Here is a 115343-nt window from a genome sequence, read left to right as displayed (position 1 = left end):
AGATTCGTTGTTGTATCTATACAGCGTCTACAACTTCCAGGGCCGTTACTTCTGGGCTGGTGCTTCTTACCAGTTCTAAGTGATCGACTTTGCGTTGCTGATTTTCAGTCAACACAAAAAGGGGATGCCAATGGCATCCCCTTTTTTTTGTTGCTTACGTTTTATGGATGGCTTTTCAGGTAATTCAATTTACGGCTGTAAGCCTGTTTGGTACCGGGACTATCCGCTAACGAAAACGCTTCCATAAAATAGGTTTTGGAATCGTCAAATTCTCCCAAGCGGTAACTGGTGAGCCCCAACAAGAAATAAAATCGGTGGTCGCCCTCGTACTGCCAGATAGCCCGCTTTAGCTGCCGTTTGGCATCCTTGAAATTCCCGTGTTCATACGCATTGCGCGCCTGGTAATAGAGGTAATAAGGGTTGCGCTCGCGATGGTAGCGCGCCCGCTCCGCGTAATAGTCCGCTTGCGCGGTTTTCTGCTGCTTTCGATACAGGCGCTCCAGATTACTCATGGCAATGGTGTGGCTACTCTTCAGTTGTAGCGCCTGTAGATAACTCTGCTCCGCCGCGGCGAACCGCTCATTGCGGCTGTAAAAAGCCCCCAGGTTGGCCCACAAGTCACTATCACCTGGCCTCAGGGCCAGGGCCTTGCGCAGGTATCGAAAGGCCTGCGGCATCTCGCCCTGCTGCATCCACTCCAGGCCGCGATTGCTGTAGTACTGGGCAAAGGCCTCGGTATCCGTCAGCTTGCGCTGGTCATAGACCGGGTCATACGCGGCCAGATTAAAGTCCACCACCCGGCGACCGCGGGGGCTTTCCGAAACCATATTGATATGGCGGTAGACCACAAACGTCTGGGATTCTTCATGCCCCCACACCGGCGGCACCTCCACCTGGTTGAAGTAGGCCTCAGCGCCCAGCTCCCGCGCCATGGCCACCATCATCACGGTGAAGGCCATACAGTTACCCTGTTGCTGGCGATAGGTTTCGGTGGCGGTCAGTGTCTTATCGGGCTGGTACTCGACGCTGAATTCGCGATGCTCAAAGCCCCGCAACAGGGCCGCCAGGCGCTGTTGCGGACTGGCTTGTGGTGCGACATCGGCGAGATACTGGCGCATGGCCGGTGCAAGACCGAGGATGTCGTCTTCCGGTAGCTCGGCGGTATCGATGGGCGCATCAAATAATGCCGTTCCGCTCAATAACCAGCTGAAATCTATCTCGGTCTCGGGTTGTGGTGGCGCACTGGCACAACCCAATAGACCGGCCAGCAACAACCCCAGCAGGGTCCGTTTTAATCCCGCCAACCCTGTGGATGACCAATTTACTGCTACCGGTTCAAGCTTTTCCGGGGTTTTCATCGTTATTTTCCCCATTTCGTGTTCTGAATCCCTGATTTTCCACGATTCCTGTCGCGAAGGAATCCTTTTTGCAGGTTCATTTCCTGTTTCACCTGTAACCATTCGCCTGTTTGTGAGACCACTGTTACACTCAAGTCGATTTAACTATTAAAGCTATAACAACTGGAAACGCTGATATGTCGTCAAATACGCATCAGAATAGTGCCGGCTTTTTCGGCCACCCCAAGGGGCTCTCTACCCTCTTCTTTACCGAAATGTGGGAGCGCATGAGTTACTACGGCATGCGGGCCCTGCTGGTCCTGTTCATGACCGCCAGTCTCCAGGAAGAAGGCCTCGGCTTTACCGTAGCAGCCGCCGCTGCGATTTACGGTCTCTACACCGGCGCCGTCTACTTCCTTGGCCTCCCCGGTGGCTGGATTGCTGACCGCCTCCTCGGCGGCCAGAAGACAGTCTGGTACGGCGGCATCATCATCATGCTCGGCCATATCGTCCTGGCCATTCCCAATGACAGCACCTTCTTTGTCGGCCTGATGCTGGTTGCTTCCGGTACCGGCCTGCTGAAACCCAACATCAGTGCCCTGGTTGGGCACCTCTACGCGCCCGAAGATGTACGCCGAGACAGCGGTTATGCCATCTATTACATGGGTATCAACCTGGGATCCTTCATTGGTTACTTTGTCTGCGGCTTCTTTGGTGAAAGCATTGGCTGGCACTGGGGCTTTGGCGCCGCAGCGGTGGGTATGGCGATCGGCCTGATCCAGTACCGCCTGACCATTGCCAATCTGGGCGATGCCAGCCTCAAACCAGAAAACCCCCTGTCTGAGCGCGGCGCCAAGCGCGCATGGCAGCTGATCGGTGCCGCTATCACCGTTGCCGCGGTGATAGCCGCCCTGGCTCTGACTGGCCAGATCACCATCAACCCGGTGGTCATTGCCCAGTATGTGGCTGTCGTATTCTCCCTGACATTCTTTGCCTATTACGGCTTCATCTACTTCGCCGGCAACCTCACCACTGCCGAGAAGAAGCGTATGTGGGCACTGTTTCTGGTGTGTCTGGCCTCGGCCTGTTTCTGGTCTGGTTTCGAACAGGCGGGCTCCTCCCTGAACCTGTTCGGCCGCGACTACACCGACCGCCTTGTCGGTGCATTTGAAATGCCGGCTTCCTGGTTCCAGAGCGCCAATGCCCTGTTCATCATCCTGCTGTCGCCGTTCTTTGCAGCCCTGTGGATCAACCTGGGCAAGCGCATGATCACCCCGTCCTACAGCGTGAAATGCGCGATTGGCCTGATCATCATGGCGTCCGGCTTTATCGTGATGTTCTTTGCGGCCCAGTACGCAGCGCAGGGCCTCAAGGTAGCGCCTTACTGGCTGATCACCACTTACTTCCTGCACACGGTTGGTGAGCTGTGCCTGAGCCCGGTTGCCCTGAGTGCGGTGAGCAAGCTGTCTCCGCGCCGCTTTGCCGGCCAGATGATGGGCGTGTTTGTACTCACTTACTCCATCGGCAACATTATCTCTGGCCTGCTGGCGGGTAACTTCGACCCGGAGAATATCCAGGAGCTGCCGAACCTGTACCTGCAGATCGCACTGTTCAGCATCGGTATCGGTATCATCCTCGCGCTGATCGGCCTGAAATCCAAAGGCTGGGAAGGCATGCAGGAATCCGGCGAAGAGGAAGCCAAAGAAGGAAAAGCGGTTACCGCCTGATCTTCAACTTCCTAACCAAAAAAAGGCCGCTGTGGTTTTCCACAGCGGCCTTTTTATTTCCGGCAAGGATCAACCGAACGCAACGCCATAATTGAGCCAGATAAAGCGGGCCCCGATGACGAGCAAAAGCCCGGCAAAACAGTTCTTCAGTAACTGTGGCGACAGCTTGTGGGCGATGTGCGCTCCTACGCGGGCAAATACCGTACTGGTCAGAACTATGCCGAAAAACGCCGGCCAGTAAATGTAACCGCTACTCCACTCCGGCAGCAGACTGTTGTGCCAACCCTGTACTGCAAAGCTCAAGGCCCCGGCAATCGCAATCGGCAGCCCACAAGCGGCGGAGGTTGCCACAGCGCGCTGCATGATCACATGACAGCGGGACAGGAAGGGGACGGTAAGTGAGCCCCCACCAATGCCGAAGATTGCCGACGCCCAGCCAATAAAGGCACCCACAGCCGATAAACCTACCTTTCCCGGCAGGCGGCTGCCATCGGTTGGCAACTGCGCCTTGCGCAACCCATCCAGCCACATCTTGATCCCGATGCCCACCGCAAACACACCAATCAGTAATTGCAGCCAGGGGCCGGAAAGCCAGTCGGCAGTCATCCCCCCCAGCCAAGACCCGATTAAAATACCCGGCGCCATGGTAGCCACAATGTTCCAGTCCACCGCACGTTTGCCATGATGGGCCCTGACCGAACTGATGGAGGTGACGATAATGGTGGCCAGGGAGGTACCGACCGCCATATGGGTGAGAATTTCCGGGGCTATACCCTGGGCGGTGAACACCAGCACCAATGCAGGCACTATGATCAGCCCGCCGCCAACACCAAAAAGGCCGGCGATGGTGCCCGCACCGATTCCCACCAGCAGATAAATCAGTAGTACTTCCATTATTTTTCCGTTTTCTGGGCTATTTCGTTCAAAAGAGTCTTTCTTTCAAAAGTGCCAATTTACAGGCAAAAAAAACGGTGGCCTATAGCCACCGTTTTCTCAATGCCCTGCAAGCAGGTCATTCCCGGAGGGATTACTCCTCGCCGGTCGCCTCATCAGCTTCTGCCGCTGCGTCCGCATTGGCTTCCTTGATGGACAGCTTGATACGGCCGCGCTGGTCTACGTCCAGCACCTTCACTTTGACCATCTGGCCTTCGCTCAGGTAATCGGATACCGCATTGACACGCTCTTCCGCGATCTGGGAGATGTGTACCAGGCCGTCTTTACCCGGCAGGAAGTTTACGAATGCGCCGAAGTCGACGATACGTACAACCTTGCCTTCGTAGATAGCGCCGATCTCGGCTTCCGCAGTGATTTCCTCGATACGGGTAACTGCCGCTTCCAGGCTCTCACCGTCTTCACCGAACACCTTGATGCTGCCGTCGTCTTCGATGTCGATGGAAGCACCAGTTTCTTCGGTGATGGAGCGGATGGTAGCACCACCTTTACCGATCACGTCGCGGATCTTGTCCGGGTGGATCTTCAGGGTCGCGTAGCGCGGTGCATTCTCATTCACCACGGTACGGGATTCACCGATCACCTTGTTCATTTCTGCCAGGATGTGCAGACGCGCGTGCAGAGCCTGCTCCAGGGCAGTCTCCATGATCTCTTCGGTGATACCTTCGATCTTGATGTCCATCTGCAGCGCGGTCACACCAGAAGCGGTACCGGCTACTTTGAAGTCCATATCGCCCAGGTGGTCTTCGTCACCCAGGATATCGGTCAGAACCGCGAAGCCGTCGTCTTCTTTCACCAGGCCCATGGCAATACCGGCAACCGGTGCTTTCAGCGGTACACCCGCATCCATCAGCGCCAGGCTGGAACCACATACGGACGCCATGGAGCTGGAACCGTTGGATTCAGTGATCTCGGAAACCACACGCAGGGTGTAGGGGAAAGATTCCGGGTTCGGCAGTACCGCAGCGATACCGCGACGGGCCAGACGGCCGTGGCCGATTTCACGACGACCGGTAGCGCCTACACGACCCGCTTCACCTACAGAGTAGGGAGGGAAGTTGTAGTGCAGCATGAAGTAGTCTTTGCGCTCACCTTCCAGGGCGTCGATGATCTGCGCATCGCGGGTAGCGCCCAGAGTGGCAACGACCAGTGCCTGGGTTTCACCACGGGTGAACAGTGCGGAGCCGTGGCCTTTCGGCAGTACGCCAACTTCCACGTTGATCGGGCGTACGGTCTTGGTGTCGCGACCGTCGATGCGCGGCTCGCCGCGAACCACGGAACCGCGTACGGTTTTCTTCTCGAGCTTGCCGAAGTAGCTTTTTACCAGGCCGGCATCCACTTCTTCGGTGGCCAGAGCTTCAGCGGCTTCGTTGCGCAGCTCCGCCAGGCGGGTGGTGCGCTGCTGCTTGTCGGTGATTTTGTAAGCTTCGGCCACTTTCTCGCCGAACTGGGCTTCCAGAGCGGATTTCAGCTCTTCGTTCACCGCTTCCGGCTGCCAATCCCAGGTGGGCTTGCCCGCTTCTGCTTTCAGCTCTTCACAGACTTTAACAACCGCCTGCATTTCCTGGTGAGCAAACAGTACTGCGCCCAGCATGATGTCTTCCGGCAGCTCTGCAGCTTCGGATTCCACCATCAGGACCGCGTCCTTGGTGCCCGCTACAACCATGTCCAGCTCGGACTCTTTCAGGGCTGCGTAGCCCGGGTTCAGCAGGTAGCCGTCTTTTTCGGTGTAACCCACGCGCGCCGCGCCAATCGGGCCACCGAAAGGGATGCCGGATACGGACAGTGCCGCAGAGGTACCGATCATGCCGGCGATATCCGGATCCACGTCTTTTTCCGCAGACAGTACGGTGATCATCACCTGTACTTCATTCATGAAGCCATTCGGGAACAGCGGGCGGATCGGACGGTCGATCAGGCGGGAAGTCAGGGTTTCTTTCTCTGACGGGCGGCCTTCACGCTTGAAGAAGCCACCGGGAATCTTGCCGGCCGCATAGGCCTTCTCTTGATAGTGTACAGACAGCGGGAAGAAGCCCTGATCTGGCTTGGCTTCTTTGGCGCCGACTACGGTACACAGCACAACGGTCTCACCCATGGTGACCAGCGCTGCGCCGGTTGCCTGACGTGCGATACGGCCGGTCTCGATGGTGACCTTCTGATTTCCGTACTGGAATGTTTTGGTTACTGGATTCACTAGACTCTTTCCTGTTTCCTTACGGCTGCTGGCCCATTCCAACAGCCCCTACAGTTGTCCGCCTGCCTTCAAGAAAACAAATAAGAGGCAGACGAATGCACCGGACGCTCTTTATTGGCCCGGCATTCCCGTGGCAAATATAGCCGCCCCGGAAAATTCGAATTCTAAAAAGAAGAATGCCCGCCATAAGGCGGGCATTCCCAGGGTCTTAGCGACGCAGGCCGAGCTTGGCGATCAGCTGAGCGTAACGGTTCAGATCCTTGCGCTTCAGGTAGTCCAGCAGCTTACGACGCTGGTTTACCATGCGGATCAGACCACGACGGGAGTGGTGGTCTTGCTTGTGAGAAGCAAAGTGACCCTGAAGCTTGTTGATGTTGGCAGTCAGCAGGGCTACCTGGACTTCCGGAGAACCGGTGTCGCCTTCAGCTTGGCCGTGCTCTTTCAGGATGGCTGCTTTTTCGATTGCAGACAGTGCCATAACGAATTACCTCGTTCGTAACATGCTTTAAAGATTCGGCTGGCCCGTGCATGTTTACAGACCAGCTAGTCATTGCATTACCTGGAATCCCCTGCGAGCAGGTTCCTACAGGTTATTTTACCAACCGACGGGGTGCGACCCGTCCGTCATCAGTAATCTCACCAACGCCTAGAAATTCACCACTTTCCAGGAAGAGGCGCACCATATCACCTTCATCGCCCAAGCGATAGACCTGTAGATCCATCACCGGCTGCCCCTGTCGCAGATAGTAACCCGTGTCGTCCGCAAGGATCATTTTGGGCAGTCCTGAGGCGGGAGAATCCGCCGGCAGCAGGTGGTGATCCAGCACTTCTGCGCGATCCTCCCCCCGCTCCGCGGTCAATTCATCCAGGGTGACCGAGTCGTCTTCATGGTAGGGGCCGGCAGCAATACGGTGCAGCTTCTCCACGAAAGCACCGACGCCCAGCGCCTTGCCCAGATCTTCCGCCAGGCTGCGCACATAGGTGCCCTTGGAGCAGTGCACTTCCACTACCGCACGCGGCAGCTTATCCGGGGAATCGGAGCCCGGGGTGAAGTCCACCAGCTCGTAGGAATAGATTTCCACCTCGCGGGCTTCCCGCTCCACCTCAATGCCCTGGCGCGCCAGTTTGTACAACGGCTGCCCGTTGTGCTTGAGGGCCGAGTACATGGACGGGACCTGGCTGATGGTGCCGCGAAAAGCGCCCATGGCGTCCCGTACCTGCTGCTCGGTGAGGCCGGACGCATCGCTGGTGGCAACGACATTGCCATCGGCATCGCCAGTCTCGGTGGTCATGCCAAAGCAAAAGGTGCTGCGGTAGCGCTTGTCCGCATCCAGCAGATACTGGGAAAACTTGGTTGCCTCACCAAAACATACCGGCAACACACCAGTTGCCAGCGGGTCCAGGGCGCCGGTGTGCCCCGCGCGGTTGGCGAAGAACAGGCGTTTGGCTCTTTGCAGGGCATCGTTGGCAGAAATTCCGGCAGGCTTGTTCAGCAACAAGACACCGTCGATCTGCCGTCCCCATTTTGGTCTGCGGCCCATCAGTCGTTCTGTTCGCTGCTATCGTCTGTGTCGTCGTCAGACTTCTGCTGGTCAGACTTAACCGCCTTGTCGATCAGCGCCGAGAGGTGCTGGCCGCGTACAGAGGTTTCATCGTAGCGGAACTGCAAACGAGGAATGGTACGGATCTGAATCTCTTTGGCGAGCTGGCTGCGCAGGAAGCCGGCGGCCTTGTTCAGCGCTTCCATTGAGATATCAATTTTGCTTCGATCGTCTTCGCCAACCAGGGTAACAAACACCTTGGCTGTGGTGAGGTCGCGACTGACTTCAACGTCGTTGACATTGACCATGCCAACCCGGGGGTCACGCACTTCGTGTTGAATCAGGCGGGCCAGCTCGCGGCGCATGGCATCGGCGACGCGGTCGGCGCGGTGGAATTCTTTGGCCATTTTTTACCTATTCAGAATGGCAAATTCGCCTGAGCGCAAGCTCCTACGAAAGCTCCGTAGAAACCTGCCCTCAGGCGAAAGAGAACATTAGAGTTCGCGGGCTACCTTAACGATGTCAAAGACTTCGATCTGATCGCCAGGCTTGACGTCATTGTAGTCTTTCACCCCGATACCACACTCCATGCCGTTGCGAACGTCCTGTACGTCATCTTTGAAGCGACGCAGGGATTCCAGTTCGCCCTGGTAAATCACCACGTTGTCACGCAGTACACGGATGGGCTTGTTGCGGTACACGGTACCCTCGGTAACCATACAGCCGGCGATAGCACCGAACTTGGGCGAACGGAATACGTCGCGCACTTCGGCGATACCGACGATTTCTTCGCGTACTTCCGGATCCAGCATGCCAGACAGGGCCTGCTTCACTTCGTCCAGCAGGTTGTAGATCACGCTGTAGTAACGGATCTCGACGCTCTCGGTTTCCGCCAGCTTGCGTGCAGCAACATCCGCACGGGTGTTGAAGCCGATAACGATGGCACCGGAGGTCAGGGCCAGGTTGATGTCGTTTTCGGCAATACCGCCGACACCGCTGGAAACCACATTGACGGAAACTTCTTCGTTACCGATATCCGCCAGTGCAGACAGGATCGCCTCGAGAGAACCGCGCACGTCGGCCTTGACCACAATCGGCAGTACTTTCTTCTCGCCGGCTTCCATGTTCGCAAACATGTTTTCCAGTTTGGCCGCCTGCTGGCGCTGCATGCGCTCGGTACGCTCTTTAGTCGCGCGCTGCTCGGCCACTTCACGGGCTTTACGCTCGTCAGCGACCACCAGGAACTCATCACCCGCATTCGGGGTAGAGTCGAGGCCCAGCAGTTCCACCGGGGTGGACGGACCCGCATCTTTTACGGATTTACCCAGCTCGTTGGTCATGGCGCGTACGCGACCGTAGCTCTGGCCCGCCAGCACGATGTCGCCGCGCTTCAGCTCGCCGTTTTGTACCAGCAGAGTAGCAACAACACCGCGACCTTTTTCCAGGCGCGCTTCGATCACAACACCGCTGGCCGGCACGCCGATCTTCGCTTTCAGCTCCAGCATTTCAGACTGCAGGGAAACCGCTTCCAGCAGCTCGTCGATGCCCTGGCCAGTGTGCGCAGATACCTCAATGAACTGAGTGTCGCCACCCCAGTCTTCCGGGATAACGTCTTTGGCTGCCAGTTCGTTCTTCACACGATCCGGATCCGCCGCTTCCTTGTCGCACTTGTTGATGGCGACAACCAGCGGTACACCCGCGGCCTTGGAGTGGGCAATGGCTTCTTCGGTCTGCGGCATAACGCCGTCATCCGCAGCTACAACCAGAATAACCACGTCGGTAGCCTGGGCACCGCGCGCACGCATGGCGGTAAACGCGGCGTGTCCCGGGGTATCCAGGAAGGCAATTTCGCCCTGGCTGGTTTTCACCCGGTAGGCACCAATGTGCTGGGTAATACCACCGGCCTCACCGGAAGCAACCTTGGTTTTACGAATGTAATCCAGCAGCGAGGTTTTACCGTGGTCAACGTGACCCATTACGGTCACAACCGGTGCACGGGAAACTTCTTCACCTTCCACGCTCTGGGACTGGGCAACCAGCTTTTCTTCCATTTCGTTTTCAGAGCGCAGTACCACGGTGTGGCCCAGCTCTTCTACCAGCAGGGTCGCGGTATCGCGATCCAGGCTCTGGTTGATGGTGACCATTTCACCCATTTTCATCAGGCGCTTGATCAGCTCACCGGCCTTGATATTTAACTGTTTGGCGAGATCACCCACGGTGATGGTTTCGCCCAGTTGCACTTCGTACACTTGCTTTCCTGTCGGCCGTTTAAAGCCGTGCGTATTCTTGACTTTCAGCGTCGGGCGCGACAGAGAGCGCGTGCTGCGCTTCTCATCTTCGTCGCTCTCGAAAACTTCCAGCGCGGCATCATACAGAGAGGTCTTGCTGGACTTTTTCGGGCCAGACTTGCCGCGACGGCTGCGACGCTTGCGAGGTTCGTCGTCATCGCGGTCTTCGGTAGCCGCTTCATGTTTACGACGCAGGGCGGGCTTGGCAGCATCGCCATCCGCAGACGCGGCAGGCTTCTGTTGCTTGGCTTTTTCAGCGCGCTCCTTCTGCTCCTGCTCAAGGCGATTGCGTTCGGCTTCTACACGGGCCTTCTTCTCTTCCAGCTCGGCAGCTTCGCGCTCGTCTTCTTTCTTGCGGCGCTCCATGGCAGCAATACGCATGGCTTCGATATCGTCCACGTAAGTGGAGCGAACCGGCGCTGGCGCGGGCTTGGGCTTGGCTTCAGGGGCAGCTTTCGGTGCGGGCTTTTCTTCCGCTTTTTCAGTAGCGGCTTCGGCCTTGGCTTCCGCTTGCTCGGCCGCTTTGGCTTCCGCCTCGGCCTTCGCTTTGGCTTCGGCCTCCTGCTTGGCCTTGGCTTCCTCTTCCGCCTTGGCTTTTGCTTCGGCTTCTGCCGCTTCTTTCTCTAGACGGGCGCGCTCTGCCGCGGCCTGCTCTGCCGCGGCCAGCTCTTCCTCAGCCTTCTGCAGTGCGGAGGTATCCAGTTCTGGCTCTGCCTGCTCAGCTTCGTCGGCGCGTTTAACGTAGGTGCGCTTCTTACGCACTTCCACATTCACGGTCTTGCGGCCGGTGCCAGAGCCGGTCTTCAGCGTGGTGGTAGTTTTGCGCTTGAGGGTAATTTTCTTCGGTGCAGCACTCTGCTCCCCGTGACTACTTTTCAGGAAGTTGAGCAGGACCTGCTTTTCTTCCGCAGATACGGACGCATCTGCTGAAGTGTGGGGCAAACCCGCTTCCCGCATCTGCTTGAGCAGACGCTCCTCGGTGGCACCAACCGATTTGGCGAGTTCGCTAACTGTTACTTCGGCCATTCTCTCTCCTAAAAAGTCTCTTAGTAGCGGAGCAGTATCAATTCATTGTACTGCTCCACCCTTGGCCTGCTTGGCAGGCAATTCGGGGCGCGCGCTTTGCAGCTGCGCGCAGGGCCGGGCTTGCACCCGGCACGGGGCATTAAGCTTATTGATCACTGTCGTCGGCGAACCAGGGTTCGCGAGCTTTCATGATCAGCGCGGCGGCGCGCTCCTCGTCCATGCCTTCAATATCCAGCAGGTCATCCACGGCCTGCTCGGCCAGATCTTCCATGGAGGCTACGCCACGGCTGGCGAGCTGGAACGCCAACTGGCGATCCATACCTTCCATATTCAGCAGATCTTCCTGCGGCTCAGAGGCATCCAGCTGCTCTTCCGAGGCCAGCGCCTGGGTCAGCAGTGCATCCTTGGCGCGCGCACGCAGTTCTTCGGCGATATCTTCATCGAAACCATCGATGGCCAGCATCTCTTCGATGGGCACATAGGCCACTTCTTCAAGGGTGGTGAAGCCTTCATCGACCAGTACACCGGCGACGTCTTCGTCGATGTCCAGGCGCTCCATGAAGGTTTCCATGATGCTGCCGGATTCCGCTTCCTGTTTGTTCTGCCAGTCTTCAATGCTCATCACATTGATCTGCCACTCGGTCAGCTCTGACGCCAGGCGTACGTTCTGGCCGCTGCGGCCGATGGCCATGGCCAGATTCTCTTCCGCAACCGCGACATCCATAGAGCCGGCATCTTCGTCCACCACGATGGACTCGATTTCCGCTGGCGCCATGGCATTGATCACGAACTGGGCGGGATTGTCGTCCCACAGCACGATATCCACACGCTCACCGGAGAGCTCGTTGGAAACGGCCTGAACCCGAGCGCCGCGCATACCCACACAAGCGCCTACCGGATCGATACGGCCATCGTTGGTGTTTACGGCGATCTTGGCGCGCAGGCCCGGATCGCGGGCAGCGCCGCGGATTTCAATCACCTGCTCGGCGATTTCCGGCACTTCAATACGGAACAGCTCGATCAGCATCTCCGGGCAGGAGCGGCTCAACATCAGCTGCGGGCCGCGAGCTTCCGGCTGGATTTCCAGCAGGATGGCACGCACACGGTCACCGAGGCGGAAAATTTCGCGACCAACCAACTGGTCGCGGGGCAGACGCGCTTCGGCGTTGTTGCCCAGATCGACAGCGACAAAGTCGCGGGTTACTTTCTTGACGGTACCGCTCACCAGTTCGCCAACGCGATCGCGATACTCGTCGACAATCTTGGCGCGCTCGGCTTCACGCACCTTCTGCACGATCACCTGCTTGGCGGTCTGCGCAGCGATGCGACCAAACTCGACGTTTTCCACCTGCTCGCGATAAACATCACCGGCTTTCAGCTCAGTGTCTTTTTCGTGGGCTTCTTCCAGAGTGAACTGGGTGCCCAGCTCGGCGAGCGTCTCGTCGTCGACCACTTCCCAGCTGCGGAAAGTTTCATAGTCACCGGTACGGCGATCAATGATCACCTGAATGGTGGAGTCTTCGTCGTAGCGCTTCTTGGTGGCCGTTGCGAGGGCCGCCTCAATTGCCTGGAAAATAATATCCCGGTCAACGCCTTTCTCGTTGGAAACCGCTTCGGCTACCAGCAAGATTTCTTTGTTCATGCAGCTGCCTCTTCAAAACGCTACGTGCTGTAATCCAATGCTCAAGTGAAGCCCTATCTGGCTGCCTCACTCATTACGTCTGCATTGCCCTTAACTATTTAACAAAAGAAACATCTAAAACATTTACCGGAATCAAACTCGCAATTTCCAAGCTGATTCCAGTGCGAACCGCTTATTTTTTTCCGCTTTCAAACTGCGGAATGATGTTCGCCTTTTCAATACTGTCGATCGGCAGCAGATACTCATTTTCGCTGTCGATACGCAAAACAACTTCATCGCCTTCAACGCCAGCCAGCAGACCACGCCACTTGCGCTGGCCGTCCAGCGGCATGCGCAAACGGAGTTCCACCTGGGCGCCAATAAAGCGCTGGTATTGCTCAAGCTTGTACAGTGGTCGATCCATCCCCGGGGAGGACACCTCCAGGGTGTACTTACTGGTGATGGGATCTTCCACATCCAGCACTGCGCTGACCTGGCGACTGACCTTCTCGCAGTCTTCCACGGCGATTCCGCGCTCTGCGTCGATGTAAATACGCAGCAGGGCGTTGCGACCGTGGGTCTGGTAATCAATCCCCCACAGCTCGCAATCCAGTGATTCAACCACTGGTGCCAGAAGCTCTTCTAAAAGTTCGCGCTTGCTTGCCATATCACCACTTTGCCTCGAGGGCGTGTCAGCTGTATTGCGATCTGCCGACGCAGAGTACAAAAACAAAAAATGGGCAGCGGAGCTAGCCCACGGTCCGAATGAGAAACCGCGGCGCCGACTCCCGGCCCATTCGGATGGCAACCCCGGAGACCGGTTTGCCGCAGATACGAAAAAGCCCCTAACAGGGGCTTTTACTGCGCAAAAGCACCCTGAAGTACTTTTGCAAAATTTGGTAGCGGGGGCAGGATTTGAACCTACGACCTTCGGGTTATGAGCCCGACGAGCTACCAGGCTGCTCCACCCCGCAACAACATCCAAGGGGTTTTAACAACCACTTTCACTTCATCAAAGTATAAGTGGAAATTTGGTAGCGGGGGCAGGATTTGAACCTACGACCTTCGGGTTATGAGCCCGACGAGCTACCAGGCTGCTCCACCCCGCACCAACAACCCTAGAAACCGAACCTGGTAAGACTTTCGATTTCTTGCGGTGGGTTGCCCCAACCGCTCAGAGGCTGCGCATTCTAGGGGCGAGCCCCGGGCGAGTCAAGCCGCTTGTGGCATTAATTTTCACACCGGCTATTTCCGGGGCGGGAACGCCTAAACCCCCTCAGCAAAGCCCACCTTTGCTTCAGATCCCACATTATAAGAAGAAACAACGCCGCTTCGTGGTGCCCATTTGCGCCATTTGAAGAGCGCAGCAGCTCCATTCGCCAACCTCCCGGCTCAGACACCCGCGCACGCAGACATATAAAGGAAGTCTCCTGCTTTTCAGCCACCGATTGAAATTGATATTAATTCTCATTTTATTTAGTATCGCCAACCAAATTGCGGTATGAATTTAATGCCGCCAGTGGCCCGGCAAACGGGCCTCTCTGCCAGCAGTAAATGCAGAAAAACGACGAAGACGATTCAAGGAGCTTCCCCCATGTTCAAGCTGAAAAAAACTTCCCTGGCTCTGGCGATTGCCGCCTGCAGCACCGCCTACGCCATCCCGGGTGCCCTCGCCCAGGAAGCCAAAAGCGATAACCAGCGTATCCATGAAGAAGTCGTCGTTACTGCCAGCCGTACCGAGAAGCCCCTGAGTGCCATTCCCAATACGGTCACCCTGATCGGCAAGGAAGAACTGAACCAGCAGATGGCCGCGACCAGCGACCTGTCCACCATCCTCGGCAACCTGATCCCAAGCTTCTCGCCCAGCCGCCAGAAGATGACCAGCTCCGGTGAGAGCCTGCGCGGCCGCAAGCCGCTGTACCTGATTGACGGTGTGCCCCAGTCCAACCCCCTGCGAGACGGCGGACGCGACGGTCACACCATCGACCCGCTGATGCTGGAGCGTGTGGAAGTGATCCACGGCGCCAACGCCATCCACGGCATGGGTGCCTCCGGCGGTATCATCAACCTGATTACCCGCACCCCCAGCAGTGATGAATTCCAGCAAAGCTTCCGGGTTGAGTCCTCGCTCCAGCCCAGCGAGCTGAGCGACACCCTGGGTTACAACGGCAGCTACAGCCTGTCTGGCAAGGTAGACGCGGTCGATGTGCTGGCCAGTGTCAGCTACCGCAACACCGGTATCGGCTATGACGCCAACGGCGATATTGTCGGCTTCGACAATACCCAGGGCGACACCATGGACAGCGATACCATCAACGCGTTCATCAAGACCGGCTACAGCTGGGACGACCAGCGAGTGCAACTGACCGTCAACCACTTCCTGGTAGAAGGCAACAATAACTGGCTGAGCGTGAATGGCGATATCAGCGAGGGTATCCCGACCACAGCCATCGAGGCCGACGTACCGGGTAAATCTCCCTCCAACGAAGTCACCACGATCAACCTGCAGTACAGCAAGGAAGACTTTCTCGGCCAGAAACTGCGCGCGCAGGTGTTCTCACAGGATTTCGCCGGCACTTACGGCGGTACCCCCAGCGGCACTTTCCAGGATCCGGCGTATGGCGAAGTGGTTTTCGACCAGTCCCAGAACAACTCGGAAAAGCGCGGCCTGAAACTGACCCTGATCAAGGACGATATTGCCGGCGCGCCGGTGAGCCTGGCCTACGGTGTGGACCTGCTGCAGGACGAAACCTGGCAGCAGCTGATCCTGACCGGTCGCGCCTGGGTTCCGCCTACCCAATACAATAACATCGCGCCTTACGCGCAAGCCGAATTCAGCGGTATCGAGAAGATGACCATCACCGCCGGTGTGCGCCACGAGATCTCCGAGCTGCAGGTCGACGACTTCACCACCCTGTATTCCTATAACGGCGGTCAGTTCGTCAAGGGCGGCAATCCGGAGTTCAGCGAGACCCTGGGCAACATCGGTGCAACCTATGTGATCACCGATGGCCTGCGGATTTATGCCAATTACTCCGAAGGCTTTTCCATGCCGGATGTGGGCCGGGTACTGCGCGGTATCAATCAGCCGGACCAGGATGTGGAAAGCTTCCTCGATATGCAGCCGATCCTGACCGAGAACCAGGAGCTGGGCCTGGACTTCACCAGCGGGCAATTCGGCCTGCAGGCGGCTTACTATTCTTCTGACTCGGACTTTGGCCAGCGTCTGGCGCTAGGCAGCGATGGCATCTACAGCGTAAGCCGTGAAAAAACCGACATCGATGGTTTGGAGCTGCGCGGCCAGTGGTTCGCCAGCGACACCGACACCCTCGAAGCCCGCTATGCCTACACCAAAGGCCGCTATGACTCCAACGATGATGGCAAGGTGGACACCGACCTGGACGGCCGCAATATCGCCCCCAACCGTTTCAACCTGAGCTGGGCACGCAGCTGGAGCGACACCTTCAGCACCCGTCTGCAAGCCAACTGGTTGCTGGACCGGGACTTCGAAAATGCCGCGGGTGAAGTCACCAAAGAATTTGACGGCTACACCATTATTGATGCCAGCGCGCAACTTCAGGCACTGGGCGGTGAATTCGCGTTGGGTTTGCAGAACCTGACCAACGAAGACTACTTCACTTACTACTCCCAGACCGCGGGTAATGACATCCGCAATTTCAAAGGTCTTGGACGCAGTGTGAACCTGTCTTACTCCAAGGTGTTCTGATCAAGCACCATTATGCGTAAAGCGTTTTTTATCCTGCACAAGTACGCCGGCCTGACCCTGGGCCTGCTGCTTTCCGTGATCGGACTCACCGGCAGCCTGCTGGTGTTCGATCACGTGCTGGATGAACAGCTGGCACCACAGACCGTCACTTTCAAACCCAGTGAGCGGCCCGCCAGCTACGCCGAAATTCTTGCCTCCGCCCAGGCAGCGGTTCCCGGCAACCCCGCGCCCACGCGCCTGATGACCCAGCGTCAGGCCGGCAGCCCGCATGTGGTGCGATTTCCGAAACCGGAAGGCGCGCCCGGCCCCCTCGAAGTTAGTGTCTCCCCCACCGACGGCGAGGTACTGGCCGTACGCGGTTGGGGCACCCCCGAATACACCATGACTTGGCTTTACCGCCTCCACTACACCCTGCTTGCCGGTAAAAGCGGCAAAACGGTGGTGGGCTTTATGGGGCTGTTGCTGATGGTGTTCTGTATCAGCGGAATCGTGCTCTGGTGGCCGAAAAAAAGTCGGAGAAAACAGAACGGAAACAAGCGCTGGGCACGCGCATTCACCATCTCCCGCAGCGGCAACCGCTTCCGGTTTTACTTTGATGTGCACAAGGTGTTCGGCATTTACTTTCTGCCTCTGCTGCTGATGATCAGTTTTTCCGGCGTGGCCCTGGTATTCCCCTCTCAGGTGGAGACTGTGGTGGGCAGCCTGTTCGAGGTTGGCCCCCGTCCGGCACTCCCTCCATCGCGTACCGACGCGGGAACGCCGATCAGTCCGGATGAAGCCGTCGCCATTGCCGCGTCGGCTTTTCCCGATGGCGAACTCAAACGCATTTATCTGCCCCGGGACAACAGCGACAGCTACGGGCTCACCTTCCGCGCCGCCGACGAGGCCTGGAGCAACTACGGCGCCAGTATTGCCCGTGTCGATCAGTACAGCGGTGAACTGCTGATGACGCAGAATGTCACCGAGATTCCCCTGGGCAATAAAATCCTGCGCTGGCAGTTTCCTCTGCATAACGGCGATGCCCTCGGCCTTCTAGGCCGCTGGCTGGTGCTGCTGGCGGGGTTCGCGCCGGCACTGCTGTTTGGCACAGGTCTCTACCTCTGGTGGCAAAAGCGCAGGTTAAAACGCGCTGCCAGCCGTAAAGTTTCCGGTAACGCACAGGAAAAAGCCCAGGCCGTTGCATCTGCCGCCAATATTCCCGCCGAGAGCTGATTTTCACCGACAACTTCGGATCGTGATCACACCCCCACCCTCCTCCCTTCTCTACAATCTGAGCAGTTCCTAACGATTCCGAGACGCCGCGCCCAAGTCGTATGCTGCTGCCACCGCACAATCTGGCGCGAAAATTGAATTCAGGGAAACTGGTTCCTCGGGAAATACGCGCCCCGAGCGCCAATTGCAAATACACAGCACCGGAAAGGAAACCCAAGTGAAAGCTGTCGGCCTGTATCAGTACCTGCCCATCGACCACGAAGAATCCCTCGTAGACCTGAATATCGACCGCCCTGAACCCGGCCCGCGGGATTTGCTGGTTGCGGTAAAAGCCATCGCGGTGAATCCCGTGGACACCAAAGTCCGCGCTCCCAAGGCGGACGCGGTCACCGAGGCCACCCCCAAGATCCTCGGTTGGGATGCCGCGGGCGAGGTGATTTCTGTGGGCACTGAGGTCACCGGGTTCAAGCCAGGGGATCAGGTGTTCTACGCCGGCGATATCACCCGCCCCGGTTGCAATAGCGAATTCCAGCTCATCGATGAACGGATCGTGGGAAAGATGCCGCGCACCCAGGACTACGCCGCCGCAGCCGCCCTCCCCCTCACCAGTCTTACCGCCTGGGAGGCGCTGTTCGATCGCCTGGGCATCTCCCCGGCGGGTAGCGATGCCGGCAAGTCAATTCTGATCATCGGTGGTGCCGGGGGCGTTGGCTCTATCGCGATCCAGCTGGCGCGTACCTTGGCAAAGCTTAACGTCATCGCCACCGCGTCGCGCACCAAGTCCAGCATCTGGGTGAAACAGATGGGGGCATCGCACATTGTGAACCACCGTAACCCGGTGGATGAGGAACTGAAGGATATCGGCATCCCGGAAGTGGATTACATCCTGTGCCTGAACAATACCGACCAGCACTTCCCTGCCATGGCCAACGCCATCAAACCCCAGGGGAAAATCTGCACCATCGTCGAGAACAGCGCGCCTTTGCCGGTTGAACTGCTGAAAGCCAAGAGCGCGACTTTTGTGTGGGAATTCATGTTCACCCGCGCCATGTTCCAGACCGAGGATATGAGTGAGCAGGGGGCGATCCTGAACCGGATCGCGAAATTGATCGATAACGAAGAGCTGGTCACCACCGTTGGCGAAACCATCGAGCCAATCGACGCCACCAATCTGCGCCTGGCCCACCGCCAGCTGGAAACCGGAAAAACCATTGGCAAGATTGTGCTGGCTGGCTGGGGCTGAAACAAAGAACTAAAACCTGACGGGCGCCGCCAGACGCCCGCGCAGTAGCTTTTCAGTGATACCTAGAACTTGCCAATCATATTGATGAAGACACCCTGGCTGTCGTAATCCAGGTCGGTGAGGTCATCGGAGAAATCGGTAAAGTTGTAACCGATACCCGCCTTGAAGTGACGCCCCATCTGGCGATACAGCGCCAGCAATGCACCGCTTTTGCGGTCGCCCGCATCCGGCAGGTCGAGCAGTCGGCCTTCGATCAGCAGGTCCCATTTGTTGACGAAGTGCCAGTCGGCGCGCACGACGTACAGGCTCGCACTACTGTCGAAGAACTCCGGATCTTCCCGCTCCATGCTCAACTGCCCCAGGCGATAGGCGTACTTGGCGCCGAGCGTCCAGCGGCGGCTGATGTCGTAGTTGGTGTCCACAGAGAAGATGTGGCTCTTCTGCACAAACTCGGTGGCGGTATTCGTTACCAGTACCTGATCGGTGGTGGGCACATTGTAGAAGTAGGTGTACTTCAGCAGCGTGTTCCAGCGATCGTTGTAGACCGGGCGGTAGGCGTAACCCATAACGCCCTCGGTGAACTTGCCATCGTAAAACTCACCCTGGGAACTCTGGCTGTCGGAGTAATTCAATTTACCGACAAGACGCCAGTCGGGGTTGATCTGGAAGCTCAGGGTATTTTTCATCAGCCAGGTCTGGCGCTCGTTTTCCAGCACCGTCTCCGGATCAGACAAAGTCTGCATATTGTCCACACGGTATTCCACCGCACTGGATAAACGCAGGCTGCCGTCATTGAAGCCCATGCTCGCACCCACGGCACGGCGTTCAGTTTCCGCACCGGTACGCGGATCCTCCAAAGTACCGGCCTCAAGCGACGTTCCGTAATTCCAGACATCACTCGGTGCCAGGTCCACGCCGAGGGCGTGCGTCAGGCCGGTGGAGACGTCACCGTGGGTGTAACGCTCCTCGCCGTAAATGCTCACACTGTCGCTGTAACGGCTGCGGAAACCACTGTTCAGGTTACCTTTGCGCGCGCGCACTCCGGTGTCGGTGCGCTCGTTGTCCAGGGTGTAATTCAAGTAGAGGTTGGTGCGGTCGGTGACCAGGAAATCGGTTCCCAGGCGCGCGGCCGTCCCGGTATCGCCACCGGAGAGTTCGCTGTCCAGAGTCAGGCGTTCGCTGACACGGTAAGCACCACCAAAACCGACGCGGTTGTTTTCTTCGCGGGATCCGGACAATTCTGCCGTGCGCTGCACGAAGCCGAAGGCCCGCCAGTCCGCGCCGGAGTCGTAACTCGCTTCCACCGCCACATCGGTGCGGTCACCCTGCTTCTGGGTAACGGGAACCACCGGTGAATAGTCTTCACGGGAATCGGTGCGCGCAGCCGCAGCCAGTCGCCAGTTATCACTGAGTCGATAGCCCAGCTCCATATCGGTCGACGATGTCTGCAGCCCCTGAGCCTGCTCCTTGGTATCCACTTTCACGCCCACGTCAAAGCGCTCACCGATGGGAACCTGGATGGCTGCGCCGTGCTGCTCGGTCTCCTGGTTAGCCAGTTGGCCCGGCGCGGAGAAACCCGCATCCCGCTGCTGTGCATACAGGGACATGGAACCGCGCGCACCTTCAAAGAAGTCACCCATTTGCAGCGCCGCTTCAAACTTGTTGGCGCCGGCCTTGGCATCGGGGTCATAGGCCGTCGCCGAGTCGAAACTGCTCTGGTCAAATCCGCCCTGATTGAAGCTGTAACCGCCATCGAAGGAAGACAGAGTGTCCAGGGTGTTGCCCTGACTCTCGGCCACTTCGATTTTCATCCAGGTGCCGGCGGTTTTGCGCAGTGTCAGGTCGACGCCGTTGAGGGAGGATTCATTGTCCTCTTCATCCTGCTGGCTGGCACTCAGCCCGATTTTGACGTGATCACCAGCCCAGTAGTGCGCGCGACCGCCCACCGCCAAAGTATCCAGATCGTCAAAGCCCGGCGTGTATTCATAGCGGGCCACCAGGTACTGGGGGTTACCGTTGTATGAGCCATCCTGGATGATCAGGTTGTCGTTGGCAATGGCCGACAGAGGGCGATTCAGCAGTACCCGCCCCTGAATGTAATCCAGGTCGTAATCGATCACCGGCGTCAGGTTTTTCACGCCCAATACCAGCCCGGAGTTTTTGTCCCGCACTTCAATGCGCAGCCGTTCGGAGCCGGTCAGGATGTCCTGGTGGCGCAGGTAGTAGAGGGAACCACCGGTACCGCGGTACTCATCGCGCCCTGCAATGGTGCCCGGCTCCGCGCTGAACGCATCCACCTGAAAACGCTTTTCGCCAAAGTCGGTAACGTCGTCGGTTTCAAAATGGAAATTGGCCCCGTAGAGCGCGCGGTCGATATGCGCCAGTTCATTATCGGTATAAGAGGCGTTGAAGTTACCCCAGAGACCGTAGTCGTCGTAGTTTTCCAGCTTGATATAAAACTTGCCGGAAGTGGGGGCATCTTCCACAACCGTCGAGTCATCACCGAAGGTCGGGTAGTAAAGGTCGCTGTCCAGACGACGGAAGAGCGCGTCCGGCGTTTTCTCCATGAAGTTGGAAAACAGTTCGTCGACCGGCCCCTCTTCGGTATCCGCACTGGCAGACAGCTGCCAGCCATCGCCAAAACCACCGCTGGTATAGAAAGCCAGACGGCCATCGTAACTCGCGGAATTGTCATAGTGGGTTTCATCGCCGGTGACCAGTGCCGCCGGGCCATTGGTCTTGTCCCGGGCAATGGTGACGTCGGCCATGCCCACGGTAAACCAGTCGTCGCGATTGAACTCCAGGTCTCGCAGGAACAGTTCGCCGTTGCCTTCGCTATCCAGAACCGCCACTTCCACCGTGTGCAGCCCTTTGGCAAAAATTTCCTCGGCGACAAATCCGCCGTTGTTACTCACCGGAACTTCGCGCCCAGCGAGCCAAACGCTGTGTCCCGCAGGGATCTGGTCACCATTGACCAGCACCGCATTACCACTGACCGGGATATTCTGCTCCGCGAGGCGGTTTTCACCGTAACCAACCAACAGCTCCTTCTCGGTCGTCGCCTGCTGCAGTTGTGGCTCGAAGTTATCCACAAGCCACAGAGTCTGTGGCCGGGTTTCATCAAAGCGCTGCTTCCAGTCGTAAACCCGCAGTACATACTGCAGTTTTTTCAGCGGCGCCTGGAAGCTGTCAAAGTCTGCTTCCCAGCTGCCTTCGCCATTCTGATCCAGGGTCACTACCGCCAGCGGCGCGTCGCGCAGTGACTGCTGCTCTTCAAAGATGCGCACTTCCGCGCGGGTAATGAACGACGGATAGTTGGTGTAGCGTTTGAACTGGACCCGGCTGTCGGCAATCTCGGTTTCAGGATCGTCGGCGTAGCGGATCGTGCTCGGAAACGCGCTGACGTTCAGACGCGGTTGCATCGCCTGGTTGTCAAAGCGGAACTGGATATTTGCCTGCTCCAGTGCCACGTCGGTACAGCGCTGCAGGTCGGCAGAGTTCTTGTAGGGATCGTATTCCGGCGCGCCATCGACGGTAATACGCATCAGGTTCAGGGCATAGGGGTTGTTGGCCTTGGCTTCCTGTTGGATGCGCTCGATTTCCAGACGGTCTTTTTCCGCCAGAACCGCCAGCTCATCATAGAGCACCTGCACTTCCACACGGGCACCGTCCATGTGGATAAAGCCGGTCTGCACGACGTCTTTGGACTCCACAAAGCCGCGGCCTTCGAATTCGACCTGATCGTCGCTCAGGCCCAGATGCGCCTGGACTGCTTGCATGGTCTTTTGTGCACGGGCGAAGGACAGCCCGACGTCGTCGCCGTAGACCATGGCCTCACGACGCTCCATACGCTGGTTATCGCTGTAACCGATAAAGCTCAGGCGCACATGTTGCTTGCCCGCCACTTCATCCATCATCCGCTGCATCTGCGCCAGCTGGGCGGCAGAAATCTGCGGATCACCGCTGTTGATAAAGATCGGAGCGATATCCCCGGTGGGGGATTCGTGGGCGATGGTAATGGTTTCTGCCGCCGCCGACTCAGGGCACGCCTGTAAACCGTCTGAGGCGGTTTCCAACAGATCGTCATACCAGAACTCCACCTCTACACGGCGGTTCAGGGAGCGTCCCTTGGCGGTGTCGTTGGCCGCGATCGGCTGGGTTGCGCCTTTACCGCTGCTGGTCACCATATAGCCCGGCAGGTTCAACTGATCGGCCACCGCCAGGGCGACACGACGCGCTTCCGCACGGGACAGCGCCATCTGGTCGTCATAGAGTTCCGCCGGCCCTTCGGGCAGCGGCTTGCCATCGGTATGGCCGACAAAATGAATCGTGAGATTCGGTTTTTCCAACAGGGTGGCACGCACCTCGCTGATACGGCGCACAAAGGCCGCTGGTAAATCCACCTGGCCCGGCTGCAGGCGCAGCGGAGACACCAGGTTTTTCAGTCGCGCGCGCTGGTCGGAGCCGGCGGTGTAACGCAGCTTACACACCGTTTCCTGACGGCAGACTTTTACCCGATTGAGCTGCAGCGCCTGCGCGCGGCGCTGGGCATCACGCGCTTCCTGGTCTAATTCGAAATAGCGCAGCTTTACATCCACCCGACGGTTCATCTCCCGCCCCTTGGCGGTGATGTTTTCCGTCAGGGGTTCGCTGTCGCCACGGCCTTCAAACAATACTGCTTCTTCCGGCAGTTCCAGTGCGGTCTGGAAATACTCCGCCACCTGACGTGCGCGGGCCTGGGTGAAGGCTACCTTGTCCGGGTAATCCGCAAGCTCGTCTTCGGTTAGCGGGTCACTATCGGTGTGGCCGGTAAAAATCAGCTGCAGCTCGTGGGCATTCTCCAGTGCTGCGAGTTTCTCTTTTAACTGTGCAATCAATTCCGGATCGATTTCATCGTCCACCTCGCGATATTCCAGCGGCGGCAGCGCATCGGTTTCCAGCACCGGCTGCTCTGGATCGATAAAGGCTTCCGCATCCTGCACCCACAGCTGGCCAGCGGCGGGGATCAGTGTGGTTTCCGTATTGTGGCCCAGCGGCTTGTTGCTGTAGTCCGCCGCTGATTCACTACCCAGGGACAGGCCAGGGATTAATTGCCACCAGCTGCGCTCGGCGACAGCATCATCTACTACAGCGCCATCCGCTACAGCAGTTTCCTGCTCCAGCGTTTCCTCCTGGGCCAGCGCCGGGAAGCTGGCTACTGAAATCGCAACAGACAGGACGGAAGCAAAGGCGAATGCCGGCTGCATCGCCGCTTTTATTTTTAAAATTCGTTCTTTAGAAGGACGGGACATCAATTGAATCCTCCCTGATCGTCGCGGTTTTGGGTACCAGTATCGGTACCCAGTGCGCGATCGACGCTGCGTTTAAGGCCATCCAGTAAACCACCACGGCTGGGCGGCGCACCGCGGCGCCAGAATATTTCGGTTTCGATATTGAGCGGGTAGCAGCAGTCGAGTGCCGCCCAATCCCCGGCAATCTGCGCCTTGATGGCTGCCAATCGCGCGTCTACCAGTGCCGGATCTTCGTTTTCCGCCAGGTAAGAAAGACGCAGCAGAGACGGTGCATCCTGCAGTTTTTCCAGCAGCAATTCCGTGCGCGAGTGCCATTGCGGGCGCAATTCGGTGGAGCCCGGCTCGAATACCGCCTCTGCCAGATCCAGACGCACGACACGATGCAGGCTGGTACCGAAGTTGAACTCCAGCATTTTGCCTCGCGTGGCACGCTGCACCCGCGGGTTCTCTGTGGTCAGGCGATAGCCGCTGGGCAGGCTGCGGTCATCCAGCTTCAGTACGAAGTTGGAACCGCGATCCGGGTTGGGTACCGCCGCACAGGTAATGTGGAAGCGCCCGTGTGCATCGGTGGTCGCTTTCAAACCGTTGGCTGTCACCACCCGTGCACCAGGCACACCGCCCTCACCTGAATCCTGGTAGCCATTCAGGTTCTTATCGTCGTATACCTTGCCCACCACATCGGTACAGTCGAAGGTGGGATCGGGCACCACGCGCACCGTGGCCGTGGCTTCGCCGGATGTCTGCTGTCCGGAAAGCTCATTGAACATGCGCGCACGGTTGACGTATTTGCCTTCGCCCACACCAGAACCCACGACCAGCAACAGCTTCATGCTGTGGGTCTGCTCGCTTTCGGCACGCAGGTGCGGCCACTGCAGCTGCAGCCCGTTCACTTCCGGCTCAACCGACATGCCATCGAGGCTGGCAGAGCCCGCCACATACTTGAAGCCTGCTGGGAAGTAATCCACCAGCTGCAGGTCGGTCAATGGCACCGGCAGGCTGTTGGTGAAGGTAATGGTGTAAGGCACCAGCTGGCTGCGAGTCACATTCAACATGGCCGCGGTTTTGGTCAGCGCGAGTGCGCCTTCCAATTGCGGGTCCAGTGCAATGTGGTTGTTGAACAGCTGGCTGCTGCCCGGCTGGTTGCTGTCGTCCAGATTTACCCGCAGGTAGTAATCCGTCTCGCTACTGCGCGCTTCCATGTCGATGGGCGGCGGCAAGTCAGAGAGCTGGACCTCACAGTGATCCGGGGTGCCGGGAATCAGGTCTGCAGCGCTGCCGAGGCAGGCAGCCACATCAAAGCTACCGGTTTCAGTCCCGGTCTGCGGCGGAATGATCTGCGATGGGCCGGAGACATAGTCTTCGTTGGGCACATCGATTTCGATCAGGTAATCCGCATTTACCGTGCAGGAGGCATTGCTGAAGTTCACATCGAACTTGTAGTAACCGCCCGGCATGGTGACCTGGTTCTGTTGCTTGGGATCCTCGAAACAGGTATCCGGCAGCGGCTGGCCGCTGGAGGCACGGAGCATCCGCACCCGAGCACCAGAAACCGGCTGACGCAGTACCGAATCGTAAACTACCCCATTGGGCGTGATCGGCAGATTCAGGTTCTGCGGGTTGGCACCGGAACCGATATAAATATCGCGGATCTGCTGTGGACCGTTGGTGTAATCGGAGCTGGTGTTACCCAGAGATGCCGTCGATTCCACCGCATTCGGGGCCAGGTAGCGCAGCTCGTAAGTCGCGCCACCCGCAGCCGCACCTTCCATATTCGGCACCAGACCGTCGAAAACAAAGTAGCCGTTGTCGTCGCTCTGTACGGTTTCCAGCAATCCATTGTTGAAGTAAAGATTAACCGTCCAGTTGGTGAGCAGGCGCTCTTCACTGTCCGTCACTTCATCAAAGTTCACATCGTGCCAGAGGTAACCGCTCAAATTGGCAATGCCCGGTGTACCACCGATATCAATGGACACCGTGGCCTCGTTGTACACCGCCGGATCATTCCATTTCACCTGGGCGGTGTTGACCACGGAGTAACCGATGGCCAGGTTTTCACCCAGTTTGGCCTGGAAGCGCAGCGTGATGGATTCACTCGGTTCGAGGTCGCCGTAGTTGGTGCTGTAGTCGACGGTGATCAGGGGTCCGTCCACCATCACGCCGTCGGGCTGACCGTTCAGGCGACCAGAATCCTCCACGTACGTGAGTACACCCTCACCCGCCACCAGCAGGTCGTCATAAATGCTGACCAGGCTTGCCGGAACGGCGCTGATATTGGTGATTCGCACCAAGTATTCCAGCACCTCGCCAGACTCGGCCGCACCGCCACCGACTACTGCCACTTCCTTGGTGATCGACAGCTGCTGCGCATCACCGACCACCACTTCGGTCGGCTGCGCGCCGTTGCTGCTATTGCCATCGGCATCGGACAGGGTCAGCGGCAGTTCCAGGCTGTACACATTGCCCTGGTTGCTGATGATGGTGCCGCGCTCGGTGTCCACATTCACCATCACGTCGAATACGATGGTCGCGGTCTGCGCGGTGGTAATTATCCCCTCGTACGCAGTCGGCATCGGCGGAGTCAGATCGTCGCTGCTGATCGCAATGCCCGCAACCAGCGGTGATTCTCCACCATTGTCCGCAACCGCAATACCGTTCAGGGTAGTGCTGCCGGCTACATAAGTGGTGTGCTCCGGCACCAGGTCGACCAGGCGCACTTCGGTCGCATCCTTACCGCCCATGTTGCGCACGGTAATGGTGTAGCGCAGTACATCCTCCGGATCGATGATACCGGCGGTCATGTTATCCACAGCCAGCTCGACGGTTTTCTGCACCCGCAACAGCGGCACATTACCCACGATATTGATGGTGGGATCGTCGACAACTTCGGTTGTGGGATCGTCGGACGGCTTTTCATCGATCGGGGTATTTTCACCGCCTGCACCAGCACCTGCACCTACACCATTGGCAAAGCCCTGATTGGAAATCACGGTGCCGTCGTTGACGTCATTGATGGTGACGTCAAACGTAATCAATGCCGCGAGAGTGCCCCCCGCTTCCGGATCCGCCAGTAGCTCACCTTCTTCTGCTCCGGGAGACTGGATAACCAGTGTCTGTGCCAGTGGCGTGCTGCCGTCGACATCGTCCAGCGCAGTACCGTTCAGGGTAGTGGAACCGGCAACGTACACCGTATTGGCTGGCACCTGGTCGCGCAGGCTGGCCTCAAGCATGTTTTCGTTGCCGATGTTTTCCACGCGAATGGTGTAGCGCAGGGTATCGCCAGGCATCAGGCTGTCGGGTTCGCCGGTGAGATCTTCGGAGGTTTTTTCTACCTTCAGTACCGGCGCCGACTCGATGATGACCTGGGTCGGGTCTTCCTCGCCAGGCGACTCAGGATCACTTGTGCCATTGATATTCGGATCATCACTGACCGCCAGCGTCTGGCCATAGGCGATAACGTTCGACTGGTTCAGCACCGCCGTGCCGCTGTCGATGACCGAAGCCAGTTGCACTTCGAAGACCACGGTAACGCTATCGCTACGCTCTTCGTCACTTTCACCTTGGGGCGCCAGAGTGAGTCCGCCGATACGAACCCAGCCACTGCCGGTAGCGCCAGCAACGGCATCGCTGTTGTCGACCGCATTTTCTGGCAATTCGATGATGGTCAAAGTCCCCGGGGCGAAAACTTGCTGGGTGTTAAGCACGCCCAGTTCGTCCTCGATGGAGAATTCCGCCAGGGGAATTTCGCTCACATTGTTCACCGTCAGTGTGTAGCGCAGTGTATCGCCGGGGCTCGCTTCTTTGCCCGGCTCCTGTCCGCTAGTGACGTTGACCACTTCTTTCAGCATTTGCAGGGTGGCACTTTGCGTGACCAGTGCATGCGCATCTTCGTGGTCGAGGACTTCCGGTGTACCGTCGGTCGGCGCAGCCCCGTAGGCCCGGCGATTCTCGCGATCCTCTCCCTGGCTGAACCATTGAGCCGCCGCCAGATTTACCAGGGTCTGATCGCCCGCAGTATCCTCATCCAGCCAAGCCTGGTATTCGACCAGCAGGCGCTGGCCCGGCTCAACTGCCACACCGGTGGTTGTCAGGGTGAAAGTACAATCCGCGAAGCTGGACTGATAGTCCGACTCTTCACTCAGCGCACTCACCAGGGTATCGGTATCAGTGTCGAAGATCTGTATCGACACCACTTCCGGTTGCCGCCCACACATTCCACCCTGATCCACATCCGGCAGGATATCGATAATCGAAATATCCCAGGCCGCACTGTCACCCACATTATTGATATTCAGAGTGAAGTCGCCCGCGATACCGGCATGCAGTGTCTCCGGACCCGCTTTCTCCAGCGTGAGCTCGGGTTCAACCAGCGTCATCTCCTGAGAAGTGTCCGCAAGCAGCTCGAGGTCGCCGCCAAAGGTGCTGAACCGGTAACTGGCGGTATTGGTGAACGTCAGTCCTGCGACGTTGACATCCGTATCGAGGACTTCCACCACCAGCTCGATTTCAATCTGCTCGCCAGCAGGAATATCAATTCCATCGACTGAATCGACAATTTCAATCTGCGTTTCATCGCCGATGTTTTCCGGCGTCCAGCCATCCGCGCCACTGATTTTATTCACCGCAATAAATCGCAGATCCGCGGCAGACGCTGACAGATCATCGAAGATGCGAACATCGTAGAGTGCGGTATCCGCCGGCGTCGCCGGCACAGTGATCCGGTAGCTAAACTGTTCACCAACGGCCGCTTCAGGCTGGGTGATGTTTTTGTCCAGCGCAGCAGGCAGCGGGCTGGTGAGAGCCGCACTCGCCGCCTCTGCGAGGCGATAGTCCTGACGTTCTTCCGCCACACCATTGGCCGGAACAACATTATTGTCGAAGGAATAGTAAACCGGCAGGGTTACACCGTTGCCCAGTGAAAGGCCTGCACCCAGGGTGTCGTCCGCGGTAACGGTGTACACCAAGCGCAGCGTTCCGCCGGCGGGAATGGTGTAAACGTCGCTGTCATCGAGATCCCAGAGCGCAATGCCGGTAGCCGCATCATAGCTCGGCATACGTACCGGCAAGCTGCCACTCCCGAGGAGTTCGATACTTTGCGTGGTCACGCCACCGCCGTTGCGCATGCCTTCGGGTACAACATCCTGAATTTGCAAGTCGTACGCCGGCGCTTCACCGTCGTTGGTGATGTCCAGCGTAAAGGTGGCCTGCTCGCCCACGGTGATCTCGCTGTCGTTGCCAATCGCGGTGGAAACATCCAGGCGACTGATCGCAAGCAATGGTTGTATAGCCTCGACACCAGCTCGTGCATTGATGGCACTGGCCGGACCGGAAGGCAGCGCGTATTCCAGTGCGACGGTATTTTCCAGAGACTGACGGCTCGGCAATTGCGCCAGCACACTGCCGTTTTGTACGCGTACCTCGTAGACGATCTGCAAGGTATCGCCGGCCGCGCTCGCCGGATTGGTCACATCACCGAGAGTGAATACCAACTCCGCGCCATTCACACTCACTGCACTTGCGACGGTCGAGGTCTCATCACTACCGAAGAAGTCGGCGCTGACCACCTCTTCAAACACCATACCGACTGGCAAGGTGTCGGTGATGACGACACTGGGGTAGGTACCTTTTTGCATCGTCGCGGTAACCGCAAAACGGGCGCGATCACCAACCCGAATACTGCCGGTACCATCAAACGTATCGTACACAAGAGCTTTTGCCAGACTGGTATTGTCAGACACGGTGACCGATGCAGTCGCGCTGGAAAGGTAGTCGTTGTAGGCCGGTGTTTCACTGCCGTCGCGTTCCCAATCCGAGTCACCTGACAAGCTCGTCCAGCGCACTTCCGCAACATTGTTCAGCACCTGGCCGGGACGGGCATCGTCCTGCACCACGGCCTGATAATCCACTGCCAGACTCTCACCGACTGCGACGCTGGTGAGGTTCCACTCCAGTGTGAAACCGCTGGCAGCGTCGCCGCTGATAACCGGGTCGCCGATGCTTGCAGAGCCGGAAACGTATTCCAGTCCCGCATCCAGTACGTCGGTAACGACCAGTTCATAGGCTGCCGCTGAATCGGCGCTACCGGCTTCGGTAATACTCAGGCGGTAGTCGAGCACCGTGCCGGCATTAATCGCGGCAGGAGCAGCAATTACCTCTTTTTCCAAAGCAATCTGCGGTTCGACAATCGTCAGCGGATCGGTCGCTGCGCTGGTGTAGGTAACACCACCGGTGCTGTAACTCGCCTGATTGATCACGCTGTCGCCCGCATTACTGTCGGCGCTGTTGGCCACACGCAATAAGAGTTCTATCTGCGCGGTTTCACCAGCCTGCAGGGTTCCCAGTTCGAAACTCAGGGCACTACCACTACCGCTATTAAGCAAGTCACTGGCAGTGCCGCCATTGATACTCAGTGCGGCACTGACAAAAGTGAATTGCGGCGCGAGGGTATCGGTAAGGACCACCTCGGTGCGGGCAATATTGTCTTCGGGAATGGTGATGCGGTAACGCACTTCCTCGCCAATGGTGGCGGAGGCTGCACTGGTAAGCACCTTCTCCGGCGGCATCGCATTGCTGGGGTTCTGCATCCAGACAGACGCAACAGTATCGTCGGAATACTGCTGGCCATTTGTGCCCGGCAGAGACCAGTAGGAACTAACGCTGGCACTATTGCGGAAAAGCTCACTGGTGCCGATATCCGCGCTGAAACCGATGCTGTAGTCCACGGTCAGGCACTGATCGGGTAGCAGCGGCGCGTCGTCGTTAAGCGTCAGCGTAAAGCTTCCACCGGCTGCAGGTTGCCCACTGTAGGTAAACTCGCTGGTCGCGGTACCGTCGATGGCGACGGTAAACACACTGGCGTCAGACAACGCCGCTTCGTTTAATTGCGGAGCCAGGGTATCGCTAAGCTGGACATTGTAGGCAGGCGCATCGCCCTGGTTACAGGATTGCAAACGGAACTGCATGGTATCCGCCGCCAACACCACCAAGTAAGGATCGGCTTGAGTACCGCTACCGGCGCGTCCGCTCAGGGTGTCGGTTTTCACCAGCGAGCTCAGTAGCGGTTGATGTACCGCAATCGCAGCAATTACCGGCGGCAGCGCTACGGTGGAGCCATCGAAAGCGTCATAGCTCAGTTCCGCCTGGTTATTTAGCGGGCCAAGCACGTCCTGATGCGCCAGGACATCGGTCACTACTCGGGCGCGGTACAGGATGGTGAATTCGTTATTACTATCATTTCCATCCACGGCATCCACATCACCCAATGCCAGCGTCAGCACCTGCCCCGCATTGGCATCACCGGCCACACTTGTTATGACCGGTTCGTGAGTGAAGCCTCCGGTGTTTTCAAAAGGTGCACTGGTTTGCCCGTTGACGCTCACTAAATCAACGAACTCCAGACCCACTGGCAGGGTATCGGCAATGGTGACATTTGCGGTGACGCTCTCGTTGAGCGTCACGGTCAGGCGATAATCCACAGTATCGCCAACGCGAAGCTCCGCGTCGGTCGCATCACTGCCATCCAGAACCCAGCTATCGGACTCAAACGCTTTGACCAGGGCGGTATTGTCTTCCGCCGCTGCATCCGTTGTCTCAGTCGCGGTAATACAGTAGTCATTTGGCGCCGCCGGGCAATCTGCGCCGGTACGCTCGTAATCACTGTTTGCTGCAACGTCATCCTGGAGTGAAGTCCAGTCGGCAGTGACCTCATTGGTAAAGGGGCCACCATTGGCTGCCACGGTAACCTGGTAGGTTAACAGCAGCTGTTGGCCTGCCGGTAAATCGAGAGAACCGTCGCTATTGCCACGCCCCCAAACAAGGGTATTTGCGATGGTCGTATCGGGCGTCGCGACAAACCCGGCCACCGGGCTACCACTAATAGTAACGGTGGGCGCAACACTGTCATCCCACTGAAATTCTTCCGGCAGGCTATCCACCAGATTCAGATCATAAGCGGTGGCGTTACCGTTATTGGTGAGTGTCACCACGTATTCCAGCACCGAGCCGCGGGTCAATTGCCCCGGCGTAATCTGGGTTACGCTTTTATCCGCACTCAGTACCGATTCCGTCACCGTGATTGCCGGGGTATCGGCAGTCTCGGTCACCGTGGCAAGAGTACTGCCATGCTGGTAACGGAGCTCGGCGCCATTTTGCAGGCTGTTTCCTTCGCCACTGGCGGTACCAGTATTGGTATCGTTATTGATCCGCGCATAGTAGGTGATCACGATTTGCGGGTTGATCGCACCGGCAGTCGGTAAATCACTTTCCGTCTCGGTAAGCACGGTACCGATATCCCACAGAATTTCGCCGCTGGCACCATTGACTGGCGCCGAGCTACTGAATGCGTTCTCACCCAGTGCAGTGTTGCCATTGATGCTGGCAATCCTGGTAAAGGTGTAACTCACTTCGTAATTGGCATCGCGGGTCAATACATAGCTGGTGCTGCCGCTATCCAACAGATCGCGAAGCTGCAGTTCCTGAGTGGTGCCCTCCGGCAGATCGATGGTGATCTGGAATTGCTTATGGGCACCGATTTCCGGTAGCACACCCGGAGACAGATCCTGCTTGTTCAGAAGCACGCGGTCCAGATCCGCAGTCACCTGATTACTGCTGATTTCGTAATCGTTGACGGCGTCAGCACCAGTTTCCAGTGGCAATTCGCCAATACGCATGCCGTCGACCGCACCGTTGACACCAATCTGGCCAGTGCGTGCAGAGCCGTCGTTCTGATCGATGGGATTCAATGCAGTGCTGCGTGTCGGCAGCGAAGTCCAGGCTGCGTGCGCGGTATTCTGCAACTGCTGCTGTGGCTGAGCACTATCGCCTACACGCACCAGGAAGGTGAACTCGCGGGCTTCGCCAGGCAGTAACGGGTTTTCCGGCGCCCACACAAATACGGGCTGGTTCTCACCGAAGGCATCGGTATCCACCGCGGGGGGATCAGTTCCGTTGACACTACCCGCAATGAACGTCATTTCGCTATCGACAAGGTCTTCGAGTATGCGCAGGTTGTAGGCAGGCGCAGACCCGTTATTGGTTGCGGTGAGTGTAACGGTAATATCGTCGCCGGCATCCTGTGGGTCAGTCCAGCTCTTCTCGAGTGCCAGCTCGGGCTCGATGACCCGTACCGATACATTGCCGAAACTGAGTTTGGACTCGTTCCCCATCGCGTCGGCGTAGCGCAGGAAGGTAGAGTCACCGGTACCGTTTTCCAATACCGTGCCACTGCTGCCTTCACCGTTGTTGTTGGCTGGCGTGTTATCCACACGCGCGATAAAACGCACCGGGAAACTGAAGAGAGATTCTGACCCCGGTGTGGTCAGGGTGACATCACCGAAATCCCACGACACCTGGGTGCCACTGCACACGGGCGTAATAACTGGCACCTGGCTCAGATCCGGGCGACGGAAACCAGCTGCCGCATAGGGGGGAGCACTCAGGTCAATCGATGGCGCATCGACACAGCTGAGACCGGCCGGAAGTGTATCGCTCACAATCAGGCCGCGCAGCTGCTGGTAGGGTAGCTGCCCGGTAAGGGTGTACTCGATTTCCTCACCAATTTTTACCGCCTGATAGCCGCCAACCATCTCACCCAGCGTGGTATCAGACAGCGCGGTGATTTCTTTCGGTTCTACCGCAGGTGTAATAAAGGTAATGGAGGCATCTGCCGGGCCGGCATCGTAAGCGCGGGCACCGCCGATATCGCCATTCCCGCGCAGCTCGACAGTCTGGTTGCCAAACTCGTTGCGGTCACTGGCGTCACCGCCTTCCAGAGTGTCATACACGATGGAGTAAGCGCTTTGCAGCATCTGGTTAGGCGCAATACGTTCATCCGGGTTGACCTTGTAGTAGAGATTTACACTGCGGCCATCCTCGGAGCTGCCGGTCCCTCCATTCAAGCGACGCAGGCCGTTATTGGCTGAACTACCCACCGGCGCACCGGTATCACTGTGTGAATGGGAAAATATCAGTGTGGCATCTACGCCATCGTTGGGCGTGTTTTCAACCAGGCTCAGGTGTTCGTTGTCTTCATCGACTGCGCCATCACCATCGTTGTCGATGCCATCACTGCCGGGATCAACCACCACCAGCAGGTCAGGTACTGTGTCGGTAACCACAAGATCATAGGCCGGGGCGTTAGGCTCGCCGGAGGTTTCATTGGCATTCACCAGTCGCAGACGCACGATGTAATCCCGTGAGGTGTCCGCACCCGTCAGGTTCTGCTGCCAGCCACCGGAGCAGTCTCCGCTAGCAGAGCTGAAGTTGCCCGCTTCGCAGTAGTTTTTTGCCAGGGAAATTTCCGGTTCGGTCACTACCACATCGACACGGCGAATACGCTCCCACGGGTAGCCCACGATGCTGTTACCAAAGTCGAAGTACTCATCCACACCGGTATTCTCGTTGTGGTAAGCCGCCTCAAAGCTGGAGTTCAATACATTGTTTCGGTCGGCGGCCTGAACATTCGGTGCACTGCGCGCATTAAGCGCCTTGTTCTGAATACGGGTGGTGGCATTGACATGGAACCACTGATCAATGGTGGTGATGTAATCACTGCTTCCGTCACTGCCCGCCTGGTTACCGGTAAAGAGCCAGCCAAAAAACCCTTCGTCCAGAGTACTTTTGGAGGGGTCATTCGGTGTTGGGGTCGCACCGGCGATCTGCACACCTACCTGAGGCTCGGTATTGGAAATATAAACCAGGCCGTCTTCGACCTCGTCCTGCACCTGGATATCGCGCACACCGATGAAGGAGAAGCCCCGCGACTTAAAACCGAACCAGCCGCCAGTCTGAATGAGGTTGGTACATTCCTCACCAATCTGCACCAGTTCACGTTGTTTACGTGCGAAGTTGGGGTAGCCATCCGACATTGCACTACTGGGCAAAGCGGCATTCAGTGTTGCGGGACTGCTTTCATTACATTCGCCGAGCGGCGGTATTGATCCCTCTAATGCCCACAAATTGCCACCGGCAGCACTCCACGCCACCTGATCTTTCAACAGGTTGAAGCCGATACCGCGGGACCAGTTCGCATCCAGTGAATAGAGATTGCCGCGGTCTACCTCACCGTCACTACGCGCGTTGTTTTGGCCGGCATTACCTGGCTGCGGGAACCAGAGCGGCTGATGATTGTTGATCGCCGTGGGAGTATTGGTGGTCGTATAACTCTGAACTGCACGGTTGTTGGTTGTACCTCCCGTGTTGCTCATGTTTACGGTGGGAGCGGCAAGATTCAGGCTTGCCACCGTCCAGATTTCACCAATGGCATCAGCACGGAAGGTAACATCGTCTTCAAGAACGAGCGCCAGATCCAGGGCCTTTCTGACTTCGAAGTGGAACTCCACGCTCTCGTTGACCGCGAGTACACGATTCAATGAATTACCGTGGTTGGGATAACAGCGGTACGCAGTACCGGTAGTGGTCAGGGGCAAATGGAGCAAATCCGGATCGCCCGGTGGGTTCACCACCCAAGCCTTGTATGGCGAGGGCTGCGGTACCGGAGAGCCACTCACCGATGCGATGTCGCACTGCCAATTACCGTTTCGCTCGTCTACCGTTACCACTTCCAGCGTCGGGCCAAAGCTGATGAAGATGCTGGCATCGCGGGCATCCACACCACCATTGTTGGTCGCTCTTACGCGCAGCGGCGTGGTCTGGTCGGGATCGTTGGTGACAATGAAAGACTGGTCGAGAATCTCGACATCGAGATCTTCGGGATCAAAAACAATGGACGAGCCGCCGGTGTTATCGGTCGGGCTGCTACTGATGCCATTGTCGGTCAGGTTGTACTGTTGAGTTCCCTGAGAATCACACAGGGTCTTGAAATCCACTTCCAGAGTATTCTGCAGGCTCGCAGACAAAGCGACGGGGTCGGTGGGCTCCGGGCGTTGGAACAGGTTAACACCTGGCTCTTCAGGAACCACATCCAGGTCGGCGGCGCGGTCAAAATGCGCCGGATCCTTGTGGATAATGGCAAACCGGATTACCACCACATCGCCGTGGCGCATCAGGTCGCGATAAGTTTTACCGCTGTTGTAGGCAGCATCCGGGTTGCTTTCCGTGTACTGGGTGGAGCTGGACAGCTTGAATTCCGGCGCGGTGTTACCCAGGTAGCTGGTGTAATTGGTGGTATCCACCGAGTCCACGCCATCTTCCGGGTTTACCCACTGAAGCTGATCTACCTGACCGGCATAATCTCCATAGAAGGAACCATCCGTGTATCCGTTGTTGCCAGCGGGACGCAATAACTGCGGCGCAAAACTCGGGTCCAGAACATAGCCGTCCGGCAATTGATCGCGGAGATGATAACCCATACTGCTATCAAACCAGACGGTACCGCCGCTCTGGTTGGACAGCGTAATGGTCATCAGGCCGCGCATACCTACGGTCGCGCTGCCATCGATACCGGTGAGGGTGCGCTCGACTTCTAACGCCGTTGCACCACCAGCAACGGAACCCTGGCCATACCAGGTACGCAACTCGCCGGTATCATCCAGTCCCGGAATTATACCGCCGGGTGGCGTCTGCACCGCACAGCCAAACTGTACGTCCTCCAGGCTGTTAATCAGCGGAGTACCGCTGCTACAGGATGCATCGCGCTGCAGCTTGCCGACCAGGTAGAGATTGATTTCCCCACCCTCAGCAATATCAATAGTACCGCTGGACGAGCCGGAGGTTTCAGCCTCCACAGTCCCGGCATAGGGTGAAGGAATATCAATGCCATCGCCAAACGGCGGCAGCACATCCCAGTCCGCCAGTACCGAGCCAGTCAGTGCATCGGTAGCGACACAATCCGTGGTGCCAGGCAGAACGCCATTGTTGGCGGCAACGGCGTCAGCCTCTCCTTGGGTCGGGCAGACAAAATTTGCATTCATCACATCCGCGCGGGACAGCACATCATCAATACGCAGATCCTGCAGCGGTGCAGTGCCGTTATTGGCGAGGTTCAAACGCCAGACGATATCGTCGTCGTTATGGCCGTAAACGGTATCGCTGCGGGTACCCTCGCGCTGCCCGGCATCGTAATTCCAGCCCTGCTTGTCGATCTCAAGCACCGGTTTGTTGACAACCAGTGCGCTAGTATCGGCAGAGGTCGGATTGAAAACATCGACATCCGACGGAGTACTTGGAGTGCAATCGGTTGCCGTGCCAGGGTACGGCGGGTATGGAGGCCGAGGATTCTCGTAATCCGTCCACGCACTCCAGTTGGTGGGGCAAATATCACTATCGGTGTGCGCCCTTCTCTCCGTTCCGCCAGAGGTGCAACTATCCGTAGTGACATAATTGATCTCAGCGGTGACGTTAACGTTGTCGAAAGCGTTCAGCTGCTCCGGGCCATCGGAACTTGAAACCAGCGGGCGATGCACCGGAATACGCACCGTCATGGTGGTGTTATTGCCGTCGGCCAGGTCAGGAAGGCCACCGATGCGGATTTCCCAGTTGCCACCATTCAGAGCCTGCTGCACCTGGCTGGCATTGTTGCTGTCGATGGTGGTCCCGCCCGCGGTTATATCCAGGTCCTGATACAGGCGCAGGCCGGAAGCATTGGGAATACGCACTACCAAACCGGCTTCATCATCAGTGCGGCTGCTGAAGTCCATATCCGGATTAAAGGAGCCGTAATCCCCGTTACTGGTGTAGGTGTAGTAATTACCAGAGCGGCGGCGGTACCTGCCCCCCCAACGCTCTTCTTCCTGATCCTGCTGAAGACTGGACGTGATATAGGCGAAATCATCGTCGCCACTGCGGTAAGGGTTGGTGATTTGTACTTCTATGTAGCCGTAGCCGCAGAGATCACAATAGGTGACGTTCGCACCGGTGCGCACATCCACCAGTTGCGTCGGAGCAGTGGGATTGGCAACACAATAACCCGTCGGTGCCGCCAACACCTGCCCGGACACTGAAGCCAGTAACGCAACTGACAGCCATAGCCGCACCGAATACATCAGTGCCGCCAGTGCATTTCTGAATGATTTTTGCCCAGTTACTTCAGACTTCATCGCGTTCCGCTGCCAGTCAAAATTTATTGTTGCCAACCACCGCACAGGCGGCAGCACCGGAGGAGAGCCCGGTCGCGGAACTTTATTGGAAGGGGGTAGTCGGCACCGTGAAGCAATTCAAAGTTGCGGTGCGCGGGAGGGAACTTTTTCTACGTTTGCCAAACAGTTCTCAAGCAAATCTCAGGTAATTTCTTAAGAACAACATGGGAGATGGAAGACCGCCCGGAAAATTTTCCGGGCGGTCTGGCGAACAAACGTACTAACTATCAAGCCGCAGGCAAGAAGTCGATCGGATACAGGATGGTAATGGTTGGCACCCCGGCTTTTTCGCCGAAGTTGAACCGCTTCACCCGAGCCACGATCTTGCTGTTAAGCGCGGGCGAATCCATATCGCTGCTCTCGACCTGCGCCACAGATACCGCACCATCTGGCAGGATGGTAATTCGCAGTACCATTTTGCCCTGCAGTGCCGGATTGTTGCGCAGTTCGCGGTTGTAGATCCGGTAGAGTGCCGCCTTGTAGCGGTCGAACACAATCTGGATCTCTTCGTCGGTACGGGACGGACCCATGCCATCGCTGAGCGGACGCTCTTCGCCGGCGAAGTCACCCTCGGTGCCGATACCACTGGAAACCCGCGAGAAGCTGACACCATCCAGCGCAGTACCCACACCACCGGCGTTCCGGCTAAGTGCGGCGGTATTGATACCATCCGAACCGGATTTTGCCGCCGCGGTAATAAGTGAGCGCTGACTGCGACTTTCCTGCTTGCCCGCCGTACTCAGCTGAGTCTGCTTGCCGAGACGCTTGTCGAGGTCGTCCTGGATAAGATCCTGGAAGTTGTCCTTGAATGCCAGTACGCCAGCACGCTCGACTTTCTTGCGCACCTGCTTTTTCTCCTGATTGGAGGGTTTGGGTTCTTCCTTGGCAACCTGCTGCTTGGGCTTCTCAGGTTCTTTCTTCTTCTCTTCCGGTTTCTTCACTACCGGCTCAGGCTTGGGCTTGGGCTTTTTCTTTTCAAGCACCAGCTTGGCCAGACGCTCGGGCACTTCAACCACTTCGTCTTCATCCGGCTCAGGCAGCTGCCAGAGGTGCGCACCAAACCCGATGAAGAAGGCAATCAGCAAACACGCCAGCAAACTGAGGCGGAAGCGGCGTTCGTCCTCGCCGTTGCTGTTCCAGGGCATGACTGCCGAACGGAAAGCAGACTGCTCCAGCTCACGGGTAACTTCGTACTCGTAGTGGACGTCTTCTTCCTGCTGGCGTATTTCGCGGAACTCGGCATCGATATCGAAGAGGTCATCGCGACAATCCTCGATCTGGTCCAGCACCTTGCGCTGGCGCTCGTGCAGCAGGTCCAGGTTTGCGTTATAGATGCTGACGGTCTTCTGCAGGCGATGAATCAACGCCTTGGAAGCATCCTGCTTGTAATGCTCCGCCCAGAAAAGATCGCCAGCACCAGCATCTTCGAGCTTGCCGAGACGATCGGAAATCTCATCCAGCAGCTGGTGCTTCGCCTGATCCTGCTCCAGCGCAGCCAGTTTGCCATCAACCTGCGTACGCTCCGATTCGAGCGCAGCCAGCTGCTGGCGAACAGATTCCTGCTTCGCCGTCAGTGCCTGTTTTTGATGATCAAAATTACTCACAAACGCTCACTAACTCTGAGATGCTTTTTGAATTACCGCCAGGGAAATTCGCGTGTATCCGGCGTTGGTGCAGCTGGACATGACTTTTTTCAACACGTTAAAGGGAACGGTGCGGTCGGCCAGGATATTCACTTCCGGCGGCTCCGCCAGTAATTCCTCAAGTGCCGCAGAAACGTCTTCACCGGCCGCTGCCCGCTCTGCAAGCGCCAGCTTGGCTTCTTCCAGTTCAGTCTCGGCCATGGTCACCGCCTTACCAACCTCTTCGATCATGGCCTGCTGAATGGCCTCGATCACCAGCTCTTCGCTCAGGAACAGGTCTTCGGTTCTCATTACCGGCTTGGCTTCGATAAGAACCTCATCGTGGGTGACCATGAGGGTAACGGTCTCCCGCGGCTTGGACTCCACAACCGAATCCGGCAGGGTGATGACCTTGGGCGCTTCAATCGCTTCATTGCTAGAGCTGTTAGTCAGCAGGAAGAACACCAGAATGGTGAATACATCCATCAGCGAGGTCAGGTTCATTCCCGGCGTCTTGCGCTTGCGGCTGCGCGCCATGCGCTTCATGCGTCTACTTTCACGTTTCATGGCGCATCTCCCAGAGAAATATCGGGAAAGAGTTCCAGCGTTTCCGGTGTTGCATCGGGATCCGGCTGCGCACCCTCTGCCAGTTTCGGCATGACCTGGGCGCTGCGCACCGCATCCATGACACCCACCAAATGCTCGTAGGCCACATCCGGCTCCATCAACAGTGTGGAATCGGTTTTATCCGGGTAAGTTTCCTTGATGCGAAGCAGCTGCTCCCGCAGTTGTACCAGGTCGTACACTTCGGCCGTGGGCGCGATGATCGGAAGACCGTTTTCATCGACCGGAGCCTGACCCGAGGCTTCGCCTTCCGCGGCCCCTTCGACACCCGATTCCGCGCCGTCCTGCAGATTCAGATTGGGAAAACGGGCGATGACTTTCTCACCATCGCTGATTTCCAGCGCAGTTTTGCGAACGACCACTTCCAGGGTTACGCCCGGATCTTCCGCTCCGCCGCCGGCACCGGTGGGCATATTGAGCTCAAGGATGGTGACCCGGGAAAACACTGCGGAAACCAGCAGGAAAGGCACCAGTACCACCATCAAGTTAAGGAAGGCGGTAATGTCCAGCTCCGGGGCTTCTTTTGTTCTGCCGTGACGCCTGCTTCTCATCACACAGATTCCGGCTTGGAAGTCTTGTCTGCTGCAGCTTCATCCGTCGTAGCAACTTTTTGCTGCGCTTCTTGCGTCTGCTGCACGTCGCGATTAACCGGTTTGCTTGCGCTCTTGGTGTCCTGCACTTTTTCTTCCTGGGCGACGTCACTGCGACGACGGGTGCCCGACGACATGATGTTCAGCGCTTTAACGGACACCATTTCCAGGCTGTCTACGATCTGGCCGGTCAGGGAGTTGAGCAAGGCATGCACGATCAGCAGAGCGATACCGACCATCAGGCCGAAGGCCGTGGTGTTCATCGCCACGGAGATACTGGCAGACAGTAAGTCGGCTTTTTCTGCCGGGTTGGCGTTGGCTACCGCGGTAAAGGCTTCTATCAAGCCCATAATGGTACCGAGCAGACCCAGCAAGGTAGCGATGTTGGAGCCCAGAGCAACGTACGGGGTGCGTTTTTCCAGCTGTGGAATCGTCTCCATGATGCTTTCTTCCATGGCAATCTCGATGTCTTCACGACGGCGTACCGCGCCCTGACGCTCGAGCCCCATAGCGAGAAGTCGACCAACACCGGTATTGTCTTCTTTGACGAGATTGCGCGCGCGCTCGAAGTCACCGCTATTCAGTACCGGCTGCAGCTTCTCCCAGGCCGCTCGGTTGGTGTGACGCTCGTACACCAGACGGACATACCGCTCAATGGCTACTGCAGCGCCGAGCGCGAATACCACCAGAATGGGGTACATGAAAGCACCACCAGTCTGAAAAAAAGCGACTACGCTGTTCAAGAAATCCATCATTTGCCCTCTTGGTTTTCTTTCTCGGTTCTGCGGTTGGATTCCGCTTTCCCCTGTAATGACCGGATATGGTCTTTTTTTGGTTAAAAAATTTTAGAATCGCTGGCAACCCGCCAGTTTATTTCTACGGTTACCCAGCCTTACTCTTCTGACTGGCTCAGCTGATAGAACTCCAGTTCCCGCATAAATACTTCTTTATCCAGCGGCTGCAAAGTTGGGTCCAGCAGACTGGAATTCAAGCCACTCTCGACGCCTACCTCTGAGCTTTTCCACGGCACAATGTAGAGCGACTTGGGCGCTTCCTTGTTACCGATAATCGAGATACCGGAAAGCTCTTTGACTTCTTTGTCGACCTTATTACCACTGTCTTTCTGATCGTCCTCGGCCATTGCCATAGGAACAAACAGAACCGCGGTGGTAACCGCAACTACTCGCGAAAACTTCGACACTACCCCTTCCATCAGTTGGCCCTCCGCTTCAGGTCGGTTACCCAGAGAGCAACCTTGGCATCTTCCGGTTGATATTTCAGGTACTGGTCGAATTGTGCGAGTGCACAATTCACATCCTGAAGATAGAGGTCACACAGAATACCGAGGTTTTTGATCAGTGGCATATTGTCCGGATGAGCCTGCAGCGCATCGCTGTATGTTTTACGGGCTTCATCAAAGCGGCCCTGGCGGCGGTAGAGCACGGCAAGCTCGTTACTGGCCAGCGGATCGAGCGGAGCCGCACGCAGGGCTTCGAGGAAGGCTTCTTCCGCGTGCTTTTCATCACCGGTGCGGTAATAGCCAATTCCGAGGTTGACGTAAGGCGCGGAGAGCCGCTGTTCGCGCGCAACCACATCCTGCAGCAACTCTATGGCTTCCGGATAACGTTCACCCTGCAGGTATTCCACCGCGCGATCAAAGTCGCGAGTGACACCGCCGGAAACTTTCACACTGCTCTGGTCCACCGGGCGGCTGGATCTTTGCGGACCACTGGCGCAGGCGCTGAGCAGCAGAACAAAGACACACAGTGCGCACGTGAAGACTCTGGACGTTTGCATTAGCCCTGATCCTCCTGAACTTCGGTCTCGGCGATTACCGGGATAGGTGCAGCTTCTTCCGGAGCTGCCTCTTCATCAGCTTCAGCTTCGACAGCACTTTCCTGAGTCGTACTTTCCTGAGCCGTACTTTCCGGAACAGCAGCTTCCTGCACAGCCTCCTCTTCCACGACCGGAATCGGGACAATGCTGGTGATGATATTGCCGGCGTCTTCTTCCCGGGCATAGGTAGCCGGTACCAGAAGCGCGAGCTGCTCAATGGTTTTCGCCACCCACTTGTTGTAAATACCGGCGGCCATCAGCTCGATGTTTTTCTCGTGGACCGAGATACCACGCTCTTCAAACGGGTAGATCTGCTCCTCCAATGCCAATTCGTACTCTTCCAACTCCATGGCATTGAGATTGGTCGGGCGCTCGGAATCTTTGAGCGCGCGACTGAAGTGCAGGTAAATCTCACCCAGGTAGAAAGTTGCTGCCGCGGTAACGTCGGCCACGTTGTAATCGATCAGGTCAGAGAAAGCACTGACCGCCGACTTCATACGGGCACGCTTGTTATTAAGGTTGCGCTCCAGTGGCGCGACCAGGGCGATCTCGCGGAAGGCCTCATAACTGGGCTCTGCCAACTGCAGCGCGGCGTTACCACCCAGATAACGGGTGCGGTCATTGCGCTCGTTGCCGCCACGCAGCTCGATGCGAACCATGTCTTCGAGGGTTTTGAAGTAGGCCTGACGGTTGCCGCTGTTGCTGTAGATATCCGCAATTTTCTGTCGCGTTTCCAGCGCAGGTTCCATCGGGCTTGGGAACAACTTGACGTAGCGGTTGAGCACACCCAGCGCACGGTCATAACTTTTCGCGGCACTGTAAAGATCGGCAGCCTGAGTGAGCGCTTCGCGGCGGACATCATCGTCCTCCGACTCTTTTTCGATACGCTCGAATTCAGCACCCGCCAGCAATAGCTGGCCACTTTCCTGATAGACCACCGCGAGCTTCTTGGTGACCTCTTTTTGCAGCTTATGCTGAGGATGATTCGCGCGGAACGCCTTGAGCACGTCGGCCGCGCGGGCCCAGTTTTCCAGCTGAATCAGGGAAGCTGCCGCATCGTATTCCGCAGTGGCCAGGATACTGGCACCGGGCGCAGCACTGCGAATACGCAGGAAGTGTTCAGCGGCCGCCAGGTGATCTTCGGCCTTGCGCGCCACATCACCCTGCTGGTAAATGGCACCCGCAAGGTTGTCGATCAGATCGGGACGATCTTTGGCATCGGCCGCAGTCAGTGACAGCGCCTGGCGATAGCCCGCTTCCGCCTCTACGTAGGCCGTCGTGTCAAATGAAGCGTGAGCCACCAGCAGCCAGGCAGAGCGACGAATTTCCTGTTCCGCGGCCGGGAATTTCTCCAGCAGCAGGTGACCATTCTGAATGGTCTCAGCAAAGCTCTTCAACTTGTACAGATCGTCCACAGCACCCAGCAGGATTTGCGGCGCCTTGCCGTGTTTCGGGAAGGTTTCCGCAAACGTCAGCGAGGAGCGGATCACCTCTTTCTGGATCGCGGTTTTCTGTGCAGTGGAGCCTTTGGCCAGATCATTTTTCAGGTGTTCGCGATAGGCGAAGACCGCCGCATAACCTGCCTCGCTGGCGTCTTTATGCGCAGCGTATTGATAGGCGGTGCGCTCGTATTCCTGAGCCGCATTCAGGAAGTCGCGGTTTTCCAGCATCAAACCGGCCAGCTGGTAGTTGATACCGGGCGCCTTGGGTTGATCAGAGAAGGATTTGAGGTAGCGGCGATACCAGTGAATCGCCTCAGCGTAGTTCTCGCTTCGCTTCTGCTGGAACTCCTTATCCTTGGGCTTCACGTTCTGGTAAGCCGCGTGGTAGTGGCTCGCCAGATCGATCAGGTTGGTCTGCAGGAATTCCACCACCGTGGCGTATTCCCGGATATCGAATACGGTCCAGTATTTGGCATCCAGCGCATAGGTATTGGCGAAATCTTTCTTCGCTTCCAGCACCAGCCGTGGGAAACCACCTTTCTGGTAGATCTCGATCACGCGAATGGAAAAGTCCGGTGCAACTTTGTGCAGCGGGTTACGCTCCACAAAGGCGGTATAGGCTTTTGCGGCATCCTGATAGCGACGCTTATCCAGGTAGTATTCACCCAGGTGGCTGTAAACGTAGGACTCGTAGCCGCGCGCACCCTTGCGGGTAAAGTAATCGACGATGGAATCCGCCCCACCGAGATAGGAGAAACTCAGGCTGACGACACGGAAGGTGTCTTCGATATGCTTGCGCTCGGTTTCGTTGGTCTGCTGCTCAAAGTCGTAGCCCTGCTCAACTTTGTAATCCAGCATGCGCACGAAATCGTCCAGCGCCATTTCGTACATATCCTGCTTGAACAGGGCCCAGCCGCGCTTGTAGAGCGCCAGCTCGTAAAAGCTCGAGGTCGCACCCATACCAATGACACGGCCGTAGGACTCTTCCGCATCCAGGTACTTCTTGCGGGTGAAATAGTATTCACCCAGGCGGAAGTGGGCTTCATCCAGATGTCGGGAAGCCGGAAATTTGGCCACCAGCTGACGCAGAACAATCACCGCCTCGTCAATCTCACCGATTTCCTCGTAGGCACGGGAGAGCTGGTACATCACCTGATCATTGCGGTCGTACAGGGGGTACTGAACCAGCAGCTTCTTGTAGAGTGCGATGGCTTCACGGGCATTGGCGGCCAGCAGCGCATCGGCATTATCACCCGGCAGGCTTTCGCCAAGATCACTGGACGCACTGGAGGTACTGGCGATATCGAGCGTGCTACTCGCCCGGTTTTCGAAATCTGCCTGACTTTCCCCGCCGGTTTTGGCGACGCCATCCAGAGACATTTCGCTCCGCGCATCTCGCTCGGAAACACCGGCCGCTTTCGGTGCAGCCAGATTGACCTGCCCGGTGGCAGACCGTTTCGCCGCCGTATCAACCGCGGCTGCCACCTCGTCTTCCGACAGAATGCGTGTTTCCCGCGAAGCCGGGAAAGCACCCTCTTCCGCCCGATGCGCCTGCTTGATTTTCAGGTCGGCAATACGGCGAATGGCCTCCGGCGTAAGCGCCGTTTCGGGGGTTTCCTGCAGGTACTTCTGGTAACTCGCCAGCGCCTTTTCCAGGCTGCCGTCGATGCGGGTTTCCTGAATTTTGATATCAACCTTTTGCAGGCTGCCGATGGTTTTTCCACTGTTGCTGGCGCAGGCGCTCAGCAGCAATACGGTAGAGGCCGCGGTAACCAGACCCAGCGTATTGAAACGGGCGCAGAGTAATTTCTTATTCATTACCTACGACCTCGCCATCTGCAGGAGCTGCCGGGGCAGTCTCGTCTGCTGCTGCCTCTTGGGCGGCCTCTTTATTAGCCTGAGACTCGTTACTTAGCTGAGGCTCCAGCTCGGGCGGGTTATCGGTAGGCAGCGGCTCGCCATCCGGGTTCGCTGCGGGCTCAGCCTTTTTCAACTGTTCCATCTGAATCTGGTACTGCTCGACTTTCTGCTCGTCTGCACGGCGCTCCTGGAGCTCATTGGCACGGTCATAACTGTCCGCGAGCGCGAAGCGTGCCTTGATCTGATAGCTCTCGAGCTGTGCTCGGCGCTGATCCAGTTCGTGGATCGCCAGCTGCTCCAGCATGCGACCCTGGCGGTTCATCAACTGGTCGATACGCTCCTGGGACTGCTCGATACCCGCACGCAGGCTGATGATCTGATCGCTGTAACCTTCATAGCTGTGGGTAGCCGCCTGTCGGCTCCGCACGTAGCGGTGATATGTTTCCTGCAGCACCGCGATATCCTTGTCCAGCGCCTGCAATCGTTTAAAGGCCTTGGTGAGACGGTCATCGAACTCTCTGGAGAGGCGGAATTTCAGCACACCTTCAAGACGGGCGACACGGGCCTCGGTCTCTTCGCTGTTCAGGCTGGGGTTATAGGACAGAATTTCCCGGATATTTTCCAGGATCAGGCGCGATTCGGTCTCGTCACTTTTCGCCAGCAATTCCGGGCGGCGGTTGACCAGCAGGTTGTCGATACGGGCGGCGAGGTGCTGGCGCTGCTCCATACGCATTTTGATGCGGGCATCAATCTGGCGGAACTGCACATCCAGCCCCGGCAATATCGGTTCGTAATAGCTGCGGCGCAGGGCAATAATTTCTTCAAATGCGGAGAGGCTCTGCAGCCAGTCTTTGTTCCGCTCGAACAGGTCGTTCAAATCCTGGTAGTTGCGCAGAAACTCTTGGTAATCATTGGACGCCATCAGGTCCAGCAGGTAGTGGGTCTCCGGGGCATCCGGCAGCTTGCGCAGCTCCACCACCCAGTTTTTAACCTGGCTCGCCTCTTTTCGACGCAGAGCTTCCAGCAATTTGCCTTCGCGGATACTGTCGATGGAGCGGCTCAGTACATCCACCTGCTCGCCAAAGTAGTCCAGCGCCTGGCCATAGTTCACCGCCGCGGTACTGTGCACATCCAGCTTACCGTAGGCATAGGGCACCGCCATCATGGATTCCTGAACCGCAGCGTTTGTGGGCTGCCGTTCCTTCAACAACTGCCAAGGTACCAGTGCACGGTCGTAACGCCCCGCATTGGCTTCCACCCAGCCGGCACCCAATAGCGCCTGATTGGAAAAGGGGCCTGAGAGCTGCACCCGGTCAAAATAGGTCCGCGCACGCTCGTACTCTTTCGCTTCCATCAACTGGTAGCCGAGCAGCAGGTTGGTCTTGTCCTGCAACGCCTGCTTGGCATTACCACTACCGGCGTTGCGCCCCAGGCCATCCAACTCCAGTACACCGCGCTCGGTTTCACCGGCTTTCAGCAGGGCAATACCCAGGTTGTACTCTACAAAGCCATTCAGGGACCTCTCGCCCTTGAGGTCTCGCAGCAGCTCAACCGCTTCGTTAAAACGCCCGAGCTGCATGTAAACGCGCGCGCGCAGGAACTGCTCTTCCGCCCGCACCCGTTCCGGTACGCGCCCTTCGATCATCTCGAGCGCCTGCAGCGCATTATCGAACTGTTGTTTGTGATAGTGGATTTTGGCCAGCCGGTAGGCCGCTTCATTTTTCACCGGCTGCGGCACATTGCCCTTGAGTACCGCTTCGATCGCGCGCCCGGCTTCCCGGTGCATACGATAAGAAAGCTCCAGGTCCCCTACCGCAAACTCCGCCTGACCGAAGTGCACACTGAACGGATCCAGCTCCGGATCATCCAGCAGGCGAAACTGTTTGAGCTCGGTATCCAGCCCGACAATCGCGTCGAAATAGTTTTCTTGATAGGCATTGAACAGCGCTTCACCGAAGAACAGGTCTTTCAGCTCTTCGGTTTCCAAGGCTGTGGGATCGACAGGCGCTTTGGCCTGCACAGGAAGACTGTGCAGCGTCGTCAATGCCGACAGCGCAGCACCGGCAATTGCGCAGGCCAGACGGGGAAACATGCTTACCAGTCCTTGAAGTTGATGGCTGACTGGGCACCGGCGATCTGGATTTCAACGAACTTGGGCCCCACCGCCTTTTCCACACTGACGCTGGCCGTTCCGCGATACTCCTTGCCAGACTTGGATTTGCCGATGTAGCTCACCACCAGCGGGTGGGCTCCGGTCTGTACATTGGCCGTGTGGATACGCTGGACACCGCCCTGCTGCAGGGCTTCAATTTCGCGATAGGTGTAGAGATGGTGGGCGACGATCTGGTTGTCGAGGGTCACCTCAACAGACTCCAGACTGAATTCTTCGCCGCTGGCGAGGGAAATGAAGAATGCGGCCTGGGTATTGGAGGGGAAAAGGAGCTTCTCCTCCAGCCGGTTCAATTCGGATGTCAGACTGATAACGTCCTTCTTGACGTCCTGAATCTGCTCATCGAGACCGCGAATTTCCTCGCGGCTTACGTTCTGGGCATTCGCCAGAACAGACAGCGACAGCACACAGGCTGTTGCCAGAGAAATCAGAATTCTGCACATATCCCTTAAACCTCAGATCCCACCCCGGATTCGGTTCGCTCGCAAAAATCTGTCGCGAACGACTAGCGCTGCGATTGTAGGGCAAGGAGGGATAAGGGATATGTGAGGCGCTTCAAAACTCGCGCAGAGAGTTAGAGAAGAATTTTTTCTTAAAATTCAAAGCACAAGAGAAAAAAGCTCGATAATGTGACAGGTTTCACGACACTTGTTCGCTGCTCGCAGGAGACCTGGATCACGATTTAGCCACGACTGGCGGAACTGTATCTAGTTTTCATTTAAATGGGATCTTGCGACTAGAGAAATCAAAGGCCACAAGAGAAGCAAGCACTTACTTTGGTAACCAGAGAGCACTACCATTTTTTCAGCGCCTGCTCGTCGCTGTCTCGCGCCTCAACCCACTGACCATTATCGCGATCATTCTGATTACCGCCCTCACCCAATTCCTTTTTCCAGAAAGGAGCACGGCTTTTCAGGTAGTCCATGATAAACGCACAGGCATCCAGCGCGGCCTGGCGATGTACGGAGCTGGTACCGACAAACACAATCTCGTCCCCGGCGCTCAGGGAGCCGTAGCGGTGGATAACCCGCACACGCCCCAGTGGCCAGCGTGCAGCGGCTTCGCGCGCGATGTCGGTGAGTGCTGACTCCGCCATTCCCGGGTAATGCTCCAGCTCTAACACACTGACCAGTTTTTTCTGACCGGCTTCATCAATGGCCCCTGTGGTTGGTGACGATTTAGCTGGCGAAAAATCACGCACATTGCCCACAAACATCGCTGTTGCACCGTCAGAGGAGTTCTCTTTGCGCAGTTGACCGTACTCTGCACCAGGGTCAAACCCTTCCGCCTGTACCGAAACGAAAATCTCTGCAGCCATTCTGAACTACCTCTCTCGGCCTGCGTTAACCACCGGTGACCGGTGGAAAAAAAGCGACTTCGTCGCCGTCCTTGACCGCCGCATCCATGGTGGAAAGCTGCTGATTTAGCGCGACCTGCAGCTGTTCGTTGGCCAGTGCCGTTTGCCAGGCTGGATCTTTTTCACTCAATTTCTTACGCAGCGCATCAAGGTTGGTTACGCCTGTGGCGTCGGCCTCCAGGGCATCACACCCGAGCTGCTCCCGCAGGCTGGCAAAAAACAGTACTTTGATCATTATTTTGTTAACCCTCTCCTGCCCCGTTCTTTTCCGCCAGCCAATGTCCGCGCTTGCCACCGGTTTTTTCCTGCAGCTTTGTTGGACCAATGATCATGGAAGGATCCACGGCCTTGCACATGTCATAGATGGTGAGGGCCGCCACACTGGCAGCGGTGAGTGCTTCCATCTCGACACCGGTGCGGCCGGCCAGACGGCAGTAGCTGGCAATGTTCACGGTATTGGCCGACTCATCGAGTTCGAAGTCCACCTGAACTTTGGTGAGCGCCAGGGGATGGCAAAGCGGTATCAGGTCGGCCGTTTTCTTGGCGGCCTGGATCCCGGCGATGCGCGCGGTGGCAAGCACATCCCCTTTTTTGTTGTTGCCCGCCTTTAATTGCTGGAAGGCTTCCGCAGACATGGCAACGGCGGATTGGGCACGGGCACTGCGGTCGGTGATGTCTTTGTCGGTGACATCCACCATGCTGGCTTCGCCCTGCTGGTTCAGGTGGGTGAGGGTCATAGTATTTCTGGTCTTTCTATTTTAGTTGCGCGGTCTTGAGCGACTTACTTTGGTTAACTTCCTTGGGCAACTTACCTGGCCAACTTACTTGGCCAGCTTACTTGGTCAGGTAGCCGACGAAGTTGCAGGGCATGTGGGATGCGGTCAGCTGCTCTTTGAGTAGTTTGGTCCAGCCGGTTCGGCAGGCACCGGTCGAGCCGGGCAGGCAGGCAACGAGGGTTTTGTTGGCGAGTCCGGCCAGTGCGCGCGACTGGATGGTGGAGGAGCCGATTTCTTCGAAGCTGATGGAGCGGAACATTTCGCCGAAGCCGTCGATGTGTTTTTCGAGCAGGGGGGCGAGTGCTTCGGGGGTGGAGTCGCGCCCGGCGAAGCCGGTGCCGCCGGTGGTGATGATGACGTGGATTTCGGGGTCGGCGATCCAGGCGGATACTTTGGCGCGCAGGAGGTATTTGTCGTCGATGACGATGGCTTTGTCGGCGAGGGTGTGGCCGTCTTCCTTCAGGGCTTCTACCAAGTATTTACCGGAGGTGTCGTTTTCTTCGGTTCTGGTGTCGGAAACGGTGAGGATTGCGATATTCAGTTTTTGGTTTTTATCTTTCGGCTCGTGTGCCATGGGATTGTGCTCCGTAGCTTCCTTTGTCAGGTGCTCTGTTCCAAGTATGTGGCGCTGGAGCGCTAGGGGGCAGCTTTTCAGGACCGCTGTGAATACATCCCTGTACGCTTCGTCGGCAACATCCCTGTTGCCGACGATCCTGAAAAGCTGCCCCCTACCACTCCAGCTTCAATTTAAATATGTGTTCTGCGTAAGCTGAAGAAGTTCAACCACCGATGATCGACAGGTTTTGAGTACCGCCGGTATTCCCCTGCTGCAGGTAGTGGCTGACTTCTTTATTGCCAATCAGGGTGCGGACTTTCTCTGCCAGCGCGTCGGCATCGCCGGTGCGGATGGTGTCTCTGAGATCAAGTCCGGCATCGGAAAATAAACACAGGTGCAGTTTGCCCTGCGCGGAAACCCGCAAACGGTTGCAGCTGCTGCAGAAGTCTTTGCTGTAGGGGGTAATTAAACCGATGCGACCGGCGTAGTCCGGGTGGACGTATTCCCGTGCAGGGCCTGCGTCAATGGCTCTTGGCAGCAGCTGCCAGCCGCTTTCAATCAGCTGTTGCTCTATTTCCGAGCCGCGCAGGTGGTTGCTGGCGAAGTAATTGCGGTTGTCGCCGGTCTGCATCAGTTCGATGAAGCGCAAGGTGACGGGGGTGGTTTTCAGCCAGTGCAGGAATTGTTGTAGTCGGGTTTGTGCGCCGTCACTCAGGAGCACAGCGTTTACTTTGGTCTGGATTCCCAGTTCCAGTGCGCGGTCGATGCCGGTGAGGATTTTAGGGAGGCAGTCGTGGCCGGTGACCTGGGCGAATTCGCTGGCGTCGAGGCTGTCGATGCTGATGTTCAGCTGGTCGAGGCCATTTTGGTGCCAGGTGTCGATGACGCTCGGGAGTTTGTAGCCGTTGCTGGTAACCGCGACGCGACGAATGCCCGGGGTGGTTTTTGCGGCGCTGATGATCTCGGGGAGGTCTTTGCGCAGGGAGGGTTCACCACCGCTGAGGCGTACCTTGCGGGTGCCCAGTTGCGCAAACGCGCCCATGACGGTGCGGGCTTCCGCGACGCTGAGATCGGGCTGCTTGTGCGTTGCCTGGTAGCCGTCAGGCAGGCAGTAGTCGCAACGGAAGTTGCAGACGTCTGTAACTGACAGGCGCAGATAGTAGAAGCGACGGCCATGGCCGTCTTGCAGTATGTCTTGTTTACTCATCACCTTTCCAAATGCGGGAGGCCGTTCGGTTTCCCTCGCGACCCTGGCGGGCAGAAGATCTGCCTGCGGCCACACGCTCTTATCCATTGACTTAGAACGAGTGGCTCGGTGTATTTAATTTGTTTACAACTAACGCGTTTTTCGTACCAAAGTTAGATCAACCTACCCTCTGTCCAAGAATAGCCATCAAATCGATGCTGGTATCCCGGGAACTCAGGTCCATTAATTTTTCCAGGCTGTTCAGGTGATCGACGATGGCCTGGCGGGCGCCTTCTCCATCACCGGAACGCAAATTTTTCAGCAGGCGCGTATGGTCGCCTTTCAGGTAGCAGGACGCCAGCCCCTCCCGTTTGTACAGTGCAATCACAATGGAGGTGCGCAAGATCAGGTCCGTCAGAAAGTTACCCAGCACCCGGTTCGGCGACAAATCCGCCACCATATGGTGGATCGCCAGGGAGTGCTCAATCCGTGCCGGCTCATCGCCGTCGGCATGAGCCTCGGACTCTGCCTGGACCAGTTTCTCCAGTGCCTTCAGCTGCACCGGCTTCATATTACCCGCCAGCAGTGAGCACACCTCGCCTTCCACCAGGCGACGGGCCGCAAAGGTCTCGCGGGTTTCCTCGATGGACGGCGCTCGCACCCGCGCCACCTGATTCGGCGCCTGGGTAATGACGTGGTCGGCATCCAGCCGGGTCAGTGCCTTGCGGATTACCGAGCGGCTGACACCGAAGATTTCTCCCAGTGCCACCTCTGGCAAACGGGTATTTGGCGGCAGACGCTGGGTCAGTACCGCCTTGCGGATCTTGTCCACAATCTGCTGATCGGTCACGCGGCCCCCCGCCTTGACCTCCGCCAGCACCTCCTGCTGCCAGGACTTGCTCATGCTTCTCTTCCCGCTGCCATTTCGCCGCCGACACCATTACTGGCACTGCGAACTTCTCAAACCGCCGCGCTTTGTTCTGGTGGCGGCTAATTCATTGTTATTTTGTGTCGTCAGCTAGTGTATACGAAATACGCTCGAGCGTACCATCAACCGGCGACTTCCAGGATCTTCAGGGTATTGGTACCGCCGTGGGACTGCATCAGGTCGCCTCGAATCAGAATGACCTGATCTCCGGCTTGTGCGATACCCCGATCCTTCAAAACGCTCAAAGCACGCTGATTCAGTTCTCTGTCACCCTGATCGCCGGGTTCAAACAGTACCGAGATAACCCCGCGATACAGCGCCATTCGCCGCTGTGCCACCGGATCGTGGGCCAGGCCGACAATCGGCAGGCCGGAACGGATGCGCGAGGCGATTAAAGGTGTGTAACCGGTCTGGGTCATGCAGGCGATCGCGGTCACGCCTGCGAGGTGGTTGGCGGCGTACATGGCCGACAGGGAGATGGTCTCGTCAATGCGGGTAAACCCCTGGTGCATACGGTGGCCGGACTCCTGTGCCGAGCGCTCCCGTTCGGCGCCCAGGCACAGTCGGTGCATGGCTTCCACCGCTTCCACCGGAAAGTCACCGGCCGCCGTTTCCGCAGACAGCATTACTGCATCGGTGCCGTCCAATACTGCATTGGCCACATCGAATACTTCCGCCCGGGTGGGTAGTGGCGCGGTAATCATGGTTTCCAACATCTGGGTGGCGGTGATGACCGCACGATTGAGCTGGCGGGCGCGCTTGATCATGCGCTTCTGCACACCGATCAGGGCCGCGTCCCCGATTTCCACACCGAGGTCCCCGCGGGCCACCATCACCGCTTCCGAAGCCTCGATGATTTCATCCAGTACCTGCTCATTTTCGACCGCCTCGGCGCGCTCGACCTTGGCCACCAGGCCTATGTGCTTGCCGGCTTCACCGAGCAGTGCCCGCGCTTCACGCATATCTTCGGCGCTGCGAGGAAAGGAGACGGCGAGATAGTCCACACCGATTTCGATTGCCGTTTTCAGGTCGGTTTTGTCTTTGTCGGTCAGCGCCGCGGCGGAAAGGCCGCCGCCCTGCTTGTTGATACCTTTGTTGTTAGACAGGCGGCCGCCAACCGTGACCGTGGTGTGTACCTCGCTATCGGTCACCTCTTGCACCTGCAGTACCACACGGCCGTCATCCAGCAGCAGCATGTCTCCCGCGGAGACATCGTGGATCAGTTCCTTGTAGTCACATCCCACCCGCTTTTCATCGCCGTCATTAGTATCCAGTGCCATATCCAGCACGAAGGGCTGACCTTCCTGCAGGTTGACGGCATTGTCGCGAAAGCGGGCAATACGAATTTTTGGCCCCTGCAGATCCCCCAGGGCAGCCACGGTTTTCCCAAGGCGATCCGCAATTTCGCGTACCTGCTGCAGGCGACGACGGTGGTCTTCCGCAGTGCCGTGGGAAAAATTCAGCCGCACCACATCCACGCCGGCCTTGAGCATTTTTTCCAACACCCCGGTTTTGTCGCTGGCGGGGCCCAGGGTGGCGACGATTTTGGTTCGCCGGATGGGATTGGCGGTGCGCTGGCTGGCTGGAATCTGGCTCATGGAGACCTCGCTATGGATACTTCAATTTTTTATTTGGCGGACGGCAAAACCAGAATGGCACGGAAATCATTCACATTGGTGCGCGTGGGACCTGTCACGATCAGGTTTTCCAGTTCTGCAAAGAAACTATAGGCATCGTTGTTGGCCAGGTACTCCCGCGGGGTCAACCCCTGCGCCTGCATCTTCGCCCAGTCGTCCGGGGAGAATATAGCGCCGGCATTGTCTTCGGAGCCATCGATTCCGTCGGTATCGATCGCGAGGCCGTAAATACCCGAGGTACCGCCGAGGGCTGTAAACAGGCCCAGTAAATACTCCACATTGCGTCCACCACGGCCATTACCGGTAACGGTAACGCTGGTTTCCCCGCCAGACAGTATCAGCAATGGATGGGTAATTTCCCGCTGTGCACGCAGTGCCAGCTGCGCGTGCTCACGCCCCAGCTCCCGCGCCTCACCTTCGAGGTTGTCGCCGAGTACACGTACATCGACACCGGTGCTGATGGCCGCATCGCTGGCGGCATCCAGTGCGTCACTGGCCTTGGCCAGTACACGGGCGGTGTCACGGGAGAAATCCTTGTCGCCCAGCTTGGGGGCTTTCTTCCCGCTTTTCAGATGCGCGCGCACGGCGTCATCAATTTCGATGTTGTAACGCTGCAGGATTTCCAGAGCATCTTCCGGAGTGGAGGTGTCGGGCAATGTCGGCCCTGAGGCGATCAGGGTCGGGTCGTCGCCGGGCACGTCGGAAATCAGGTAGGTGACGACGCGCGCGGGGTGTGCAGCAGCGGCGAGTCGGCCGCCCTTGATCGCGGAGAGGTGCCGGCGCACGGTATTGATTTCCCGAATCGGCGCGCCACAGCGCAACAGGGCTTTGTTGATGGCCTGCTTCTGGGCGAGGGTCAGGCCCGGTGCCGGCAGTGTCATCAGCGCGGAGCCACCACCGGATATGAGCGCGATGACGAGATCGTTTTTGCCGAGGTCTTTGACGGCGGCGAGCATCCGTTTGGCGGCAATTTCTCCCATGTTGTCGGGCATGGGATGGGAGGCTTCGAGGACTTCGATTTTTTTGCAGTTGGCGCCGTGTTCGTAGCGGGTGACGACGAGGCCTTCGATCTCCGAGCGCATGTATTTTTTGGCCCAGGCTTTTTCGAGGGCGGCGGCCATGGCGGCGGCGGCTTTGCCGGCACCGATGACTATGGTGCGGCCGGTGGGCGGTTCGGGCAGGCGTGAGGGCAGCAGGGTTTCCGGATGGACGCTGGAGATGGCAATTTCAGCCAGGCCACGCAACCAGGCCGTGTAGTCCGCCGGGCGATTGAGGGACTGAAGTTCGGGCAGTTTGTTCATCGGCGAAATCCTCGTCATTGTTATTTGCGACATATCGGATGGTCCGGGTCTTCTAAAGCAGGCTCGTTGGCGGCGAAGCACTGGGTGAAAGGTTTCAGGACCGCTGTAGACCCATCCCTGGGCGCTGCGGCGCAAACGTCCTGTTTGCGACGCTCCTGAAACCTTTCACCCAGCACTCCGCCTTCACTTCACATCTATTACTTCGTAAGCGATTCACCCGTCGACAGTGTAGCGCCACCTCAAGGCCATTGGACCTTCAAGCCGGATAAGGGAAACGTGTCCGACAGTGTGGCTCACGGAGAAGAGCCTTACTGGGGAGTCCGTGGACACGCCTCCCTTATCCAGCCTGTTTTGCACGCGTCAGGAAGAAGCAATGCAAAAACAGTTCCGGAAAAAGCCGCTGGCAACGGCGATTCTCCATTGCCAGCGGAAACACTGGGTTCGTTAGCTATCGGTCACGGTTACTGGCCGATCTCGTGATCCGCCAGTTTTTCCAGTGCGCGGACGATGCCGGCGTGGTCCCAGTCGGCGCCGCCGTTGGCTGCGCAGGCCTGGAACAATTGCTGGGCGTTGGCGGTACCCGGTAGGCTGAGGTTGAAGGCGCGTGCGCTTTCCAGGGCCAGGTTGAGATCTTTCTGGTGCAAACGGATGCGGAAGCCCGGATCGAAGGTGCGTTTGATCATGCGCTCGCCGTGCACGTCCAGGATTTTGGATGAGGCCAGGCCACCGAGCAGGGCTTCGCGTACTTTGGCTACATCGGCGCCAGCGCGGGAGGCGAACAGCAGACCTTCGGATACAGCTTCAATGGTCAGTGCCACAATGATCTGGTTGGCGACTTTACAGGTCTGGCCGGCACCCTGCGGGCCAATGTGGGTGATGGTCTTGCCCATCACTTCCAGGATCGGCTGTGCGCGGACGAAGCCTTCTTCGGTGGCGCCGACCATGATGGTCAGTGCGGCGTTGATCGCGCCACCTTCACCACCGGATACCGGTGCATCCACAAATTCACCGCCGGCCTTGGCGATGCGCTTGGCAAATTCCTGAGTTGGCACCGGGGCAATGGAGCTCATGTCGATGACCAGAGCACCGGGCTGCAGACCTTCGACCACACCATTTTCACCGAACAGTACGGCTTCCACGTCCGGGGTATCCGGCACCATGGTGATGATGATTTCGCAGTTCTCCGCCACCGCTTTGGGACTGGCCACAACCTGCATGCCTTTGTCAGCCAAGGTGGTATCCAGCGTGCGACCGCGGTCGTTGGTGAACAGTTCGTGCCCCGCGTCCAGCAGGTGGCCAGCCATTGGGCGGCCCATGATGCCGAGTCCGATAAATCCGATCTTGCTCATTTTCTCTCTCCAAATTTTCTCAGTTTATTCTTCTGGGTTACCACTGCAGTTTGCAGGTTGGTGGCGAGGCGGCTTTCCGGGACCGTCTGCGGCCAGGACGGCCGCAGCCGAGCCCCCAGGGATGGGTTTACGGCGTGTCCCGGGAAGCCGCATCGCCACCAACCCCGCACAGAACCTGTAACTTCAAGAATGCGCGCTATCCAGCCAGCCCAAACCTTCCAACGTGGTGGTTTTCGGTTTGTATTCACAACCGATCCAGCCTTGGTAACCCAGCTTGTCCAGATGTTGGAACAGGAACGGATAATTGATTTCACCGGTACCCGGCTCGTGCCGGCCGGGGTTATCCGCGAGCTGCACGTGCGCGATGCTGTCGATATGCTTTTCGATAGTGGGCGCGAGGTCGCCCTCCATGATTTGCATGTGGTAAATATCGTATTGCAGCTTGAGGTTGTGGCTGCCGACCTCGTCAAAGATCTCCAGCGCCTGCTCGGTGCGGTTGAGGAAAAATCCGGGGATGTCACGGGTATTAATCGGTTCCGCGATCAACAGGATTCCTGCGGCTCCCAGGTTGTCTGCGGCAAAACGCAGATTCTGGATAAATGTCTGGCGTGCCTCTTCTTTAGAAACGCCCGCAGGTACGATACCCGCGAGGCAGTTGACCTGTTTGCAGCCCAACGCCGTGGCGTACTCAATTGCCTTGGCGACACCCGCACGGAACTCATCCACCCGATCCGGGTGACAGGCGATACCGCGCTCACCTGCGGCCCAGTCACCCGCGGGCAAGTTGTGTAGCACCTGGGTCAAACCGTTTTCGTCCAGGCGCTGCTTGATTTCCTGCGCGCTGTAGTCGTAAGGAAACAGATATTCCACCCCTTTAAAGCCCGCGTCCGCCGCCGCCTTAAACCGGTCGAGAAAATCGACTTCGGTAAACAACATACTCAGGTTGGCAGTAAATTTTGGCATTTTGCTTCTCCTGTAATTAATCCAGTTCTGTAGCTTCTCAGGTCAGTGCTGCAATGGAAGTCGGCGCGTCGCCGCCCTCTTCCGCCAGCGCTTCAAATTCATTGACGCCGTCCAGGTCTACGCCCATGGAGATATTGGTCACACGCTCCAGGATTACCTCAACCACAACCGGTACACCGTGTTGCTTCATCAGCTCGCGCGCCTGCTCCAGTGCCGGGGCTATGTCGTCCGGGTGGGTAACCCGGATGGCTTTACAGCCAAGGCCTTCAACCACGGAAACGTGATCCACACCGTAGTCGTTAATTTCCGGACAGTTGATATTTTCAAAACTCAACTGCACGCAGTAATCCATATCAAAACCGCGCTGGGCCTGACGGATAAGACCGAGATAAGAGTTGTTTACCAGTACGTGGATGTACGGCAGCTTGAACTGGGCACCGGCCGCGAGCTCTTCCACCATGAACTGGAAGTCGTAGTCGCCGGAAAGTGCAACTACCTCGGCAGTCGGGTCCGCCTTGGCCACACCCAGTGCCGCGGGCACTGTCCAGCCCAGCGGGCCAGCCTGACCGCAGTTGATCCAGTGGCGCGGCTTGTACACGTGCAGGAACTGGGCACCGGCAATCTGTGAAAGGCCGATGGTGGAAACGTAGCGGGCGTTTTTACCAAACACCTTGTTCATTTCTTCATACACGCGCTGCGGTTTCACCGGCACATTATCGAAGTGCGTCTTGCGCAACAGCGTGCGTTTGCGTTCCTGACACTCTTCCGCCCAGGCAGAGCGATCTTTCAGGCGACCGGCGGCTTTCCACTCACTGGCGATTTCGATAAACAATTCCAGCGCGGCTTTGGCGTCGGAGACGATGCCGTAATCCGGGCCAAAAATACGACCGATCTGCGTTGGCTCGATATCCACGTGTACGAACTTGCGACCCTTGGTGTAGGTGTCGACATTGCCAGTGTGGCGGTTGGCCCAGCGGTTACCGATCCCCATCACAAAGTCGGAAGCCAGCATGGTGGCGTTGCCGTAACGGTGGGATGTCTGCAAGCCCACCATGCCCGCCATCAGCGGGTGATCATCGGGAATGGTGCCCCAGCCCATCAGCGTGGGAATAACAGGCACCCCGGTGATTTCCGCAAACTCGGTCAGCAGGTGGCTGGCGTCCGCATTGATGACACCACCGCCGGCAACCAGCAGCGGCTTGTCCGCAGCATTGAGCATGGCCAGCGCTTTTTCAGCCTGGGCGCGACTGGCGCTGGGCTTGTAGGCAGGCAGCGGCTCGTAGGTATCCGGATCGAATTCAATTTCGGTCATCTGTACATCGATGGGCAGGTCGATCAGAACCGGACCCGGACGAGCGCTGCGCATCAGGTGAAATGCCTGCTGGAATGCGCGGGGCACCTGGGCCGCCTCCAGTACGGTGATCGCCCATTTGGTAACGGGGCCGGCGATTGCCTTGATGTCTACCGCCTGGAAATCTTCTTTGTGCAACTTGGCTACCGGCGCCTGGCCGGTAATGCACAGGATCGGAATGGAGTCCGCACTGGCAGAGTACAGGCCGGTAATCATGTCGGTGCCCGCCGGGCCGGAGGTACCGATACACACACCGATATTGCCAGCCTTGGTACGGGTGTAACCCTCGGCCATATGCGAGGCGCCTTCCACGTGACGCGCCAGAGTGTGGTCAATACCGCCCACTTTGCGCATGGCGGAGTAGAAAGGGTTGATTGCGGCACCGGGCACGCCGAAGGCAACATCAATGCCTTCTTTTCTCAAAACGTGAACCGCGGCTTCGGCAGCTGTCATGCGAGCCATAGTTTTCTCCCACTGAAGTCGCTACTTCAGAAATTGCTTGGTTATTCTTTCTTCCTGAACCGGCAGTGCCGGCGTTCAAAATCAATTCTTATCGGATCAGACCGTTGCCAGCGCTTCCTCGCCAACGACGACGTCTTCAACAATCACCGTTACATCCATCGGGTATTCCTCGCAGTTATTTCCCTTGCCACCGCGATCCACCACCACGAACTCGCCCTTGCGTTCGATCACTGACTGCACGCCGTGCCACAGCCCTGCGCGGTAATTCACGCCCTGGCGGCCGTCAGTAATAAATGCACGCACTTCCTTCGGATCAATGGTTTCCCCCTTGGGTGCGACCACGATGATGAAGCGCTCTTCGTGCATGGGGATAAAGGCCTGGCTGCCCAGCGGGTGACGCTCGAGATAGGTCAGATGTAGCGGGAGCTCCACGGGCTCACTGATAAAAATACTCACCAGCGGGCGCGCCTCTTCACCGAGGGTTTCAATCTGCACCAGGTCGTGATAGCGCTGTGCGCGCCCACCGTTAATCGAAAACGAATCCGCAGTGCGGCTGTCGATCACATCGCCGTAGGGCGCGAAGGCTTCTGCGGTTAGTGGTTGTGCCTTGAGTTCGAGTACAGTTTCGAGCATGGTGGTTTCCTCCATTTTTTATTTTGAAACGGGTGGTGCCTACGTCCCTGTACTCACCATAATTAGGTCACCAGAATTTTGGCCCCGTAATGACAATCCGTTAACGCGCTCCGAATCCGCCGAGTTTCATTTGGCGGTTTACGTCTTTGTACAGCAGGTAACGGAAAGGACCCGGGCCACCGGCGTAGCAGGCTTGCGGGCAGAAGGCACGCAGCCACATGTAATCGCCAGCCTCTACTTCGACCCAATCTTTATTCAGCAGGTAGGCGGCCTTGCCCTGGAGTACGTAGAGGCCATGCTCCATTACATGGGTCTCCGCAAACGGGATAACACCGCCGGGCTGGAAGGTAACGATGTTCACATGCATATCGTGGCGAATATCTTCAATATCCACGAAGCGCGTGGTTGCCCAGCAACCTTCGGTTTCCGGCATTTCGATGGGCGTAACATCTTTTTCATTGGTGACGAAGGCTTCCGGCACATCAATGCCATCTACGCGCTCGTAGTATTTGCGCACCCAGTGGAAGCGCAGGGTAGAGGCACATTCATTGCGTACCTGCCAATCACTGCCCGGCGGAATAAAGGCGTAACCCCCCTCTTCCATCCGGTAGCGCTCGCCGTTCAGGGTCAGCGTCAGCTCCCCTTCCACCACGAACAGAACACCCTCAGCATTGGGATCGGATTCCGGCTTTTCGCTACCGCCACCGGACTGTACTTCCATGATGTATTGGGAAAAGGTCTCGGCAAATCCAGACAGCGGACGGGACAACACCCACAGGCGGGTCTTCTCCCAGAACGGCAGGTAACTGGTGACGATATCGCGCATTACGCCCTTGGGAATGACCGCGTAAGCATCGGTAAATACCGCGCGATCTGACAACAGTTGCGTCTGCGGCGGATGTCCACCTTTAGGTGCGTAGTAGGTGTGCATTGGAAATTTCGAATTGCTCATGATTTTTCTAGCTCTGTGTCCAAACTGCTACAAACCAGTTTCTTACTTGCCCACTGTGACGGGCCTGGCGCCGGGTGCTGTTTTACCCAGTGACGGGCAATGTCCACACGGCGGGTGACCCAAACCCGGTCGTGTTGCTCGATGTGATCGAGAAATTTTTGCAGCGCGCGGAAACGCCCCGGGCGCCCGATCAGCCGGCAGTGCAAACCCACACTCAGCATTTTTGGTGCGTCTTCGCCCTCGGCGTAGAGCACATCAAAAGCGTCACGCAGGTAGTCAAAAAAATGTTCGCCGGTATTGAATCCCTGGGGCGTGGCAAAACGCATGTCGTTGGTATCCAGGGTGTAGGGCACGACTAAATGGCTGTGGGATTCACCGCTACTGTCCTGGGATTGCGACCAGAACGGCAGATCGTCGCCATAGTTGTCGCTGTCGTAGAGGAAGCAACCTTCGTCCAGCAGCAAGCGGCGGGTATTGGGGCTGTCGCGCCCGGTGTACCAGCCGAGGGGTTTTTCACCGTACAGCTTCTGGAAGATTTCGATGGCGCGACGCATATGCTCGCGCTCGATGTTTTCCGGCACGCCCTGATAGTGAATCCATCGCAGGCCGTGACAGGCGATTTCATGACCGAGCTCTTTAAAGGCCAGCGCCAGTTCCGGGTGGCGCTCCAGTGCCATGGCGACACCAAACACGGTGAGTGGCAGGCCGCGCTTTTCGAATTCGTTGAGGATGCGCCACACCCCGGCACGTGAGCCGTATTCGTAAATGGACTCCATGCTCATATGGCGATCGGCATAGGCTTCTGCGCCGACGATTTCTGACAGGAAGCGCTCCGAGTGGCTGTCCCCGTGCAGCACACAATTCTCCCCACCCTCTTCGTAGTTCAGCACGAACTGCACGGCGATCCTGGCGCGCCCGGGCCAATTGGCCTGGGGCTGCTTGCGGCCGTAACCAATGAGGTCGCGGGGGTACTGATCCTGATCCTGATCCAGTGAATTCAAGGTTGTTATTCCTTTCTGTTGCTATTTACCGCTGGCAACTGGTTTTTCCGAAGTGCGCTCCGGCAACCAAGTGCATACACGATTAACTTATTTTGTGTAGACACTTTTTGTATACAAGACAACGATATATTGTGTTCACTGGATTTGCAATCACTGGATTGGCGTTAAGTGAAGTTTTTTACGCGCACGCGACTAGCTACGACAAAGGCCGCAGCATCAGACGGGAAAAGTCAGAGAAAGAACGGGATATGTAAGAGAGGGAAGATTAAGAAAAGGAAGATCAAGAAGGGCCCGAAAGGACTTCAGGCCCGTAGAAAAGAATCAGTTACCGAAAATACTGTAAAGATCCGGCACCTCTTCAGCGCCCTCCACGATAGACAGAGAGCCCTCAACGGCTTTCAGGTGTTCCAGCATAAATTGAGACGCACCTGCACCGTCGCCAGCTTCCAGCAAACGCACCAACTCATCGTGATCGTGGGACTCGCAACCCATATGGTCGCTCGCCGAATTGCCGTAAACCGCGAGAATCAAGGAGGATCGGGAACACAGGCGGCCGACGAATTCCGCCAGGGTTTTGTTCCCGGACATTTGCGCGAGGCGCTCGTGGAATTCGGAAGAAGTGCGAATCGCAACGCTGTTGTTGCCATCCCGCAACGCATCCACCTCGCGTTTCGCCAGCATACGCAGCTCCGCAATCTCGGACTTGGTTACCCGGCTCGCCACCTCCGGCATCAGGCCGCACTCGATCATCTGGCGTGCGGCAAACACCTCGCGGGCTTCATCCGCCGAAGGCCGGGCAACACTGGCACCACGCCGCGGGGCAATGGTCACCAGCTGCTCCATGGCCAAACGCTGCAATACTTTGCGAATGCCCGTGCGGCTTACGCCGAACACCTCGGACAAGGCATCTTCGCGCAGGCGGGAGCCCGGCTTGAGGCGATGCTCGACCACGGCGTCACTGATGGACTGGTAGATTGCATCCTCGCGTTCGGTGCCTTCCTGGCGTTTGCGCTTGGTGGCTGGTGCGGTGTCCGCGGTGACTTCAGGCATTCCCCGTAAGTTCCTGTGCTTGCTTGTATTGGCGTTTGTGGATTTGGAAACCGCCTATTGTATACAAACAAGTGTGGTGAAAACCAACTTTGAAAAGAACCACAACGCTCGCCCGCCACCACGGGGAGTTCAAAACTACTCGGACCAAGCCGCAATCACCGCCCGCTCTTCATCACTCATTCCAGTCATGTTACCCAGAGGCATATAGCCACTGGCGACCGCTGCCTGGATTTTGGCTTTGGTCTGCTGGATTTGCTCGTGGCTATCGAAGGCAAAACCGGCAGGGGGCGCGGAGAATCCGGGCTGAGTCGGGGACTGGGAGTGACAGGCCGTACAGTGGCGCTCCATCACGGTATAAAGTTCCGCCTGTGTGGACTCAGTCGCCGCGCTGTCCACCGCTGCTGTGCCTTCGCTGGATTCCCGTACTTCCGCCACCGCATCAGAATCAGCCTCTTCGGCAGCCAGTTCGGTTTCAGTGGCTTTTTCACCCTGCCCCTGCAGTTGTGCTTCGACTGCAGCCGCCGACTCTTCAACCACCTCCGCCTGCGCTACCGGCGCGGCCAGGTTAGGTGCCGCCTGCGGTGAAACAATCCAGAAAGCGACCATGATCAGAGCCACTCCGGCCGCGGGGTAGCCCGGCTTGATTTGGCCGGCGTGCATCAACACGAAGAACTGACGAATCAGGGCACCGGCAAAAATGAACAACGTCATGATCACCCAGGAAAATTCATGTGTATAGGTGAAGGCGTAGTGGTTGCTGATCATCAGCAGTACTACCGGTAGGGTGAAGTAGGTGTTGTGTACCGAGCGTTGTTTACCGCGCTTGCCATCCAGGGGGTTGGGTTCTTTGCCTTCTTTCATGGCATTTACCATGCGGCGCTGGCCGGGGATGATCCAGAAGAAGACGTTGGCGGACATGGCAGTGGCCATGACGGCACCGGTCATCAGGAAGGCGGCGCGGCCGGCAAACAGTTGGGTACTGACGTAGGCGACGACCACCATCAGTACGCCGACGGCAATACTCAAGATTCCGTCGCGCTCCATGTTGGGGCTGATGCGTTTGCAGAGTTCGTTGTAGATCACCCAGCCGGAGAGAAGGAAACCGACGGCGACGATGTTGGCTTGCCAGCCGCTGAGGCCCGCGGCCCAGGCCCAGTCACTTTGGGTGTTGATGAGGTAGAAGGCTGGGTTGGTCATATAGAGCAATATGAACAGGGCAAAGCCGGAGAGCCAGGTGGTATAGGATTTCCAGAAGGACCAGTGGAGGTCATCTGGCAGTTTTTCCGGGCTGTTTGCGTATTTCTGGTTGTGATAGAAACCGCCGCCGTGAACGGCCCACATTTCGCCGAAGACGCCTTTTTTACGACAGGCTTCGTTTTCCGGCTTTTTCAGTCCGTTGTCGAGCATGACGAAATAAATTGATTCGCCAATCCAGGCGATGGCGGCAATCACGTGCAGCCAGCGCAGCATAAAGTTTGCAAATTCCAGGATAAAAGATTCCATAGCCCGTTCTCTTTTTCACTTATTGTTTTTCGAAGCAGGAAAACTAATTCTCCCACCTCGCGGGCCCACCTTTCTCCGTATCAGCGGGTCCTGTGGCGGGAGGGAACCGGGTACGGCTTTTCAGGACCGCTGTGAACCCATCCCTGGGCGCTGCGGCGCAAACATCCTGTTTGCGACGCTCCTGAAAAGCCGCACCCGGTTCCCTCCCTTCGCATCTGAGGCCTGACTCCGAGCAACCTCAGATGTTAATTACCGTAAGATCAGCTTCCCCGGTAAGTGGAATAGCTGTAAGGCGATACCAGCAGCGGCACGTGGTAATGCTGCGAGGCATCGGCCACGCCAAAGCGCAGCGGAATCACATCCAGAAAACGCGGCTCGCCATTTTTGTTGCCCTGGCGGCGCAGGTAGTCACCGGCGTGGAATACCAGCTCGTATTCGCCGATGGCGAAGTCATTACCTTCCAGAATCGGGCCATCGCAGCGGCCGTCGTCATTGGTGACCACTTCCTTGATCCAAGTGCGGTTTCCGCCGTTCAGCCGGTAGACCTCCACCCGAATCCCCTGCCCCGGCAATCCCAGGGCGGTATCCAGCACATGGGTAGTGAGACGTCCCATCGTTTTCTCCTGTGTTCTTCCAATCTCGCAGATGCTTTCAGCACCCGGTCTATAAAGAGGACTCCGAGTGCTGCTGTATGTTGTGGATTTATTTTTACACCAAATATGGATACATATTCAAACACTTTGTGTATACAATTTGTTTTTGTAAGTGAATACATTAATCTAGCAGGATCAGGAGAGAGAACGATGACCGCAACCATTACTGCAAATCGCCTGGCGCCAGCGCCGGCCACCCAGCGCCGTGAGGATTTTGTTGCGCGGTTTGGGGATATCTACGAACACTCCCCCTGGGTTGCGCAGAGAGCGTGGGACAAAGGGCTTTCAGAAGATCACTCCGATCCGCTGGTATTGGCGGAGGCGATGGCGCAGGAGCTTTGGGGGGCCACAGAAGAAGAGCAGATGGGCGTGATTTGTGCCCACCCGGATTTGGCAGGCAAAGCGGCGTTGGCCGGCGAGCTGACCGACGACTCCACCAAAGAGCAGGCCGGCGTCGGCTTGGATCAGTGCACACCAGAAGAACTGGCGCGTTTCGAACAACTGAACAATGCCTACAAAGACCGCTTCCAGTTCCCCTTCATCATGGCGGTGAAAGGCAGTAACCGCTTCCTGATTCTCGATGCGTTCGAAGTACGCCTGAAAAACAGCATTGAAGAAGAACGCAAAACCGCAATCGAGCAGATCAACAAGATTGCCCGTCTACGGCTCGTCGACCGCGCCAAGTAATTCGGCGCTACGAAGTAAAGGTCTCTGAATTTAAGGTGGAGTGCTGGGTGTAGGTGTTCGAAAGCGTCAGCGACAGGGACGTCGCTGACGCAGCGTACAGGGATGTATTCACAGCGGTTTCGAAAACCTACACCCAGTACTCCACCGCCACCAAACCAGCTTCAAACCCCTAACAAAAAAATGCCCGAGCATCACTGCCCGGGCATTTTTTATCGCGAGAATTCACAAGTTAGAAGTAAAACTTCACCAACGCACTCACCGCATTCTCGGTATCAATGGCACGGGTACCAAATTTGTTGCGCCAGTAGGAATACTCAATACCCGCGTACATAACGCCGGGGTTATCCGTCAGGCTACCGATGTCCAGCGTCAGCTGCGGGTTGATATGGGTTTCCGCCGCCTGGGCACCACCGACACCGGAAGAATAGTCCGCGAAACCGTCAAACAGTAACTTGGCCGAGCCAATTTCAAAGGGCGCGCCCCAGGTTACCGTCATCTGCCAGTCATTCGGGTTGTCAAACGCCGTGTTGTTATCCACATAGTAGAAGTTGGTATTGAAATACTGGACACCAGGAAGGTCCCAGCTGACACCAACGCCCGCAAGATAGTTATCCGCATCGGCACCGCCGCCGAATTCGTAAGTTCCCGCCAGCAAAATATCTTTTACCGGTCCAAGCTTCAGCTCGTTGCCGGTCAACCATCCCAGGCTTACCCGCGGTGCGAATTCGCCGTAAGTATCGTTAGCGCCGGTGTCTTCATCTTCCACCTGGTAGCGATCGAGGAAGAAGAAACTGTCACCCCAGTTGTTCGCTGCCACATTTTCAAAAGTGAAAACGGTGGCATCCTCCTGCCGGTCGCCAAAGGTTTCATATTGGCCACTGTGCAGAACAGACACACTGGAGGAGCCGAAAAAACGCTCCGCATGAGCGGCGGGCGCGATGGCCGCAGCCAGGGCGGAAGTCATCAGGATTTTATTGATTGATTTCACAACTCATTCTCTCAGGTTATTTTTATTGTGCACGCAGCGCGTGCTTCGTTTGCCTGGCTGTCGACCACAAACTTCCAACAACCCTTGGGGCAGGCTCTTCACGGCCCTTGAATGCGCATTTCCCAGACACACCTCACCCGGACCGGGGTGCGTAATCAGCACCCCGGCGGTGAGTCATTTCTGGATCGCAATTTTTTGCTTAGCGTTTCGCCTTGGAGAAATGCGGCTTACAGGAACGCAAACTTGGCGATAAAAATGGCGCTCAGCACATACAGGCTCACGGACACTTTTTCGTGCTGGCCGGTAAACAGCTTCATGGCGGTGTAGGTCAGGAAGCCCAGTGCGATGCCATTGGCGATGGAGAAGGTCAGCGGCATCATCACCACGGTAACGATGGCCGGGATGGTATCGGTGTGATCTTTCCAGTTGATATGCGCCATGCCACCCATCATCAACATGGCCACATAGATCAGCGCACCTGCGGTGGCGTACGCCGGAATCATTCCCGCCAGCGGCGCGAAGAACATGGCCAGCAGAAACAGCGCACCGACGGTGACGGCTGTCAGTCCGGTGCGACCGCCGGCGGCAACGCCGGATGCACTTTCCACGTAGCTGGTCACCGGTGGGCAGCCGAAAAAGGCACCCATTACGCTGGAGGAAGAATCGGCCTTAAGGGCGCGCGAAAGATTTTTGATACGGCCATCGTCATCGACAAGGTGGGCGCGGTGCGCCACCCCCATCAGGGTGCCGGCGGTATCGAACATATTCACAAACAGGAAGGCGAGGATCACGCTGATCATGCCGACATTCAGGGCGCCGGCAATATCCATTGCCATCCAGGTGGGCGCCAGGCTCGGCGGCGCTGAAACCAGCCCCTGATATTCCACCAGGCCAAACATCCAGCCCAGCGCGGTCACGCCCAGCATGCTGAACAGGATGGCGCCGAACATTTTGCGGTAGCTGAGAATCGCAATCAGCAGAAAGCAGAGTGCAGCGAGCAGTGCGGAAGGGTTACTGAAACTGCCCATGGACAGCAGGGTAGCCGGGTTGGCAACCACGATGCCCGCAGTTTTCAGGCCGATCAGCCCCAGGAAGAGGCCCACACCGGCACCCATGGCGAAGCGCAGGCTGAGAGGGATACTGTTCAGCAGCCACTCACGGATCCGCGACAGACTCATGATCATAAACAGCACGCCGGAGATAAATACGGCGCCCAGCGCTATCTGCCAGCTGTATCCCATTTCACCGACAACGGTGTAGGTGAAAAACGCATTGAGCCCCATGCCCGGAGCCAGTCCCACCGGCCAGTTGGCGTAGAGCCCCATCAGGAAACACGCCAGCGCAGCGCCGATACAGGTAGCAACAAATGCCGCCCCGTGATCCACACCGGCCGCGGCCATGATGTTGGGGTTTACGAAAATCACATACGCCATGGTAAAGAAGGTTGTAAGACCGGCGACCAATTCGGTCTTTACCGTGGTTTTGTGTTCGCTCAGTTTGAAAATCCGGTCCATTAGACCGGTGCTCTCTGGAGTCACTGAAGACTCCGTTTCACGGAGTACATGCTGATCCTGTTTTAGTGTTTCCACAGGTGATCCTCTCATTATTGTTGTTTATTACCAGAGAGCGAACTTCTGTCTCAGGTAGGTGCTGGCTTGGCCCGCCTTTCCTGCGCCTTCTTTATGCCTTTCTGCCATTTTTAAACAAAAAATTTTGACTTAAAGGTCAAGAAGCAAGGCCTGAATTGATAATAATCCTGTATACAACGATTGCAACAACATTTTCAGAGAGGGTACATCATCCTGTCAGAACCCGAATATACGTAATTTAACCTATGGCTTTTCAATAAAAGTGTCACCACTTACCAGAAATTAAAGGGATGACTATCTCGAAATAATGCGGTCAAATTTCAACCGCCACCCGCAAAATAGAAGGGTTGCCGAGATAGTCGATACAGAAAACCGGCGGCAGGGAAAATCGGACGCCAGACCAAGGGCTCGCCGCCCGGCAAATACCCGGGGCACAAATAGAGAGCAGAAAAAGAGAATACAAAAAAGGGGGCACAAGGCCCCCAGACATGAACAACAAAACGTTAAACAAGTGACTTAAAAATCATTTCTGATGCCGGCAAACACCCGCGGCGTAGGTTGCCTTCACCGCGCGATCGTCCCCGAGGATCATCAGCGCAAACAGCTTTTCCATCAGGCTGCCGGCCTGCCCAATGCGATGGCCGATCAGTGGTGTGGCGTTGTAATCTAGCACCACAAAATCCGCATCCTTGCCCGGCTGCAGGTTGCCGATACGGTCATCCAAATACAGGGAGCGTGCCCCCCCCAGTGTGGCGAGATACAGCGCCTTGAAGGGGTCGAGTTTTTTGCCCTGCAGCTGCAGTACTTTGTATGCCTCGTTCAGGCTCTGCAGCTGCGAGAAGCTGGTCCCCGCCCCCACATCGGTGCCCAGCCCCACCCGCACGCCGTGCTCTTCCAGCTTGTCCAGATCCAGCAGGCCACTGCCAAGAAACAGGTTTGAGGTGGGGCAAAAGGAAACCGCGGAGCCGGTCTCACCCAGGCGCTGGCACTCCTCATCACACAAATGCACGCCGTGGGCAAATACCGAGCGCTCGCCGATGAGGCCGTGGTGGTCGTACACATCGAGGTAACCCTTGCGCTCGGGGAACAGCTCCCGCACCCACTCGATCTCCTGTTTGTTCTCGGAGATATGGGTATGCATGTAGAGACCGGGATATTCCTGCAACAGCCTGCCAGCCAGGGCCAGCTGCTCGGGGGTGCTGGTGGGCGCAAAGCGCGGGGTAACGGCATAGTGCAGGCGGCCCTTACCGTGCCAACGTTCGATCAGCTCTTTGCTGTCGCGGTAGGCCGTTTCCGGGGTATCGCAGAGGTATTCCGGCGCATTGCGATCCATCATCACCTTGCCGGCAATCATGCGCAGATTGAGCTTGTCCGCTTCGGTGAAGAAGGCGTCAATGGATTGCTTGTGCACGGTACCGAATACCAGCGCGGTGGTGGTGCCGTTGCGCAGCAGTTCATTGAGGAACAGTTGCGCGCGGCTGCTGGCGTGCGCCGGGTCTTCGAATTTGCGCTCGGCGGGAAAGGTATAGGTTTCCAGCCACTGCAGCAGCTGCTCCCCGTAGGCGCCTATGATGTCGACCTGGGGGTAGTGGATATGGGTATCGATAAAGCCGGAGGTAATCAGGGTGTCGGTGTATTCCGTCAGCGCCGCATCCGGGAACCTGCCCAGAAGCTGCTCTGCGGGGCCGACTTCAAGAACTTTGCCGTCCTCGACCACCAGCAGGCCGTCTTCAAAGTACTCATAGGAAGCCTCGATCCCGACCTCCCGCGGGTCAGCGATGCTGTGGAGAATGGCGGATCGGAAGGCTTTGCGTTGGGACATGGTAACTCTCATCTGGCAATTATTTTATCGTCGCCCACGGTCTCTCCCCTCCGCAGGCCGGAAAAAATTAAACCAGTGACACCAGTGGCGTCAACAAAAACCTGATCAAATGGTCAGAAAGCTACGCATTAAGCTCGAGATCCACAACCACCGAGTCAAAGTCAGGCACCTCCAGCCCGCATCCCCGCAAGACCACGTCGATCAAAAACTTCGCCGCGTGATCAAAATCCTCGCGGGTGTATTCCGCCTTGTTTTCGATCATGAGGATCTGGGTCTGGAAATCCGCGTAGTGCTGGGTAGAAGACCAGATCAGCAGAATCAGCTGCACCGGGTCCACCGGCGCCATACGCCCCTCGTCGATCCACTGCTGCATTACCCCGGAACGGTCCCGCACCCAGTCGCGCATACTGGTGCGCAGGTGCTCTTTCAGCACCGGTGCGCCTTGAATCACCTCCATCGCAAACAGGCGCGAGGCCAGCGGATGGGTGCGCGACATTTCCACCTTGGCCTTGATGAAGCGCGCCAGGGTCATGGCCGGGTCGTCTTCCGGTTTGATCGACTCCAGCATCGCGTTCCAGCGCCCGGTGATGGTGTCGAACAGCGCGGTGTAGATACGCTCCTTGTTACTGAAGTAGTAAAGCACGTTGGACTTGGGAAGTTCCGCGCGCTCGGCAATGCGCTGGATGGTGGTACCGCGGAAGCCATTCTGGGCGAACTCTTCCTCCGCCGCGGACAGGATCAGCTCGCGATTGCGGACGCGAATCTTGCCCGGGCGTTTTTTGCGGCCGGGTTTAGAGGCGCCTTCAGCCTCGGGGGCCATTTCCAGGGCGCGAGCGAGATCGTCGGTTTCGGTGGATTTCTGGCGGGGCATAAGATTCTTGTGATTGTTTTGGTCAGATCGTTTTCGACAAGCGTTCGACAATAGCTTAACAGCCAGAGTCAGGCAAAACCCGCGGTGAGCTGGCCTCATCCGGTGGATACTCGCCGATTTCCAACAATTTCCCCGCCTCTGGCCGCCGGCAGGCGGCTCTCATCACCTGCCGTGCTACACCACCTCTTCTCGCCTTGCCTCCCTCCGCCGACATCTGCAGAAGAAACGAACACCCATAGCCGCATTCTGGTCGCCAAATATTTTTCGACCGGATGATCAGGTTTCATGCTGCCTGGCGCTAAGAACCGATAAAAACCTGACCATTCAAACAAAATTTTTACTTGTCCACTTGGTCAGGAAATTGTAAAACAAATACTCGTCCGGCTATTGGGAGCCATAACCGGGCGACGGCGTGAAACGCGTGTGAAGAGAGAAAACCGCCGGAGCCTGTTATCCACAGGCCCGGAATCCACCATCGCAAAATCAATAAGCAATCCAAGAAAATGCGGGGAAAACAGTGATCGAGTTCTATCTGAATGGTCGGCATCAGCAGCTGGCGAGCGTCGACCCCAACCTCACCGTGCTGGAATGGCTGCGCACCGAAGCGCGTCTCACCGGTACCAAAGAAGGCTGTGCCTCCGGCGACTGTGGCGCCTGTACCGTGGCCATCGGCTCCGTTGAGCCCACCAAGTCCTCCGGCCAGACATCAACAAACGTCGGTGATCGGCTGCGCTACGACAGCGTCAACAGTTGTATTGCGCTGGTGGGCAGCTTGCACGGCAAGCACCTGATTACCGTGGACGGCCTGCAGAGCGAGCCCGCGCACCCGGTGCAGAAAGAAATGGTGGAATGCCACGGCGCCCAGTGCGGCTTCTGCACCCCGGGCATCATCATGTCCCTGTTTGCGCTGCACACCGAAAGCCGCGCCGCCGGCACCACTGCGGATGACGCGGCACTGATGGAATCCCTCGGCGGCAACCTCTGCCGCTGTACCGGTTACCGGCCGATCGTCGAGGCCGGTCGCAAGGCGGCGGTGCAATCCTGGGAGCCTGTCGATGGGACCGGGCAGGGTTCCACGCAAAACGAAATCGACCTGCGCGGCCCGGCCTGGCTGCAAAACCCGGAAATGATCGCCGAGCTCAAGCAGGTGCAGGACAATTCCATATCGGTAAGCAGCGAGTCCGGTCGTCGCTACGACGCGCCCGCCAGCCTCGAGCAACTGCGCCAACTGCGCGCGGAATATCCCCAGGCGCGTCTGATTGCCGGCGGTACCGACCTGTCCCTGGAAATCACCCAGTTCCTGCGCGACCTCGACCACGTTATCGCGATCAACAATATCCCGGAGCTACAGGAAATCCGTGAAGAAGCCGACGGCCTCTACCTGGGCGCCGCCGCCAGTTACCGCGCGGTCGAGCAGGCGCTGGCAAGTCGCTGGCCACATTTCCACACCATGCTTGAGCGCCTCGGTTCCAAACAGATTCGTAACCGCGGCACCCTCGGCGGCAACATCGGCAACGCCTCCCCCATCGGCGACATGCCGCCGGCACTGATCGCCCTCGGCGCCGAACTGGAACTGGATAGCGCAGACGGCGTGCGCCGACTGCCGATCGAGGACTTTTTCCACGATTACAAAAAAACCGACCTGCGCGCGAATGAATTCATTCGCGGTGTATGGATTCCGGAATCCCAGGCCGACGAGCAACTGCTGATCTACAAAATTTCCAAACGCCTGGACGACGATATTTCTGCGGTGCTGGGCGCCTTCTGGTTCAAGCTCGACGGCGCCATTGTGGAAGACTGCCGCCTGGCCTTTGGCGGCATGGCCGCCATTCCCAAGCGCGCACTGAACGCCGAGTTGGAACTGCGCGGAAAGCCCTGGAATTTAAGCGCTGTCGCGCGCGCCGTGAGCGCCCTCGCCGAGGACTTCTCCCCCATGACCGATGTGCGCGCCTCCGCGGAATACCGCCAGCAGGTGGCCGGCAACCTGATCCGCCGCGCTCTTTTGGATTCTGCCCGCAGCGACTTCAAACCCGTCAAACACCACGCGGACAATAATCACAAACCATTGATGGTGAGCGAATATGCGTAAACTCCCAGACGTTTCCAACACAGAAGACAGCGCAAAAGATCGAACCAATTCCGCCCGCGGCGTCGCCGGCAATTCCGCCATGCACGACAGCGCCTGGAAACACGTGCGCGGTGAAGCGCGCTATATCGACGACCTGCCGGAACCGGAAGGCTTGCTGCACGCAGCGGTGGGCCAGAGCAGTCACGCCCACGCCAACATCAAATCCATGGACCTGTCCGCGGTACGCGCCTATCCCGGTGTGGTCGCCGTGCTCACCGTCGACGACGTGCCCGGGCATATCGATATAGGCCCGGTGTTCCCCGGCGACCCGGTGCTCGCCAATGGCCTGGTGGAGCACGTGGGCCAACCATTGTTTGCGGTCGCCGCCACCAGCCTGCGCGCAGCGCGCCAGGCCGCGCGTCTGGCAAAAGTGGAATACGAACCACTGGATCACGCGGTTACTGTGCACGACGCATTGAAGAAACAGATTTTTGTGCGCCCGGACCACACCCAACAGCGTGGCGACTACGAAAAAGCCCTGAACGAAGCGCCCCATCGCCTCCAGGGCGAAATCAATGTGGGCGGTCAGGAGCACTTTTATCTCGAGGGACAGGCATGCCTGGTAGAACCCACCGAAGATGCCGGCGTGCATGTGCACACCTCCAGCCAGCATCCCTCGGAAGTGCAGACCCTGGTCGCCGAAGTACTGAACCTGCCGATTCACGAAGTCACCGTAGAAGTGCGCCGCATGGGTGGCGGCTTCGGCGGCAAAGAAACCCAGGCGGCACCGCTGGCCTGCGTGGCCGCCCTGCTCGCCCGCCACACAGGACGCGCGGTGAAATACCGCCTCGCCCGTTACGATGACATGGTGCAGACCGGCAAGCGCCACGATTTTTACAACACCTACGACCTCGGTTTTGACGACGACGGCGTGTTGCAGGGCGCGGACATCATGGTTGCCGGTCGCTGTGGTTATTCACCGGACCTGTCCGATGCGATTGTCGACCGCGCCATGTTCCACTCGGACAATGCCTACAGTCTCGGTCCGGCCCGTGTGCTTGGCCACCGCTGCAAAACCCACACAGTTTCCAACACCGCCTTTCGCGGTTTCGGTGGCCCCCAGGGGATGATGACCATTGAAATGGCCATGGACGACATCGCCCGCCATCTCAACCTGGACCCGCTGGATGTGCGCAAGCGCAATCTCTATCGCCCCGGCCGCGATACCACCCACTACGGACAGGTAGTGGAACAGCACGTGCTGGGCGACCTGATCGAAAAGCTGGAAGCGAGCGCCGATTACCGCCAGCGCCGCGAGGAAATCAAACGCTTCAACAGCGACAACCCGGTACTCAAACGCGGCATTTCCCTCACCCCGGTGAAATTCGGTATTTCCTTTACCGTACAGCACCTCAACCAGGCCGGTGCCCTGGTGCATATCTACACCGATGGCAGCATCCTGGTGAACCACGGCGGCACCGAGATGGGACAGGGCCTCTACATCAAGGTGGCACAGGTCGTAGCGGCCGCCTTCCAGGTGGATCTCGACAAGATCAAGGTCACCTCCACCCGCACCGACAAGGTACCCAACACCTCCCCCACTGCCGCCTCTTCCGGTTCCGACCTGAACGGCATGGCGGCGCTGGACGCCTGCGAAAAAATCAAAGCCAACCTGGCCGAGTACGCCGCGAAAAAATTCGGTGTGCCGGAGAGCGAAGTGCGCTTCGCCAACAACCAGGTAATCGCCGGCGAGCACGCAGTGGATTGGGCCGAGTTTGTACAGGGCGCCTACACCGCGCGTATCCCGCTGTTTTCCAGCGGCTATTACCAGACCCCGAAAATCCACTACGACCGCAACACCGGAACCGGCCGTCCCTTCTATTACTACGCCAACGGCGCCGCCTGCTCGGAAGTGATCGTCGACACCCTCACCGGGGAATACCGGATACTGCGCACAGACATCCTCCACGACGTGGGCCAGTCCCTGAACCCGGCCATCGACATCGGCCAGATCGAAGGGGCTTTTGTGCAGGGCGCGGGCTGGCTGACCACCGAAGAGCTAGTCTACGCCGACGATGGCCGCCTGCTCAGTAACGGCCCCGCCACCTACAAGATCCCGGCAGTATCCGACGCGCCGCTGGATTTCCGGGTGACGCTGCTGGAAAACAGCCCCAACAAAGAGGCCACCGTGTTCCGCTCCAAAGCCGTGGGCGAACCGCCCTTCATGCTCGGCATGGCGGTCTGGTCTGCCCTGCGTGATGCCATCGCCAGTATTGCCGACTACCGTCACAGCACCCCGCTGGACACCCCGGCCACCCCGGAACGGGTACTCGGCGCCATCACCCGTACCCAGCAGTGGGTGGAGGCCCAGGCGGCAGAGTTATCCACAGAGCAGGCCGCGCAAAAAGCGCAGGAGGGCGAGCCCGCATGATGCAGCAACTCCCGTGGCACAAGGCCGTAGCCGACTGTGAAAACCGTGGCGAACCTTACGTACTGGTCACCGTACTGGGCGTAACCGGCTCTGTACCGCGGGAGCCCGCCAGCAAAATGGTGATCACCGGCGGCGACACCTACGACACCATCGGCGGCGGACACCTGGAATACAAAGTCATCGAGCGTGCCCGCGCGCGCCTCGATGCCCGGGAATACGGCTTCGACCTGGCGCACTTCCCACTGGGCGCCAGCCTCGGCCAGTGTTGCGGCGGCAGCGTCGCGGTACTACTGGAGGCCCAGGGCGGCAGCGAAGCGCGCCTAGTGGTATTCGGTGCTGGCCATGTGGCCCAGGCACTGATGACCGTCGTCGGGCAATTGCCCTGGCAGATCACCTGGGTGGATTCCCGCGCGGAAACCTTTCCACAGCAGGTACCCGCAAATGTCACGGTACACCACACCGACGACCCGGCCGGCGACGCCCCGGAACTCTGTCGCGGCGCCCACGCGCTGATCCTGACCCACAACCACGCGCTGGATTTCGACCTGTGCTGGAAACTGCTGGAACAGCATCGAAAGGAACAGGGACTGGACCAAGGACAGGCACCGGCTTCCATTGGCCTGATCGGTTCCCAGACCAAGGCGGTGCGCTTTCAGCAGCGGTTGCAACAACGCGGCTTCAGCGAGGAAGAGATCCGCAATATCCGCAGCCCGGTGGGGCGCTCGGACGTACCCGGCAAACGTCCCATGGAAGTAGCCGTTTCCATCAGTGCGGAAATGATCGCGCTGGTAGCCGAACACCGCACAGGCGAGAGGGCTGATAGCAGCAAGGCCACCCGCCGCGGTTTGCAGTGGAGCCAGTTGAAGGCATTGCAGGCGCAGGAGCCACAAACGGGCCAGGCGATCGAAATCAAACAGCAGGCGGGCTGAAAGACACGTAATCAGCCCGCTCAACCGCGCTCACAAGGGGTACTAACACCTACCCTGTCTTTTTGACCGGCCTCTGGCCGGTCTTTTTTTGGTCACATCCATTGAACAAGCAAGCTGACTGCCAAGCCAGCCAGCGTCACATCCCCGGACAGCGAACGGCTTCAATTTCCCTCTACCTGCCAGTAAAATCGCCCACCTCAATGAATTTGGAGCATCCCCCCATGGGCAGAGCCTATCAGAACCGCAAAGATTCCATGGCCAAGACCTCGAACATGAAGGCTCGGGTCTACAGCCGCTACGGCCGCGAGATCTATGTGAGCGCCAAGTCTGGAGGCGTCGACCCCAACGGCAACCTGGCCCTGCGCAGCCTGATCGAGCGCGCCAAGAAAGAACAGGTCCCCACCCACGTAATCGAAAAGGCCATCGACAAGGCCAAGGGTGGCGCCGGCGAAGACTTCGCGCGCGCCCGCTACGAAGGCTTCGGCCCCGGCGGCTGCATGGCCATCATCGAATGCCTGACCGACAACCCCAACCGCACCTTCGGCGACGTGCGTCAGGCCTTCACCAAAACCAAAACCAAGATCGGCACCGAAGGCTCCGTCAGCCACAGCTTCGATCACCTGGCGATCCTGGTGTTCAAACACGACGACGAAGAAGCGGTACTGGAAGCCCTGATGGAAGCCGACGTGGATGTCACCGATATCGAAAACGAAGACGGCAAACTCTCCGTATTCGCACCGCATACCGATTACTTCAAAGCCAAGCAGGCGTTGATTGAAGCCTTTGGTGATATCGACTTTGAAGTAGATGAGATTCAGTTTGTGCCGCAGACCTATACACAGATCAGTGGGGATGATGTGGCGTTGTTTGAGAAGTTTATGGACATGCTGGAAGATTTGGAGGATGTGCAGGCGGTTTATCACAATGTGGAGAATACTTAGCATCTACTGAATCGAGCTACTTCTCGGGGGAGCGAGCTTGAGCGCTCCCCCGCTAGTAGCGAAACTAACTTACGGATTCAACTAACAACCGCAACAGATTTGAGCTGGTCCAATTTCTGCTCAATGGCCAATCGCCCCCCATCTCCTAAGCCGCAGCGCATCCAGCCTTCCTTTTCGAGCTCCAGCCATTTCTCTAATGCTAATACCTTGCCTATATGCCCCTCGTCTATCCCGCGCAGATAGACCTCTGGATCCAGTGCCATGTACTCTGGATCCCAGCGTTGGCCTTGATGGGAAATACCGCCTCCAAATTCACTGACATCAATAAATGCCTCACCTTCCAACAGAGGTGATATCTTTTTTGTTTCCAAATTGCCACCGTGGATATAAAAATCATTCTCCCAAGCGTAGGCAATACAAGCAGTTAGGTAGGCGCGGGTTTTCCAATAGCTAAAGCTACGAAAATCGCAGAGATGGAAGCGGTAGATGACTTTTTCACCCACGAAACCGATACTTTCTTCCAAAACAAGTAGCGAGTCCGCGTATCCGCTCTTCCGCCGAGAATCTTCCACAAACAACTGGCCGCCCAACTGATTGGCGCGCTTTATTATTGCGTTAATAAATTGCGCGAAGCGCTGCGGCTCCTTGTAAAAGTGGTTCAATTCATAGATTTGGGAAGAGGCACCGTCAAGCCATTCGCGGCGTACCGCGAACAACTCTGCAGCATTTGTGAGCATCTCCTCCGTTAGTGTCGACAGCAACGCGTCGTCATCTTTGACCTTAGCCAACGTCAAATCGTGACCGAAAAAGCGTGGAATCTGGTTGCGGTGCACTCCATGGGCCTGGAACAGCTGTACGAATCGTGCTGCCACACTGCCATCAGATTCGCTCTGACTGCGTCGCGAGAAGAATCGCTTGGCTCGATCTGCCAATGCAAAAAAAGCTTCGATATCACCGAGCATGGATAATCCTATTAATTTTTCTGTTCGTACTGATTAAGCGCCACTTTAGTCGCGAAAACGAAGATTTCTCCACTCAGCTCATCGATGCTTAAAATCTCGACGATGGCCTCCAGATAACTATCCTCCATAGACCGATACCGGAAACCCTAGCGCTTGCAACGCCTTGCTGGTGCGCCCATTGCGCGGTGGCATTACTTCGGGGCGCGCCCAGCCGATGACCTCAGCCAAAGAATTGAGGCCATACCTCGGAATTCTGTACTCCGGATCGCAACCGGCGTGGTAGAGGCGCTCCCAAGTATCTCCAGCATCGCCGCCATCCAGCACGAAGTGTAATATTTGTTGCACTCCCCAACCTTTGCGGTTGCGCTTTTCGAACAGCAGCGGCGCGAACAAAGCTATGCGCTCATCGAGCTTAATCGAGGCTAGATCCGGCCGCCCGAGTGCGGCGGCAGGAATTTTAATAATATGGTCTACGGTTGCATGGGTATTACCGCAGACTTGTTCGAATTCGCTCGCTGTAAGCGACAAAACTCTATCCTTCTGCAGCAGCTTTCGAAGCACGGGCGCCCGTTCGTATAGGTTGGTATCTTCCTGGGACGGTGCATTGGGCTGGGAGGCCCACCAGTCCAACTCGACCATAAGAGCGGCGTTTGGATCTTTCTGATTCCGCTCAAAATACTCCTTGTAGGGCTTACGTAAACCTTCGCCGACACGATTGTAGTAATACGCATGTAGAAATTGATCGACCTGCCACGCCGCGGGCACGTCGCCCTTGAGCCAGGTGGGACGGAAGTCCACCACCTGCTTTTGGATTTGCTCGAGATAGCCCAGCGTGGACAGCCACTCGATTCGGAAGCTTTCCTTTCGCCGATCCAAGGCATTTTTTTTGGCAACAACAATCGGACCCTCCCACTCGGGATGTTTCCGGTCGGATCTGGCCTTTTGAAAGTTTTCGCGATTTAATTTCTGGAAGTGCTCCTGCTCGGCAATATAGTCGGCCGACAGTGGGATAGTGACGTCAAGGTTCCGCAAGTAGTCGAAAAAAAACGTCAGCTCCTGCTCCATACCGTTGGTGGCCAGTTCGTCCTCGGTCAGAAAAACACCAGCTTCGACATTCTTATTCCAGCCGTTATCGGTATGGTTGGCGGAACCGATATACGCCCCATAGCCCTGCCACCAAATAACCTTGGGGTGAAAGCGATCCGGGACGAAACTGGTAAATACGTTATCGGCTTGATGCTTCAGCAAGCGCTTAAGCAAGGGCACGGCCACCGGAACGGTATGGTCATAGCGCATCCAAAGATCTAGCCGCAGATTGTTGGCAACGGCATGCCCAATCAAATCCTCATCATCGTTCGAAGTGCCGCCGCCATAGGCGACGGCGGCGAGCACGCAATCTATTTCGGCATCAGTGGGCATCTCATATAGGATGTCCCGCATGTATGTGCCATTAACTGAATTTGCTACAAATTTCATTATTATTATCCTGGCTGATTCTCGTCTGAAGAGGACCTTCTCTCTCCCGGCGCCCCTCCAATGAGAGTGTTAACTACGCAATTTTTTGCACCATTCGCTTGATGGCAGCCTCTTTATCCTGCTCGAACAGAATATTCCAGTCATCCAATTGTTGTTCCGTTACCGGATTACCCTTCTCATCCACCCAGTCCCCAAGCAGTGTCGCCTTGGGTGTATTCGATATCAAAAACGCATCCAACTGAATATTGCCATTGGCCGGATCATTTTCGATCAACTTGGCTTCCATATCCTTGATGGTTTTATGAAACTTCACTTTCGGGCTCGATGGTTTGTGGTTACGCAGGCCCTTGGGATCCACAAACACCACATGCTGTTTACCATCGCGAACCAGCCACAGAATAAAGTCCGGGTAGAAACCGCCATCAATGAAAGCGCCAACAGCACCCTGCCCGCTCTGGTTGCGCAGTAGGTATAGCTCGAAGCCATCGAATACATCCTGCTCCCAGGCGCTTTGAAGATCCTTGACGAACTGAGCTTCGCCCTTGTTCAGAGAGACCGGGCTTACCTGAAAGTCCAGCCCCTGGGTGGCGGCGACAAGCGGTTGATAAAAATGTCGTTCACACCAAAGAAACTCCAGACCATCGAGCACCTTGTCTTTCCATTTCGCTACATCTTCTTCGAGAATCTGCGTGCGCAGACTATCCAGCTGCTTGATTAATGATTCATGGCGCATTGAATCCAGTGTGAGTGTGTAACTACCGTGGGGAGACTGCTCAGTAACGCCAAACAAGTATTTGTTGTTTTCTGTGATAGGTCGATATTCAAGCTTGTCCGCCTCCCACTGTTTGCGGCGGTAGCCATAGAACATTTCGCAGTACTTGCGGAGCAGGGCTCCCGCCATTTCATGCCACAGAGGTAGCTTGCTAAGGTCGCCCAAGGCCATCGCCGAATCCGGAGCCTGAAGCTGGTACCAGCCATCCTCCGCTAAAAGTTCAGTAATACGGGCTTGCGAGAGCGTCAGGTTGGACCAGCGCCGATCGCGTTTGAACGCAAGCAGGTCAAAATAGAGCGCCTCCATATCCATTACCGCCAGGTGCCCACCAGTGAAGCGCTGTGATTTTCGTTTTACCTCGCGCTCCCCCTGTGTATCGGTAGAGAAAGCACCGACGCGAGGATAAAAATCCAATTGTACTCGGGGCGGGTTGCAGAAATAGTTAAATGCACCCATCTCACCACGCCGATGAAATTCGGTAGGCGGCAATAGTTCCACCTGCTCCGCCAGCTCCATAAAGGCACTGCCCGCGCCGCCAATGGCCTTGCCCGCCACAGCGGGTTTTAATCGGATCACCGGCAGGTTGCCAGGGAGATCTTTCATGGGGGCCAGCGGAAGCTCGTATTCAATCAGGCCGTGATTGACCGGGATTTCTTCATCTTCCAGCTCCTTGCGGAACTGGGCGATGTAGTCGGCCTTGACCCCAAACAAGTTGAGGGTTTCCAGAATACCGATATGCCGTGCTCGCTCCAGTCCCGCCTGCTTGAGCTCATTGATCAGTTCAGCAGAGCGTTTCAATGTGGTCTGGAAGCCCTTAAGACGCACACCGCGGCCAAACAACTGGATGATCTGCGCACCTTCGTTTTTACCCACATTCATCAGTGTCATATTGGACACCCGCCAGCTGCTCCAGCCCTCGGTAAACTTCTTCGAACCCAGTAACAGGTTCACCGGTGAGCCATCACCATTAATGGTATTGAACAGTGAACTACTGAATCGCGCATCTTGCGTAAGAAGGTCGTGGGTCTCACAGAGTTTCACCAGCTTGCCGTCATCCCCTACGTTGATTACGCCAAACGGAGTATCGGAAGCGCCACCACGCAGCGCGATTTCTCCAGCCACGCCGGTAATGTTTTCAATATACAGGCGACCACCACTGGTATGGAAAACCCGCTCCAATATATCCGCATACAGGTCCGCCGGGGATTGATCCAATTCCTTCAGGTAATTGAAACGTCCATCCAACAGATTGCGGCCACCGGCGGTTTCCATACCTTTGTTTAGGAGTTGCTCGATGGCACTCTCGGTGACTTCTCTCTGGCTAAGCACGCGGTCGATAAACTGCAACACCTTAATCGTATCGTTTGCTTCGCCCGGATTTAGCCCACCAGACTTCGCAGCCACTTTGGAGCTGACGAACACCCACAAAGGCCGGTACAGATTAAAGCGCTTGAAGGTATCGGGCTGATCATCGAACAGCCGTTGCTGCTGGTAAAAGCTCAGCAGCGAAGCCACCAGGTAGCGATACTCGTCCTCGCCATCCAGGTTCTGCTCCAGATTCAGAATCTGCGACTGCTTGCCGTAGCCATCGCTGTAGAAATGGCGGTAGGAGTAATCGAACAGGATCGACTTGGTGTAGATCTGGCGCAGGTTCTCGTGCTGCCCGCTGGATTGCGCAAAGGTCGCCGAGTACTCAAAGGAAAAGCCCTTGGCGCAGAGCTTGCGTCGGTAATCCAGCCAGGTGCCACCGCCGCTGGCGGTTCCCCGGTGCCCTTCGTCCACCAGCAGCAGGTTATTGGTACCGAAGCTGTCTACGGCGACGGTCTTGTTCTTCTCGCTGTCCCGCAGCTTGTTGATATCGATTACCAATACCGGATTTTGCGCAAACAGGTCGTCCTGGCCAGCGCGGGGCGTAAACTCGCTGGCCTCGATACCCGATATTTTCAGTTCCTGCAGATGTTGACGGGTGAGGCCCTCATTGGGCGTAAGCAGAATAACCTTGTTGATATTGCGCGCCTTACCGAAGCGCTTCAGATAGTAGCGGAACTGCTGGATATTGGCGTGCATCAGCAGGGTCTTACCGGAACCGGTGGCGCTCCAGAAGGCGATACGAGCCAGTTGCGGCCACAGATCGTCGTCCGCATTCAACACCTTTAGCGGCTTGTGACCGTAGTTGCCCTCATCCAGCCAGTGCTGGTTCCAGCGCTCAATCTGTTCGTTCAGGGCCGCCAGCAGTTCTTCCAGGCGGGTGAAGAAGTAGTCCAGGTAGATTTCGGTAAATAGCAGTGCCAGATACTGGAAGTACTTCCACTCCAGTGGTGATTCCCCAGCGGTCTGGCGGGCCAGATTAATTTTGTCAGTAATCTGTTTGATATGACGGTCGTAATCCAGCAGTTGCTCTTCGGTCAGCTTAATCTGGCTGGTGGCAATCTGGCCGGGACCATTATCGTAATTCTGGATGATGGCCTCGACGATGCGGTGCACACCGTCGCCATTGCGCCCGGTCACATCGCCCATCAGCTGGAAACGATCGCGGAAGGCCTCCAATGTCGCGGCCGCACGTTGATTGGTTTTATCCACCGGGTAGCGCCCGGATACGGATTCAAAGCCAAACAGGGAGAAGAGCCACTGGTTCAGCACCAGGTGATGGCGGAACTCCAGTGTCTGCTTCTTAGCCTTTTTCGCACGCACGCCGCTTTTGCTTGCGGGCGCTTTAGCGGCCGGCTTTTTCTTTGCTGCTGCCATGCTGCCCCCTTAGTGCTCTGCCGCTTCGGTGCCGGCAAACATCAGCCGGTGGAAGGCCTCTTCAATCAACTGCACCCGGGCCTCTTCCATGGGCTCGCCGCGGCGGTTTTTGGGGATGGCGATATTGTGGTCGCCGTTGACATAGAGGATATCCACCTCGTCATCGGAGCTCTGGGTGAGGCGGATATTCAGTTTCTCGATCAGCACTGCGTCCAGCACCGCGTTATCCAGTAGCAGGCCTTTGTCTTTCTCGGCAATCACCGACGGCAGATTGCGCCATACTACTAGCACCTTCTGGCCTGCGCGATTAGTGCCGTACACGGTGCGGAACCACCAGAGTTGCTTGCGCTTTTCCTCGCTCTTACTCGCCAGCGCTTCGGCGCCAACGCGGCTCACCTGAGCCTGCCAGCGGCCGAACTCACCCTGGCTCAGCTCGGCGTCAAACCAGACGGGCGCGGCGATGTGTTCGACGGTAAGGCCCAGCAGGTAGTTGAAGGTTTCCAGCAGGTCCACATTGACCGCCTTGGTCTCGTCACCACTGGCGGAGCGCACGTCCAGTTGATAGGCGGTGGGATCGGTGAACAGTTTGGTATTAAGCAGCGAGCGGGACCCGCGGGTTTCCACCTCCAGCAGATAGTTCATTACATAGCTTTGACGGGCGGCGTCCAGTTCGGAGTTTTCGTGGGCCTGCAACAATTCCTGCTGGCCTTTGCCGCGGTGCAGGGCTAGATTTCCGAGGGAATCTTCATAGCTCTCCAGGCGCACATACTTGAAACAGTGTGACATGCCGTTGAACCCGCCTTCACTATCGGCGACCGGAGCACCGACCTTCCAGTTTTCGGCGTAGGCCACTTTCTGGATACGGGGTTTTAGTACGGTGTCGAAATAATCCCCCATTTCGACCAATAAATATTTTCGTTTCCCATGATCTTCGCGATTTAAGTTAATAACTGAATGCCCAGTAGTTCCCGAACCTGAAAAATAATCTAAAACAGTTGCGCCTCTTTCTGCAGCCCCGGAAATATAAATTGAATCCGTCACAGCATGAATAGATTTCGGGTATGAGAAAACCATACCCCCAAATAAATCTTTAATGATGGCAGAACCATGTTCTGTCGAAGAGTACTTAGCATCAAACCAAGAAGAAACAGATACCACTCCATCTTCATTCGGGCGGCGCTTATAGTAAATGTAATCTTTACCCGACCTATCTTTACGAACCCCAAGAGAGCTTAGTGAAGACGTAACTTTTTTTGACTCCCATCGCCAGGTTTTTTCTTCCCCCTGATCGTTAACCGGCCACACTACAATATCTGAGATTTTTTTATCTTCTAAAACTATCCACTCTTTTTTTCCTTCACTCCACTCCATTTCAGGAACGTGAATTTCACCATTACGTATATAAATCGGATAGAAAAGCGCGCGCCTAGCAGATCGATCGGAGTTAGAGCCCTCTCGCCTCAGATTTCTCCATTCAAACCTCCCTAAATCATCTGACTCATTAAATCGAGCAGACTGCTCCTTTGTTGGAGGAAGTCGTCTTACAAAAGAACTGGCGTCTTTCCCAGAATATAATGTGTATTCATGTGAAACTGAATATCCGGTTTTAGTTGGGCGCCCAGAGGGGTTTGACCTAATACAAAACACTGCCAGCAAATCCGACTCAAAAGCTTCCTTCATTAAAAAAGAAAGTTCATTCTTTTGCTCGTCATCAATCGCTGCCGCTAAGACTCCCGCAGGTCTTAGAAAGCTTTTTGCCCGTAACAATCTATCCCAAATAAGGGAGGCCCACGTCGAAGATTTATAACCATTCTTATACATGATGGCACTGGCATCAGTATTATAGGGTGGATCAATATAAATACACTTTACCTGCTCCCGGTAGCGCTCTTGCAGCAGATTTAGTGCCTGAAAATTTTCCGAGTGCACCAACAAGCCATCACACTGGGCATCCAGGTCCTCGATAGTAGCCAACAGCTGCGCCTTGAAAACGTCGTCGAAGTGGCGTGTATCCAACATCAAGTAACGGTACTTGGGTTGGGCGAGAAATTCCGGCCAATCCTGCTGCGCGTAGTCTTGCTTTAGCTGTTCCAGATCCAGCTTGTACAACTGTTGCCAGTCCTGGAGCTGCCTCTCATTAGCAAAAACTTGCTCGAGCAGGGCCGTATGCTCGGCCAGGCGATCCAGAGTGATGCAGTAGTTGGTTTCGGTAACAAACTTTTTCTTGAGCCAGAGTTTTTTCTGGAAATTCTCCAGTTGCGCCAGAAACGCGATAATGCTCTCGCCCAGCTTGCGGATGACTTCGATCTTGCTCAGCAGTGGCGCTAGGCGGGTAGGATTGTTTTTCAGCGCAGCGAGGTCGGCCCAGTCGAGCAGTTCGTTCTTGATGTAGAAATCCAGCTCGCGATTCAAAAAACCGCCAAGATCTTTGTGGATAAAATAGTCGAAGCTGTTTTTCTTGGTGTAATTGTTAAGCTGGCCCTGCAGGCGGCTGTAGTCCGCCTGCTCGCCATTGGCCTTGGTATAAGGCTGGGCCAATAGCCGGCGCCACTGTTCGGGCAGGCCGCCCTCCTCGCTCAATAGCCAGGCGGTAGCACTGGCAACCAGCACACCCTGTACCGGTGGTTTCTTTTTAGCGGCAGCGGTGGCTTTGGCCAGTTCCGCCTGAGTGGCAGCGTTACTGTTCCAGTCGTCTTGCGTCGCAGCGCGGAATACAAAGCGGATTTGCAGCTCCGGGAACTGCTGACCGTCTTCGTTGGGCTCGCCTTCGATCAACTCGAATGGTTGCTCGGCATCGAGAATAAATACCCGCTTGCCGCTATCACTCTCTTTGTTGTTGTTCTGGGCTCCGGCTTCGGCGTCCACCAGTTTGAAGTGCACACGCAGCGGGTCGGGCTCGATATCGCTGGTGTTAGGGTTGAGGCGGAAGCTGTAGTCGCGCAGGGTTTCGCTGCTTTTGATGTAGTACTGGTCTTTGTTGGCCCAGTGCAATACCACCTCTTCCCCCTGATAGGGAATGGCGTAGGTGCCGTTTTTGTACACCCGGCGCGAGAGGAAATCGCCCTCGTCGTAGTAACGGTTAAAGAAGGTCACCAGGGCGTCGTACACCTCACCTTCTTCTCGCGCCAGGTCAAAGCCATCGTTCAGCTGGGCTTTAAGCTGCTGTACCTTGGGCAGGGTGTCCGGGTCCACTTCCAGGGCTTGAGCGCCGGCAATGGCCTTGTCCAACTCCTTTTGCAGCTCGGCCTTGTCGCTGGAGGCGAAGTTGGCAAACGCCTGGCGGGTTATTCTGGGCAGGTCGCGCTCGATAAAACGGTTAATGTCGCCTTTGCGGGCATGCATGATGCGGTAGAGGCCGAAATCCAGTTCCGGCTGGTTGAGCTGGAACATCTCGCGTAGGAGTTCGGCAAATTTTTTGCGGCGCTGCTCGGCCTTGAGCACCTGGGTGCTGTTGGAGCTAAGTGGCTTATCGGTCATGGGGCCTGTATTCCTTGCGTCCGTATGTTTTTTATGCACTTTTTGCGTGCAGAATAGAGCCATATTCTGCGTCAATGGCGACGAGAGGGCCAGCAGAGGAAGGCACAAGAGGGGCAATGGCGAGGATTGGTAGTTCGCGGGCAAGAGCAAGGGGTAATTGCGGGGCGCTGGGAGTGTTTCGCCCTGGAATTTGGTATAATTGGGCGGTTATTCAGGAGAACGCTATGACCCGTAGACCCAAGTCAGGCAGCCGCAAAATCAGCCGGAGTCAGATCCGCCGTACCGTAGCCAGCTCTAGCGCTATTGAGACTGGCGAGCCTAGCAAGGTAATTGAGGCGCGACTGAAAAGTGGTAAGCGTCGCTTCTCCAGTCTGCAGCTGGCTCATTGATTCGCGTTCGCCGGTTCTGGCTCAGTAGAAACTGAGCCATTGAATTTTACTCCTCTCTCTCCACCTAACTGTCATCCCTGCTGCTCCAGCACATCTCTTATCAATCGCTCCATATGCCGATAATCACCGGCAACCCCCGCCTGGATTGAGTTGAAGTAGAAGTCTTTATGGTCTTCCCACAGTTGATAGTCGAGGGGCGCCAAGCCCGCCTCCAGTGCCGAACATCCTCAAAGCAAAGCACTTCACGGGGTTCATCGAGCACCTCTTCATAGAGCTTTTCGAGCAGTTCGGTTTCGGCGTCGCCGATGTCCTTTTTTAGCAGTAGGCCCAGGCTATTGCGCAGCACACCCTCCTCAGCACCCGGCTGCTGCTCCGCCTCAACGCCTTCTGCGTCATACCGGCTCACGACGATTTCCTGTTCACACCAGGCGCCAGCGGATAGTGAACAGCCTTTGGGTGCTGCTCTTCTGGTGCATCTGTTGCTCGAGGGCGTCAATATGGGCGTCGCGACGGGCCTCGATAGCATCCTCCACGTCAAAAATCTCCTGGCGCTGGCGGCGCTGCAGGCGCTCCAGCTTTTTGATCGACTCCTGCGCTTCCTTTTGCTCTTGAATAGTGTCTGCCTGGCGGCTCAGTTTCTTGGCCTTCTGCAGCTCGGCACGGGTATCTTCCAGTTGCTTCTGGGCGGATTTCATCTGATCGTCCGCCCAGGCTTCTAACTTGTCGCGCTCGCGCTTGAAGTACTCGTTGTTTTCATCCAGCAGCTTGCTGAGTTTGGCATCTAGTTGACGCTTGGCGTTTTGCTCGAGCGTCTCGGGCAGCCCCTGTTCGTCGCTATTGCCTTCGAGAAAAATAGATTGTGCCTGCAGCAGGAAAAGGTCGGCGCACTGCTCTGGGTCCAGCAAGCGGCCGTCATCGGTAAAGGCGGTAAATACCAGGTGCTCTTCATTTTGGAAGCTGGATAGCTGCAGTTGGTTCAGTTCCAGCCAGCCCGCCTGCCCTTGCAAGGGTTCGAGTGAGGAGAGCTTTTTGCTAAATCCCGCCAAGTTGAACTCAACAGCCTCGAAGGGAGTATCCAGGCGTCGACCAGTATCCAGCACCCACTCTCCAAGGGGGTGACCTAGCCGGTATTGGTACGCTTGCTCAATGGGCTTCTGCTGCTTGTCCCTGCCCGTTAGCTGATAAAGCCCGGAAGGCACTGCAAGACCTTCCGGGGGCTGCTGTAGTTGAAACGTCAGGTTGGCAGGCGTGAAATCGGCGCGCGCCGCAAGAATATGCTGGCTGAGGTTCCAGAACATGCGGCTCATTTGATCCAGCTGTAGCTGGGCTTCTTCCTGACGTAACTTAAGCTTATCGTGGATATTGGCGTCAAAATGCTCGAACAGCTTTTCACGGGTCTCATCCATACGCTTGGCAATATCGTCTTCCAGCTCTTGCTGCAGCTTGTCGAAGGCGGCCTGAATTTCCGCAGGATCTCGGCATTCGTTATAGATGGCTACAATGCGCTTCTCGATATCTAGACCAGACTCGATACTGCCCAAGACGTCATCAGATGCACCGAAGAGGCCATCGAACAGCAAAAATTTGTGGCTGAGAAGCTCTAGTACACGGCGGTCGGCCTGATTCTTTTTATTCAAAAAGTTGATCACCACCACATCGTGCTTCTGGCCATAACGGTGACAGCGACCGATACGCTGCTCCACGCGCTGAGGGTTCCAGGGCAAGTCGTAATTGATCACCAAGCTACAGAACTGGAGGTTGACACCTTCGGCGGCAGCCTCGGTGGCAATCAGGATCTCGGCATCAGTACGAAAGTGGTCGATGATGGCGGTACGGGCGTCGACAGCGCGGCTACCGGTTACGCGGTCGGTACCCTGGTGTTCTTGTAGCCAGCGCTGGTAAATGGCGTTGGTACCCGGGGCGTTATTGCTGCCGCTAAACAGTGCAACTTTGCCGGCATAGCCGTGGCGCTCCAAGTGACTGGCTAGGTACTCCTGAGTGCGGCAGGATTCGGTAAAAATTACCGCTTTGCGCTCGGCACCGCGCTCGGCCATTTTGCCAAGCCCCTGATCTAGTGCGACAAGCAGGGATTCTGATTTAGCATCCTCAAAGATACGCTCGGCCAGTTCGCGATACTGCTCCAGTTCAGCGATCTCTCCCCGCAACTTGTCCATATCGATCGGCACTTCTGGGCCACTGGCGTCGTACTCGGGCGCCTCTTCTGCCGCCTCCAGTAGCTCATCGTCGAAATCGTCATCCAGTAGCTCTTCCGGCCAGAGGTCATCATTGGCCGCATTGATCTTGCCTTTTTCTTCGAGTTTTTTTAGCCGTTTCAGCAGGCTATCCAGCGTTTTACGCACCGCAGCGGTAGACGATGCCAGCAGCTTGCGTACAACCAGCGTAACCAAATGCCGCTGTTGCATTGGTACGCCGTAGCTATCGTCCCGCTGCAGGTAGGCCGAGATCGAGTAGTAAAGCCGCATTTCATCTTCACTCGGCTCAAACTCATAGGTGTAGGCTTTGCGCTCTGTATAAGGTACATACTCCAGTACCTGTTTACGCAGGGTACGATGCACAAACTCTTCCAGCCGGCCTTTTAATCCGTGCAGGTCACTATCAGCGCGCATGTACTGCTGGCGAAAGCTGGCTTTGTCACCGAATAGGTTTTCGTCAATGATGGTCGAGAGCCCAAACAGCTCCAGCAGGGAGTTCTGCAGAGGTGTCGCGGTTAACAGCAGTTTTTTGCAGCCTGCAAAGGTTTCGCGAAGGCTGTTGCCGATAATGTTGCTGTCCCTATGAGCGTTGCGCAGCTTGTGGGCTTCATCAATCACCACCAGATCCCAAGGGGTTTGCCGCAATTGCTGCTCCATCCGCTTGGCAAACTGGTAGGAAAAGATGGAAATCACCGGGCTGTCGAACGGGTCGGGATTCCCCTCCTTACGCAGCGCCCTCCAGGTTTTGTTGTCCAATACTTGCGTCGGCAGGTGGAACTTTTCTGCCAGCTCGTTGGCCCACTGCTTGCGCAGTGCCGCCGGGCAGATAACCACGATACGCCGCTTTCTCTCCGCCCATAGCTGAGCAATGACCAAAGAAGCCTCGATGGTTTTACCGAGCCCCACCTCGTCTGCCAGAACAACGCCTTTTACTAGAGGGTTTTGCAGAGCAAAGAGAGCGGCATCGATTTGGTGAGGGTTCAAGTCAACGGAGGCATCGAACAGGGAGCTCCCCAAGCGGCTTATGTCACCACCACGGCGCTGACGTGTTAGCTCGAATGCGAAATATTTGGCGTGGTAGTCAGTGATTGGCGAAGGCTGCATGCGAATTCCCAGTTCAATGGACGGCTAGTCCATTCTGTCCTATTGGGAATTCGAGGGCAAAACGTTCAGAGATTTGAGCGCTTCAGAAACACAAAAGCCCCGCAATGCGGGGCTTTTGGAAGGATACCGAACCCATGAAAAGTCCGGCTTTCAATGTGGTGCCCAGGGCGGGACTTGAACCCGCACGAGCATAGCTCACTACCCCCTCAAGATAGCGTGTCTACCAATTCCACCACCTGGGCAAAAACTTTTCAGTTTTTGATTTAAGCCTTTCGGCTTACTGAGGCTGCTCCTCAGCTTCTACTTCTTCGCCTGCTTCTGGCAGTTCAGCCTGAGGGGCTTCTTCTACTGCTGGCAGGTCGTCTGCGGCCGGGGCTTGTTCCTGAACTTCAGGGATGTCGCCTTCAACCGCTGCCGGCGCTTCGCCGCGCTGCTCTACTGCTGCAGGTACTTGCGGCAGGTCAGCATCTACGTTCGCTTCGTTTTTTCCGCTGGCGAGGATGGCCAGGCCGAAGCTGGTGACGAAGAATACAGTCGCCATGATTCCAGTCAAGCGGGAAAAGAAATTTCCGCTGCCCTGGCTACCAAAAACGGTCTGGGACGCGCCCGCACCGAAGGAGGCACCTGCTTCCGCACCTTTACCCTGCTGCAGCAGAATCAGAGCAATGATGCTCAGTGCAGTCAGGATGTGAACTACTAAAACCAGTTTTTCCATTGTCCAGAAAACCTGCTGTTGGGCCGCAGGCCCTTCGTCTTATGAGCCGAGGCTCGATTTCAATGTTGACCTGCTATGCGGCTCAGGGAGCTGCTTTGCAGATACTGATAAATTCTTCGGCCTTCAGAGATGCGCCACCAACCAGTGCGCCATCAATGTCTGCCTTTGCAAACAGCTCTTCTGCGTTTGCGGCTTTTACGCTGCCGCCGTAGAGGATCTGAGTGCCTGCACCTGCTTCACCAAGCTGCTGGCGAATGAACTGGTGCACTTCCTGCGCCTGTTCCGGGCTGGCTGTTTTGCCGGTGCCGATGGCCCACACAGGCTCATAGGCAATCACTGCATCACTCCAGGTGTCGGCCAGGCCCAGTGCGCTTACCGCCTGGATCTGCTCGGCGACTACGTCCAGGGTCTTGCCCGATTCGCGCTCCTCGAGGGACTCGCCTACGCAGAGGATCGGGATCAGGCCGGCGGCCTTGGCGGCGGCAAATTTGGCCGCAACCAGTTCGCTGCTCTCGCCATACAGGCTGCGACGCTCTGAATGACCGACGATCACGTAGCGAACGCCACAATCGAGCAGCATCTCTGCGGAGACTTCACCGGTAAAAGCACCGGAGGACTGCTCGCTGAGGTTTTGCGCACCCGCAATCAGCTGGTCTGCCGCTTCCGCCACTACGCTGAGGTAGGGAAAAGGCGGGCAGATCACCACCTGGGCGGAGCAATCTCCGGACTTGAGTCCGCTGTTCAGCTCGGCCAACAGTTGCTCGGCAAACGCTTTGCTACCGTGCATTTTCCAGTTGGCAGCTACCAGTGTTTTACGCATCGGTGCTCCTCCAAGGGGCGCAAATCTTAGCGGTATTGCCGGTAACATACAACCAGCGTTTGCGGATATTTCGTGGTTTTTCTATTGGTTTATCAAAGGCTTCCGGAGCTTGGTTCACGGAAGCCCGGAAGCATTCACAAGTGTGTCCGCTCAGGCGTTGCCCACCCGCTCCACCACTTTGGCGATGTCGCCGGCCAGCTGCTCTACCAGCACCGGGTCCTTGCCCTCCACCATGACCCGAATCAGGGGTTCGGTTCCGGAGGGGCGCAACAGTACGCGGCCACTACCCGCCAGGGTCGATTCTGCGGTGGTCACCGCTGCCTGCACATCGGTGTGGTCCAGCACGCCGTCGCGACTGGCGAGGCGTACATTGATCATCTGCTGGGGCAACATCTCCATCTTCGCGCAGAGCTGGTCCAGCGGTTCGCCGAAATCGCTCACTGCGCGCAGCACCTGCAGCGCGGAGATAATGCCATCGCCGGTGGTGGTGACATCGGTACAGACGATGTGCCCGGATGACTCGCCCCCCAGGGTCCAGCCATTTTTGTACATCTGCTCCAGCACATAGCGGTCGCCGACCTTGGCACGGGTGAAGGGAATCTTGCGGTCTTTCAGTGCCAGCTCAAAGCCGTAGTTGCTCATCAATGTGCCAACCACACCGTTGCAGCCACCAAGGAACTGCTGGCGGTGAATGGCGATGAGGAACAGCAGCTGGTCGCCGTCGATCAGGGTGCCCTGCTTGTCGACGAACATCACGCGGTCGCCGTCGCCATCAAAGGCGATACCTAGGTCCGCACCGCGCTCAACCACCGCTTGTTGCAGTTGCTGGGGCTTGGTGGAACCGCAGTCCAGATTGATATTCAGGCCGTCCGGCTGGATGCCGATGGCGTGCACCTCGGCGCCCAGCTCACGGAATACTTTGGGCGCAATGTGGTAGGTGGCGCCGTTGGCGCAGTCAAGCACAATGCTCAAACCTTCAAGGGAGTAGCGCCAGGGAGTGCTGGCCTTGCAGAATTCGATATAACGGCCGACCGCATCGTCGATCCGCCAGGCTTTGCCCAGGTCTTTGGCCGTTTCCATGGGGAGATCGAGGGCGGCCTCAATATCCGCTTCGACCTGATCCGGCAGCTTGCTGCCATCGGCACTGAAGAACTTGATGCCGTTGTCCTGATAGGGATTGTGCGATGCGCTGATGACGATCCCCGCCTGGGCGTGGAAGGTGCGGGTGAGGTAGGCGATGGCCGGGGTGGGCATGGGGCCCAGCAGGCCAACATCCACACCGGCATTGATCAGGCCCGCCTCCAGGGCGGCCTCGAACATATAGCCGGATACCCGGGTGTCCTTGCCGATCAGGATGCGGCTACGGCCTTTGCCCTGCTGCGCGCCCAGCACCTTACCGGCGGCATAGCCGAGGCGCAGCATGAATTCCGGAGTGATTGCTCCCTCACCAACAAGGCCGCGAATACCGTCGGTGCCAAAATATTTTCTCGCCATCTGTCACTTCTTTCGCTTGTTTAATTCTTAGCTGAGTTAACTCTTAGCCTGTTTAAGCCTTAGAGAGCCTCTACCAGCTGCTGGAGCCGGATCACGTCCGCCGTCGCGGCCACATCGTGCACGCGAATGATGCTCGCGCCGCGCTGGGCCGACAGCATTGCCAGTGCCAGGCTGCCCGGCAAACGCTGGTCCACCGGGCGATCCAGCAGGCGGCCGATCATGGACTTACGGGACATGCCGACCAGTAGCGGAATATCCGCCGGAGCCAATTCTCGCAACCGGCGCAGCATCTCGAGATGGTGCTCGTCGGTTTTGCCAAAGCCAAAACCCGGGTCATAGATAATCCGTTCACGACTGATGCCCGCGGCCTCGCAGGCGCGCATCCGCTCATCGAGATAAGACCGCACTTCCGCCACTACGTTCTGGTACACCGGTGCATTCTGCATGGTGGCGGGCTTGCCCTGCATGTGCATCAAGCATACCGGCAGGTCGGTGGCGGCTGCTGTTTCGAGGGCGCCGGGGCGAGTGAGTGCTCGCACATCATTGATCAGGCCCGCGCCGACAGCCGCGGATTCGCGGATCACCGCCGCGGTGCTGGTATCCACGGAGATGACCACATCCAGGCGCTGGCTGATGGCCTCGACCACCGGTACCACGCGCGCCAGCTCCTCTTCTTCGGTCACAGGGTCGGCGCCGGGGCGCGTGGACTCACCGCCGATATCCAGAATACTGGCCCCTTCCTGACACATCTGCTCGGCACGCTTGAGAACCAGGTCCAGGTCAAGCTGCTGACCTTCGTAGTAGCTGCCGCCATCGGAAAAGGAGTCCGGTGTTGTATTGAGGATTCCCATGATCTGAGGACGGGACAGATCCAGGGTGTGTTTGCCGCAGTGCAACTTCATAGCCGGTTGATTCGCCAGGGTGATTACTCGGGATTTAGGGATCCGGAAACAAAAGCGGGCCCGGGGGCCCGCTTTTGGATCGGTGCTGCAGATACCTGTGTGGCCACTGGCCTTACAGGCATTCCGGTCAGTGGCCGTTAACCGGGCCACCCACCGGGGTATCGCTGTCTTTCGGCTTTTCCGGCTCGCTGGCATCCTCTTCCATGGAGCCGTTGCCGCCGGAATAGTCGTTGTCGTTCCAGTCTTTGGGCGGACGCACTTTGCGGCGGGCCATCAGGTCATCTACCTGCTCCGCATCCAGGGTCTCGTATTCCATCAGCGCATCTTTCATCGCTTCCAGGATATCCCGGTTTTCTTCCAGCAGTTTCTGCGCGCGGTCGTAGCAGGTGTCGATGATACGGCGCACTTCCTCGTCGATCTCGTTGGAGGTCTTGCCGGAAATCGGGTTGCCGTGGCCGGGCTGGCCGCTGTCATCTTCACCGTAGTGCAACGGGCCGAGCTTTTCGGACAGGCCCCACTTGGTCACCATGTTGCGGGCAATGTCGGTGGCGCGCTCGATATCGTTGGAGGCACCGGTGGTGACACCGTCGATACCCAGGGTCATTTCTTCAGCGATACGGCCGCCAAACAGGGAGCACAGCTGGGATTCCAGCGCGCGCTTGGACAGGCTGTATTTGTCCTCTTCCGGTAGGAACTGGGTAACACCCAAGGCGCGGCCGCGAGGAATGATGGTGACCTTATGCACCGGGTCGTGCTCCGGCACCAGGCGGCCAATAATCGCGTGGCCAGCCTCGTGGTAGGCGGTGTTGGTCTTTTCCTTCTCGTTCATCACCATGGATTTGCGCTCGGCACCCATCATGATCTTGTCGCGGGCGCGCTCGAACTCATCCATGGTGACCATGCGACGGTTGGCGCGGGCGGCAAACAGTGCAGCCTCATTCACCAGGTTGGCGAGGTCGGCACCGGAGAAGCCGGGAGTACCGCGGGCAATGGTCTGCGGGTCTACGCGCTCGTCCAGGGGCACCTTGCGCATATGTACTTTCAGGATCTGTTCGCGGCCGCGGATATCCGGCAGGCCAACGAATACCTGGCGGTCGAAACGACCGGGGCGCAGCAATGCGGAGTCGAGTACGTCCGGACGGTTGGTGGCGGCGATGACAATCACGCCCTCGTTACCTTCAAAGCCGTCCATTTCTACCAAGAGCTGGTTCAGGGTCTGTTCGCGCTCGTCGTGACCGCCGCCCACACCGGCGCCACGGTGGCGGCCGACGGCGTCGATCTCGTCGATAAAGATGATGCAGGGGGCCTGCTTCTTGGCCTGTTCGAACATGTCGCGCACGCGGGAGGCACCCACACCCACGAACATTTCCACAAAGTCGGAGCCGGAGATGGAGAAGAAGGGTACCTTCGCTTCACCGGCGATGGCCTTGGCCAGCAGGGTTTTACCGGTACCGGGAGGGCCCGCCATCAATACGCCGCGGGGAATGGCACCGCCGAGGCGCTGGAATTTGGACGGGTCACGCAGGAACTCGACCAGCTCCTGTACGTCTTCTTTGGCTTCATCCACACCCGCCACGTCGGCGAAGGTGGTTTTGATCTGGTCTTCGCCTAACAGACGCGCCTTGCTCTTACCGAAGGCCATGGGGCCGGAGCGGCCGCCGGCGCCGCCCTGCATCTGGCGCATGAAGAACATGAACACGGCAATGATGATCAGGATCGGGAAGCTGGCAACCAGCAGCTGCTGCCAGATGCTGGGGGATTCAGGCTCACGGCCGTTGAACTTGACGCCGCCGCGCACCATTTCATTGGTGAGTTCGTCGTCGATGATCTGCGGCTGAATGGTTTTGAATCGGCTGCCATCGGCTTTTTCGCCGGTGATCACCAGGCCATCTACCAGCACATCCTTGATTTGGCCGGACTGCACGTCCTGCACAAATTCGGAGTAGCTGATGGACTGATCCCGGGTTTGCGGCTTGAAGTTCTGAAAGACCATCAGCAGCACCGCAGCGATGATCAGCCACAACACCAGATTCTTTGCCATATCGTTCAAAGGGTTTGCCCTCTTTCCTTTGCCTCAGCTATTGCTTCAGCCGGTAATTCCATTCCACCCAGTATAGGCGGCGAAAATCGTAAATCTGTCGCCCCGGTCATCCTGCCAGAAGGACTGGTCGAGATAACCGGAGTTTGGCGTCTAATTAGCTGACGCAGGCTGCCGTTTTACCACAGCGGAGCGCCCGCACCAAAACTGCAAACACTGCCCGGTCATCCGGTTATCAACCCCTACTCAGCCCTCGATCAGCCTTTGAAGCCACGCGCAACGACATAGACCTCGCGGGAGCGGGGACGGGATGCACCGGGTTTGCGGGTGACCACGGTCTGGTATTGACTGCGCAGGTCGCGGATCAGTTCGTCAAAGCCCTCACCCTGGAAGACTTTGGCTACAAAAGCGCCGCCCGGCTTCAACACCTGCCGCGCCATATCCACCGCCAGCTCCACCAGATACATGGAAGCCGGCTGATCCACAGCACGCACTCCACTCATATTGGGGGCCATATCGGAAATCACAAGGTCGGCGCGCTCTTCGCCGAGAATTTCCAGCAGCTGCTCGAACACCGACTCCTCGGTGAAATCCCCCTGCAGGAACTCAACCCCCGCCAGGGCATCCATCTCAAGGATGTCTGATGCAATAACCCGGCCTTTGTGGCCAACCAGTTCTGCAGCTACCTGGGACCAGCCCCCGGGAGCGGCGCCGAGATCCACTACCGTCATCCCCGGCTTGATCAGGCGGTCCTTCTCCTGCAGCTCCTGCAATTTGTAGGAGGCACGGGAGCGGTAGCCCTCTTTCTGGGATTGTTTGACGTAGTGGTCGTTAAAATGTTCTCTCAGCCAGCGGTGGCTGCTCTTGGATCGGCCCATCAGTTACAATACATCGCTTGAAGGTTGGGGTTGCCAACTTTTAGGTTAGACAGGGGCGGACAATCGCATCGCTGCTGCTGACCACGCACTTCCGCATGATTGCGGGCTCTGCTCACTACTATAGAGGCTTCCATGGAAAGAGACTCCCATGGACCCGCTCATAGCGTGTAGCCCAGCCCACCCCCAGCGGCAGCCACTGCCGAATTAAGGATGGAGTATTGTATGCCTTTAAGCACCGACCGTAAAAAAGCGCTGCGCGCCCTCGGTCACAACCTCAAGCCCGTGGTGACGGTCGCCGACAAGGGACTGACTGAAGGGGTGATGGGAGAACTGAACCGCGCCCTCAACGACCACGAGCTGATCAAGGTCAAACTGGCGGTCAACGACCGCGATGTGCGCAAGGAGCTGATCACCGAGCTGTGCGCACAGAGCAAAGCAGAGCTGGTGCAGGAAATCGGCAAAATCGCGCTGATCTTCCGCAAGGCCGGCCGGCCCAACGCCAAGCTGTCCAACCTGCTGCGCCCCTGATCTGACCGGTCTCACCGGGCCGGACACCTGTTCCGGCCCGGCCCTCCTCAAGCCTCTTCTAACCCGCTTCCAGACGTATCAGTACTTGAGTGCCAAGTGCTTGGGGTCCGGTGTGCGCAGGCGCTCGACCAGTGGGTGGTTGCGTTTGCGCAGCTCTGCCAGTACCAGCTGAGCCACCTCACGGGCGCCCATGTGGTTCAGGTGGGTATCGTCGCGTACACCCACCGGGTAATTCGGGTGCAGGCCCGGCGCTATATGCATAAAGCGCAGCGCGGAATCCTTATCGCCCATGGCCTGGAAGTATTCCCGGGTCACCACTTCCATATCGATGAATTCGACCTTTTCTTTTGCCGCCACTTCCCGCACCAGCGGCGCGTAGGGGTGGGTGTGCTGGATGGTGTGCTCACCATCGAAGTAACGACGGGTGATGGGTGACATCAGAATGGGCTCGGCTTTGGCCTGGCGCACGTCGTTGATGAAGCGCGACAGATTGGCCTTGTACTGCTCCGGATTGGTGTAACGGTCTTCTTTCTGTTCCGACTCGTCGTTGTGGCCGAACTGGATGATCACGTAATCCCCGGTCTTGAGCTCACTCATGATGCCGGCCCAGCGCTCTTCCTCGATAAAGGTGCGGGTGCTGCGGCCGTTCATGGCCCGGTTTTCGACCTTGATAGCGTCGTCAAAAAACACAGCAAAGGGCACACCCCAACCGGTCTCCGGGTAATCCTTGAGTTCCTTGATGGCCATGGTGGAGTCGCCGGCCATGAAAATGGTGGTCTCAGAATCACTGGCCATGGCAGTTGCACTCGCGGTCAACAGGGCACTGGCGATGGCCAGCTGTTTAAACAGTTTCATAACACCTCTCGTCGTCTGTTTTCGCGTTATTTTTCGCGAATCTTTTTTGTGTTCTGTCGTTAAAACCGGGTAGGCGGTAAAAAGCTCCGCGGACGCTCGGTGGGCATGGGAACCGCCCCGCTCGGCATCGGTGCCGCAAAGCGCAGTAATCCGGACTGGCCCTCGCAGGCGGGATTGAGGTTCTGCCCCCAGCCCTCGCCCGCGCACAACGCCATGGGAAGAATGCTCTTCAGATGTGCATCGGCCTCGGCCCAGGCTTCCGGTAAAAGCCCCTGCACCGCAGTGCTGGCCCGCGCGCGAAGGCGTTCGGAGCCGATACGCCCCCGCTGGCCGCGATCCACTTTGTAATCGTCCGCCGACATGGGGGCCAGAGGCCGGCTAGTAACAGCGATATCGCGCTCTATGCCGTAGCGCAGGCTCATCATGGTCTCTTCAAACAGCATTGCCGTATCTTCCCAGGGGGTGGTGTAGCTGTAAAAATCGTTAGCGGAATCCGGAAAGAAAAACCCGGATATATCACTGGGCGTGTAGGCCTTCTGGGTAGTGGTCGCCTTGGCACCGCGGGAACGTACTTCCGCCAGTGCATACAGCTCCGAGGAAACCATCGGGTTCACCGCGGTTACCGATTCGTTCACCACCGAGCCACTCTGGGCCTGGTTGAAGAAAATATCGTTGCGATCCAGGCCGCTGCTGATTTTTGCCTGGGACAGGGCGTCGTTGGCGTGCGCCAGCTCGTGATAAAGCAGTGAACCGAGATCCGCTTCCAGCTCACTGAAGGGCCGGCTGTAGCGATCGGCGATGTAATAGTTGTAGAAGGCGTAGTTGTTGTTTTTGACATAGCGCCAGGGGGTGACGAAGTTCAGCTCGGAGCCAAAACCGCTGCGGTAGTCCGGCTGCTCGTTGATCACGTCGCGCTGCTCCGGCGACAGCCACAGGCTGTCCGGATCGAGGTAAATGGCACCGGTGAGCTGCCAGTAAAATGACGGGCGCACATCGCTGGAAATAACAATGGCAGTGGTAGCACGCAACAGGTTGGCAAAGTCGCTGTGGGGATCGAGCTGTTCAAGGAAGCGCTCGAAGTTGCTCCCCATCCAGTCGTGGGAAACCACCACGTGATCCATGATCTGGTCCACCGTCGGCGCGCTGCTTTGCATGCCGATCACCGGCAGTGTCCCCAGGGTACAGAGGTTGTCGTCGCCCAGCTGATTGGAATAGACGCAGTCGCCAATAAAGTCCCGGTAAGGGCTGTCTGCGCGGTAGCTGTAAACCTTGTTCAGTGGCGAACTTTTCCCGCAGTAGTCACCATCGCCATCACAGAAGTATTCGCTGGTCACTTCCGGGCGGTCCTGCACCACCACATAGGCAATATCGGTAACATAGCCCGCCGTGGTTTCCAGGGTTCCCCGGAACGTCAGCACCTGGTCTCCGCCTTCTACCCGTGGCGCGGTTACAAAAATCACCGGTTCACCGGAGTCGTCTTCCTGCAGGGTTGCCTGGGGGCCGGACAGCTGCTCAAAGTGCCAGGAGTTCACGCCACCGGCGTACTGGCTGGCATTGAGGCGCAGGGAAAAATCGGCACCCTCGCTGACCGCCCGATCCGCCCGCAATTGCACCCGGGAGCCGGTGTCGCCGGGGGATACCGATATCGTAAAGGTGTCTTCGAGAGTGCTGCCATCGCGATGGGTAGCGGTGAGCTGAAAGCGATAATCGCCCGCAAACTGGGCGTCAAAACTGATACCGGCGGTACCGTTGCCCGCAATGATATCGACAGTGGGGCCGGAAAGTTGCTGCCAGCTATAGCGGTTGTAGCCCTGCTCGGACAGGCTCGCGACGATTCCTACCGAATTCCCGGTGACAGCACTCTCGTCCCCGGTCAGGGTCAGCCCCGCCGGGCTTGGCGTTACTGGCGGGTTGGTGCCGCCATCATTCCGGTTCCCTCCATCACTGCCTCCACCACCGCCACAGGCGGTCAATACAAAAGCACTGAGGGCCACGCCTGTGGCGCGGACAAACAACTTGGCGAGAGGTCGGTTTACAAGGTGCATGATCAGATCTTTTTATCGTTAGAGTGACAACTTGCGCAGCACAGGGGCGTATCTCACCCGGGGCAGTCATGGATACTTTGGCACCTAAGATTACCACCGGTCTGACCAATGATCGACACCGGCCATTCACTCCCAAGAGCTGGGCAGCGACTGGATAAAAAAAGGCGGCCACCTTGCGGGGGCCGCCTTTCTGGTCTCTGACCGGGCTGATCAGATCAGGCCGGGGTCAGCTTGCCCAGTACGCTCTGCAAGCTGTCTTTGGCGTCGCCAAACAGCATGCGCGAGTTGTCCTTGAAGAACAGCGGGTTGGAAACCCCCGCGTAGCCGGAGGCCATGGAGCGCTTCAGCACCACCACTTTGCCCGCCTTCCACACTTCCAGTACCGGCATACCGGCGATGGGGGAACCGGGCTTCTCGACCGCGTCCGGGTTGACGGTGTCGTTGGCACCGATCACCAGCACCAGGTCGGTTTCCGGGAAGTCGTCATTGATCTCTTCCATCTCCAGCACGATATCGTACGGCACGTTGGCTTCCGCCAGCAGTACGTTCATGTGTCCGGGCAGGCGACCCGCTACCGGGTGGATGCCGAAGCGTACGGTTTTGCCAGCCTTGCGCAGCTTGTCGGTGAGATCGCTCACCGCCTGCTGGGCGTGGGCCACGGCCATACCAAAGCCAGGCACGATCACGATGCTTTTCGCCGCTTTCAGGTCGTCCGCCAGCTCGTCGTGGGTGGTGGCAACGGCCTCGCCCTCTTCCTCGCCATCGGAGCTGGCAACGGTACCGTCGGAACCGAAGCCACCCAGAATCACGCTGACAAAGGAGCGGTTCATACCGCGACACATGATGTAGCTCAGGATGGCACCGGAGGAGCCCACCAGAGCGCCGATCACGATCAGCAGGTCATTGCTCAGCATGAAGCCGGTCGCCGCTGCGGCCCAGCCGGAGTAGCTGTTCAGCATGGAGATCACGACCGGCATATCCGCACCGCCGATGGCAGCGATCAGGTGGATACCCAGCAGCAGCGCGATACCGGTCATCACCATCAGGTTGATGATGGTGGCGCTGCTCACATCCGCCGGGATGAACTGGGCACCCAGTACCACACAGATCACCAGCGCGATCAGGTTCAGCCAGTGGCGTGCCGGCAACATCAGCGGTTTACCGGAGATCAGGCCCTGCAGCTTGCCGAAGGCAACGATGGAGCCGGTCAGGGTGATGGCACCGATGAACACGCCGATAAAGATCTCGGAGTTGTGCACGATGTGTGCGGCACCTTCGAGATTGATGCGCGGATCCAGGTAACCGCCCCAGCCGATCAGTACCGCAGCCAGGCCCACAAAGCTGTGCAGCAGGGCTACCAGCTGCGGCATTGCAGTCATTTCGACCTTGCGCGCCAGATGAATACCGATCACCGCGCCCACGCCCATGGCGATGCCAACGGGCAGGTAGGCGCCAGAAGTGATACCGGCGACGGTGGCAATGATGGCAACCGCCATGCCCACCATGCCGTAGTAGTTACCGCGACGTGCAGTTTCGTGAGTGGACAGTCCGCCGAGGCTCAGGATGAACATCACCGCGGAGAACAGATACGCCATAGAAATTACGCTATTCATGTCTGCCTCTCCTTATCGACGGAACATTTTCAGCATACGGTGGGTTACGAAGAAACCACCGAAGATGTTGATACTGGCAAACAGTACCGCCACAAACGCCATGATGGTCACCAGGAAAGAACCGGTGGCCCCCACCTGTAACAGAGCACCGATGATCACGATGCCGGAAATGGCGTTGGTCACACTCATTAGCGGCGTGTGCAGCGCGTGGGATACGTTCCAGATCACCTGCCAGCCGATAAAGATGGACAGTACAAACACGGTAAAGTGGGCCACGAAGTCCGCCGGGGCGGATTTGCCCAGCGCCAGCAGCAGCGCACCGGCCACGGCCCAGAAAGCCACCAGCGACAGCGGGGAAGTTTTCTTCTCCGGCTTGGGCTCTACCTGGATCTGCGGCTCCGGCTTTTTCTGCTGGGGCGCAGCGGAGATTTTCGGCGCGGGCGGTGGCCAGGTGATTTCACCTTCCTTCACCACGGTGGCACCGCGGACCGCTTCGTCTTCGAAGTTGATGACGATCTCGCCGTTCTTCTCCGGTGTCATGTCGGTCAACAGGTGGCACAGGTTGGTGGCGTACAGGGTGGAGGACTGGGTGGCCGCACGGCTCGCCAGGTTGGTGTAACCGAGAATGGTCACACCGCTTTTCACCACACGCTCGTCGGCCACGGTGTAGTCACAGTTACCGCCCATTTCCGCCGCCAGGTCCACAACCACGGAACCGTCGGCCATGGTTTCCACCATGTCCGCCAGCCACAGTTTCGGTGCCGGCTTGCCGGGGATCAGCGCGGTGGTGATGACGATGTCCACTTCCTTGGCCTGTTCGCGGAACAGGGCCATTTCCGCGTCGATAAACTCCTTGGACATCTGCTTGGCGTAACCGCCAGTGCCGGAGCCGTCTTCCTCGATTTCCACGGTGAGGAATTCCGCACCCATGGACTCGACCTGCTCGCGTACTTCAGGGCGGGTGTCGAACGCGCGCACGATGGCGCCCATGCTCTTGGCAGTACCAATGGCAGACAGACCGGCAACACCGGCACCGATCACCAGCACCTTGGCCGGAGGAATCTTGCCCGCGGCAGTAATCTGGCCAGTAAAGAAGCGACCAAAGTTGTGCGCTGCCTCGATCACCGCACGATAGCCGGCGATATTGGCCATGGAGCTGAGCGCGTCCATTTTCTGGGCGCGGGAAATACGCGGAATAGATTCCACCGCCAGCGCATTGATGTTTTTGTCGGCGAACTTCTTCAGCAGCGCTTCGTTCTGCGCAGGCTTGAGGAAGGCCACCAGGGTGGCGCCGCTGGGGATCAGGTCCAGCTCGGCGTCGTTCGGCTGCTGTACTTTCAGTACGATGCCCGCCTGGCTCAGGCACTCAGCAGCGTTGGCACACAGCTTGGCACCGGCCTGTTCGTATTCGGCGTCCGGGAAGCTGGCTGCTTCACCGGCCCCCTGTTCGACAACAACGTCAAAGCCCAGCGACTGGAGTCGCTTGACGCTGGCTGGCGTTGCCGCCACCCGCGCCTCGCCCGGCGCCGTCTCCTTTGGTATGGCAATAATCACCGTTTGTGCTCCCGTTAATAAATTTTCATTGTTATATAGCCCATCCACTCCAGGAGAGTTGGATGATGGCTGATCGATACCGCTGATTATGATTCCCGAAAATCGGACTCCCGATTGCAGAGTGCAGGCGGGCGCCCTCGGGAAAAAAACTTTTCCGAGGAATTAAAACCTTTTCGGTAGGACGATGCATTAAAGAGAATAAATTTCGGCAACGGAAATAGAGGATTCTTATTACTCGTTTAGTGGAATTTTATTAAAAATGCCGAAAATTGCTTAAAAAACAGCAGAAAAAGTTACACGAGTAACGAAAAATCGGAAATTTAGCGTGACTTTACTGACAATCAATTAAATAGAGCTCAATTCACGTCAACCTAAAGAAACTGGCGCAAAAATAATCAGACTCCCGATTTCGGAATATTTTGCGTTCATATAAACAAATATTTAATTAACTATTCCAAAGGGTTTTTCGATTAGCGAAATAAACAATAACGCTTTGAAATAGTATTTAGTCAGCATTGGAATAGGTATCAAATAAAACCAATTATTTGAGCAAATATAAAAAAGGTTTATATGAAACCTTTTCTATTGAAACGGTTTATACCCGGATATAAATCCCATCGATTTAACGGTGGCCTGTGGGATTGATTGCGGGACTACCTGCCAGATTGCCCGAAGTGACACCGGCCGCCATAAAACCCAGCCTTGTGAGCCGCAACTGGACCGGCTGAGAACGGAGGTACTGCAGCAACTGGATTGCGCGGGTGCGCTCGCGAGTACTGCGCAGAATAACCAACTGCTGTTCTATGGGAGGGTGGAACTGAAACGGGATGCGCATAAACTGCCCCTTGCTCCCGGAGGCCAGTGCCTGCCCATAGGGGATCAGCCCCATATCCCCCTCCCCCTGGCTCAGCATGATCTGCGCGTGCCCCGCGTGGCCCGCATACAGCATGCGGCTTTTCAGACGCGGCCAGAGGCGGAACTTCTTCAGCATTTTTACCGCGGCATCACCATCTGGTGCCAGCTGTGGGTCAGCTACCACCAGTTTGTGCTTGCCCCGCCCCAGCAGCAGAATCAGCTGGCGCGGCGTCAGGGCCGCATCGCCGCCCGCCAGTTTCGCCGCCAGAGTCGAGTAACCTGAAGATTTATCGCCGGAGATTTCACGGCTGACCCAAAGGGCCAATTGCCCCCGGGCATAGGTCTGGCGGCTGGCGGGAACCGTTAGGCCGGCTTTTTCCAACAGTACGGGCCGGGCGCTATCCGCAGAAAAGAACAGGTCGAAAGACTCGCCGGCACGAATTTGACTGTACAGCAGGCCACTGGCGCCGCTGGTTATCTCCAAGCGGCAACCGCAGGAAGCTTCGAAATCCGGTCGCAACGCTTCGATCGCCGGCTGAAAGCTGGCATCCACCGCCAGCTTCAAGACGGCCGGGTCGCGGCTTCCGCAGCCGGAGAGTACCAGCGCAAGCCCCAAAGCAAGCCCCACAGCAAGGCACGATGTCATACAGACGATGCGAGCGCGGATCCTTGTCCACCAGTCCATGGGCGCTACCTCCGAATCCCCGCGGGCGAAAAGATTGGCCCGCCGCAGCAGACCTACAACTTCAGTTGCTGGAAATCCTGTGGCCGATTCACATTCAGGTGCCAGTCCCCATCGGGTACCGGCAGCTGCAAACAGCCCAGGAAGCCGAACAGCGCGCGCATGGACCCGATGGCATGCCCCGCAGCGGCCGCATCCAGGTACGATCGGCAGCGGGCATTCAGCGGCAACCAGCAGGGCAAATAGAAGTCACCAAAACACACCGCCTGCTCCACCGCTTGCCCGGCCACACACAACTGGCGGATCAGGCTGCGGCTCAACAGGGGCATATCCACCGGCACCACTATTAGCGCATCACAGGGCAAGGCCCACTGCTGCAGGTGCTCGGCAATGGCCTGCAATCCTCCGAGAGGACCTGCCTCCGGTACCCGGTCGGCGATGGCGCCCGGGCGCTTGCCGCTGACCAGAGTCGGCATCAGCTCCAACCCGGCGGGCACATCCAGGTCTTCAAACAGCCATTTGGCCTGCTCCAGCAAATTGCGCCCGTTGGATAATTCTAGCAGCGCCTTGTCCCGGCCCATGCGGCTGGACTGTCCACCCGCCAGTACCACTGGGCAGGCGCGCTTGGGTACACCGTTTATTGACTCTGTGCGATCAATGTCAGTTGTCATTTTTTACTGCTTCCCTGACTTCTACTTCTTGGCTCATCCATTTTTCGCGGCTGACCTATCACCTGCTTACTCACACCCAGTTCACCCATCCTCCATTCATCCTAACCTATTCGTGGCGAACCCGAAGCCGGGCCCGATAACAGACCATACGCAATCCGGCTCGGGCACGAAGCTCCCCAGGTGTGCACCGAATACAGTCACTCGACAGACCCCGCTGCACCACGAGAGAGCGTCATTCGCACCCATTGCACCCCGCCCGTGCAATTTGATGCCGAAAAGTGACCTCAACACCTGGCCGCGCCCAAAGATACCGTTCACTCGGCTAGATTTGAAAAATTGGTACGACTTTTGATTGTTAATTGTCACAGGCAAAGAAGCCCGGCAGCACAATCAGTGCTGCCGGGCTTTTTTTATGCCTGCAGAAACCCCACGGAGAATGTCATGCCCGAGCGCATCCGAGGAGCACTGTGTTCCACCAGACACACCGCTATCGCTACGCTAGTGCTAACGCTTGCGCCCACCTTTGCGGTGCAGGCGGAGGAAAACATCGCCCAGAATGCCGGCGACATGATCCGCAACAGTACCTTCAACCTGAATTTTCGCCCCCGCTACGAGCACGTGCGCGATGTGGCCTTTCCCCACCACGCCACCGCCGGCACCCTGCGCAGCCGCGCTACCTGGACCAGCGCCCGCTGGGATGGCTGGGAGTTCCTGGTTGAGGGGGACAATGTCACCTATATCAGCAGCGAGAACTTCAACAACACCGAAAACGGCAAGACCAACTACCCGGTAATTGCCGATCCGGACTACAGCGAAATCAACCGCGGCCAGCTCAGTTACGCCCGGGAGCAAGGCCTGATCACCGCCGGCCGCCAACGCATCAATTTCGACGACCAGCGTTTTATCGGCGGTGTCGGCTGGCGCCAGAATGAACAGACTTACGACGCCCTTCGCACCGAGTGGGCTTTCAGCGATACCTTTTCCGTGGATTACTTCTACAGCTGGAACGTCAATCGCATCTTCGGTCCAGACGGCGCCGACGCGGATATTCAGGGGCCGGTGAATGCGCTCGACCTGCATTTCAAGATCAACCCCAATCACAAGCTGACCGCCTTCGTATACAGCCTGGACTTTCACGATCAGGAACAGTTTGCCAGTGCCACTTTTGGCTTTGACTGGGCCGCAGACTTTGAGTGCTATCGCTGGCACCTGCGCGCCGCCACCCAGAATGATATTGGCGACAACCCCATCGATTACACCGCGGAGTACTACAACGCAGAAATAGGCTCAAAACCGCTACAAAAATACAAGTTTGCCGGATATGCAGGTACCGAGTGGCTCACCGGTGACGGTGAGTGGTCTTTCCAGACTCCGCTGGCCACCCTGCACAAGTTCCAGGGATTCGATGACAAGTTCCTGGTCACTCCCCCGGACGGCATTCGCGACTATTACGTTGGCGGCTCAGTCGTTGTATCTGGCATCAAGATTGCAGCGACCCTGCATAAATTCTATAGCGATCGCGACAGCCGCGAGTACGGCAACGAACTCGACCTGGTAGCGACCTATGCAATAACAAAAAATATCGGCCTGCTCGCCAAGTACGCCACCTACGATGCTGACTCCTTCAGCAGCGATACGGACAAGTTCTGGCTGCAGTTCGAACTGAAGTTCTAAAGAGCGATGACGACGACACCCGCAATAACACCGGTCAGCATCCTGCTGGTCGATGACCAGCCCGAGCGCGCCACTATGGTGGCCGAGCAGCTAACCGCTGCCGGCTACAAATTACTCGCGCAACTCTCCAGTGCAGAGGGACTCCTGTTCCAGGTGGAAAAACACCGCCCGGATATTGTCCTGATTGATATCGAGTCTCCCGACCGCGACATTCTCGAAAGTCTCGCGGTGATCAACCAGCACAACCCGACGCCGGTGGCCATGTTTTCCGCCCGCGGCGGTGCCGACTTTATCACCAGCGCGGTAGAGGCCGGTGTCAGTGCCTATATGGCGGAGGGGCTGTCAGCCGAACGGGTGGCGCCGGCGATTGAGATTGCCATGGCCCAGTTCCGCAGCTATCAGCACCTGCGCCAGTCTCTGGAACGCACCCAGCAACAACTGGACGAGCGCAAAATCATCGAGCGCGCCAAAGGCCTGTTGATGGCCCGCAAAAATATCAGCGAACAGGCCGCCCATCAGACCCTGCGCACTCTGGCCATGAACAGCAACTCCACCATGCGCAATGTGGCGGAACAAATTGTCACGCACCTGCAGGCGGCGGCGAAGTAACGCACTCTCCGCCGCCCGTGCACGCCCAAATATATTGAGAATTCCAAGAGAAATATCGTGAGCAGTCTGCAAGTAGAAAAAACCAACCTGAAACTTCTCTACCTACGCCTGAGCGACAGTGCGCCGCTGATCATTGCCCAGGAACTGGGGTTATTTGAGCGCTATGGCCTGCGGGTGGAACTTCAGCAGGAAACGTCCTGGGCCACCCTGCGCGACAAGTTGATCGGCGGTGCGGCCGACGCTGCAGCCATCCTTGCACCCATGCCCCTGACCCTGAAACAGACGCTGCCGCAGTGCGACGAGCAACTGCTCAGCGGGCTGATCCTGAGCAGCAACGGCAACGCCATCACCCTTTCACGCACGCTCTACGAGCAGCTGGAGTTACCGGCGGCTGCAGACTCCGCGGAAATCGGCGCAGCACTCAAATCCTACATCGACACTCGCGACCAGAATGCCAAACCGCTGACCTTTGCCAGCGTCTATCCCTTCGCCAGCCACACCCTGCAATTGCGCCACTGGCTCTCCGCAGCGGGGATACATCCGGATACCGACGTGCGCATCCTGGTACTGCCACCAGAGCAGATGGTGGACACCCTGGGTCGCGGTGACATTGACGGCTATTGTGTGGGCGAGCCCTGGAATACCCTCGCGGTTCAGGAAGGCATCGGCGTGATTGCCACCCCCAGCAATACCCTGATGCCGGCCATGCCGGAAAAAGTACTGGCGGTCACCCGCAGCTGGCACCAGGCCAACCCCGCAACACACCTGGCGCTGCGCGCCGCATTACTGGAAGCCTGTGCCTGGCTGAGCGATCGCAGCCAGCGCAAAGATGCCGTGGGCATTCTCGCCCGCGCCGAATATCTCAACCTGCCGGAATCTGCCATCGCCCTCTCCTTGGGCGACGAATTGATCGCTCACGGTGGGCAGAGTCCAACCAGGAACCCCGACTGGCACCTGTTCGCCCACCCGCAGACGGATCACGGCCGCCCGACGGAAAAGAAAGGCCGCGAACTGCTGGCCCTGTGCAATGACATCGCACCGGTGGATAGCGATTCCGCGGAAGTCTTCTGCTCAGACCTCTACCAGCAGACCCTGGACTTTATGCGCCATCGGGAACTCAATACGCCTTAACGTTTTACACCCATTGCACCAGTTTCGCGCCTTTTCACAGTGCCCGCACGGTAAAAGGCACAGATATGGCACAAATATTGAATACTTAAATTGAGCGAAAGCGTCGCGATTGGAAGCCAGCCCGGTTGGGACCAATTGCTTTAGAAGCGCTCGCACCTTCACTAGATGCGATAGATCGGACACCGAAGTCCACAGGCGGCAGCCAGGTTGCCCCGTGGGCTTTTTTTATGCCCGCGATTTGGGCCGCGCCGCAGCAGAAGCAGGCAGATCCAATTCATAAACTAACGGGATAAGACCATGTCCAGTGATTCTTTAAATCTGTTTTCCTTTAAAGGAAAAATCCGGGTGCTGCACCTGACCTGGATTGCTTTCTTTATTACCTTTTTTGCCTGGTTCAACCACGCACCGCTGCTGATGGCCATTGCCGACAGTCTGTCGCTCACTTCCGAGCAGGTGAAGACGCTGCTGATCCTGAACGTGGCGCTGACGATCCCAGCGCGGGTAATCATCGGCATGCTGACCGATAAATACGGCCCGCGCCTGACCTATTCCCTGTTGCTGGCCATTGGCAGTATCCCCTGCTTTATTTTTGCCATTGCGGACAGCTTTACCGCAGCGGCTATCGGCCGCTTCCTGCTGGGCTTTATCGGTGCCGGCTTTGTGATTGGTATCCGTATGGTGTCCGAGTGGTTCCCGGCCAAGCAGTTGGGTACCGCGGAAGGTATTTACGGCGGCTGGGGTAACTTCGGTTCTGCCGCTGCGGCCATGAGCCTGCCGACCATTGCTTTACTTTTCGGTGGTGACACTCCAGGGCAAGAGGGCTGGCGTTATGCCATCGGCCTCACCGGTGTGATGGCGCTGGTGTACAGTGTGATTTATTACCGCTCGGTGACCGATACCCCGAAGGGCGGCACCTACTTCAAGCCGAAAAAAATTGGCGGCATGGAAGTTTCCAGCCCGTCGGATTTTGTGCTGCTGCTGATCATGAAAGTGCCCATGTACGCGGCACTGGCGCTGTTGACCTGGAAGCTGTCCCCCGCCGGTGTGGGCATGCTGGCGATGCCGGTGGCTATCGTGATTTATGTGGCACTGGCAGCACTCTATGTGTTTGATGCGAAGAAGTGCTACGACATCAACAAAGAGATTTTCGTCAAACTTCCGGAGCCGATCCATCGCTATCAGTTCAAGCAGGTGGCAGTACTGAATATTCTGTACTTCGCAACTTTCGGTTCTGAGCTTGCGGTGATTTCGATGCTGCCGCTGTTTTTCTCGGAGACCTTTACCCTGGATCCGGTGAAGGCGGGTCTGCTGGCTTCCGCCTATGCATTTATGAACCTGATGTCGCGCCCGGCGGGCGGTTTGATCAGTGACCGGTTTGGACGCAAGAGTACGCTGCTGATTCTGACGGCGGGCCTGGCGCTGGGTTATCTGACGATGAGTATGATCGACAGCGAGTGGCCCTTGTATCTGGCGGTGGCTGCGGCGATGGCGTGCTCTTTCTTTGTGCAGTCTGGTGAGGGTGCGGTGTTTGCGGTGGTGCCGCTGATCAAGCGTCGTTTGACCGGGCAGATTGCGGGGATGACCGGGGCTTACGGCAATGTGGGCGCAGTTTTCTACCTGACGGTGCTGAGTATGGTTTCTTACGAGACCTTCTTTCTGGTGATTGCGGGTACGGCAGTACTTGGGTTTGTTACGCTGCTGTTCCTGGAAGAGCCGGAAGGTCAGATGGCCGAGGTAATGCCTGACGGTAGTGTTTCCCTGATCGACGTTGCTTAATATGAACACCACCTGCGAAACCATCACTGTGCCCGACTCCGATCAACAGGCTTCCAATTCCGAAAACCTGGAATTTGCTACGGCCACCGAGTGTGGGCAGCGCGCCTACAACGACGACGCGGTTGCGATCTATCGGGCGACCGGGAGTGACCTGCGATATCGCGGTTCCCTTGCGGCGATTGCGGATGGGGTGGGTAGTGCCGAGGCGGGTGGTGCGGCGGCGCGGGCTGCGGTGAGTGGGTTTATTTCCGATTATTACAGTACGCCGGATTCCTGGTCGGTGAAGCAGGCGGCGGCGCGGGTTCTGCATGCGCTGAATGGTTGGCTGTACCGGCAGAGCGGTGGTGCGGATGAGGTACAGCGGGGTTGGTTGACGACTTTCTCTGCGGTGGTTTTCAAAGGCTCTACGGCCCATCTGATTCATATCGGAGATTCGCGGATTTACCGGCTGCGGGACGGCAACCTGGAGTGCCTGACCCGGGATCACAGTCGCACGCTGGGTCCGGGGCGGACGTTTTTGAGTCGCGCGCTGGGAATGGATGCGCATATTGAGGTGGATTACCGGCAGGAGCCGCTGGAAGCGGGCGATCTGTATTGTGTAACCACCGATGGCATTCACGATTTTCTGCCCATCCAGCAATTTCGCCAGTTACTGTTGGATCACCAGCTGGAGGCGGCGCAGCCATTGATGGCGGCAGCGCTGGATAACGGCAGCAAGGACAATCTGAGCCTGGCGCTGTGCCGGGTGAATATGCTCGAGACACTGGAGGCGGACGATGTGATGCTGGCGACGAGCCAGCTGCCTTTCCCGCCGCCCCTGCAACCGGGTAACAAGATCGATGATTACGAGGTGTTGCAGGAACTGCACGCGAGCAGTCGCAGTTATCTTTATCTGGTGCGGGATTTGGATTCCGATGAGCTGCGCGCATTGAAGGCGCCATCGGAAAACTTCAGTGACGATCCTGCCTACATCGAGCGGTTTATCGCCGAGGAGTGGACCGGGCGCCGGTTGGAGCACCCGGCCATTGTGAAGGTGTTTCCACCGCGCAAGGAGCGCAAGTTTCTTTATCACGTAATGGAGTATGTGGACGGGCAGAATCTGCGACAGTGGATGCAGCTGAATCCGCAACCGCCGCTGGATCAGGTGCGCAATCTGGTGCAGCAACTGGTCAGCGCCCTGCGTCGCCTGCAGCGACTGGAAATCGTGCACGGGGATCTGAAGCCGGAAAACATTATGGTGGATTCCTCCGGTCGCCTGAAACTGATCGATCTGGGGGGCGCCAATGCGGCAGGGCTGCAGGAGTTGCTGCGCTATCAGGACAGTGCACCGCCGGGCAGCAAGAACTACTGCGCACCGGAATACTTTTTCAGTGATGCCGCCAGTCACCGCTCGGATATTTTCTCCCTCGGCGTTATTGCCTACGAGATGCTCACCGGTCACTACCCTTATAAGGAACGCTTCGGCAGCAATCACTACCAGCTGAAGAACTATGCCAGCCTGCGCTATATCAGTGCGCGCCGCCAGCGGGAAGATTTGCCAGACTGGATTGACGGTGCCCTGCGCCGGGCCTGCGCGCCAGACCCGAAAAACCGATACCCGGCTCTGTCGGAGTTTGTGCACGATCTCAGTACGCCGAACAAAAAGTTCGCCAGCGGGGAGAAGCCACCGTTGATGGAACGCAATCCACTGCTGTTTTGGCAGACGGTGGCGATTCTGGCGATTCTTTCCCACCTGCTGTACTTCCTCTGATTAACCGCCAACGGTCATTCCGCCCCGCAAAGTTCCAACATGGGGCGCAGATCGGCCATATGCACCAAAATGCAACATCAATTGATGCGCGCACGCCAATAAACCGCACAGTTCCTATGGTTTCCCCCGCCATATATTGCCTGTAGCAAGTTGGCACAGAGATTGAATACCTTTTATCACAATCCGAAATTCTTTTAGCAAGGCAACGGCGCCTGACACTCTTCGACAGAAGAGGAGACGCCCGTGCAGCCGCAAGCTAACCAGGCCCTCCCCCAACGCTTTTCTTCTGTCGCACGAATCAGGTTCAAACGGCAGAGATTATGGTTAAGCAAAAAATCGTCGTCATCGGCAACGGCATGGTGGGTCACCACTTCCTGGAACAACTGGCAAATCGTCCCGAACGGGAACTGTTCGATGTGCTGGTATTTTGCGCCGAACCCCGTCCCGCCTACGACCGGGTACACCTCTCCGAATACTTTGGCGGCCGCACCGCCGACGACCTGGCCATGGGCAAGGTGGAACAGTATCGCGATTGGGGCTACGACCTGCGACTGAACGACGCCGCCGTGGGTATCGATCGCGAAAATAAAATTGTGACCTCCGCCAGCGGTGCATCCGTTGCCTACGATCACCTGATCCTGGCCACCGGCTCCTATCCTTTTGTTCCGCCGATCCCCGGCCATCAGCACGAAAAGTGCTTCGTTTACCGCACCCTCGAAGACCTCGACAAAATCCAGGCCGCCGCCAAAGACGGCAAGGTCGGCGTGGTTGTGGGCGGTGGTCTGCTGGGTCTGGAAGCGGCCAACGCACTCAAACAGCTGGGCCTCGAAGCCCACGTGGTCGAATTCGCCCCGGGCCTGATGTCGGTACAGCTGGACGAAGGCGGCTCCAAGCTGCTGCGGGAAAAAATTGAAGAGCTGGGCGTAACCGTACACACCAGCACCGCCACCGAACTGATCGAAGAAGTCGATGGCGGTCGCCTGCGTATGAACTTCAAGGGCGACAAGTCCCTGGATACCGACCTGATCGTGTTTTCCGCCGGTATCCGCCCGGAAGACAGCCTGGCCAAATCCGCCGGTATCGAGCTGGGCGAGCGCGGCGGTATCGTGGTCGACAATACCTGTCGCACCTCCGACAAGAATATTTTCGCCATCGGCGAATGTGCCCTGTTCAATAACTTTATCTACGGCCTGGTTGCCCCCGGCTACACCATGGCGCGCACCGCGGTTTCCCTGTTGTGTGGCGAGGCAGCCGAGTTCAACGGCGCGGACATGAGCACCAAGCTGAAACTGCTTGGTG

At 57.3% G+C, this 115343-nt stretch carries 76 protein-coding genes, 3 tRNA genes and 1 riboswitch (1 of these 80 running past the window's edge); of the genes, 17 read left to right on the top strand and 62 right to left on the bottom strand.

Annotation, left to right across the window (positions count from 1 at the left end; all coding sequences use genetic code 11):
• Nucleotides 1–161 precede the first annotated feature (161 nt).
• Entirely contained in the window at nt 162–1358 is a 1197-nt protein-coding gene (locus GRX76_RS07160) for a tetratricopeptide repeat protein (RefSeq protein WP_160152677.1), read from the bottom strand.
• Nucleotides 1359–1534: 176 nt separating this feature from the next.
• On the opposite strand from GRX76_RS07160, the gene GRX76_RS07155 reads away from it, so the two are divergent.
• Nucleotides 1535–3064: a peptide MFS transporter gene (locus GRX76_RS07155; RefSeq protein WP_160152676.1), complete on the top strand. Its 1530-nt coding sequence runs from the start codon at nt 1535–1537 to the stop codon at nt 3062–3064.
• A gap of 69 nt (nt 3065–3133) precedes the next feature.
• Here GRX76_RS07155 and GRX76_RS07150 read toward each other — a convergent pair whose 3' ends face one another.
• The 10 genes from GRX76_RS07150 to GRX76_RS07105 all read right to left on the bottom strand — a co-directional run bounded on the left by GRX76_RS07150 (nt 3134) and on the right by GRX76_RS07105 (nt 13794).
• Nucleotides 3134–3958, bottom strand: coding sequence for a sulfite exporter TauE/SafE family protein (locus GRX76_RS07150; protein ID WP_160152675.1), 825 nt, complete (start codon nt 3956–3958; stop codon nt 3134–3136).
• Between the two features lie 133 nt (nt 3959–4091).
• The gene (gene pnp / locus GRX76_RS07145; RefSeq protein ID WP_160152674.1) at nt 4092–6209 is read right to left on the bottom strand and encodes a polyribonucleotide nucleotidyltransferase; all 2118 of its coding nucleotides are present in this window, start codon (nt 6207–6209) and stop codon (nt 4092–4094) included.
• Nucleotides 6210–6417: 208 nt separating this feature from the next.
• Entirely contained in the window at nt 6418–6687 is a 270-nt protein-coding gene (gene rpsO, locus GRX76_RS07140; protein WP_160152673.1) for a 30S ribosomal protein S15, read from the bottom strand.
• Nucleotides 6688–6799: 112 nt separating this feature from the next.
• Nucleotides 6800–7750 carry a tRNA pseudouridine(55) synthase TruB gene (truB, locus tag GRX76_RS07135; protein WP_160152672.1) on the bottom strand — a complete coding sequence of 317 codons (951 nt, stop codon included), beginning with the start codon at nt 7748–7750 and terminating at the stop codon, nt 6800–6802.
• Nucleotides 7750–8157, bottom strand: coding sequence for a 30S ribosome-binding factor RbfA (gene rbfA, locus GRX76_RS07130; RefSeq protein ID WP_160152671.1), 408 nt, complete (start codon nt 8155–8157; stop codon nt 7750–7752). Before rbfA ends, truB begins: the two co-directional genes overlap by 1 nt.
• Before the next feature lie 87 nt (nt 8158–8244).
• Entirely contained in the window at nt 8245–11064 is a 2820-nt protein-coding gene (infB, locus tag GRX76_RS07125) for a translation initiation factor IF-2 (protein ID WP_160152670.1), read from the bottom strand.
• A 145-nt stretch (nt 11065–11209) separates the two neighbouring features.
• Complete coding sequence (gene nusA / locus GRX76_RS07120; RefSeq protein ID WP_160152669.1) at nt 11210–12706, bottom strand: transcription termination factor NusA; 1497 nt, start codon at nt 12704–12706, stop codon at nt 11210–11212.
• A gap of 172 nt (nt 12707–12878) precedes the next feature.
• A complete protein-coding gene (gene rimP, locus GRX76_RS07115; protein WP_160152668.1) occupies nt 12879–13352 on the bottom strand; it encodes a ribosome maturation factor RimP in 474 nt (157 codons plus the stop codon).
• Between the two features lie 230 nt (nt 13353–13582).
• Nucleotides 13583–13659, bottom strand: a tRNA-Met gene (locus GRX76_RS07110).
• A gap of 58 nt (nt 13660–13717) precedes the next feature.
• Nucleotides 13718–13794 (bottom strand) — tRNA-Met (locus tag GRX76_RS07105).
• Nucleotides 13795–14279: 485 nt separating this feature from the next.
• Between GRX76_RS07105 and GRX76_RS07100 the strand changes: the two genes are divergently transcribed.
• The 3 genes from GRX76_RS07100 to GRX76_RS07090 all read left to right on the top strand — a co-directional run bounded on the left by GRX76_RS07100 (nt 14280) and on the right by GRX76_RS07090 (nt 18867).
• Nucleotides 14280–16412: a TonB-dependent receptor gene (locus tag GRX76_RS07100; protein ID WP_160152667.1), complete on the top strand. Its 2133-nt coding sequence runs from the start codon at nt 14280–14282 to the stop codon at nt 16410–16412.
• A 12-nt stretch (nt 16413–16424) separates the two neighbouring features.
• Complete coding sequence (locus tag GRX76_RS07095; RefSeq protein WP_160152666.1) at nt 16425–17624, top strand: PepSY domain-containing protein; 1200 nt, start codon at nt 16425–16427, stop codon at nt 17622–17624.
• A 217-nt stretch (nt 17625–17841) separates the two neighbouring features.
• On the top strand, nt 17842–18867 hold the full coding sequence (locus GRX76_RS07090; RefSeq protein ID WP_160152665.1) for a zinc-binding alcohol dehydrogenase family protein: 1026 nt from the start codon (nt 17842–17844) through the stop codon (nt 18865–18867).
• A 62-nt stretch (nt 18868–18929) separates the two neighbouring features.
• On the opposite strand, the gene GRX76_RS07085 is transcribed toward GRX76_RS07090, so the two are convergent.
• The 28 genes from GRX76_RS07085 to uraH form a co-directional block, all read right to left on the bottom strand.
• On the bottom strand, nt 18930–24158 hold the full coding sequence (locus tag GRX76_RS07085; RefSeq protein ID WP_236250589.1) for an OmpA family protein: 5229 nt from the start codon (nt 24156–24158) through the stop codon (nt 18930–18932).
• Nucleotides 24158–38149: an isopeptide-forming domain-containing fimbrial protein gene (locus GRX76_RS07080; RefSeq protein WP_160152664.1), complete on the bottom strand. Its 13992-nt coding sequence runs from the start codon at nt 38147–38149 to the stop codon at nt 24158–24160. Before GRX76_RS07080 ends, GRX76_RS07085 begins: the two co-directional genes overlap by 1 nt.
• Before the next feature lie 266 nt (nt 38150–38415).
• Nucleotides 38416–39792, bottom strand: a complete 1377-nt coding sequence (locus GRX76_RS07075) for an AgmX/PglI C-terminal domain-containing protein (protein ID WP_160152663.1) — start codon at nt 39790–39792, stop codon at nt 38416–38418.
• Between the two features lie 9 nt (nt 39793–39801).
• Nucleotides 39802–40377 (bottom strand): biopolymer transporter ExbD, encoded by a 576-nt coding sequence (locus tag GRX76_RS07070; protein ID WP_236250588.1) that lies wholly within the window; start codon nt 40375–40377, stop codon nt 39802–39804.
• Nucleotides 40374–40985, bottom strand: coding sequence for a biopolymer transporter ExbD (locus GRX76_RS07065; RefSeq protein WP_160154863.1), 612 nt, complete (start codon nt 40983–40985; stop codon nt 40374–40376). The genes GRX76_RS07070 and GRX76_RS07065 overlap by 4 nt, the downstream gene beginning before the upstream one ends.
• Nucleotides 40985–41779: a MotA/TolQ/ExbB proton channel family protein gene (locus GRX76_RS07060; protein WP_236250587.1), complete on the bottom strand. Its 795-nt coding sequence runs from the start codon at nt 41777–41779 to the stop codon at nt 40985–40987. Before GRX76_RS07060 ends, GRX76_RS07065 begins: the two co-directional genes overlap by 1 nt.
• Nucleotides 41780–41916: 137 nt before the next feature.
• The gene (locus tag GRX76_RS07055; RefSeq protein WP_160152662.1) at nt 41917–42225 is read right to left on the bottom strand and encodes a hypothetical protein; all 309 of its coding nucleotides are present in this window, start codon (nt 42223–42225) and stop codon (nt 41917–41919) included.
• 11 nt (nt 42226–42236) lie between these two features.
• The gene (locus GRX76_RS07050) at nt 42237–42821 is read right to left on the bottom strand and encodes a tetratricopeptide repeat protein (protein WP_160152661.1); all 585 of its coding nucleotides are present in this window, start codon (nt 42819–42821) and stop codon (nt 42237–42239) included.
• Entirely contained in the window at nt 42821–46120 is a 3300-nt protein-coding gene (locus GRX76_RS07045) for a tetratricopeptide repeat protein (protein ID WP_160152660.1), read from the bottom strand. The genes GRX76_RS07050 and GRX76_RS07045 overlap by 1 nt, the downstream gene beginning before the upstream one ends.
• The gene (locus tag GRX76_RS07040) at nt 46113–48254 is read right to left on the bottom strand and encodes a tetratricopeptide repeat protein (RefSeq protein ID WP_160152659.1); all 2142 of its coding nucleotides are present in this window, start codon (nt 48252–48254) and stop codon (nt 46113–46115) included. Before GRX76_RS07040 ends, GRX76_RS07045 begins: the two co-directional genes overlap by 8 nt.
• Before the next feature lie 2 nt (nt 48255–48256).
• A complete protein-coding gene (locus GRX76_RS07035) occupies nt 48257–48775 on the bottom strand; it encodes a hypothetical protein (RefSeq protein WP_160152658.1) in 519 nt (172 codons plus the stop codon).
• A gap of 350 nt (nt 48776–49125) precedes the next feature.
• The gene (locus GRX76_RS07030; RefSeq protein ID WP_160152657.1) at nt 49126–49650 is read right to left on the bottom strand and encodes a molybdenum cofactor biosynthesis protein MoaE; all 525 of its coding nucleotides are present in this window, start codon (nt 49648–49650) and stop codon (nt 49126–49128) included.
• A gap of 25 nt (nt 49651–49675) precedes the next feature.
• Entirely contained in the window at nt 49676–49924 is a 249-nt protein-coding gene (gene moaD / locus GRX76_RS07025; RefSeq protein WP_160152656.1) for a molybdopterin synthase sulfur carrier subunit, read from the bottom strand.
• A gap of 7 nt (nt 49925–49931) precedes the next feature.
• Nucleotides 49932–50426, bottom strand: a complete 495-nt coding sequence (moaC, locus tag GRX76_RS07020) for a cyclic pyranopterin monophosphate synthase MoaC (protein ID WP_160152655.1) — start codon at nt 50424–50426, stop codon at nt 49932–49934.
• Between the two features lie 97 nt (nt 50427–50523).
• A complete protein-coding gene (gene moaB, locus GRX76_RS07015; RefSeq protein ID WP_160152654.1) occupies nt 50524–51039 on the bottom strand; it encodes a molybdenum cofactor biosynthesis protein B in 516 nt (171 codons plus the stop codon).
• Between the two features lie 205 nt (nt 51040–51244).
• Nucleotides 51245–52228, bottom strand: a complete 984-nt coding sequence (gene moaA, locus GRX76_RS07010) for a GTP 3',8-cyclase MoaA (RefSeq protein WP_201276935.1) — start codon at nt 52226–52228, stop codon at nt 51245–51247.
• Nucleotides 52213–52351, bottom strand: a riboswitch (molybdenum cofactor riboswitch). Its footprint overlaps the gene before it by 16 nt.
• A 34-nt stretch (nt 52352–52385) precedes the next feature.
• A complete protein-coding gene (locus tag GRX76_RS07005; protein WP_160152653.1) occupies nt 52386–53111 on the bottom strand; it encodes a GntR family transcriptional regulator in 726 nt (241 codons plus the stop codon).
• A 146-nt stretch (nt 53112–53257) separates the two neighbouring features.
• A complete protein-coding gene (gene pyk, locus GRX76_RS07000; RefSeq protein WP_160152652.1) occupies nt 53258–54733 on the bottom strand; it encodes a pyruvate kinase in 1476 nt (491 codons plus the stop codon).
• Nucleotides 54734–54762: 29 nt separating this feature from the next.
• The gene (locus tag GRX76_RS06995; RefSeq protein ID WP_160152651.1) at nt 54763–56073 is read right to left on the bottom strand and encodes a glycerate kinase; all 1311 of its coding nucleotides are present in this window, start codon (nt 56071–56073) and stop codon (nt 54763–54765) included.
• Nucleotides 56074–56534: 461 nt separating this feature from the next.
• Nucleotides 56535–57422 carry a 2-hydroxy-3-oxopropionate reductase gene (locus GRX76_RS06990; RefSeq protein ID WP_160152650.1) on the bottom strand — a complete coding sequence of 296 codons (888 nt, stop codon included), beginning with the start codon at nt 57420–57422 and terminating at the stop codon, nt 56535–56537.
• Between the two features lie 183 nt (nt 57423–57605).
• On the bottom strand, nt 57606–58385 hold the full coding sequence (gene hyi / locus GRX76_RS06985) for a hydroxypyruvate isomerase (RefSeq protein WP_160152649.1): 780 nt from the start codon (nt 58383–58385) through the stop codon (nt 57606–57608).
• A 37-nt stretch (nt 58386–58422) separates the two neighbouring features.
• Complete coding sequence (gene gcl, locus GRX76_RS06980) at nt 58423–60198, bottom strand: glyoxylate carboligase (protein WP_160152648.1); 1776 nt, start codon at nt 60196–60198, stop codon at nt 58423–58425.
• Between the two features lie 96 nt (nt 60199–60294).
• Complete coding sequence (locus tag GRX76_RS06975; RefSeq protein ID WP_160152647.1) at nt 60295–60831, bottom strand: ureidoglycolate lyase; 537 nt, start codon at nt 60829–60831, stop codon at nt 60295–60297.
• A 100-nt stretch (nt 60832–60931) separates the two neighbouring features.
• A complete protein-coding gene (locus GRX76_RS06970) occupies nt 60932–61783 on the bottom strand; it encodes a bifunctional allantoicase/(S)-ureidoglycine aminohydrolase (RefSeq protein ID WP_201276934.1) in 852 nt (283 codons plus the stop codon).
• Nucleotides 61780–62784 (bottom strand): allantoinase PuuE, encoded by a 1005-nt coding sequence (gene puuE, locus GRX76_RS06965; RefSeq protein ID WP_236250586.1) that lies wholly within the window; start codon nt 62782–62784, stop codon nt 61780–61782. The genes GRX76_RS06970 and puuE overlap by 4 nt, the downstream gene beginning before the upstream one ends.
• A 321-nt stretch (nt 62785–63105) precedes the next feature.
• Nucleotides 63106–63834, bottom strand: a complete 729-nt coding sequence (locus GRX76_RS06960; protein WP_160152646.1) for a GntR family transcriptional regulator — start codon at nt 63832–63834, stop codon at nt 63106–63108.
• 135 nt (nt 63835–63969) lie between these two features.
• A complete protein-coding gene (locus GRX76_RS06955; RefSeq protein WP_160152645.1) occupies nt 63970–65337 on the bottom strand; it encodes a urate hydroxylase PuuD in 1368 nt (455 codons plus the stop codon).
• Between the two features lie 260 nt (nt 65338–65597).
• Nucleotides 65598–65951, bottom strand: coding sequence for a hydroxyisourate hydrolase (uraH, locus tag GRX76_RS06950; protein ID WP_160152644.1), 354 nt, complete (start codon nt 65949–65951; stop codon nt 65598–65600).
• A gap of 189 nt (nt 65952–66140) precedes the next feature.
• Between uraH and uraD the strand changes: the two genes are divergently transcribed.
• Nucleotides 66141–66677 carry a 2-oxo-4-hydroxy-4-carboxy-5-ureidoimidazoline decarboxylase gene (uraD, locus tag GRX76_RS06945; RefSeq protein ID WP_160152643.1) on the top strand — a complete coding sequence of 179 codons (537 nt, stop codon included), beginning with the start codon at nt 66141–66143 and terminating at the stop codon, nt 66675–66677.
• Nucleotides 66678–66906: 229 nt separating this feature from the next.
• Here uraD and GRX76_RS06940 read toward each other — a convergent pair whose 3' ends face one another.
• From GRX76_RS06940 to GRX76_RS06925, 4 genes are all read right to left on the bottom strand, one after another.
• Nucleotides 66907–67665, bottom strand: coding sequence for an outer membrane protein OmpK (locus tag GRX76_RS06940; protein ID WP_160152642.1), 759 nt, complete (start codon nt 67663–67665; stop codon nt 66907–66909).
• Between the two features lie 227 nt (nt 67666–67892).
• A complete protein-coding gene (locus tag GRX76_RS06935; RefSeq protein ID WP_201276977.1) occupies nt 67893–69179 on the bottom strand; it encodes an NCS2 family permease in 1287 nt (428 codons plus the stop codon).
• A 598-nt stretch (nt 69180–69777) separates the two neighbouring features.
• Nucleotides 69778–71076 (bottom strand): guanine deaminase, encoded by a 1299-nt coding sequence (gene guaD, locus GRX76_RS06930; RefSeq protein WP_160152640.1) that lies wholly within the window; start codon nt 71074–71076, stop codon nt 69778–69780.
• Between the two features lie 121 nt (nt 71077–71197).
• Complete coding sequence (locus GRX76_RS06925; RefSeq protein ID WP_236250585.1) at nt 71198–71947, bottom strand: TetR/AcrR family transcriptional regulator; 750 nt, start codon at nt 71945–71947, stop codon at nt 71198–71200.
• A gap of 517 nt (nt 71948–72464) precedes the next feature.
• On the opposite strand from GRX76_RS06925, the gene xdhA reads away from it, so the two are divergent.
• From xdhA to GRX76_RS06905, 4 genes are all read left to right on the top strand, one after another.
• Nucleotides 72465–74036 carry a xanthine dehydrogenase small subunit gene (gene xdhA, locus GRX76_RS06920; RefSeq protein WP_160152639.1) on the top strand — a complete coding sequence of 524 codons (1572 nt, stop codon included), beginning with the start codon at nt 72465–72467 and terminating at the stop codon, nt 74034–74036.
• The gene (gene xdhB / locus GRX76_RS06915) at nt 74029–76446 is read left to right on the top strand and encodes a xanthine dehydrogenase molybdopterin binding subunit (protein ID WP_160152638.1); all 2418 of its coding nucleotides are present in this window, start codon (nt 74029–74031) and stop codon (nt 76444–76446) included. Before xdhA ends, xdhB begins: the two co-directional genes overlap by 8 nt.
• Nucleotides 76443–77375 carry a xanthine dehydrogenase accessory protein XdhC gene (gene xdhC / locus GRX76_RS06910; protein ID WP_160152637.1) on the top strand — a complete coding sequence of 311 codons (933 nt, stop codon included), beginning with the start codon at nt 76443–76445 and terminating at the stop codon, nt 77373–77375. The genes xdhB and xdhC overlap by 4 nt, the downstream gene beginning before the upstream one ends.
• 221 nt (nt 77376–77596) lie before the next feature.
• Nucleotides 77597–78316, top strand: a complete 720-nt coding sequence (locus GRX76_RS06905) for a YebC/PmpR family DNA-binding transcriptional regulator (protein ID WP_160152636.1) — start codon at nt 77597–77599, stop codon at nt 78314–78316.
• A gap of 77 nt (nt 78317–78393) precedes the next feature.
• On the opposite strand, the gene GRX76_RS06900 is transcribed toward GRX76_RS06905, so the two are convergent.
• From GRX76_RS06900 to GRX76_RS06885, 4 genes are all read right to left on the bottom strand, one after another.
• Nucleotides 78394–79278, bottom strand: coding sequence for a hypothetical protein (locus tag GRX76_RS06900; RefSeq protein ID WP_160152635.1), 885 nt, complete (start codon nt 79276–79278; stop codon nt 78394–78396).
• A gap of 117 nt (nt 79279–79395) precedes the next feature.
• Complete coding sequence (locus GRX76_RS06895) at nt 79396–80754, bottom strand: phospholipase D family protein (protein WP_160152634.1); 1359 nt, start codon at nt 80752–80754, stop codon at nt 79396–79398.
• Nucleotides 80755–80827: 73 nt separating this feature from the next.
• The gene (locus GRX76_RS06890) at nt 80828–84271 is read right to left on the bottom strand and encodes a DEAD/DEAH box helicase family protein (RefSeq protein WP_160152633.1); all 3444 of its coding nucleotides are present in this window, start codon (nt 84269–84271) and stop codon (nt 80828–80830) included.
• A 9-nt stretch (nt 84272–84280) separates the two neighbouring features.
• Nucleotides 84281–87499, bottom strand: a complete 3219-nt coding sequence (locus GRX76_RS06885) for a site-specific DNA-methyltransferase (RefSeq protein WP_201276933.1) — start codon at nt 87497–87499, stop codon at nt 84281–84283.
• A 473-nt stretch (nt 87500–87972) separates the two neighbouring features.
• Here GRX76_RS06885 and GRX76_RS19165 point away from each other — a divergent pair, with 473 nt between their 5' ends.
• On the top strand, nt 87973–88137 hold the full coding sequence (locus tag GRX76_RS19165) for a hypothetical protein (RefSeq protein WP_201276932.1): 165 nt from the start codon (nt 87973–87975) through the stop codon (nt 88135–88137).
• Nucleotides 88138–88237: 100 nt separating this feature from the next.
• Here the strand turns inward: GRX76_RS19165 and GRX76_RS06880 are convergent, their stop codons facing one another.
• The 9 genes from GRX76_RS06880 to rlmE form a co-directional block, all read right to left on the bottom strand.
• Nucleotides 88238–88543, bottom strand: coding sequence for a hypothetical protein (locus tag GRX76_RS06880; RefSeq protein WP_160152631.1), 306 nt, complete (start codon nt 88541–88543; stop codon nt 88238–88240).
• Between the two features lie 13 nt (nt 88544–88556).
• Nucleotides 88557–91454, bottom strand: coding sequence for an SNF2-related protein (locus tag GRX76_RS06875; protein ID WP_160152630.1), 2898 nt, complete (start codon nt 91452–91454; stop codon nt 88557–88559).
• A 156-nt stretch (nt 91455–91610) separates the two neighbouring features.
• Nucleotides 91611–91696 (bottom strand) — tRNA-Leu (locus GRX76_RS06870).
• A 35-nt stretch (nt 91697–91731) separates the two neighbouring features.
• Nucleotides 91732–92169 (bottom strand): preprotein translocase subunit SecG, encoded by a 438-nt coding sequence (gene secG / locus GRX76_RS06865; protein WP_160152629.1) that lies wholly within the window; start codon nt 92167–92169, stop codon nt 91732–91734.
• 82 nt (nt 92170–92251) lie between these two features.
• On the bottom strand, nt 92252–92989 hold the full coding sequence (gene tpiA / locus GRX76_RS06860) for a triose-phosphate isomerase (protein WP_160152628.1): 738 nt from the start codon (nt 92987–92989) through the stop codon (nt 92252–92254).
• 150 nt (nt 92990–93139) lie between these two features.
• Nucleotides 93140–94483 (bottom strand): phosphoglucosamine mutase, encoded by a 1344-nt coding sequence (glmM, locus tag GRX76_RS06855; RefSeq protein ID WP_160152627.1) that lies wholly within the window; start codon nt 94481–94483, stop codon nt 93140–93142.
• 59 nt (nt 94484–94542) lie between these two features.
• A complete protein-coding gene (gene folP, locus GRX76_RS06850) occupies nt 94543–95385 on the bottom strand; it encodes a dihydropteroate synthase (RefSeq protein ID WP_160152626.1) in 843 nt (280 codons plus the stop codon).
• Between the two features lie 127 nt (nt 95386–95512).
• Nucleotides 95513–97426 (bottom strand): ATP-dependent zinc metalloprotease FtsH, encoded by a 1914-nt coding sequence (gene ftsH, locus GRX76_RS06845; RefSeq protein WP_160154857.1) that lies wholly within the window; start codon nt 97424–97426, stop codon nt 95513–95515.
• 254 nt (nt 97427–97680) lie between these two features.
• Nucleotides 97681–98301, bottom strand: a complete 621-nt coding sequence (gene rlmE, locus GRX76_RS06840) for a 23S rRNA (uridine(2552)-2'-O)-methyltransferase RlmE (protein WP_160152625.1) — start codon at nt 98299–98301, stop codon at nt 97681–97683.
• 222 nt (nt 98302–98523) lie between these two features.
• Between rlmE and GRX76_RS06835 the strand changes: the two genes are divergently transcribed.
• Nucleotides 98524–98829, top strand: a complete 306-nt coding sequence (locus tag GRX76_RS06835; RefSeq protein WP_160152624.1) for a YhbY family RNA-binding protein — start codon at nt 98524–98526, stop codon at nt 98827–98829.
• A 78-nt stretch (nt 98830–98907) separates the two neighbouring features.
• Here GRX76_RS06835 and GRX76_RS06830 read toward each other — a convergent pair whose 3' ends face one another.
• The 6 genes from GRX76_RS06830 to GRX76_RS06805 all read right to left on the bottom strand — a co-directional run bounded on the left by GRX76_RS06830 (nt 98908) and on the right by GRX76_RS06805 (nt 107104).
• Entirely contained in the window at nt 98908–99624 is a 717-nt protein-coding gene (locus tag GRX76_RS06830; protein ID WP_370463953.1) for a rhamnogalacturonan acetylesterase, read from the bottom strand.
• 119 nt (nt 99625–99743) lie between these two features.
• Complete coding sequence (locus GRX76_RS06825) at nt 99744–101729, bottom strand: hypothetical protein (RefSeq protein WP_160152622.1); 1986 nt, start codon at nt 101727–101729, stop codon at nt 99744–99746.
• 215 nt (nt 101730–101944) lie between these two features.
• Nucleotides 101945–103342, bottom strand: coding sequence for a Re/Si-specific NAD(P)(+) transhydrogenase subunit beta (pntB, locus tag GRX76_RS06820; protein WP_160152621.1), 1398 nt, complete (start codon nt 103340–103342; stop codon nt 101945–101947).
• Nucleotides 103343–103354: 12 nt separating this feature from the next.
• Entirely contained in the window at nt 103355–104896 is a 1542-nt protein-coding gene (locus GRX76_RS06815) for a Re/Si-specific NAD(P)(+) transhydrogenase subunit alpha (protein WP_160152620.1), read from the bottom strand.
• Between the two features lie 622 nt (nt 104897–105518).
• Entirely contained in the window at nt 105519–106436 is a 918-nt protein-coding gene (gene modA, locus GRX76_RS06810) for a molybdate ABC transporter substrate-binding protein (RefSeq protein WP_160152619.1), read from the bottom strand.
• A gap of 53 nt (nt 106437–106489) precedes the next feature.
• Nucleotides 106490–107104, bottom strand: a complete 615-nt coding sequence (locus GRX76_RS06805; protein ID WP_160152618.1) for a molybdenum cofactor guanylyltransferase — start codon at nt 107102–107104, stop codon at nt 106490–106492.
• A gap of 441 nt (nt 107105–107545) precedes the next feature.
• Here GRX76_RS06805 and GRX76_RS06800 point away from each other — a divergent pair, with 441 nt between their 5' ends.
• The 6 genes from GRX76_RS06800 to nirB form a co-directional block, all read left to right on the top strand.
• Complete coding sequence (locus tag GRX76_RS06800; protein WP_160152617.1) at nt 107546–108778, top strand: alginate export family protein; 1233 nt, start codon at nt 107546–107548, stop codon at nt 108776–108778.
• Between the two features lie 6 nt (nt 108779–108784).
• Nucleotides 108785–109387, top strand: coding sequence for an ANTAR domain-containing response regulator (locus GRX76_RS06795; protein WP_160152616.1), 603 nt, complete (start codon nt 108785–108787; stop codon nt 109385–109387).
• Nucleotides 109388–109444: 57 nt separating this feature from the next.
• Nucleotides 109445–110518 (top strand): CmpA/NrtA family ABC transporter substrate-binding protein, encoded by a 1074-nt coding sequence (locus GRX76_RS06790; protein ID WP_160152615.1) that lies wholly within the window; start codon nt 109445–109447, stop codon nt 110516–110518.
• Between the two features lie 297 nt (nt 110519–110815).
• Complete coding sequence (locus tag GRX76_RS06785; protein WP_160152614.1) at nt 110816–112294, top strand: NarK family nitrate/nitrite MFS transporter; 1479 nt, start codon at nt 110816–110818, stop codon at nt 112292–112294.
• Between the two features lies 1 nt (nt 112295).
• Nucleotides 112296–114044, top strand: coding sequence for a bifunctional protein-serine/threonine kinase/phosphatase (locus GRX76_RS06780; protein ID WP_160152613.1), 1749 nt, complete (start codon nt 112296–112298; stop codon nt 114042–114044).
• 320 nt (nt 114045–114364) lie between these two features.
• A protein-coding gene (gene nirB, locus GRX76_RS06775) for a nitrite reductase large subunit NirB (protein ID WP_160152612.1) crosses the window boundary here: on the top strand, nt 114365–115343 show its 5' portion. The gene runs 1550 nt beyond the window's last position; 979 of the gene's 2529 nt are visible here — the first part of the coding sequence; it begins with the start codon at nt 114365–114367; the stop codon falls past the right edge of the window.

Origin of the sequence: Microbulbifer sp. ALW1 (genome assembly GCF_009903625.1) — a bacterium.
Classification (GTDB): Bacteria; Pseudomonadota; Gammaproteobacteria; order Pseudomonadales; family Cellvibrionaceae; genus Microbulbifer.
This window is presented reverse-complemented; position numbering and strand designations above follow the sequence as displayed.

What these genes read in the sequence shown, in the direction of transcription:
- GRX76_RS07160 (WP_160152677.1), bottom strand. Translation starts at nt 1,358, where the DNA reads ATGAAAACCCCGGAAAAGCTTGAACCGGTAGCAGTAAATTGGTCATCC.
- GRX76_RS07155 (WP_160152676.1), top strand. Translation starts at nt 1,535, where the DNA reads ATGTCGTCAAATACGCATCAGAATAGTGCCGGCTTTTTCGGCCACCCC.
- GRX76_RS07150 (WP_160152675.1), bottom strand. Translation starts at nt 3,958, where the DNA reads ATGGAAGTACTACTGATTTATCTGCTGGTGGGAATCGGTGCGGGCACC.
- rpsO (WP_160152673.1), bottom strand. Translation starts at nt 6,687, where the DNA reads ATGGCACTGTCTGCAATCGAAAAAGCAGCCATCCTGAAAGAGCACGGC.
- truB (WP_160152672.1), bottom strand. Translation starts at nt 7,750, where the DNA reads ATGGGCCGCAGACCAAAATGGGGACGGCAGATCGACGGTGTCTTGTTG.
- rbfA (WP_160152671.1), bottom strand. Translation starts at nt 8,157, where the DNA reads ATGGCCAAAGAATTCCACCGCGCCGACCGCGTCGCCGATGCCATGCGC.
- infB (WP_160152670.1), bottom strand. Translation starts at nt 11,064, where the DNA reads ATGGCCGAAGTAACAGTTAGCGAACTCGCCAAATCGGTTGGTGCCACC.
- nusA (WP_160152669.1), bottom strand. Translation starts at nt 12,706, where the DNA reads ATGAACAAAGAAATCTTGCTGGTAGCCGAAGCGGTTTCCAACGAGAAA.
- rimP (WP_160152668.1), bottom strand. Translation starts at nt 13,352, where the DNA reads ATGGCAAGCAAGCGCGAACTTTTAGAAGAGCTTCTGGCACCAGTGGTT.
- GRX76_RS07100 (WP_160152667.1), top strand. Translation starts at nt 14,280, where the DNA reads ATGTTCAAGCTGAAAAAAACTTCCCTGGCTCTGGCGATTGCCGCCTGC.
- GRX76_RS07095 (WP_160152666.1), top strand. Translation starts at nt 16,425, where the DNA reads ATGCGTAAAGCGTTTTTTATCCTGCACAAGTACGCCGGCCTGACCCTG.
- GRX76_RS07085 (WP_236250589.1), bottom strand. Translation starts at nt 24,158, where the DNA reads ATGTCCCGTCCTTCTAAAGAACGAATTTTAAAAATAAAAGCGGCGATG.
- GRX76_RS07080 (WP_160152664.1), bottom strand. Translation starts at nt 38,149, where the DNA reads ATGAAGTCTGAAGTAACTGGGCAAAAATCATTCAGAAATGCACTGGCG.
- GRX76_RS07070 (WP_236250588.1), bottom strand. Translation starts at nt 40,377, where the DNA reads ATGAAACGTGAAAGTAGACGCATGAAGCGCATGGCGCGCAGCCGCAAG.
- GRX76_RS07065 (WP_160154863.1), bottom strand. Translation starts at nt 40,985, where the DNA reads ATGAGAAGCAGGCGTCACGGCAGAACAAAAGAAGCCCCGGAGCTGGAC.
- GRX76_RS07060 (WP_236250587.1), bottom strand. Translation starts at nt 41,779, where the DNA reads ATGATGGATTTCTTGAACAGCGTAGTCGCTTTTTTTCAGACTGGTGGT.
- GRX76_RS07050 (WP_160152661.1), bottom strand. Translation starts at nt 42,821, where the DNA reads ATGCAAACGTCCAGAGTCTTCACGTGCGCACTGTGTGTCTTTGTTCTG.
- GRX76_RS07045 (WP_160152660.1), bottom strand. Translation starts at nt 46,120, where the DNA reads ATGAATAAGAAATTACTCTGCGCCCGTTTCAATACGCTGGGTCTGGTT.
- GRX76_RS07040 (WP_160152659.1), bottom strand. Translation starts at nt 48,254, where the DNA reads ATGTTTCCCCGTCTGGCCTGCGCAATTGCCGGTGCTGCGCTGTCGGCA.
- GRX76_RS07035 (WP_160152658.1), bottom strand. Translation starts at nt 48,775, where the DNA reads ATGTGCAGAATTCTGATTTCTCTGGCAACAGCCTGTGTGCTGTCGCTG.
- GRX76_RS07030 (WP_160152657.1), bottom strand. Translation starts at nt 49,650, where the DNA reads ATGGCTGCAGAGATTTTCGTTTCGGTACAGGCGGAAGGGTTTGACCCT.
- moaD (WP_160152656.1), bottom strand. Translation starts at nt 49,924, where the DNA reads ATGATCAAAGTACTGTTTTTTGCCAGCCTGCGGGAGCAGCTCGGGTGT.
- moaC (WP_160152655.1), bottom strand. Translation starts at nt 50,426, where the DNA reads ATGACCCTCACCCACCTGAACCAGCAGGGCGAAGCCAGCATGGTGGAT.
- moaB (WP_160152654.1), bottom strand. Translation starts at nt 51,039, where the DNA reads ATGGCACACGAGCCGAAAGATAAAAACCAAAAACTGAATATCGCAATC.
- moaA (WP_201276935.1), bottom strand. Translation starts at nt 52,228, where the DNA reads ATGAGTAAACAAGACATACTGCAAGACGGCCATGGCCGTCGCTTCTAC.
- GRX76_RS07005 (WP_160152653.1), bottom strand. Translation starts at nt 53,111, where the DNA reads ATGAGCAAGTCCTGGCAGCAGGAGGTGCTGGCGGAGGTCAAGGCGGGG.
- pyk (WP_160152652.1), bottom strand. Translation starts at nt 54,733, where the DNA reads ATGAGCCAGATTCCAGCCAGCCAGCGCACCGCCAATCCCATCCGGCGA.
- GRX76_RS06995 (WP_160152651.1), bottom strand. Translation starts at nt 56,073, where the DNA reads ATGAACAAACTGCCCGAACTTCAGTCCCTCAATCGCCCGGCGGACTAC.
- GRX76_RS06990 (WP_160152650.1), bottom strand. Translation starts at nt 57,422, where the DNA reads ATGAGCAAGATCGGATTTATCGGACTCGGCATCATGGGCCGCCCAATG.
- hyi (WP_160152649.1), bottom strand. Translation starts at nt 58,385, where the DNA reads ATGCCAAAATTTACTGCCAACCTGAGTATGTTGTTTACCGAAGTCGAT.
- gcl (WP_160152648.1), bottom strand. Translation starts at nt 60,198, where the DNA reads ATGGCTCGCATGACAGCTGCCGAAGCCGCGGTTCACGTTTTGAGAAAA.
- GRX76_RS06975 (WP_160152647.1), bottom strand. Translation starts at nt 60,831, where the DNA reads ATGCTCGAAACTGTACTCGAACTCAAGGCACAACCACTAACCGCAGAA.
- GRX76_RS06970 (WP_201276934.1), bottom strand. Translation starts at nt 61,783, where the DNA reads ATGAGCAATTCGAAATTTCCAATGCACACCTACTACGCACCTAAAGGT.
- GRX76_RS06960 (WP_160152646.1), bottom strand. Translation starts at nt 63,834, where the DNA reads ATGCCTGAAGTCACCGCGGACACCGCACCAGCCACCAAGCGCAAACGC.
- GRX76_RS06955 (WP_160152645.1), bottom strand. Translation starts at nt 65,337, where the DNA reads ATGGAATCTTTTATCCTGGAATTTGCAAACTTTATGCTGCGCTGGCTG.
- uraH (WP_160152644.1), bottom strand. Translation starts at nt 65,951, where the DNA reads ATGGGACGTCTCACTACCCATGTGCTGGATACCGCCCTGGGATTGCCG.
- uraD (WP_160152643.1), top strand. Translation starts at nt 66,141, where the DNA reads ATGACCGCAACCATTACTGCAAATCGCCTGGCGCCAGCGCCGGCCACC.
- GRX76_RS06935 (WP_201276977.1), bottom strand. Translation starts at nt 69,179, where the DNA reads ATGGACCGGATTTTCAAACTGAGCGAACACAAAACCACGGTAAAGACC.
- guaD (WP_160152640.1), bottom strand. Translation starts at nt 71,076, where the DNA reads ATGTCCCAACGCAAAGCCTTCCGATCCGCCATTCTCCACAGCATCGCT.
- GRX76_RS06925 (WP_236250585.1), bottom strand. Translation starts at nt 71,947, where the DNA reads ATGCCCCGCCAGAAATCCACCGAAACCGACGATCTCGCTCGCGCCCTG.
- xdhB (WP_160152638.1), top strand. Translation starts at nt 74,029, where the DNA reads ATGCGTAAACTCCCAGACGTTTCCAACACAGAAGACAGCGCAAAAGAT.
- xdhC (WP_160152637.1), top strand. Translation starts at nt 76,443, where the DNA reads ATGATGCAGCAACTCCCGTGGCACAAGGCCGTAGCCGACTGTGAAAAC.
- GRX76_RS06905 (WP_160152636.1), top strand. Translation starts at nt 77,597, where the DNA reads ATGGGCAGAGCCTATCAGAACCGCAAAGATTCCATGGCCAAGACCTCG.
- GRX76_RS06900 (WP_160152635.1), bottom strand. Translation starts at nt 79,278, where the DNA reads ATGCTCGGTGATATCGAAGCTTTTTTTGCATTGGCAGATCGAGCCAAG.
- GRX76_RS06895 (WP_160152634.1), bottom strand. Translation starts at nt 80,754, where the DNA reads ATGAAATTTGTAGCAAATTCAGTTAATGGCACATACATGCGGGACATC.
- GRX76_RS06890 (WP_160152633.1), bottom strand. Translation starts at nt 84,271, where the DNA reads ATGGCAGCAGCAAAGAAAAAGCCGGCCGCTAAAGCGCCCGCAAGCAAA.
- GRX76_RS19165 (WP_201276932.1), top strand. Translation starts at nt 87,973, where the DNA reads ATGACCCGTAGACCCAAGTCAGGCAGCCGCAAAATCAGCCGGAGTCAG.
- GRX76_RS06875 (WP_160152630.1), bottom strand. Translation starts at nt 91,454, where the DNA reads ATGCAGCCTTCGCCAATCACTGACTACCACGCCAAATATTTCGCATTC.
- secG (WP_160152629.1), bottom strand. Translation starts at nt 92,169, where the DNA reads ATGGAAAAACTGGTTTTAGTAGTTCACATCCTGACTGCACTGAGCATC.
- tpiA (WP_160152628.1), bottom strand. Translation starts at nt 92,989, where the DNA reads ATGCGTAAAACACTGGTAGCTGCCAACTGGAAAATGCACGGTAGCAAA.
- glmM (WP_160152627.1), bottom strand. Translation starts at nt 94,483, where the DNA reads ATGGCGAGAAAATATTTTGGCACCGACGGTATTCGCGGCCTTGTTGGT.
- folP (WP_160152626.1), bottom strand. Translation starts at nt 95,385, where the DNA reads ATGAAGTTGCACTGCGGCAAACACACCCTGGATCTGTCCCGTCCTCAG.
- ftsH (WP_160154857.1), bottom strand. Translation starts at nt 97,426, where the DNA reads ATGGCAAAGAATCTGGTGTTGTGGCTGATCATCGCTGCGGTGCTGCTG.
- rlmE (WP_160152625.1), bottom strand. Translation starts at nt 98,301, where the DNA reads ATGGGCCGATCCAAGAGCAGCCACCGCTGGCTGAGAGAACATTTTAAC.
- GRX76_RS06835 (WP_160152624.1), top strand. Translation starts at nt 98,524, where the DNA reads ATGCCTTTAAGCACCGACCGTAAAAAAGCGCTGCGCGCCCTCGGTCAC.
- GRX76_RS06830 (WP_370463953.1), bottom strand. Translation starts at nt 99,624, where the DNA reads ATGGCCAGTGATTCTGAGACCACCATTTTCATGGCCGGCGACTCCACC.
- GRX76_RS06825 (WP_160152622.1), bottom strand. Translation starts at nt 101,729, where the DNA reads ATGCACCTTGTAAACCGACCTCTCGCCAAGTTGTTTGTCCGCGCCACA.
- pntB (WP_160152621.1), bottom strand. Translation starts at nt 103,342, where the DNA reads ATGAATAGCGTAATTTCTATGGCGTATCTGTTCTCCGCGGTGATGTTC.
- modA (WP_160152619.1), bottom strand. Translation starts at nt 106,436, where the DNA reads ATGGACTGGTGGACAAGGATCCGCGCTCGCATCGTCTGTATGACATCG.
- GRX76_RS06805 (WP_160152618.1), bottom strand. Translation starts at nt 107,104, where the DNA reads ATGACAACTGACATTGATCGCACAGAGTCAATAAACGGTGTACCCAAG.
- GRX76_RS06800 (WP_160152617.1), top strand. Translation starts at nt 107,546, where the DNA reads ATGCCCGAGCGCATCCGAGGAGCACTGTGTTCCACCAGACACACCGCT.
- GRX76_RS06795 (WP_160152616.1), top strand. Translation starts at nt 108,785, where the DNA reads ATGACGACGACACCCGCAATAACACCGGTCAGCATCCTGCTGGTCGAT.
- GRX76_RS06785 (WP_160152614.1), top strand. Translation starts at nt 110,816, where the DNA reads ATGTCCAGTGATTCTTTAAATCTGTTTTCCTTTAAAGGAAAAATCCGG.
- GRX76_RS06780 (WP_160152613.1), top strand. Translation starts at nt 112,296, where the DNA reads ATGAACACCACCTGCGAAACCATCACTGTGCCCGACTCCGATCAACAG.